This window comes from Pseudomonas sp. Leaf129 (assembly GCF_001423465.1).
Lineage (GTDB): Bacteria > Pseudomonadota > Gammaproteobacteria > Pseudomonadales > Pseudomonadaceae > Aquipseudomonas > Aquipseudomonas coleopterorum.
The window spans coordinates 250,429-364,417 of sequence record NZ_LMOC01000006.1 but is presented as its reverse complement, the minus strand read 5'-3'; the positions used below and the strand labels follow the sequence as shown (position 1 = coordinate 364,417).

Below are 113,989 nucleotides of genomic sequence, written 5' to 3'. Positions count from 1 at the left end.
AGCTTTGAGCTTGTCGATTTTCTCTTGCAGACATGCAGCCTTGGGCTGAGCGATTGAGGGTTCTTGCCGATCGGCTTCGTCGAGCGCAGTCAGGTACCGATTAATACTCGATTCAATTTCTTCCATCCGCCGCTTCAGATTGGCGCTGGTGAAATTGCGGTCGCGGTTGTTGACGGCCTTGAATTTACTGCCGTCGATGGCGACCAGATTTTCGCCGAAGAGACCTAGCTGCTGACACAGCACGACGAACTGCCGGCAGACGCCTCGGATGGCCTTGCTATTGTCTTTTCGGAAATTAGCGATGGTCTTGAAATCTGGCATCAAGCGCCCGGTCAACCACATCAATTCGACGTTGCGCTGAGCCTCTCGCTCAAGACGCCGGCTGGACTGGATGCGGTTGAGATAGCCGTAGATGTAGATCTTTAGCAGGATCGCGGGATGATAAGCAGGCCGGCCAGTATCGGCTGGAATGACGCCTTCAAAACCCAGTTTGCCCAGGTCGAGTTCGTCGACGAAGACGTCGACTACGCGCACCGGATTAGTATCGCTGACGTAGTCGTCGAGGCTCTCGGGAAGCAGGGTACTCTGACCGCGATGCCCACCTTGGATGAAGCGCTTCATGGACTATCCCCGCGTAAATGCTGACCCATTCTACGCTTCGATTACGCGAATCGGCGCAGCAACTTCTAAGCTGCTTCTGGTAGTCTGCTGGGCCAGCCAGTTAACAAAGCAAGGCTCAATCAATGTTCAATATCCGTGTCATGACCATGGACGATTACGATGCGGTCATCGACCTCATGAGGCGTACTCCAGGCGTCTCCTTCCGTGATGCTGACTCTCGTGAATCGACCTCGAAATATTTAGAACGAAATCCCGGGATGAGCTTCGTTGCTGAAATCGGAGCCGTTCTCTGCGGTTGCATCATGTGTGGACACGACGGCCGCAGAGGATATTTGCAGCATTTGGTTGTCCTTCCTCAGTATCGGCGGCAAGGCATAGCAAATGCGTTGGTAGAGCTCTGTCTTTCGAGTCTTGAGAAGCACGGAATACTTAAATGTCATCTCGACGTTTTCAAGACCAATTTAACAGCTGCTAACTATTGGCACAGCCAAGGTTGGCAGCTTAGGTCTGATATCGATCGGTATTCGTTTATCCGATCGGATAATGAGAACGTATGACCGGCACCTAGCCCGTGAGGGCGGGCTGCGATCGTGTTTTTACACACTCTGGGCCAAAAGCGGTCTTCCACGACAGCCATTTAAAACGTGCGGACGACCCATCAATGCCAGAGCTCGAGATTGTCCCAGGAGGGCAAACCACCTATTGATAGTGCCCCAAAAATGTTTGGGTCACTTCAAAATCACGAGTACTTGGAAATATCAGCTTACGCGTCCGCTTACATCCGGTGATGTTCCAGTAAGAAGTCCACGAACAATCGTACCCGCGCCGGCATTGCCGCCCCGCCGACGAATACCGCATGAATCGGTTCCTCGTCCCCAGGGTTCCAGGCTTCCAACAGCGAAATCAGGGCGCCGCGCTGCAGATCCTCACTCACGCTGAACTCACCGATACGTGCAATGCCGGCACCTACTCGGGCGAGTTGTGCCAGCGCTTCACCGCTGCTGCATTCGATGTTGCCGCTGACCTTCAGGGAAAACTCTTTTCCATCGCGGATAAACGGCCAGTTGGGTTCAGCACGCCGGAAGTTGAAGCGCAGGCAGTTGTGCCGCAAAAGGTCTTCCGGCGCCTCGGGGATACCGTGGCGCTGCAGGTACTCGGGCGATGCGACCACTACCTGACCTGTGTCGCCGATCCTGCGCGCGGTCAGCGGGCTGTCGGGGAGATGGCCAAAACGGATCGCTACGTCGGCCTGCCCACCCAGGATGTCGACCACTTCGTCGCCCAAGCTAAGGTCGACGACGATGTTCGGGTAACGGGCGCTGAATGCTGCAACCAGGGGAACAATCGCCAGCCGCCCATGGCCAAGGGCGGCACTGACCCGTAATCGTCCCTTGGGTACGCCCTGGTCGGCGATCGCTTCTTCGACCTCGTCCATGTCGGCCAGGATACGCCGGGCGCCGCGCAGGAACGCTTCGCCCTCGGCAGTGAAGGCGATCGCTCGGGTGGTACGCAGCAGCAGGCGGGCGCCAAGACGTTGCTCGGTTCGCGTGATGATTCGACTGACTGCCGAAGGTGTCAGGCCCAGCGCTCGCGCGGCGGCCGATAGGCTGCCTTCCTGCGCCACGGTGGTGAACACGCACATTTCGCCTGACCTGCCGTTGAAATCCACTTGTGCCTCCCGCGCATAGGTGATTGCCAAAAATGCTAGCTACCGCGTTAAAAACCTGGATCGTAGCATTGGCGGCATAGATAAGGAGCCTTTCATGCGTATCAATCCACCACTTGTCGCGCTCGCCATCGGTGCCTTCGGCATTGGCGTAACAGAGTTCGCCCCCATGGGCATGTTGCCGGGTATCGCTGCGGATCTGGGCGTTTCCATTCCCGCCGCCGGTTTGCTGGTCAGTGCGTATGCGCTAGGCGTATTGCTCGGTGCACCGCTGATGACCCTGACTACCGGCAGGATTCCCCGACGCTATCTGCTGGTCGGGCTCATGGCCATTTTCACTTTAGGTAATCTGATGTCAGCCCTGGCCACCGATTACTACAGCCTCATGGTCGCCAGGGTGGTGACCTCACTGAACCATGGTGCATTTTTTGGCGTGGGTTCCATCGTCGCCGCCAGCGTAGTTGCCCCGCAGAAACGTGCCGGGGCGGTCGCGGCGATGTTCATGGGCCTGACGCTGGCCACCATCGGCGGTGTACCGCTGGCCACCTGGTTTGGTGAACTGTTCGGTTGGCGCACCGCTTTCTGGGGGATCACCGGCCTCGGCGTACTGACCATGGCCGCATTGTGGTTCGCCCTGCCCAACCTGAAGACGTCGCAAAGCGTCGGTGCAATGGCCGAAATTCGGGTACTGGGACGTGGTCCGGTGCTGGGCGCGTTGGCCTTGACCGTAGTCGGATCGAGCGCAATGTTTACCGTCTTCACTTACATCGCGCCCATCCTCGGCAGCGAGACCCATGGTTCCACCGCCTATATCACCGCCATGCTGGTTCTTTTCGGTGTGGGGTTGACGCTGGGCAACATGTGGGGCGGCAAGGCCGCCGACCGCTCGGTAGATCGCACCTTGATCGTCTCGCTGGGCGTTCTGATTCTCGTCTTGCTGGCGTTCACCGTGCTGATGCAGTGGGCAGTGCCGGCTGCTCTGGCCATCCTGATATGGGGTATCGCCAGTTTCGCCCTGGTGCCGCCGTTACAGATGCGCGTCATGGAAGCAGCGAAGGACGCGCCCAACCTTGCCTCTGCGGTGAATATTGGCGCCTTCAATTTCGGCAACGCGATTGGCGCAGCACTGGGCGGAGCGGTGATCAACGCTGGTTTGGGTTATCCGGCGATCTCCCTGGCCGGAGCGGCGATGGCCGCTCTGGGGCTGCTGTTGGTGTTGGCCTATGCCTGGCGTTCCAGAAGGATTGAATCGGCAGTGGTTTGACGAAGATGAGGGTAAGTGGTTCGTTACCCTTGATACTTGGCGGCAGTGGCTGAATGGCTGCCTTGGCGAAGGTGTAGCGATCGGTCAAGTTCAGGTATTGCTGACTGATAGCTATGGTTCGATAGCAGTTAGTCGCCAACAGCGTCTATCACCCTATGGTTCATACCTTTTCCAGACATAAAGGAGGAGCCGGCTTCTCAAGCGGCTCCCGCCAGCACAGGTTCAAAGTGTGGGTCGTTGCAGCCTCACCCAGGCCTGCACGCTAGGGCGCTGCCACTGACGCTGCGCATAGTCCACGAGAACCTGGGGCACTGCATCGCCGTTGAGTATCAGCCGGTTGAGCATCAGCGCGAGATCGACATCGGCGATCGACCATTGGCCGAACAAATGTTCCGTACCCTCCTTGAGCAGTGCTTGCGCGGCCTGGAATAGCTTATCTGCCGCCATACGAGCAGCTTGCGACAAGGGCCCTGATTTCTTGCCGTAGAAGACGACCAGCGTGGAGCGCTCCTGCCGAATTGGCAGCAGGTCGCTGCGGATCCACGCCTGAACCTGCCGCGCTTTTGCAAGCAGCCGCACGTCGTGCGGATAGATCGGGGTTTGGGGATAGGCGTTTTCGAGGTATTCGGTGATTGCAGAAGACTCGGACAAGGCAAAGTCGCCGTCAACCAGGGTTGGAACTCGCTGGGTTTGTGAGAGGGCCGCGTAGGCCTCTGTCTGGTTTTCGAGGGCCTGCAAGTCCACGGTACTCATCTGGAAGTCGATGCCTTTCTCGGCCAGTGCGACAAAGACGGACATGGCGTAGGGGCTGGCGAACTGTGAGTCGACGTATAAGCGTACGGTGTTCATAGAGTGATCTCCTTATGCAGAGCAAGCACCGTACGAGATTAGCCAGGGAGAGTGAAATCAATGATTTTCATGGGGGCATTCCTGGTGGGAATGCGCAATATTGGAATTCAGACGTGCTCAAATATCGGGTGGACCATTGCCTCACCTTCGAACATAAGGACGCGATATGAAACCAAAAAAAGTTCTTGTAACCGGCGCAAGCATCGCCGGGCCTGCGTTGGCGTACTGGTTGTCCCGGCAGGGCATGGACGTTACCGTGGTGGAGCGCGCGCCGGCGTTTCGCGATGGAGGGCAGACTATCGATGTGCGTGGCGCTGGTCGCGTCGTCGTTCAGCGTATGGGTTTGGAAGACCGGGTCCGAGCCAACACAACCAATGAACAGGGTATCGCTTTCGTTGATCGATCCAACCGCACCAAAGCGTTCATCGCTGTCGACGCGTTCGGCGGTGAGGGGCCGGTTGCCGAGCTGGAAATCCTGCGTGGTGAACTGGCCAAGCTGCTGATCGAGCACAGTCAGGACCGGGTCGACTACCGATTCGGCGACAGTATTGCAACCATTGTGGACGATGGCGTGCAGGTGCATGTGGGCTTCGAGCAGGGCGATGAGCAGGTCTATGATCTCGTCGTCGTCGCCGAGGGCATTGGCTCTAAAACGCGCAAGCTGATATTCGGCAATGAAGTCGAGCGTCGTCCTCTAGATCTATACACCGCCTACTTCACCGTGCCCCGGCAGCCAAGCGATGGTCAGATCATGCGCTGGCATAATATCCCCGGGGGCCGGTGTGTCTGCCTGCGCCCTGATAACCTCGGCACCACGCGGGCCTTCTTGTCCTTTCAGCAGGCGCCGAGCGGCTACGAGAAACTGACTCAGGCAGAGCAGAAAGCTTTGCTCAAGCACCAATTTGCCGACGCAGGTTGGGAAACACCTCGTGTACTCGCTGCTTTGGAGGGCGCGCCTGACCTTTATCTGGACGCGGTCGGCCAAGTTAAGATGCCCCACTGGAGCAAGGGCCGTATCGCCCTTGTAGGTGACGCCGCCTATTGCGCATCGCCGATCAGCGGCATGGGCACGAGTCTGGGGTTGTGTGGCGCCTACGTCTTGGCTGGCGAGCTGGGCCGCCACATAGATCATGTTCAGGCATTTGCAGAGTATGAAAAATTGATGCGTCCATACGTCGATCAGGCGCAAAGCGTGCCCACGCTCGCGCCCAGGCTGGCCTCGCCGCATTCGCGATGGGGAATCGCGCTGGGTCATGCCGTATTAAGGTTGGCGACCGCGCCGGGCTTCAAGGCCTTGTTTGCGAAGATCCTTTCGCCGAAGGCTGATGCAATTAGGTTGCCGGATTATGGGTAAGGGGCGGGGGGTAGGGTGGGGTGCCTGCTTTTGGCCGATTGCTGCCGATCCAGTTTGCGCTCCGGGTCAATGTCCGAGCTGATCAGCTTGCGAGTGTGGGGCGAGGACGATGACAATTCAGACACCAGACAACCCCGGCGACCAGCAAAGCAATGGCCGCTATCTCGTACGTGTCAGGTAGTCGATGCTCCCATAGAAATCCAAAAGCCAGCGCTGCCAATGTTTCGATCACCAGCACTTGCCCGCTAAGTGCCAACGGCAGAAGCCGGCTTGCCTGATTCCAGCACGCGCCGCCCACGACCGAAGAAAGAAGGGCTACACCGCAGGCCACCAGGAAAAAATGCAGCCATTCTTCACTGCCATGGGCATCTGCCTGATAAACCAGGACAGGCACCGCCAGGAGCAGCGACTGAGCGCCCGTCATGATACCGGTCAGCAGTGCCCAGTCATTGGAGGAAATGCGGGTGAGCTGAATCAGTTTCCGAGCATTGCTAACGGCGAACCAAGTCCACGTTATCAATGCACCTGTGGCGCAGAGAACACCTGCAATGGCTGTTGATGTTTCAGGTGTGTTGCCATTGATCAGTGCATGCCAACTGATAATTACAACGCCGGTCATTGCGCAACATAGCGAAGGGAAGAGTCTGCGCAAGGAGACAGCATGGGTATCGTGCCGACCTGCCAAGGTCATCAACACGGGGATGAGCCCGACGATCAGGGACGTGGTCGCAATCCCCACCAGTTGCACCCCGGTACCCACCAGCGCGTAGTAAACGAGATTTCCGATCAGGCTGAGCCAGAAGAGTGACTTCCAATCGGCTCGCGTGAGGTTGGCGCACACCCGCCGCCATCGGGGCATAAGCAGTACAGCTGAAATTGCACCGTAACAAAGAAATCGAAGCACCGCGAATTGCAGGCCGCTCAAGCCTTGGGTGAGCTGTGGCCCAAGAAAAATCACGCCCCAGCACAGTCCCGCGCAAATACCATACACAATGCCCTTCAACAGCGATCGATCAGTAAACATTCCACCCGTGCTCCGCAGCTTGAACGGGGAAAGTCTGAAGCGTCGAGCCAAGAGAGTATTGTCAGTAGCTGCCGAATTTTTTACCCAGCATGTTTTTGCGCTTTGCGATACACCGCCGGAGTGATCGCGCTCACACGTTGCATGGTTCGAGTCAGCGACGCCTGATCGGAAAAACCTGTACGCAAGGCAATCTCGGCGATCGGCAAGGAAGTGCCACGCAGCCATCGTTGAGCTTCCTTTATGCGTAACACCGTCAACCAGGCCTGAGGACTCATTCCAAACATCTGCCGGAATCGCTGGTGCAGTTGACTCATGCTCATGTTCGCAACCTGGGCCATGACTTCGTTGCTCCAGTTTGCCCCTGGGTTAGCCTGCAAGCGGGCGACCAGTTGCTCGATGGCGGATGGGGAACTGTAGATGTCAGGGCCGAGAGATGAGAGAAGCAGCGAGCTCAACTGCGGAGCGTCCAAGGCGAGCTGCTTGTTGCCGATGAGCTCGGCGAACTCGATCAGCCGCCTTGTCGCAGGGGAAATAGGCACGTAGGTCTTTCGAGCCAGACGCTCCATCTGGAGTGTCTCCAGGAGGGTCGGCGCGCAGTCCAGCACCAGGAAACGGCTGTCTGCGTGGCTGAGCTGGGAGTGCACCGAACCCGGTCTCACCACAGCGGCCAATGACTGGTCGATGCTGCCACCGCGACCGTCTACATCAATTTCCATCTGGCCACGAACCGGCAGGACCAATTGAGCATGGTCGTGGGAGTGGTGAGGGTTTTCACGCTCATAGCTGCGGATTTCAAGATTCAGGAGCATGAGTGCATCACTCGGGCGGAGTCCAGGGACGCAGGATTCTAACACCCAGCCGAGCGATAGATTGCGTGAAAAGGAGCCGTTGACAACACGACCGCATCATATTCCGATGGCGGGTGCCAGTGTTAGTATTCAGTTAGTGAGAGCTACAGCCTGATCCGAAAATGGTAACTCGGCGCTCTGCTCGGTTTTGCCAATGCGGGGCTTCATATGATCCTTGTTCTTATTATCGGGATGTTGGCTTTTTGCTCGGGGTATCTGGTTTCCGTCGAGGACAGATTACAGAGGGACCATACATTTCATCCCTTCGATGTGTTTAACAATTTTCGGGCGTCGCCAAGGTGCCGGAAAAAAATGGCTTATGTCGGCATGTTCATTTTTGTCTTGGCTGGGGTGGTTTACTTTCTTGAGCCAGAAGTCAACTACTCCTCCAGGGACAAGGTCAAGGCATTGGGCGCGGTCATGCTGCTTTGGTCATTCATGTTTTACGGCTATTGCCGCGAACTGGAGTTCACCAAGTCAGGAAGTTCTCCTGCGTCGCTGCAGTGCATGGACTGCATTGAAGGAACAGAGTGGTATTCTTTGGCTTTCAAAGCGCTTTTGGCGACCTTCAAAATTCTGGCCGTTTTTGCGTTTTTGTATGCGATCAAGCGCATTTGACTGCCGCGTGCGATACCTGATCTGGATCGATACTGATCTCCAACGGTGAGGCGCTCCGCCAGAGGATCGCATTGCAAACATGTCGCGCTCCACTGCAACGCGCAGCACAGCAATATGCTCGATTTCAGAACGCAAAGCCGACCGGCAATAGGTTCCAAGCGCATGACCGGCGCGGGTTGTTGTGACCGCGATTACGTTGCCAAGCGTGAAGTCAGTAGCACGCACTGACTTCACCACGCCATCGCTTGGGTTCACTTGGTGGAAGTGAAACCGGCAAAGCGCTTGTTGAAGCCGGCAATCCGTCCTTCCGCCTGTGTTTTTCGGACTTGCCCGGTGTAGACGGGATGTGAAGCGCTCGAAACGTCAAGGGCGACATACGGGTACGCTTTGCCATCCGTATGCGTCTCGGTTCGAGTCGTTTCTACGGTCGAGCCGATCAGGAAATAAACGTCGGCGGCTGTGTCGTGGAACAGGACTGTCCGATAGTCCGGGTGAATGCCAGGTTTCATGGTCGGGATCTCACTTCGTTAATGTATGTTATACCGTAACACAATCATCTGGAGTGGTCTATCGCTCCTCGATGCTCTGCTGAGAGCTGCTATCGCGCACAGCGCTCGCACCAAAGATGCCTGGCTATGGGGATGACTGGTTTGGTGTTCGTTATTGATAAGGAGTCTGACCCGGATGGTCAAAGCGCTACGATGCGCAGTATCGAAGGTGTGAAGGCGCAGTTGGGCTTGCGAATGCGTAACAGATGGCGCGATTCCGGGAATCGCGCCACAAATCGCGCCACATCCATGCTGAATTGCGCCAAAAATTATGCTACACGCAACAGCTCAAGAAATTTTCGTAATGATGCATTTACCCCATCTGCAGCCTTTCGCAGATGTAAACGAGCGTATCTCACGGGTCGCGGCGAACCTACTGTTGTTCCACCCCAACCTCTGCCACTGACATTTCTCGATGTGCCTGAAGGTAGGCTCCAGGCGCACAAGGCCATGTAATCGACTATCAATGCTCGGGAGATACACGATGTTTATCAAGTCATCGATGGCGTTGCTGTTCGCGTGCGTGCTAATGACCGGAGCGAACGCAGCCAGCCGTTGCGGAACAAAGCTGGTCAATCCCGGAGACAAGCTTGCCGACGTTTTACAGTCGTGCGGTAGTCCTGTTGTCCAAGCCAGCGACGGTCCGGTGATACGCAACAACGGTGTGCCACGCAAGGGCTCGCAGAAAACCGATGTGGTTGTCTACGGCCCGAACGGTGGTGCCTACCAGTACATGCTATTCATCAATGACGAGTTGGTCAGGGTAGATCTTCGTCGGGAGGCGCCTGCTGGAAACATCCTTAGATGGTGAGCCGTCTTGCTATCTACGCGTGAGTACGGCACTCAGGAAAAACAGTCAGTGATTCTCAGGTCGCAACGCGTACGGACCGGTTTCACAGCAAGTTGAAAACTCCTGTCTCCCCAGTCTGCGTGTCATAAGCGACCAATGCTTCTTGAACGGCATCGGCACTGCACAGGATTTGACCCTGATTGTTCCAAATGGCCGAGCAACCCGCCGCGACATAGTCGTCGGCGGCCCCTACGCAGTTCGCCATCACCACGGTCATGGAATGCTTCTCAGCGATCATCGGATAATGAGCTTTCGCCAAGGTCGTGCCGCGTTCAGACTTCGCCACGCTTGCCAGATACACCTGAGCACCCGACTGTGCAGCTTCTTCGGCGTGGCTTGGCTGAAGTGATTCGTAGCAAATGGCGGGGGCCAGGACAACGCCTGCGTGGTCCAGCGCACACTTTCGGTTACCTGGAGTGAAGAACGGTAATTCGTCGGCATGCAGAATCTGTTTTGAGTAGCAGGTACGCGGCTGTCCAGGCTGGAAACTGATCATGCTGATTTCGATACCCTCGCGTCCCTGGGTGGGCGCACCCACGGCGATGAGCATCCCATATCGATCGCTCAGTTGCTGGAACTCATCAAGACGGCTATCGCTCGCACCCATCGCCAAGGCATCAGCCAGCCTTGGCTCGTAACCGCTGAGGGAAAGCTCGGGAAAGAGCACGAGATTGGCGCCCAGATTTGCGGCCTGCTGGATGGCAGCAATATGTTTGGCGATGTTTTTTTCATAGTTGCCCGGTACGGGGCAAATTTGCGCGGCGATCAGCTTCATTTGCTCTTTCTCTTCAACGTGTAGTGACGGCACTGAGGCGAATGAACCTGTGCCAGGAGCGAACTCAAAAAATACAGGGCTAGCTTGCACCAAACTGTGCGCTGATCGCCCAGCTTCTCTGCAAGCCGCTCAAGTTTCAACGCCTGGCGTGGATAGCGTATTACAACAATCTATTCGCAGTCCGGAGCTTTTCCATGTTCGCCCACTTGAAAGTCCGCACAGGCATGATCGGCGTGTTGGTGTTATTTGTCATCGCGCTGATGTTCTCGATCGTCAACAGTTGGTCATCGGCGGTGCGCAGTTACGACCAGGTCGACGAGCTCAGACATACTTCACAACAGATTGACGGTATCAACAATTCGCTGCTGTTGGCCATCCGTACCAGTGCCAATGTGTCATCGGCCTTCATCGAAACCGTGGGCGGTCGATTCGAGGATGCGGAAGCCCGGCTGGTGCGCAGTGAAGGCATCTGGAACGATGCCATTGCCAAACTCAATGCCTCGACGGCCGATATACGCGACCCGAAACTTCAAGCGCTCGCCGACGACTTGAAGGCCGCGTTCGCCGAGTACGGCACCGCCATCGTCGGCCAGCGCGCCGCCACCCGTGCACGCTCGGCGGACCAGTATTTCGTGGTCAACATCAGCGCTGGCAAGGGCATGACCAAGCTTCAGGAAATCCGGGTGAATCTGGTCGGCGCCCTGGATGCCCGTGCCGCTGAGATCAATCAGGACGCCAGTGATCGCCTGGCAACCGCCAAGCGGCTATCCCTGGCACTGGCGTGCATCACGCTGGCGCTGGCCGTGATTTGCTGGATGTTCATCTCCGGCCGTGTACTGCGCCCGCTTCGTGAGGCCGGTGAGCATTTCAAACGCATCGCCAACGGCGACCTGACCCAGGAGGTCGTGTCGCCGGGCCGCAACGAGATCGGTGACTTGTTCGTCGAGCTTCAGCGCATGCAAGCCAGCCAGCGCAACACCTTGATCCTGATTTCCGGTTCCGCGACCCAACTTGCCTCGGCGGCCGAAGAGCTCAACGCGGTGACCGAGGAAAGCAACCGTGGCCTGCAGCAACAAGACATGCAACTTGAACAAGCTGCCACTGCAGTCAACCAGATGACCAGCGCCGTCGAAGAAGTCGCGCGCAATGCCGTGTCCACTTCGCAAGCGGCGACAGCCTCAAACACGCTGTCGGAGAAAAGCCGTCAACAGGTTCGCGAAAACATCGCCGGTACGCAGTTGATGACAACTGAAATCCAGGGCAGCGCAGAGCGTATCCAGCACCTGGCCGGCGAAGTGCGCAACATCGGCAAGGTACTGGACGTGATCCGTGCGGTGTCGGAGCAGACCAACCTGCTGGCCCTCAATGCAGCCATCGAGGCCGCCCGTGCCGGTGAGGCGGGGCGCGGCTTTGCCGTGGTCGCCGATGAAGTCCGAACGCTCGCCTATCGCACTCAGGAGTCCACCCGCGAGATCGAGCAGATGATCGGCAGCGTGCAGACTACCGCCGAGCAAGCTGTCGACTCGATGCGCGATAGCACCCTGCGCGCGCAAGGGACTCTGGAAATCACTCAAGCCTGCGGCGCGGTACTGGAAGACATCTTTGCTGCCATCGGCCAGATCAACGAACGCAATCTGGTCATCGCCAGTGCCGCGGAAGAGCAGGCTCAGGTCGCCCGTGAAGTGGACAGCAATCTGGTCGCCATTCGTGACCTGTCCGCGCAGTCTGCGGCCGGCGCCCTGCAGACCAATGCGGCGAGTCACGAGCTGTCGCGTCTGGCGGTCGAGTTGAACGACCTCGTGTCTCGTTTTCGTACCTGAGTGAACCGAGATCAGATATAGGCTCCGACCACCCGCTTTACGGTGGTCAGCGCTTCACGCAGGGTCTCCATGCTCACCGAACCGAGCGCCAGCCGTATGGCATGAGGGACATGAGCCGAGGTGCAGAACGGCTCGGCCGTCGAAACCGACACGTGTTCGCGCATCAACTCCAGGGTGACTTGGTCCGCTCTTGCGTCCTCCGCCAGCGGCAGCCACAGAAAGTACGAAGCGGGATGACGTATCACGGGCAACCCTGACAGCAGCGAGTCGGCCAACGCCTGCCGGGCTCGGGCATCTGCGCGTTTTTGCGTTTCCAGTGCGGCGACCGTGCCATCGTCGAGCCAGGCGCAGGTGATGGCCGTCATGACGCCGGGTGTGTTCCAGGTCGTGGCCTTGACCGTGCGCTTCAACGCGTCCAATCGGTCCATCGGCGCTGCGACGTAGCCAACGCGCAATCCGGTGGCGATGTTCTTGGAAAACCCCGACACATAAAGGGTTCTTTCAGGCGCCAACTCGATGATCGGCGGCGGAGGATCCTGTGCCAGAAACGCGTAGGCTGCATCTTCGATGATTGTCAGATCATGTGCGCGGGCGATCGCCACCAGGCGCTCGCGTTGATCGGTCGGCAGCACCCAACCCAATGGGTTATGCAACGTGGGCATGGTGTATACGGCCCGCACCGGACGGCGGCGGCAGAGCGAGGCGAGGGCATCCAGGTCCGGTCCTTTGGCCGTGACAGGAATGGGCACCACTTCAAGGTGCAATGTTTTGGCCAGCAGCTTGAACCCCGGATAGGTCAGTGCATCGGCCGCAATCACGTCCCCCGGTTGCAGCAACGCCATCAGGCTCACCGCCAAACCGTGTTGGGCGCCACTGACAATCAGAATCTGCTCGGCATCGACCGTGACGCCACGTTGGAGCAGATGACGGGCGATGGAAGCCCGTTCATGCAAGCGGCCCGCATGTGGCTGATAGCGCAAATGAGCTTCCAGGTCGCCGGACAGCGCCAGTTGGCGCAGGGCACTGCGCAACAGGTCGGCTTGCCCCGGCATGGCCGGATAGTTGAAGTTGAGGTCGATCACACCCGCCGCAACGTCCGGCTGATCGATGCCTTGTCCGGGCGGTAACGACGTCTCGCGCACGAACGTACCGCGCCCGGTCTCCCCGCTGACCAGTCCTATGGCCTCCAGTTCGGCATACACCCGGCTGGCGGTGACCAAGGCCAAGCCATGGGTGGCCGCAAGTTGGCGGTGGGTCGGCAAACGCGTACCCGGCGGCAAACGCCCGGCGCGGATATCGGCTGCAAAGGTGTCCACCAACGACTTGTACCGGGAGCCCGCCATCTCGAAATGTATCCATGACAATTTTTTGATTGTCGTGATAGTCGGCCATAGGATGCGCTGCACGCAACCCAGCGCAGAGTGGACGCACAATGGAACGCACCTCTAACCAGAACCCGGCAACAGAGAAACCCGCGAGCGGTGTGATCAATGGCCTCATCGGTGTCGTGATCTTCAGCGGTTCGCTGCCTGCTACGCGTATCGCGGTGCTGGAGTTCGACCCGGTCTTTCTGACCGTGGCGCGGGCAGCCATTGCCGGCGTGCTCGCGCTGTGCCTGCTCTTGCTGTTCAGGGAACGGCGACCGGCCCGTCGGCAGATACCGTCGTTGATCATCGTGGCGATGGGCGTGGTGATCGGTTTTCCGCTGCTGACGGCCCTAGCGTTGCAATACGTGACGTCGGCCCATTCCATCGTGTTCGTCGGCCTGCTGCCGCTGGCCACCGCCGCGTTCGGTGTCCTGCGCGGTGGCGAACGTCCTCGGCCGGCGTTCTGGTTTTTCTCGGTGCTGGGCAGTCTGCTGGTCGTCGGGTTCGCCTTCAGCCAGGGACTGACCGCCTCGCCGACTGGCGACATTCTGATGCTCCTGGCTATTCTGGCCTGCGGCCTCGGCTATGCCGAAGGGGCAAAGATTTCCAGAGCATTGGGTGGTTGGCAGGTGATCTGCTGGGCGCTGGTGTTGTCGCTGCCGGTCGTGATGCCTTTGACCGCGTGGTTGGCGCCCGTGTCGTTTTCGCGCATCAGCACTCCGGCCTGGTTGAGCCTGGCTTACGTTTCGCTGTTCAGCATGCTGATCGGCTTCGTGTTCTGGTATCGCGGCCTGGTGCAGGGCGGCATCGCAGCGGTCGGACAGCTTCAGTTGCTGCAACCGTTCTTTGGCCTGGCGCTGGCCGCCGCACTCCTGCACGAACAGGTCAGCCTCGGCATGTTCGGCGTCACCGTTGCGGTGATCCTGTGTGTCGCCGGCGCCAGGCGTTACGGTCGGATCAATCCTCTTCCTTCACGGTAGCGACTTCATCCGCCTTGATTCTTACCTGCTTGCCCGAAACGTCTTCGAATTCATAGAAGCCATCTTTCGTTTTGGTGTCAGGTACATCCTTGGTGATGTACTGTGTCCCATCCTGCAACGTGACGACGGTGTTGGTGGAGCAACCGGCCAACGTCGCGGCGCACAGAAACGCAGCGCCATAGTAAAAAGTTTTCAGTTTCATGAAGTCGACCTTGTTCTGGATGTGCAAAGTTATCTGCGTTAACACAGACTTCGATGCTGATGCCTTGTCCGAGTTCCAGAACGGCCAGCTCGTCGTTGGTCCGCCCAGAGCAATCGGATACATTCAAGTCGCGTGACTGGAGGACCCATGTCTCACTACTGGCGGCATCATGCTGTTCCGCATCTGGAAATCCGCAACGTCGAAGACGGTCGCCGTTTCAGCCACGCGCGCCATTCACATTCGACGTTCTCGATTGGCGCGATTACGCAGGGGCAAAGTACTTACCTCAATGGCGACAGTAGCCGTTTGATCGGCGCCGGAAGTGTAGTACTCATGAACCCCGGTGCAGTGCACGCCTGCAACCCCGTTCATGAACAGCCCTGGGGGTACCGCATGTTCTACGTGGATGCCCAGTGGCTTGCGGCGCTGCAACAGCAACAACGTTCTGGCATGCAAAAAGACTTCGTGCCTTTTGCGCAGACCTATAGCGCCGACGTCAACCTGTTCGAAGATTTGGACGATCTGTACCACACGCTCACCGCCGACGACTGCGCGCCGAACATCATGCAGGGTGCGGCGCTGAAGTTTTTCCAGCGACTGATAGCAAGGCTGCAACCTGTTAGTAATGACGCCCGGTGTGAGCCGCACAAAATGTCCCAGGCAGCGGCATTCATCCGCGAACATTGCGCCAGTGAGTTGCGTCTGGAGGACATCGCGTCAGCCGTACAGCTGTCGCCTTCTTACCTGATCCGTGCCTTCAAGGCGTGCCATGGGCTCACGCCTCATGGTTACCTGATCGACTGCCGCCTCCAACTTGCCCGCGACCATTTGCGCCAGGGGGAAGGCATTGCCCAGGTCGCCGCGCGCGTGGGCTTCGCGGATCAGGCGCACTTGCAGCGGTTGTTCAAGCGCGCCCTGGCGAGCACGCCCGGACAATATCGCGGCGTGCCTACTCAAGCAGCAGGTACACGGCGCAACCCCCGAGCAGCGCGGCCATGACCCGATTGAAGCCGCGCATTCTGGTGTTGCTGTTCAAATACTCCCGCAACGAAGCACCGGCCCAGGCCCAGCTGGCCAGGGATAGCCAGCAGACCACCAGATAGATCAGCGCGAAGACCCACACCATCTGCACATCGCCATCGGCGACAAACGCGCCCATGCCCGCAAGGCACGCGAGCCAGGCCTTCGGATTGAGCCATTGCATCAGCGCGCCCGTGAAGGCAGAGGGGCGCGCTTGCGCCTGCACGGAGTCCACTCGACCATCACTGATTGCCAGCCTGTAGGCCAGATAAAGCAGAAAGATCACACCAGCGACGCGAATGACCTGCGTCAACCATGGCCATCGGTTCAGCACTTCGTGCAGTCCCAGGCCCATGAGCAACAGCAGCAGGATGAACCCCAGGGTCGCTCCCGTGACATGGGGCAGGGCGGCCCGCACTCCGTGGCGTGCGCCACAGCTCAGGGAGACAAGGTTGACCGGGCCGGGGCTAATGGAGGAGGCCAGCGCGAAAACGGCCATGGAAACGACGATACTCATCAGGCACCTTCAATACGGGTAACGGAGCACTGACGGTAAAGATCATTGCTGGGCCCGTATTGAAGGAAATCGCCCTTGGATGGTCTGGGGTGAATGGTTGATTTGCTGGGTTGTGAGTTGGACGTCTCTCATCCTGAGAGGGAGACCCACTTCATTTGATCGGATTTTCCGATTTGCAAAGCTGCAGGGCGATGCTGTCGAATTCCCGGTCGTAACTGGCGTTTTCCGCAGCACTCAAGAAACCCTGCTGCTGTACAAACTCGTCGGTTTGACGACGGATGGCCGCAACGCGTTCGATCATCTGGTCGGCTTCAGCTTGGGTAATCTTGCGGGCTTTTCGTGTAGTGCCGATGTCCGCGCTCAGAATGTTGGCGCGTACCGAGATGTGGGCTTGTCGGGGGTCGGTGATCTTTCCGCCTGTTTCGCCCACCAGTTCGCGTTGGGCTTTGATGTTGCAGCTGGGCAGGTCAAGACTCTGTTGAGCGGCCGATGCGTTCAGGCTCAAAACCAATAGCGAAGCCAGGATGCTGTATTTCATGAGTGTATCCAGTGTGGGCCGGTGGGTGTCGCTGCCGATAGTGCAGCTTATTTTCCCATGGACTCAAGCGTTTTACCGATGCTCACAAACCGCTTTCAGACCAATCACGGTGGTCGGCGTCAAGTCAGTGATGGTGCGGATGCTGACAAGCGTATTGGCCTGGCTACCTCACTCCAAACGGTTAAGCTTGTCTTGGCACGCTTTGGCGGCTTTTTGATCAATGTTCTCAAGCAGACCTTTAGCATGCCCACGGCGGGTTAAAAAGGTTGGGGCGCCACCCGCAACCAGTCCCATCTCGCCTGATAACTGAGCGCCTTTATGCGGAACTGGTCCGGCTGAGGAAAGTTCGGGTTCATGCGCAGAATGCCTTGCTCAAGCTCAGCCAGACCATGGGATGCATAGAGTTCTCCGGTGGCGGTATCAAGGCCGACGCAAGTCGAGCTGATCAGAAAGCGGTCGATACCCTCTTTCGCTGAGCGAAGAGGCGGATAATCTACGCCAAACCGGTCTGCGAACCAGAGGTGCACACGTGCCTGGTTTCTCAGTTCCACCGTGACGTTCAGGTCCTGAAACAGCGTTTGTGCAGCGACAATGGCACGGTTTTCAGCCTCCCATGACACGTCTTCATCGAAGTAGAAAACATCGTAATCGTTCACGCCCCAAGCGACCGGGCGTTCGGAAACGTGATTCCAGACAGCTTGGAAAAGGCACCCGGCGGTGACCATGCATTGAGCCAGTTTCAGCGAGGGCAAGCGTTCGACAATCTGCGCAGTGATCTCGTTGGACAGGGCGATTTCGATAAAGCGTGTGGCGGTCAGTGTCATGGGGCGTTCCTGGCTGGTGCTTCTTTTGCAAAGGGTTCGTCGACCGGCCCACGACCGAGCATCGAAGGCGACCGCAATGCGGTTGCGCATGACATGGCTGACTGCAAGAACGGTACCTTCGCACAACGTATATATGGAGAGTAGGAAGCTCACATGCAACGCGTGATGATTATTGGCCAACCGGGTTCAGGGAAAAGCACGTTGGCTCAAGCGTTGGGCCGCCGCACCGGGCTGCCTGTCGTACACATCGATACCATCCATTGGCAGCCTGGATGGGTGGAGCGCAGCTATGACGAGAAGACACGTCTATGTAGCGAAGTCGAAGCCCGTGATCGATGGATATTCGAAGGAGGGCACTCAGTGACGTGGGACAATCGCGTCTCCCGAGCGGATCTGCTGATCTGGATCGATCGCTCGTCAGCACTCCGGTTCTGGCGAGTACTGCGTCGTACTTGGCACCACCGCGGCAACAGCCGTGTTGATCTGCCTGAGGACTGCCCGGAACTGCTGGGCAATCTCCCGGAGTTTTTCAGGTTCATGTGGTCAACGCGTCGTTCGGCACGGGCCAAAATGAAAGAACTTATCGCGAAAGCGCCCGAGGGATGCCAAGTTGTTCATCTGAGATCAAACCGACAAACCAGACTGTTTTTGGAGTCTGTCTCGAAGGCTTCCAGTCTGGCGCCGCGTCCGCAGAACGAGGCCTGATACCCTGATGAGCTACCCAAGCTCAAGCCCTGCTGAAAAGGAATTCATTATGCTAGAACGTAACAAGTTGGTCCCTGAATTGATGATCACTGACCTGGATACCAGCTTGGCGTTCTGGGTGTTTTGCCTGGGTTTCGAAGTGGCTTATCAACGTCCAGAGGATGGCTTTGCCTACCTGGATTTGAACGGCGCTCAAGTGATGCTTGAACAGGCAGATCCGGACGCCGGCCAATGGCTCACTGCGCCGTTGAGCAAGCCTTTTGGAAGGGGGATCAATCTGCAGATCGATGTCGTCGCTGTTGCGCCGAATATTCACAAGCTTCGCCAAGCCGGATACGCGCTTTACCGCGAATGTGCGGACACTTGGTATCGGGTGGCCCAGGGCGAGGTTGGGCAGCGAGAGTTCATCGTGCAAGATCCTGATGGCTATCTGATCAGACTGGTTGAGCGTTTGGGGGAGCGGTGTAGTGCTGCAATGGAGTAGGCGTATTTGGTTGGAAGGATGCATTGCTTGACCAGAAGAAGGCTGGATGAGAAGAAGCAGGCGCGATTTCATGGACCAAGGCCGTGGCGTCAATGACGGCGCTTGGCCGGAAGCAGACGTTCAAAGGGTGATCGCTAGACCTCTCGCATTAGTTAGGCCGGAGAGCACATGCCTCGCAACGAGATTGATAAGGATATCTAAACAGCCAGAGTCTCATAAAGCTTATGCACTTGTCCTAAACGACTTGTCTATGCAAATGCCCAGTGCTTAGCCGGGCATCACATCTCACTTCAACGTTATCGTAGTATTAACCCCTTCGCTTATGCTTTTGTCATCAAACCATCTGCTTGTAATGGTTTTGGTCTGCGTATAGAACTGAATGACCTGCTTGCCATAGGGACCAAGGTCACCGAGTTTCGACCCGCGTGAACCTGTGAAGCTGAACGACGGTACGGGTACTGGAATCGGGATGTTGATACCTACTTGGCCGACATCGATCTCGCTCTGGAATTTTCGAGCTGCGGCGCCGCTTTGAGTAAACAACCCCACACCGTTGCCAAACGGATTCGCATTCACCAAGGCGATGGCCTCGTCCAAGCTGTCAGCTTCCAGGACGACGAGAACCGGTCCGAAAATTTCCTGAGTGTAAATATCCATATCGGTAGTGACGCCCGAAAACAAAGTAGGTCCGATGAAGTTACCTTCTTCGAAACCTGGGACGCTAATATCACGGCCATCAAGTTCCAGCTTCGCACCTTGGCGGACACCGCTTTCGATCAAACTGAGGATTCGCTGTTTGGCTCGCTTGGAAATCACCGGGCCGATATCTGTACCGGGTTCAGAGCCGGCGTTCACTTTCAGTTTCAGAGCTAATTCTTTGATATCAGGCAACCACGTACGGGCGTCGCCGACCAGGACAATCACCGAGGTAGCCATGCAGCGCTGCCCGGCTGCACCGAAACCGGCGCCCACCAGTGCGTTCAACGTATGCTCGCGATTCGCATCAGGCAGCACCACGGCATGGTTCTTGGCGCCCATCATCGATTGAACACGCTTGCCGTGCTGGCTGCCCAGGTTATAGACGTGAGTACCCACATGCGTGGAGCCTACGAACGAGATAGCTTTGATATCTGGGTTGGTGCAGAGCGCGTCGACGACTTCTTTACCGCCATGGACTACGTTCAGGACCCCAGCTGGAATACCAGCCTCCAACCCGAGCTCTACCAGCATCATGGTGGAGAGCGGATCCTGTTCCGACGGCTTGAGTACGAAGGTATTGCCCGTAACGATCGCCATCGGGAACATCCACAGCGGGATCATGGCTGGAAAGTTGAACGGCGTGATGCCGGCACAGACGCCGATGGGCTGTCGCAACGTGTAGGTGTCGACGCCCCCCGCGACGTTCTCGGCAAACTCGCCCATTTGCAGGCTGCCAATAGAACAAGCGTGCTCCACTACCTCGAGGCCACGAAAGATATCACCTTCGGCATCGGCGATAGTCTTGCCTTGTTCGGCACTCAAAACCTCAGCGATGCGCTTGGAGTTCTCACGAATGAGCGCTTGGAGCTTGAGCATGATGCGCATGCGTGCGCCTAGCGGGGTTTTTTTCCAGCTGTGAAATGCACGCTCGGCGGCATCGATGGCCGCCTTGACTTCCTCTTGGGTGGCCATGGGTACCTTTGCCAATACGGCTTGTGACGCTGGGTTCACAACATCGAGCCATTCGTTCGTTTTGGAGTCGACCCATTCACCGTTGATCAGCAACTTGACCTGAGCCACTGTAGTGTTGTTCTTGTTCAATGAAGCATTCATGATGTCTCCTTGTTTACAGTTCTAAAGTCAACGCTTTACTTCGAAGTTTTTACTGCATCGAGGTCGACGTTTTTGGTCTCTCTGAGTGCAATGACGCCGATGACGAGACTGACGCCTGTGATGAGGACGGGGTACCAGAGGCCGTAGTAGATATCGCCTGTATAAACGACCAAGGCGAAAGAGATGGTGGGCAGCAGCCCGCCAAACCAACCGTTACCGATGTGGTAGGGCAAGGACATCGAGGTGTAACGTATACGCGTTGGAAACAGCTCCACCATCGTTGCTGCCAATGGACCGTAGGTCATGCATGCAATCAGAATCAGAGCGACGATAATCGCGACTACCATAGGTTGGTTGACCTGAGCCGGATCAGCGCTGGATGGGTAGCCTGCCGCTACGGTCACGTTCTTGATGGCTACAGCATCAAAACCCTTGAGTACGGTGCTGCCAACAGCAATCTCGATCTCGCTGCCAGTCGGGCTGGCAATGGTTTCATAAGGGATACCCATCTTGGCCAGGTAAGCCTTTGTCTTGTCGCAAGGGCTATCAAACTTGGCCTTGCCAACCGGGTCGAACTGGAAGGTGCAAGACGCAGGGTCGGCAGTCACTGTGACAGGCGCCGTCATGCTGGCTTGCGAGATCTGCGGGTTTGCGTAATGGCTCAACGCTTTGAATAATGGGAAGTAAAGAACGGTAGCGAGTAGCAATCCCGTCATCAGAATGGGCTTGCGACCAATTTTATCGGACAGCGATCCGAATATGACGAAGAACGGTGCGCCGATGACCACGCTGATGATCAGCAGTGTATTAGCTTGCGCGGGGTCCATCTTCAAGAATTGAGTCATGAAGAACAGGACATAGAATTGCGAGGTGTAGAAGGTTACTGCTTGACCGGCGTTGATGCCGAACAGGGCGATCAATACAACCTTCAAGTTCTCCCAAGAGCCGAACGCATCCTTGATTGGTGATTTACTCGTGGTGCCTTCTTCCTTCATTTTCTTGAAGGAAGGCGATTCATGCATGCTCATACGAATCCAGGCCGAGATACCCACCATGATCAGAGACAACAGGAAAGGAATTCGCCAGCCCCACACTTCGAATTGATCGCCAGTGATTTTGCGACAGATCAAGATGACCAGCAGTGAAAGCAGGAGTCCAAAGGTCGCTGTTGACTGAATCCAGCCAGTGAACAGGCCTCGTTTGTTTCTAGGCGCATGCTCGGCGACATAGGTGGCAGCCCCGCCATACTCTCCGCCGAGCGCCAGGCCTTGGAGCATACGCAGAACGACGAGAAGGATCGGAGCGGCAATGCCCCAAGACGCATAGGTGGGAAGGATACCTACAAGGAAGGTTGATACACCCATGAGGACGATGGTCACCATGAATGTATATTTCCTGCCGATCATGTCGCCCAAACGACCGAACACTAGTGCGCCGAAGGGTCGTACCAAGAAGCCAGCAGAAAACGTCATCAAAGCGAAAATGAAGGCAGTAGTGTCATTGACTCCAGAGAAGAAGTGCTTGCCTATAATGACCGCCATGGCGCCATACAGGAAGAAGTCGTACCACTCGAAGATAGTCCCGAGGGACGAGGCGAAAATAACCTTTCTGTCCTGCCGTCCTAAGTCGGACGCGGTGACACTTTCGGTTTGCGCAATCTCACTCATTTGCAGTTCCTTGGCCCGGGGGGCTCATTTTGTTTTTGTTCTAGACTGCCGGCCAGTTGCATAGGCCGCCATCGTTGGATCATTGCAGCCCGCGCTCCAATAACGTAATGGTCAACTGATGGTTCATGCTTCTTAAAACAGCGGCCTTGTCAGTTATCGCCAGCGGTAATAGAACCGAGTGTAGGAGGGCCCTATAGCGTGGCACAGAGCAGAATCTGCTCAACGGGTGTGCAAAAAAAGGGGGACGGTCAGCGTATGGCCACCTATCCAGCGCACAGCCTGATGCGAAGGCGCCAAGCGCAAATAGACTAGGGTGCCGGCTCCCTAGTCAGGCATTTACCTAGGTACACTTGCGCCAGTAGACGCATTCAGGACCCACATAGGCGCTGATTCGCGAGCGGGGTCTATGCAGGATCCTGAGGGTTTTCGCCCCAAGGCCAGGAGCAGAGTGATGACAAAAAAACAAAAAAAAGAGAATTGGGATGACTTTCGATATTTTCTAGCCGTGGCCCGAGCAGGAACCCTATCGGGCGCAGCCGAAATGCTTGGAACAGAGCACACAACCGTTGCCAGGCACGTTTCTGCGCTGGAGGACGGGTTGAATATAAGACTTTTTCACAAGAGCAATTCCGGCTACGAGCTCACTCCGGAAGGGGAGCGGGTTCTAAACGCTGTCGAAAATATGGAAAGTATCGTGCTTTCATACAAGAGCGACGAGAGCGACCTAGGCCAGATTTCCGGCTTGGTCAGGATTGGTGCGCCGGATGGTTTCGGCAGCGTATTCCTTGCCCCGAGGATGGCCGAGCTGACAAGAAGGCACCCTAATCTTGAGGTCGAGATCTATGCGGCTGCTCGGGTGTTCAGTCTTTCCAAGCGGGAGGCTGATATAGGCATTAGCCTAGCGACGGCGGAACACATGCGTGTTGCCTCTCGGCGGCTCACGGACTACCGCCTTCAAATCTACGCAACCCGTCAGTACCTCGAGGAGTCCCCTCCGATACTCACCCAGAAGGACCTTGAGCAACATCCATTCGTAGGGTACGTGGAAGAGCTCCTGTTCGCGCCCCAGCTCAATTTTTCCAGTGGATTGGACGTAGAGCTCGTTTCGCGCTTGCGTAGCACCAACCTGCTGACTCAACTTCATACGGTTCTGGGCGGCACTGTCCTGGGCATCCTGCCTGCCTACATCGCGAACTCCTTTCCCAAGCTGATTCCCGTCCTTGCTGACGAGGTCAACATCAAACGCTCGTTCTATATGCATGTGCATGAAGACCATCGCAAAGCTGCACACATCCGCGAGGTCGCCAGGTTCATCGCTGACGAGGTCAGTGCCAACCAGGAGATCTTCCTGTAGAGACAAGCGGAGAAGCACGTTGAACGTCAGTGATTTTTTGCACGCCGGATGTGTGTTTATCGTGTTGTGAAAGCACGACCGGCGGGCGTAACGTAATCCCAACGAGCCAGATCCTTTCGAAGTCTGGCTTATCTGGAACGTCTAAAAATAATAATAGGTGCAGCATGCTCTATGTCATCTACTGTAGAGATAATCCATCTACGCCCACCCTGCGCGAAGCGTTCTATGACGCGCATCGCGCTTACCTGAAAAGTGCTCCGATCAACATTCTGGTCGCTGGACCCTACACGTCCACCGACAGTGACAAAAAGATTGGAAGCATGCTGGTGGTGGACGCAGAATCGTTCGAGCAAGCGGTGGACTTCCAGAAAAATGATCCGTTCGCTCTAAATAATGTTTGGAGTGAAGTCAGCATTAACCCTTATATCAAGGCAATCGATCAGCGTTAGCCCAAGCGTACAGGGTGAAACACCCGCACTTGGACAACCTACGATCAATCGCACTTAACTGTTTAGCACAACCCTTGTAAAGCAATGGAGAACAAAAATGAAAACTATCGCTTGGATCGGTCTTGGTTTCATGGGCATCCCTATGTCCAAACACATGTTGAATGCCGGCTACATCGTGAGAGGTGTGGATATTGACGCTGCGGCCCGCGAAGCAGCTGCAAAAAACGGCGTTGAAGTTTGTGCGACGGTGGCTGAAGCCTGTAAGGGTGTCGATGCCGTTTTTACGATGTTGCCTACAGGTACCGAGGTCAAAGAAGTCCTGACCGGTCCGAACGGCGTATTTGCAAGCATCGATCCAAGCACCGTAGTTATCGACTGCTCCACCATCGGCATTGAAAACGCCCGAGCTGTCCATGCTTCTGCCAAGAAAGCGAATCGAATCTTTGCCGAGGCGCCTGTCTCCGGTGGTACCGAGGGAGCAATAGATGGCAGTCTAACCTTCATGATTGGTTGTGATGACCCGCATGTTGCCCGCGTCAAGGAGCTGCTGGGCCCGATGGGTGGTTACATCGCCCATGCCGGTGGTCCGGAGGCTGGCCAGGCAGCAAAGGTCGTCAACAACCTGATCATGGGGGTTTGCGTCGCGGTCAACTGCGAAGCCACTGCATTGGCCGAGCGCCTGGGTTTGAACCTGAAAGAGTTCTTCGAAATTGCTATTCGATCCACCGCCGATAACTGGACGTTCCGCGTCTGGAATCCGGGTGTGGGTGTAGTTGCAACCGCCCCCGCATCGAAGGGCTATAAGGCAGGCTTCAAGACCTGGCTGCTGGCCAAGGATCTCAGCCTTGCCATGGAGGCAGGCCGCGAAGTGGGTGCCACGATCGCCACAGCCGAAGCTGCCCACGCCATCTTGAAAAAACACATGGATAACGGCGGCGCAGACATGGACGCTACTTCCTTGGTGCTTAGCCTGAAAGACGCCGCGGAGAAAGCCGTACCACAGAAAGCTATCGCTTGATCGCAAGCGCTGTCCTGGAACATTGCGACATCCGGCCCGGAGTCTCAGCTTCGGGCCATTTCTGATTCAACGGTCATATGCAAATTTAAATAACCATCGCCGGTGTTCCTAAGTAACTGCGGTCTCCTGAGGGCTGGCGCTTAGCGTTCGGCTGCGGCCTCGGTTTGCCGCATGAAGTCACCCATAATAATAAGTGAGGTCAATATGACGATAACCTCTGCCGGTCAGCGCTTCCGTCAAGCTGTAGAACATGAAAGTCCACTACAGATTGTTGGCGCGATCAATGCGAACCACGCGCTACTAGCGAAACGCGCTTCCTTCCGCGCCATTTACCTTTCTGGAGGAGGGGTAGCAGCTGGATCCCTGGGCATACCTGATCTCGGAATCAGTGGGCTGGATGATGTTCTGACCGACGTTCGCCGTATCACCGACGTGTGTGATCTCCCATTATTAGTCGACGTCGATACCGGCTTTGGGTCGTCGGCGTTCAATATCGCGCGAACTGTAAAGTCGATGATCAAGTTCGGCGCCGGCGCAATCCATATCGAGGATCAGGTCGGTGCCAAACGTTGCGGCCATCGCCCTAACAAAGAACTCGTCAGCCAGCGAGAAATGGTCGATCGAATAAAGGCTGCTGTCGATGCTCGAACGGACGAGGATTTCGTCATCATGGCCCGCACCGATGCGCTGGCGATTGAAGGAGTAGCGTCGGCTCTGGATCGTGCAGCTGCCTACGTCGAAGCAGGGGCAGACATGATCTTTCCCGAAGCGGTGACCGAACTTGTCAGGTATGAGCAATTCGCTGAACGGGCGCGGGCGCCGATCTTGGCCAACATCACGGAATTCGGCTCAACCCCACTCTATAGAACGGACGAGCTGGCCTCGGTCAATGTGGCAATGGTGCTGTACCCGCTCTCGGCCTTTCGAGCGATGAACAAGGCGGCCGAAAACGTCTATCGAATTCTTCGCAGAACTGGCACCCAGCAAGACGCTCTGGAAACCATGCAGACCCGAATGGAGCTGTATGAGTCAATCGACTACCACGATTACGAGCAAAAGCTCGACGCGCTTTTTGCGCGGAGTCTGGCGTAACGACTTGCTTTGTCGGTCGACGTCGATGAATCCAGCGGGTCAGAGTCGAGCGGCCCGCATCTGCCTTTAGTGAGAGTCAGCCTGCCCATGAACAACCAACATCGAAAGCCCCTCCCAGGTACTCGCCTCGACTATTTCGATGCACGGGAGGCAGTGGAGGAAATCAAAGCAGGTGCATGGGCGGGCCTTCCGTACACATCCCGTGTACACGCGGAGAACCTTGTGCGTCGTTGTGATCCTTCGACGCTTGTCTTGTCCTTGGAGCAGATCGTTTTCCGCAAGCGGGACCATGATTTTCCGTGGTTTCCCGCCCGTGTGGTTTGTCACGACATCCTCGGACAAACGGCTTTGGTCGATCTGGCAGGTCTACGCGATGCAATTGCTGCGCGAGGGGGGGACCCCGCCAAAGTGAACCCCATTGTGCCTACGCAATTAATTGTCGATCATTCGCTGGCTGTGGAATGCGGGGGCTACGACCCCGACGCTTTCATCAAAAACCGTGCGATTGAAGATCGCCGCAATGAAGACCGGTTTCACTTCATTGAGTGGACAAAGAAAGCGTTCAAAAATGTGGAGGTCATCCCCCCCGGCAACGGGATCATGCATCAGATCAATTTGGAGAAAATGTCCCCGGTTGTTCAAGTGCAGGACGGGGTGGCTTTTCCCGATACCTTGGTAGGTACCGATAGCCATACTCCCCATGTCGATGCGCTTGGCGTCATCGCCGTGGGTGTAGGTGGTTTGGAGGCAGAGAATGTCATGCTGGGCCGGGCCTCGTGGATGCGCCTGCCGACCATAGTCGGTGTAGAGCTTGCAGGGCGGCATCAACCAGGCATCACCGCTACGGATATCGTGCTGGCCCTCACCGAGTTCCTGCGCAAGCAAAAGGTAGTCGGTGCCTATCTTGAGTTTTACGGTAGTGGGGCGAGATCGCTCTCTATTGGCGACCGAGCAACCATTTCCAATATGGCTCCGGAATATGGCGCCACCGCGGCCATGTTCGCTATCGATGAGCAGACCCTGTCCTACCTTCGTTTGACTGGCCGAGAAGACGCCCAGGTGCGACTGGTCGAGACCTACGCCAGGGCGGCGGGCTTGTGGGCTGACGACTTGGTGGGCGCCCAATACGAACGAGTGCTGCCCTTCGATCTGTCGCAGGTTGGGCGCAACATGGCCGGGCCGTCCAACCCACACGCCCGGGTTGCAACTGCTGATCTGAAAAGCAAGGGCATCGCTGGCCCCTGGACGTCCACACCGGGCCTGCTTCCTGACGGGGCCGTGATCATTGCCGCTATTACAAGCTGCACGAACACGAGCAACCCTCGCAACGTGATTGCCGCTGGCCTGCTTGCACGTAATGCAAGGCGTCTGGGGCTGGATCGCAAGCCGTGGGTGAAAACTTCCCTAGCCCCGGGTTCCAAAGCCGTAGCGCTTTATCTGGATGAAGCAAATCTGACCACGGAGCTTGAACAGCTTGGTTTTGGCATCGTGGGTTTCGCCTGTACCACCTGCAACGGTATGTCAGGTGCACTTGACCCTGTCATTCAGCAGGAAATCATCGATCGCGATCTCTACGCGACCGCTGTGCTGTCAGGGAACCGTAACTTCGATGGCCGTATCCACCCCTATGCCAAGCAGGCATTCTTGGCTTCACCTCCATTGGTAGTGGCCTACGCCATCGCCGGTACGATCAGATTCGATATCGAGAACGATGTTCTAGGTGTGGTCGATGGACGGGAAATCAGGCTCAAAGACATTTGGCCCGATGACAGCGAAGTCGACGCAGTGGTGGCCGCTGCAGTAAGGCCCGAACAGTTTCGTCAGGTGTACATCCCAATGTTTGCAATCGAGGAGGATACCGGTCCTGCTGTTCCTGCCCTTTATGAATGGCGTCCCCAAAGCACCTATATCCGTCGCCCTCCTTATTGGGAAGGCGCGCTCGCTGGCGAACGAACCTTGCTGGGCATGCGTCCGTTAGCGGTACTGCCTGACAACATCACCACGGATCATCTCTCGCCTTCCAACGCCATCATGGCAAACAGTGCGGCAGGTGAATACTTGACGAAAATGGGCTTGCCGGAGGAGGACTTCAACTCCTACGCAACCCACCGTGGTGACCACCTCACTGCGCAGCGTGCAACGTTTGCGAATCCGAAACTGATCAATGAGATGGCCTGGGTCGATGGCGAAATCAAGCAGGGGTCTCTGACGCGTATTGAGCCTGAGGGCAAGGTGACGCGCATGTGGGAGGCCATCGAGACCTACATGGCACGTAAGCAGCCTTTGATCATCATTGCGGGTGCAGATTACGGGCAAGGTTCATCGCGTGACTGGGCAGCTAAAGGCGTCAGATTAGCGGGTGTGGAGGCAATTGCCGCCGAGGGCTTCGAACGCATTCATCGCACTAATCTCTTAGGCATGGGCGTGCTTCCTCTCGAATTTCTTCCCGGTACAACGCGCAAAACCCTAGGTATCGATGGAAGCGAATTGTTCGATGTTCTTGGAGAACGGACGCCTGGGGCGTCCCTTACCCTCGTGATTCGCCGCCGCAACGGAACCTCTCTTGAGGTGCCTGTCACCTGCCGTCTGGATACGGCCGAGGAGGTTTCGATCTATGAGGCCGGTGGGGTGTTGCAGCGCTTTGCAGAAGACTTCTTTGAAAACGTACCGGCATAAGACGGGAGTAGCGTCATGAGTCATCCGGCACAACTGCGAATCCCCGCTACCTACATGCGAGGCGGAACCAGCAAGGGCGTTTTTTTCTCACTCGACGATCTACCCAGAGAAGCCCAACGACCCGGAGTCGAGCGAGATGCCCTGGTTCTTCGAATCATCGGAAGTCCCGACCCCTATGGCAAACAGATCGATGGAATGGGAGGGGCCACTTCCAGCACCAGCAAGGTGGTGATCGTCAGCCGCAGCCAACGCCCTGATCATGATGTCGATTATCTGTTTGGGCAGGTGTCGATCGATGACGCCCTCGTGGACTGGTCTGGAAGCTGCGCAGATCTATCGGCTGCGGTGGGCCCATTTGCAATCAGCAACGCACTGCTACCGTTCGCACGTGTTCCTCTCGACGGTATCGCTACCGTTTGCATATGGCAGAAGAATACCGGCAAGACCTTGCTGGCGAAGGTTCCAATCAGAGATGCCGAAGTGCAGGAGTTGGGTGATTTCGAGTTGGAGGGCGTGCCGTTTCCAGCAGGGGAGATTGTCCTCGAATTTCTCGACTCCGCTTCCGGCGCGGATGGCGATGGCGAAGCGATGTTTCCCACCGAAACCTTGCAAGTGAGCACGAGCGTTGAGCGTCAACATGAAGTGAGGCACATCGATCGCGTGGTGATGAGTCGCAGTGCCCGAGTGCTCATGAACGGCTTTGTTCACGTACCTAAACCCTGGTAGCGGTGAACTGAGTGTCCGATTTTCAGGGCTGATGCCAACGGCATTGCCTACAGCTGGTCGATGTCCCACGGCCCCAGATCAGGAATGACAACGTGCTAAAGAAATACTTCGATCATGTACGTGAACGAGCGGCCCATGGTTTGCCCCCGTTGGCTTTGAACCCGGAGCAAACGCTAGCGCTGGTGGAGCTTTTGAAGTCGCCACCCATCGAGCATGAGCAATTGCTCCTGGAGTTGATCACACACCGTGTGCCGCCAGGGGTCGATGAAGCGGCGTATATAAAAGCGGGCTTCCTGTCGGCCATCGCACTCGGCACCGGGCACTCTCCTCTGATAAGCCCAATGCAGGCTGTCGAACTGCTTGGCACCATGCAGGGCGGCTATAACGTCTCAACCTTGGTTGAATTACTGGATAGCCCCGGCCTGGCGGCAGAAGCAGCGGCGCAGCTCAAGCACACCCTGCTCATGTTCGATGCGTTTCGTGATGTAGCAGACAAGGGGAGAGCGGGAAATCACTATGCTCAGAAGGTGCTGCAATCGTGGGCTGAGGGTGAATGGTTTTCCAGCCGACCCGCTATTGCAGATAAATACACGCTGACTGTCTTCAAGGTAGCGGGTGAGACGAACACGGACGATCTCTCTCCGGCGCCAGATGCCTGGTCACGTCCAGACATTCCGCTGCATGCCAGAGCCATGCTCAAAATGAGCCGTGATGGTATCGAGCCGCAGCTCCCCGGCGAAATTGGTCCGCTCAAGCAGATCGAGGACATACGTGCCAAAGGCTATCCCGTTGCCTTTGTGGGCGATGTGATTGGGACCGGCTCGTCGCGCAAGTCGGCCACCAACTCGGTGCTGTGGTTTTTTGGAAATGACATACCTCATGTACCGAACAAGCGTGCAGGAGGGTTCTGCTTCGCAAACAAGATCGCTCCTATTTTCTACAACACAGTGGAAGATGCCGGTGCGCTCCCGATTGAGTTCGATGTCTCGGCTTTGGGAATGGGGGATGTCATCGATGTGTACCCGCTGGAAGGGAAGGTATGTAAGCACAACTCGGACGAAGTCGTAGCGAGGTTCAGTTTGAAGACCCCTGTTCTACTCGACGAACTACGAGCCGGCGGTCGAATCCCTCTGATCATCGGTCGTGGATTGACGGAAAGAGCTCGGGTCGAACTGGGGCTCGAAGCCTCTATGCTCTTCCATAAGCCAGAGCAGCCAGCGGATTCTGGAAAAGGTTTCACCCTTGCGCAAAAGATAGTGGGCCAGGCTTGTGGCGTTGCAGGCATTCGGCCAGGAACGTACTGCGAACCGAAGATGACCACGGTGGGCTCGCAAGACACAACAGGGCCCATGACGCGAGACGAACTCAAGGATCTGGCATGCCTGGGCTTTTCGGCAGACCTGGTAATGCAGTCCTTCTGTCATACCGCTGCGTATCCTAAACCTGTAGACGTTATGACTCATCACACCCTACCGGACTTCATGAGGAACCGAGGAGGCGTATCACTGCAACCAGGCGATGGGATCATCCACAGCTGGCTCAATCGAATGCTTCTGCCTGACACGGTCGGCACTGGTGGTGACTCCCATACGCGTTTCCCGCTTGGCATTTCGTTTCCGGCCGGCTCAGGTCTGGTAGCCTTCGCGGCAGCGACGGGTGTGATGCCTCTGGACATGCCTGAATCGATTCTGGTTCGGTTCAAAGGGACATTGCAGCCAGGCATCACCCTACGGGACCTTGTGCACGCCATTCCATACTATGCGATCGAAGCCGGGTTGCTGACGGTCGAGAAGAAAGGCAAGAAGAATGTCTTCTCCGGCCGGATTCTCGAAATTGAAGGTCTTGATCACTTGACCGTCGAGCAGGCATTCGAGCTGTCCGATGCCTCTGCCGAACGTTCTGCAGCAGGTTGCACGATCAAGCTCCCCGAGAAAGCTGTCGCTGAATATCTGAGCTCGAATGTCACGCTGCTGCGCTGGATGATATCCGAGGGCTACGGTGACTCCCGTTCACTCGAGCGGCGTGCAGCCGCGATGGAGGACTGGCTAAGTACCCCGTCGCTGATGTCCGCCGATCCCGACGCCGACTACGCGGCCGTGCTCGAGATCGATCTGAGCGACATCGTCGAGCCGATCGTTTGTGTACCGAACGATCCAGATAATGCGCAACTTCTTTCACGCGTGTGTGGCAGCAAAGTCGATGAAGTTTTCGTCGGTTCGTGCATGACCAACATTGGCCATTTCCGAGCCGTCGGCACACTTTTGAATCGGCAGGTCGATTCGATTCCGACCAGGCTTTGGTTATGTCCACCTACCAGAATGGACGAGCACCAGCTGAGAACGGAAGGGTTCTACGATGTGTTCAAGCGTATTGGTGCTCGAACCGAGATTCCCGGGTGTTCGCTGTGCATGGGCAACCAAGCGCGCGTTGCGCCAGATTCGACTGTCGTTTCGACCTCGACGCGCAACTTCCCCAATCGTCTGGGAGACGGGGCCAATGTCTACCTGGCGTCGGCAGAGCTTGCCGCTGTGGCTGCGATCCTTGGCAAGCTTCCCAACCTGGATGAGTACATGCAGCACGCAGAAGTGATCGCGAAAATGTCCCCTGACATTTACAGATACTTGAGCTTTGATCAGATTGCGAGTTTCAAGACTGCTGCGCAAATATCCCAGATAGCTGTTGTGCCAGCTTAGGCCCAACAATGATAGAAATGACGATGTACACGCATGCTGCCGGGTACGCACTGCACGTTTGCGAAGAAGATGCGCGCAGGGGAGATCAGGCATTTTATTTCTCGTGGCGCCTCTCTTCTGCAGAGACCGGCAGCGCCCATCCGGTACGCAAGACATCCTGCAGGGTCTGACGCGTATCGATGGCTTCGCCGGTATTGGCACTTGCCCATGCAATGGCCAACGCCGCAAGAAAGATGTCGCGACCGGTCAGCGACGGTCGCGCATCACCATTGCGCTGCGCAGCTTCAAGAAATACGCCGGAAGCATCGACTACTGACTGGCATGTTGGACGCAGAACAGAGCTCGGTTGAGACCAGGCTGCGCGTAAAGGCTCGGGCAGTCCTTCGTACGCATTCATCCAGGTTCCCAAGGCTTCGATCCAGCGGTCCAAAGCGATTCGAGGTTCGGACTCCTCGGCTTGGATCGTCATACGGGCTTGATCGAGGTAGGCATAGTGCACCTCCATCAGGGCAGCCAGTAACGCATCACGCGTCGGGAAATGACGGTACAGAGTCCCGGGGCCGACTCCTGCACGTTTGGCAATACTGTCCATGGAGACGTCGACGCCCTCATCTGCAAAGGCAAGGCCGGCGACTTCAAGAATATGGCTTCTGTTGCGCAATGCATCAGCCCGAGGGGGCCGTGACGATGACTTTATAGGCATGGGCTGCTAGCCGACTCTTGATATTCGGAGGGCATCTCCATATATTAGCCTGATGTAAGCGGAGAGTTGTTCCGCTTATCCTCTGAGGCTGATACTGGGGACGTTGGGGCGGCATGATAGATCCCTAGGCGCGGCATTAGCCACACCAAGGTGTCATAGGTGAACAACGTCAGGCTCACCGGCACTGTGTAGTTCAAGACCGGCGGCCACCTGACAGGAAAGCGATGAACACGATGATTATTGGTCTGCATCTGGGTAACGGCTACGGTTCACAACCGGGGGCATGGCGCATGCCGTGGGTCGATCCCACGAACTATGTCAGCTTCGAGGCGCGAGTACGCCAGGCGCAAGCGGCGGAGCGTGGCAAGTTTCAGTTCATCTTTCTTCCCGACGGCCCCAGCGCGGTAGCTGACATCGAGAACGAAGCGCCTCATTTCAACCTTGATGTCATGATGACCCTGGCAGCGGTGGCGCGCGGTACCGAACGCATTGGCTTGGTAGCCACCGGATCCACGACGTTCAATGAAGCATTCAACCTCGCGCGACAATTCAAGGCGCTCGACATCATGAGCCATGGTCGAGCAGGTTGGAACGCAGTGACCTCAAGCGGCAATGACGTAGCCGCAAACTATGGCCGGCGAATCCCGTCCAGTGCAGATCGTTATGCGCGTGCCAACGAGTTTGTACAACTGGTGCAGTCTTTGTGGGGAAGCTGGGGTAAAAACGCCTGGGTTCATGATCAAGTCAGCGGGCAATTCGCAAAGGCGGACCAGATCGCACCCATAACGTTTCAGGGCCAGTACGTACGCTCTCGCGGACCTCTTTACATCCCTCCTTCCGAGCAAGGACAGCCGGTCGTTTTTCATGCGGGCGGCGGGCGCAATGCTTTTGAGTTTGCCGGTCGGTATGCAACTGCGGTGATCGGTGCGTGCTTCACAGTGGAAGATGCCCAGGCGCAAAGACAAGCTTTTCGCAACGCAGCTGTAAACGCTGGTCGGCACCCGGATGAAATCAAATTCATTCCCGGTTTGATGACGACTATTGCGGACACTCGTCGCGAGGCGCTGGATCGTCGAACGATGCTCAATGAGCGCTATTTTGCCCATCAGGCTGCCTATCTGGGGCAGATGTTAGGCCTGAGTTTTGACCTCGCACTGATTGACAGACCGCTGTCGCCAATGCAGCTGGCGACTGCGCACCCATCGCCATTCGATCCGCGCGCGCAGCACGCGTTGGAGATTGCCCGCGAGGGTTGGAGTATGAAAGACATATTGGCCCACGGTGTGATCGATTATCACCCGGCCATCGTCGGCCCACCCGTTGAAGCGGCAGACCATATGCAGAAATGGTTTGAAGCCGGTGCAGCTGATGGCTTCTGGATTTCACCAGACATCAACGACGACGGTATCGACGCATTTGTCGACGGCGTTGTCCCGATTCTTCAAGAACGTGGTCTTTTTCATCGAGATTATGAAGGTGCCACCCTGCGCGATCATCTGGACGCAACGGCCCAGTATGGAACCGATCCGCGCGTTAGTACCTGACGCAGCATCTACCTTATGCCCCTGAGGACATTGTATGAAAATCGGTATTATTGGCGCAGGCAACATTGGCGGCACTCTCGCACGTAAATTCGTAGCCGCAGGCCATAGGGTCAAGCTGGCAGGATCCAAGGGGCCGACTGAAATCCAGCAGTTTGCCGATCGAATAGGCGCCCTTGCAGTCGCTTCGAAGGAAGCCACGGAAGATGTAAACGTGATCATCTTGTCGATCCCGTTCGCGAGCATCCCTGATGTTGCAGGGATCGTTGCCAGCGCCGCGCCGGACGTTATCGTGATCGACACATCGAACTATTATCCGCAGTTCGGTACACGAATCTCGGAAGTCGAAGCAGGCCAGCCTGAGAGCATGTGGTCGAGCGAGTGTCTTGGCCGACCTGTCATCAAGGCGTTCAATGCTGCACTCGCCAAAACATTGGCCGACGGCGGCAAATCCAAGGGAGCTGTAGACAGGATCGCCATGCCCTTATCCGGTGATTCCCAGCCTCGCAAGGCCGTTGTATCCGAGCTGATCGACGATGCTGGATTCGAGCCATTTGATGCAGGGAGCCTTGCTCTGTCATGGCGCCACCAACCCGGCACGCCTGCCTACTGTACCGAGCTGACTCTGCCGGAGCTGGAATGGGCAATACGCCACGCTGTCAAGGATCTCGCTCCTCACAATCGCGACGCACTGATGGCGGAGTTTGCAGCAAGCAAGGCGCCGCTCGACCATGCCGCTGTAATCAAGCGGAATCGAGAAGTTACAGCACCCTCGTCGATGGAGTGACCAACCAGATGAGCATCTTTAGTGTGAGCGCCCCGCTATGAAACCAGCCCTCGGTATCTACTCTGCCAGCGCGGCGGTCGCCGGGATCGTGTGTTTGGCAGGAATGTCGTTGGCCAGTCTTGCCCAGGCCAAGCAAGAGCCTCTTGCAGAGGCGTATGGGTGCAGCGAGCGTTTGAAAGTCGCTATGAGCCGCGACCCCGCCACGAAAGTTCTGCTCGTGAAGAAATTCCATAAAGGTGATTCGCTGGTCCTGAAAGACGCTTCGCCTGGCGCGAATTCTGCTGCAGCGGTCGAGGGAGGAAAAAAGGCGGGCCCACCCATTGCTGGTAGCGATCTGTGTCTGGTAAAACTGCTGATTGGTCCTGGCAACCCTGGCCCGATGGGCGCACCGTCTACTTCTTCCGGTATTGGAATTGAAGTTCTTCTACCGTCTTCAGACAGGTGGAATTTGCGCATTCGCGCCTATGGCAATAGTGGCTGGTCGGGGACACCCCAGGCGGACCGTTCGACCGTTGCCAGTGACGATCTACATGTGGCGGCGGCAGCTAAGGGATACGTAGTTGCCACTTCCGATAACGGCCATGCGGGATCGCCTATCAACGGCTCCTTCGCCATGAGTCCCGATGGCGGGATCAATACCACGGGTTGGCACGATTTCTCCGAAAGAAGCCTCCATGAACTGGCCGAGAAAACCAAGCTGTTGACCAAGTACTTCTATGGTCGCTCTCACCAATATGCCTACTGGGATGGTTTTTCCACGGGTGGCCGTCAAGGGCTCAAGCTGGCGCAAGCTTTCCCCAATGATTTCGATGGGATTCTCGTAGGTGCACCTGCCATCAATTGGTCCCGATACCATACGGCCGGTTTGTACGCATCGATTTCGATGCAGCAAGACCTCGGCTATTCAATTGCGCCTGAAAAATTGAACAGAGTCACTGCTGCGGCTTTGGCTGCGTGCGGCGGTGCAACGCTTGGTTTTTTGATCGACCCTTTGTCATGCCGTTACGATCCTTCACAAGATGCTTCGATTCTATGTACTGAGAAAGAGGCTTCAAATCGTCTCGCTGGTACTGCTTCACAGTCATCCTGTCTTACCAAGGCAGAAGCTGGAGTCATCAACAAGATTTGGTACGGGCAGACCGACGACGGCACTGCCCCCTCTCCAGGAAGCGATAATGGCAATATCAACCTGCTTGAGGGCAAACGAAGGTTATGGTTCGGCTGGACACGCGGGACAGACCTGAAAAACACCCCGGCCGGTGGAGCCCCTGGGCAAGTTCTCGCAGCCGATCAGACGGCGCTTGAGTTACAGGATCCGGAACTGGGAAGTCCCCTATTCAAAAATGCCACAGGCCATGGCAAGAACCAGTGGCTGCACCAGCTTGATTATGCAGGATTGGCAAATGCGCAATCTAAAGGTGAGTTGCTACAGCCGCAATTCAGCCATATCAATACTGATAATCCAGACCTGCTTCAGTTCTCCAAAGCGGGAGGCAAGATAGTGATGTATCAGGGGCTGGCCGACGAGTACATCCCGCCGCAGGGCGCGATAAATTACTACGAAAGCGTCATCGCGACGATGGGCGGGGCAGAGGGGGTAGGTCAATTCTATCGCTTCTACCTGATTCCTGGGTTTACCCATAGTGGTCGATCCGAAGGCTTGCCTTTCGTACCTGTACCTCAACCGGTGTCAGGGCGCGACGAAATGTTCAGCGCGCTGTTGGCCTGGGTTGAACAGGACGCTGCGCCGGGGAATATCGTAGTGAAGTCCAGCGACTTGAGCACCTCGCTACCGCTCTGTCCGTATCCGCAGAAAGCCGTATACGGGGGGGTAGGTTCGGTGCGCACGGCATCGAGTTACGTATGCCGTTAGCTGAGGAAGTTGAAGTAGCTACGAGCATGATAGAAGCCGATTACTAACAGCCCGATGCCTATTGAATTTTTCAGTCAAGCCCTGTGCCGTTTTTAATAAATCAAATAGTGGGTCAAGACCGTCTGCGGCCTGTAGCGTCGTTTGCCTTTGGTAATTAGTCCACATGTGGGTGGCTAACGATCTCGAGCACTGTTGTACGTTAGAAAAAATCTCATCTCATCCGAGGGCAGTATCATGAAGATTGGAATTCTGGGAACCGGAAACATTGGCAAGACACTCGTTACGCGGTTGAGCCAAGCAGGACACGACGTGAAAGTAGCGAATTCCCGAGGTCCTGATAGCATTGATCCTGAATTGCTGGCGTCGGGTGCTCAAGCTGCAACGACCGAAGACGCGCTCGTCGACGTTGAGGTAGTCATCCTGTCCATCCCGCTGAACCGCCTTTCAAGCATCGCTACGCTGGTCAGCGGCCTTCCGGAAGACACGGTCGTGATCGACACGTCCAATTACTATCCGTTTCGCGACGAAAAAATCGAAGCGATCGAGCAAGGACAGGTCGAGAGCCTGTGGGTTACAGAGCAACTTGGTCGCCGTGTAGTCAAGGCATGGAATGCGATCGGGTCGGCCTCATTGGCGAAAAAGGCAAAGCCCGCGGGAGCAGCCGATCGGATCGCCATTCCTGTGGCGGCCGATCATGACCGCGATCGTGAGGTCACCATGTCTTTGGTCAACGATACAGGTCTGGATGCCGTCGATGCCGGGCCGCTCGCGGACTCCTGGCGCCAGCAGCCGGGGGCACCCGTCTACTGCACGGATCTGTCCCGTGCCGAAGTAAGTCCGGCCTTGAGCGCCGCCGAGCGTGACAGGTTGCCAAAGCGCCGTGACCTTGGCGTCGCCGTCATGCAGGAACGCCTGGGCGACGGCACCACGAATCCCGATGAGGATTGGGGCGTTCGGTTGGTGCGTGTGATCAACATGTAACCTTGCCTACTGCGCCGAAGGGCGCAGTAGGCCTTAAGCTATCCACGAGCCTTCGGCAGAATTTTTTCATAGAAAGAACTTTTCATGAATCGTCGCCGTTTCATGTTCTTGAGCAGCGCCGCTGCGGGCGTTGCCGTGCTTTCCACAGCGGCGCGAGCCTTGGGTATTGCAGCCGCCGAGGCACCGCTACAGCCTGCTATGCATCCCTCACATGAAAGTGTGCGACCGTTTACGATTGCAGTACCGCGCGCACAACTGATCGACCTTCAAGAGCGTTTGGCAAAAACCCGATGGCCAGACCGGGAAACCGTCGACAGCACAGTACAGGGGCCGCCGCTTGCTGACATCCGCCGTCTGGTGGAGCGCTGGAGGAACGGCTATGACTGGCGTTCATGTGAAAGACTGCTCAACAGCCTGGGTCAGCACGTCACCCAGATCGACGGACTCGACATTCACTTTCTACATATTCGCGCCAAAGAGCCAAATGCCCTGCCACTGTTGTTGACTCATGGTTGGCCGGGCTCAGTGCTCGAGTTTCGCCACATTATTGGCCCACTCACCGACCCTGTCGCGCATGGTGGAAAAGCATCAGATGCTTTCGACATCATCCTACCGTCGTTACCGGGTCACGGCTTCTCTGGTAAGCCGACCACAACAGGATGGAACAATGAGCGTATTGCCAAAGCCTGGATTGTTCTCATGGAACGGCTTGGATACGAGCGCTGGGTTGCTCAGGGTGGCGACCGGGGTGCGCAAATCACGACCAGACTTGGCTATATGCAACCGCGTGGTTTGATCGGCATGCACATCAACCTGGTTGAATACATGCCCACTGAGACTGAGCGCTCGAACGCTACAGCGGCCGAGCAGAAGATACTCGCCGACATGCAGTTTTACCTCGACAAATTATCGGGCTATTACGCAGTGCAGAGTAAGCACCCCCAAGCCATTGCCTACAGTGTTGCAGACTCTCCGGTAGGCCAGGCGGCGTGGATCTATCAAATGCTGCAGGATGTATCCGATAGCAACGGGCAACCTGAAAAGGTGTTCGAACTTGACGATATGATCGACGACATCATGCTGTACTGGCTGCCTAACGCTGCGGCGAGTTCGGCTCGACTGTATTGGGAAACGGCGCAGGAGAAACCCAGACCTGTGACCATCGAAGACCCTATGCCGGTGCCAACAGGCATCAGCATGTTCCCAGGCGAAAAAGCACGCATTTCAGAGCGGTGGGCCGCGCAGCGCTTCGCCAAACTCGTTCACTTCAATGATGTGTCGAAGGGTGGGCACTTTGCTGCATGGGAACAACCTGCGGTATTCGTTGACGAAATGCGCGCCACATTTCGTACCGTTCGGTAATGGATTCATCGGCTAACTCTGCTTTCCAGTACGGATGGTTGCGTTACCGACGACGATAGTCTGCTTTCGGCCAATTGCAGACATTCGCAGATGACCACGATCGCCCCGAGATAGTCGACAATCCCGTTCTTCACCCCCTTAATCCTACCCTTTCAGTCGCGTTGGCCTAGTCTCCATAGCCTGAAGCTCTACGTCGAGAGGCATTGCCTTCCATCTGCACACCGCCAGCAAAGGCAGGGCATCAATTGAGGCTCTTGGGCAAACCCAGCCGCAAATCTCGCAGATGACCGAAGTCTTCGGAGCGGGAAAAGCTACGCCGATCAGCGCTTCATTAGGTAAAATTATTTCTGAGGGAGGTAGTCCGGAAGAGATTCCTGGTACCTACCAAGCCTAACCCGATACCTACATCGGCGGGTTGAACGACTACAGCACACGCTTCTGGCTGGGGGCGCCTCCTGCTCCTACTTGTGACAGGTGCGCGCGCCTAGATCCATGACGAAAAGCTACAAATTGGAGCTTCGATGACACAAAAGGCTGAAGCATTAAGGTTGGTTGAGGACGGGCTGAAGGATTTGGATTCTCCTAAGGGCCTGGTATCTAGCGCGGTGCAGAAGCTTACGCGCGCTTCCGCGTTGTTGGAGAATAAGGATGTGCAGATCTGGTGCCAGATCCAGATGGCACATTCAGACTACGTGCCGGAATTGAAAAACCTCATGAAGGTTTTAGGTAAAGATAGGCCAAAGGGTGATGACTCTGAACGTGACAAAGAGGTGAGTGAGTCTTTAAAAAAGCTCGAAAGCATTGGCCTTAATCAAAAATATCATTACAGTAATGAAGAGATAAATGTAAAATTTAATGAAAAGGGCGGCGGTTACGCCAGCATTGGCTTCATTGAAGAGCGGTACGCGGATCTTGTGCGCACTAAACGCGGAAATGACGGCTCTTATTACAAAATCAATCTATCTACACATATTGCATACATAAAAAATAAAGCGCACGAACACCTGTCTTTGTTGCATAACCAACTAAAGTTCTCAGGCACGGTTACCAACAGTTTTGATCTGCTCAAAGCAGCGGTAGATGACAAGCTTCTAGATCTCAATCCGGTCTTGGCTGAACAGCTGATGATTGCCTTTCGCTCGGTTTCGGGGGCCAATAGTGAAGAGTGGTCTCAGGCGTTAACGTCTTGCCGAAGGCTGCTTGAGGGCATCGCGGACGAACTGTTCCCTGCCGGGCAGTCAAACGCCAAAGGGCGACCACTTGGCCAAGGGCAGTACGTCAATCGACTCTGGGCATTCATGGATGCGGCTATCGAGTCCGAAAGCAATCGGGATTTGGCCAAGTCGCATGTTGATTACCTTGGCTCTTGGCTGGAACGGACAAACAGAATTGCGAACAAAGGCGTCCATGCCGATGTAACGCAGCTGGAAGCAGTTAAAGCGGTCTTTCATACATACCTTGCGATTGCAGATTTGTTGGAATACATGACTGCTACGAGCAAGCCTTCAGCCTCTCGCGATATTAATGATGCGACCATTGATGAGCTGGAAGCGCTTCTAGACATTAGTCGTGCCACGGCAAAAGAAATCATCAAAGCGCGCGTACTCAACGGAAAGCTGGACAAGGTATCGCTCGCCAAGGTGAAGGGAGTGGGGGCGAAAGTCTTGGCGAAGGCGGTCGAGATCTTTGCCTTAGATAAGAGCTAACGTTGCGTGTTTGGGAGATGGCCGATTTAGCGAACCTCCGATAGGAGTGCATATGTACTCCTTCGCAATACTTCCTAAATTTCTCATTGTAATCAGAAAAATCGGTGCTTGAGTAGACGGCATTTCTGAGATTTCAAGCCCTGTGCTTTTCCGCAGCCCCGGCTAATCCTTGCAGACCCGCCCGTGAGTCACCTCACGACGCTTCAGCATCATGTTCGGCGCGAAGGGCAAGACTTTTCTCTGCCTTCAACTATTCCAGAAATTCAAAAATTGCCAGAACTCATGCGCAAGACGACGTGGCCGAAATTACCGTTCATGGTATTCGGACATTTGGGCAGTGGCCTAAGATTACGAGGTAGCCGTAACTCGAAAAATGTGACTTGCAACAAAAACTACGCGCACCGGGCGGCACATCATTCCCCTGAAAAGCTTATGGACGTGATTCCGTCCGAGCGTAAGTTGCGCCTCATTAGAGGCCCGCAGACAGGGGTTAAGCTGCCGCGCAACCAAGGGGCATGGGCGCGGTGACTTGATTCATCGACGTCTGCTTTGGGCCGAAAGCGGCCCGAGCAACGAGCGGATCACAACGTGCGCAACACTAAAACCATCCCGCACATTCCAAGCCTAGCCCATCACCCAACAGCCCAATACATCGCCTGAACCCAGATATGCGGATGACTTTCCAAAGGTTCCCATTCATCCAGAAACACAAAGCCCTGCCTGAGATAGAAATGCGCGGCCCGTGCATTTTCTGGACAAACGTCAAGATAAATCCCGTCCACTCCAATTACCTCGGCACGAGCCTTCACCGCATCAACCAACCCAGCAGCCACTCCAGAACCCCGTGCAGCACGCTCGACCCACATGGCGATCAAGCAATAACGACCTTCACCACCAACGGCCGCACCCACCATCCCGATCGGTCGGTCACCGTCGAACGCCAGCCAAAATGCGGTTCCAGCGGACGACGCTCGCTCTTTCCACTGCTCGTCAGTGTACTGGGCCGCAGTCTGATAGCTCACGCCGAACGCCGTCGGCGTGTCCAAAAGGGCGGCAAGCCGTGTCTGTTTCAACAGCATCCAATCTGCTGTTTCAGTCAGCCGGATATGCACCTCACACTGGCGCCGGGCTCTGCAACAACGGATACAACGACAGCACCAGCAACGCCGCCATGCTCCAGTTGAACAGTCGCAACCAGCGCGGTACTCGCAGCACGTTGCGCAGGACGCTGCCGAAGCCGGCCCAGACGCACACGCTGGGCAGGTTGACCAGTGCGAACACCGCAGCGATAACCATCACGTTGTAGACGTAGCCCTGCGCCGGCACATAGGTAGTGATGGCGCCGACCGCCATTACCCAGGCCTTGGGATTGACCCATTGGAAGGCGGCGGCGCCGAGGAAGGTCATTGGCGTGCTGTCTTGGTCTCCTGCTTCGCTCACGCTGCCTGAGGTGGCGATACACCATGCCAGGTAAAGCAGGTAGGCCGCGCCTATCCAGCGCAGGGCAGTGTAGGTCCAGGGCACGGCGGTGAAGATTTCACCCAGGCCCAGTCCGACCGCCAGCACCAGCAGCATGAACCCCAGGCTGATGCCTAGGGCGTGGGGAATGGTGCGCAGGAAACCGAAGTTCACCCCCGAGGCCAGCAGCATGGTGTTGTTCGGGCCGGGGGTGATGGAGGACACCAGAGCGAAGAGGGCGAAGGCAGGCAGCAGGTCGATGAGCATGTCCGTATGGTCTCTGGGATGTTGTAGAAGTGAAAGTACCTCACGACCCGGCCAGCGATACCGTACAGACAATGTTGAATTCACCAGTACACACTCACAGCCACTTGGCCTTTTGTAGGTGCGACCGGTCTTCTGCTCAGACCCGGAGGGTTGCTTAACAAGGAAAGCGAGGGTAGTGTTTACGCTGTGCGCGGATGTATACAGCGTAAACAGTTATGTCAGGAGTACTGCCATGGGTTCGCCCGTTCTTTCTTTTCGTGTGGAAGCAGAGCTGATCGATCAGCTCGATCAGCTCGCCGAAGCTACCGATAGAGATCGCCAATACCATTTGAAACGTGCTTTGGCCCGCTATGTGGAATCCGAGTCGTGGCATTTTCGTGCTGTAGCAGAAGGCATTGCTGATGCAGAGGCAGGCAACTTGGTCGATTTAGATGCCGTGAAGGCTAAGTGGGTGGCGCGTGCCGAAAGTCGCATTAACCAGCAAGGCGGCAAGTGATCTCGACGGGATTCATGAGCACCACGAAGCGCTCAGAGGACCCGAAAAAGCAGAAGAAACCATTTTTCAGATGTTGGATAGCCTGAGCCAGTTGGAGGTGTTTCCCCAACTGGGGAAGGCATCGGGCATTCCCGATTGCAGGGAGCTGATCTTCGCGAGGTATCCCTACCGTGCGATCTACACCCTGAAAGGCAATGTCATTCTGGTGTATCGAATTTTGCACCAGCATGCAGAGCGCCCTGAGGAGTGGTAACGAAGACGTCCATTTCAGTAGTGTTGGTCACTCTGTTGGTCGCGCGTGCATCTGGTGCTCGCCTCCCTACGTAAACAAATAACTGTCCATCGCCAACACCCCATACTCCACGCCACCTTCGATCACCCGCGTTTCATACTGCTCACCCGCCGCGCCGACGGCGATGAACAGGGGCAGGAAGTGCTCGTCCGTCGGGTGCGCGCGCTCGGCCGAGGGTGCGTATTGCCGGTAGTCGAGCAGCGACTCCAGATTGCCCGAGGCCAGGGTCTTGGCCGTCCAGGCGGCGAAATCCTTGACGTATTGAGCGCCGTGGGGCGTGGCGCCGCGGAACTCGTAGAGGTTGTGCGTGAGGCTGCCCGAGGCCACGATCAACACGTTCATGTCGCGCAATGGCTTGAGCGCCTGGCCCAGCTTCCACGCCTCGCGGGTGTCGAGCGACGCCGGCATGGAAACCTGGACCACCGGGATGTCCGCGGCTGGCGCCAGGTACAGCAGGGGTACCCAGGCGCCATGGTCCAGACCCCGATCGGCATCCAGACGGGCGCTCCAGCCAGCGGTCTTGAGCATGTCGACGATCTGCGCTGCCAGGGCCGGTGCGCCGGACGCCGGGTATTGAATCTTGTACAGCGCGTCGGGGAAGCCGCCGAAGTCATGGATAGTGGCGGGAGCTGCGCTTGCGGTCACGCCGATCTCGCCGCGGGTCATCCAATGCGGGGACACGATGACGAGGGCCTGAGGCCGCGTCAGTTCACGCCCCAGCTCGGCCAGGTGTTTGCCCGCAGGGCCAGGTTGGACCGCGAACATGGGAGAGCCATGGGAGACGAACAGTACGGGCGATGGAGTGGTCATCGGCGGGCTCCACATCAAGAGGTTGCGGTTTGAGGGCTCCAGCTTTCAGCAAGCCGGCATTTGACCCAGTACTCGAAGCTGGCGCAGAGCCAGATGCCATAGGCGAGCAGTTCCACGCCTTCCTCGGCGGTGGTTTTGGCCAGGCGCTGGTAGCTGTCGCCCATGACCTGATGCCAGAACGAACCCATGCCGAAGATCCTGGAAAAGATCAGTACCGCGAAGCCCGTCGCCAACGCGGCGAACGTCGGGGTACGCATGAACGCGCCCAACGCCTGGACAGTTTGCTGTCTGTGCTTGGCGCTTACCGCGTTGCCGATGGCCACCGCAGCGATGGCCAGAAAGGGCCACAGCCAGGCGCTGTGGCTGATGGGGTCGAACAGGCCGTCCAGCTCGCGGGTCAGCAGGCAGGCGAAGAAGCCCGCAGCGAGAAATTCGAAGCCGCCTTTGCGGCCGGTTCCCGGGGCGGTCCAAAAGAGCAGGGCGCACAGCGCAAGCATCAGTTCCTGGGTGATCTCGGTGAATGACATTTCCAGAATTTCTGTGTGAAACACGGCAATGTCCAGCCACACCATGGCAAAACACAAAACGGCAACCGAACATTTGGCCAGGGCGAACAGGAGCGGGTATTTCAGATCGGGGCGGGCGTACACGTGAAGCTCCAAAGCGGGACGATGTCTATAAGTCGCGCATCTAAGCGTCTGGCAAGGGGAATGTGAAGCGTTGTTTAACGATAGTTAACATCGATGTATTTGATGCGATGGACAGCGCGCCCTGCCACGGCGCGCTGTTTGCCGAGGATCTAGAACGCCGCGGTGTAGATCGCCAGTGCATCGGCTTCGCTGACCTCGCGCGGATTGTTGACCAGCAGCCGTTGCTGCAGCATCGCGCTGCGAGCCAGTTCCGGCAGGCTTTCGCGGGTCACGCCGGCTTCGCTGAGGCGCAGCGGCAGGCCGGTGGCTTCATGCAGCCTGAGCAATTCGTCGATGAATTGCTGGGCCGCGTCGCCCAATTGCAGGCGTTCGCCCAGCACCACGGGGGCAAGTTCGGCGTACAGGTTCTGGGCCGCGGAGAGGTTGAAACGCAGCACTTGTTGCAGAACCAGCGCATTGGACAGGCCATGGGGCAGGTGGAAGCTGACGCCCAGCGGATACGCCAGTGCGTGCACGGCGGCGACCGGCGCGTTGGCGAACGCCTGCCCAGCCAGGCAGGCGCCCAGCAACATGGCCTGGCGGGCTTCCAGGTCGTGCGGCGTGTTGACCGCGCGCTCGAGGTTGGTCGACAACAGGCGCAAGGCTTCGCGCGCCAGCAGGTCGGAGAGGGGATTCTTGCGGTGTTTGCTGGTGTAGGCCTCGATGGCATGCACCATGGCGTCGATGCCGGTGGCCGCCGTGACCGGGCCGGGCAGGCCGATGGTCAATTGGGCGTCGAGAATCGCCAGGTCCGGCAACAGCTGGTTCGCCACCACGCCGGATTTGCCGGTGGCAGTGGTGACGATGGAGATGGGCGTGACTTCCGATCCGGTGCCTGCAGTAGTGGGCACCTGAATCAACGGCAGGCGCGGGCCGGTGGCCTGGTTCACGCCGTAGATGTCGCTCAGGCCCTGTCGGTGTGCGGGGTGCGCCAGGTAGGCGACCAGCTTGGCGGTGTCCATGGAGCTGCCGCCGCCGAAGCCGACGATCAGGTCGGCGTTCATGCGCCGTGCCTGCTCGGTGGCGGCCAGCACCAACGCTTCCGCCGGGTCGGCGAGCACATCGCTGTACACCGCGTATTCGATACCGGCGCTGGCGAAGCCCGGCAGCACGCTGTCGAGCAGGCCGTGCTTGAGGATACCGGCGTCGGTGACCAGCAATACACGCCGGGCGCCGCGGCTGGCGCATTGTTCGGCCAGGCCGGCGGCGCTGCCGGTGGCGCAGATGAGGTGGGCAGTGCTGCTGAAGGTGAATCCTTGCATGGGGTTAACCTCGTATTCTTGTCATGGGGGGGAGCTGTTTTCCGCACCTGGCCGGGGCGGCGGCTGTTCGGGTTCGGCCGGTGGATCGGCATCGATGATCTGCTGGGCGATGGCTTCCATGCTGGTCCGGCGCGTCATGGCTTCGCGTTGCAGGCGCCGGTGGGCATCGTTTTCGCCGAGGCGATGGCGGGCCATCAACAGCGCCTTGGCCATGGAGATCTTCGACACCGCCGGTTGCCGGCTTTGCAGCTTGCGCAGCTCGGCGAGCATGTCGATGCGCGCCCTCCAGGCGGCGCGCGCCATCAGCAACTGGGTCAGCAGACCGAATGGCCGCAAGGGCCGTTCGATGACCGCCGCCGGTTGCGTTTCCAGCACCAGTTGCAGCATCGACGGGTTCTCGTAGCCGACCACGGCGATGATCGGCGGCGCCTGTTCGCTCAGGCTTTCCACCAGTGTCTGCGTGTTGCTGCGCTGGCTGAGTTCCACGGCCAGCAGCACCACGTCGACCGCTTCGGGCAACGTCGTGGGCACCGGCCAGCGCTGTTCGACGATGCAGCCGATGCGCTGCAACTGGTCGAGGACGATGCGCGCCTCACCGTCCTGGGGGTGAATCACCAGCACGCGCAGGCCCTTAAGTTCGCGCAGCAGGGACGGCGCGCTGGTCATCTCGGCCTCCGGCAGCTCATGGCTGTGCGTCCATCTGGTAGTCGACCATGTAGGGGCTCGGCGGCACCGCTTCGGCGCTCTCCAGCACCAGTTGGAACTGGCGTCGGTCGTCGAGCCGGGCAATGCGCGGCCATAGCCAGGTGTGCTGGGTCTGCGGGTCGATCTGCACCGTGCCCTGAGGCGCATCGAAACGAGCGCCGGCCAGGGCTTCGCGCAGGCCCTGCACCGAATCGTCGGCGGTGCGGCGCGCGGCCTGGGCGAACAGGTGCACCTGAAAATAGGCGGCCTCGGCGCCGGCAGTGATGGCGGCCCCTTCGCCGAAGCGCGCGCGATAGTGGCTGACGAACGCCTGGCTGGCGGGCGTCTGCAACGTCGAGAACCAAGGTGCGGCCGAGATGTGGCCTTCGGCTTCTTCGTCGGTCATGGCCTGCACGTCGACCTCGTTGGTGGCCAGGCTGACGATGGGCACGCGTGCAGGATCGAAACCCGCCTGGTGGTAGGCCCGGTGCAGCGAGGGAATGTCGCTGCCGACGATGGTCGAATAGATGGCGTCGGGTGCGGTCTCGCGCACCCGCTGCATGACCCGCTCGAAGTCCTCTGCGGTGGCGTGGAACGGCAGGTAGATCTCGTCGACGATCTTGCCGCCCGCCTGCTCGAACAGCTCGCGCATGATGCGGTTCGATTCGTAGGGGTAGACATACGAACCGCCCACGAACAGCACGCGCCCGCCATAGGTCTGCAGGACGTAGCGGGCCAGTTGCAGCGAATTCTGGTTGGGGGCCGAGCCGGTGTAGAAGCAGTACGGCGAATATTCGAAACCTTCGTACAACGTTGGATAGAACAGCAAGCGCCGACGGCTTTCGACCACCGGCAGCACGACCTTGCGCGTGCTCGACATGTGCGTGCCGAACAGCACCTGCACCTGATGGTGGTCGCACAGGTGCAGCGCGCTGTCGCGGTAATCGTTCGGATCGGCGCCGGGGTCGCCGTCGATGGCCGTCAGGCGACGGCCACCGATGCCGCCGCTGTCGTTGATCTCGGCGATGGCCAGGTGGGTGGCGTTGGCCTGTGCGGTTTCCGACGCCGCCGTGAGGCTGGCGCGGGAGAACAGCAGGCCTACCTTGTAATCGTCGCCGTTCATGAGCTCAGGCTTTCCCAGTCGATGTGCTGTTCGAAGTGGTGCGCGGCCTGGTAGAGGGTCGCCTCATGGTAATCACGGGCGATGAGCATCAGGCCCACGGGCAACCCTGCCGCCAGCCCGCAGGGGATGGACATGGCCGGGTGGCCGGTGACATCGAACGGGGCGGTGTTAGCGTTCATTTCCAGGGCGCGGGTGACCCAGGTCACGGGCGTAGCATCGGCGGCCGGCAGTTTCGGCGCCTTGAGTGGCACGGTCGGCATGAGCAGCAGGTCATAGCGGGTGAACTGCTCGTCGTAGGCGGCGCGCAGCTGGCGCGCGGCGTTCTGTGCCCGGGCGTAGTACTGGCCGCCGAATCGCTGGTGGGCATAGTGGCCTGCCAGCAGGCAGGTTTTCAGGTCATGGGGGAACGCGTCGGCCTGCTGCTGCCAGTCGTGTTGCGCGCGCATCAGGCTCTCCACGTACAAGCCTTTCCAGTTTGAACCGTAATTGTAGCCGCGCAGCAGCTGCGTGGTGCCTTCCACGGCAATTGGCGTCCAGATGGCATGACCCAGCGCGTGCAGGGGGATGGAAACCTCTTCCACCTGCGCACCCCATTCGGCGAACAAGCCGGCCGCCCGGCGCACCGCGGCGTCGACGTCGGCTTCGGAATTGGCGTGGCCGAAACCCTCGCTGACCACGCCAATGCGCAGCCCTGAAACACCCGCGCCGAGCGCCTGGGTGTAGGCCTGCACCGGCATCTGCCGATCCTGGCGCGGATCCAGGCCGTCGGCACCGGCAAGTACCTCGAGCAGCAGGGCATTGTCGGCCACCGTGGCGCTCATCACGCCGGCGTGGTCCAGGGTCATTTCGATGGGCATGATGCCGGTGTAGGGCACCAGCCCATGGGTCGGCTTCATCCCGTAGATACCGGAATAGGCCGCCGGAATGCGCACCGAACCGCCTTGATCGGTGCCGATGCCCAGATCCACTTCGCCCGCGACGATCAGCGCGGCGCAGCCTGAAGACGATCCTCCGGTGGAGTGGCCCGGATTGCGCGGATTGTGCACCGCGCCCGTGGCGTTGGTATGGCTGCTGCCCGACACGCAGAAAAACTCGCAATGGGCCTTGCCCAGAATGCTGCCGCCAGCGTCGAGCACGCGCGTGGCCACGGTGGCGTCGACGTCCGGCACGTACCCTTGCAGGGTCGAGGCGCCATTCATCATGGGTACCCCGGCCAGGCAGATGTTGTCCTTGAGGGCGACGCGCTTGCCGCTCAGCTTGCCGCCCGCCGCCCCATGCAGATCGGTGCGCACGTACCAGGCGTTGTAGGGATTCTGCCCAGGCGTCGGCAGGTGCCCGGCGCTTCTGGGGTAGCGTTGCGGGACGCTGGCAGGCTGCAACTGGTCGAGGCGGTCATAGTCCTGCCAGACGGCTTCGAGGATGTCGGCGTATTGCTCGAGTAACGGTGCTTGCAGGTGCAGACCCAGCTGGCGGCCGGTGTCGGCAAGCTCAGCCTGGGTGGGACGTTGAATGGACATGACGATGAATCCTCAGGAATGAAAGCCCATGAAGCGCTCGGCAAGCGCTTCGGCGGTGGTGCTGGCGGGGTCGACTTCATCGACCAGTTGGCCGTTCTCGATGATCAGGATGCGATCGGCCAGCGCCGTCAGGAAGTCGATGTCCTGCTCCACCAGAATGATGCCCAGGCCTTGTTCGCGACGCAGGCGTTGCAGGGTTTCGATGATCTCGTCGCAGATGGAGGGCTGGATGCCTTCGGTGGGTTCGTCGAGCAGGATCAGCTTCGGGTTGCCGCACAGGCAGCGCGCCAGGGCCAGCAGTTGTTGTTCGCCGCCCGACAAGGCGCCACCGGGTTGGTCGAGCAGCCGTTGCAGACGTGGGAAATACGCCAGGATCCGCTCGATGGTGGCCGGGGCCTGGGCGAAGTGCTTCACGCAGCCCATGCGCAGGTTTTCGCCGACGGTCAGGAACGGGAAAATCTGCCGGCCCTGGGGCACGTAGCCGATGCCGGCCCGTGCCCGCTGGCTGGCGTCGGCGCGGCTCAGGTCCTGGCCTGCGAACTGCACGCTGCCCGACAGCGCCGGCAGCTCGCCGATAAGCGCGCGCAGCAGGGTGGTCTTGCCCATGCCGTTACGGCCGAGCACGCCGATGCAGCTATCGGTGGCGCCGCGCAGAGCGATGTCGCGCAGCACCGGCACGCGCCCGTAGCCGGAACACAATCCATTGACTTCAAGCATGTTTGATCTCCTGTTTGCCCAGATAGGCTTCGCGCACCAACGGGTCCTGAGTCACCTCGGCAAAGCTGCCCTGGGCCAGCACCGCGCCCTGGTTGAACACGGTGACCGTGCCGGCGATGAGGCGAATGAACTCCATGTCGTGCTCGACCACCACCACCGTGCTGTGCGCGTTGATCTCCTTGATCAGGGCGGCGGTCTTGCGCACCTCCTGATAGGTCATGCCGGCAGCGGGCTCGTCCAGCAGCACCAGGGTCGGCTTCGAGGCGAGGATCATGCCCAGCTCGACCCATTGCCGTTGACCGTGAGCCAGGTCGCCCACCAGACGGTGGCGGTGTTCGCTCAGGTCGATGCGTTGCAGCGTCTGCTCGGCGGTTTGCCGGGCCTGCGCGGCGCTCTGGTTGCGACTGGCGGCCAGGCGCAGGTTTTCCAGTACATCGAGGCCGTCGAATACACTGGGTGTCTGCGTCTTGATGCCGATGCCCAGGCGCGCGATACGGTGCGGCGGTAGGCCACTGATGCGCTCGGCCTGGAAGTGGCAACTGCCGTGGGTCGGCTTCAACTGCCCGCTGAGCAGTTTGAAGAACGTACTTTTACCGGCACCGTTGGGACCGATGAGGCAGCGAAGTTCACCGCGGTGCAGGGTGAAATCCACCGCTTTTACGGCGTGCACGCCGCCGAAACTGACGCCCAAGCCTTGGGTTTGCAGAAGCACGCTCATACGGCGCCCTCCTGTGGCACGGCGCTGGTGGAAGCGGGACGACGCTCGAACACGCGCCCGGCCAGCGTGCCAAGGCTGGGCAGCAAGCCACGCGGCAGCAGCATGACGAAGGTCAGCAGGATCGCACCCAATACCAGGCCGCTATCCACCGCCTGCTGTTCGCCCAGGCGTGCCATCAGCGCCTGCAGGCTGATGCAGGCCAGGATCGGCCCGAACAAGGTACCGCGACCGCCGACGATGACCCAGATGATGATCTGCGCCGACTGCGCCAGGCCAAACACACCCGGGCTGACGAACGCGCCCCAGTTGGCGTACAGGCACCCCGCCAGGCCAGCGATGCCGCCGCCCAGGCTGAAGACGATCAGCTTGTGCAGGCGCGTGTCATAGCCGAGCAAACCGGCGCGCTGCTCGTTTTCACGGATGGCTACCACTACCTTGCCGAAGCGACTGGCGAGCAGCCCGCGCAGGCCCAGGTAGCAGAGGATCAAGGCGCCGCCGATCACCTGAAACAAGGTTTCGGGCTCCAGCACGCGCTCGGGATCGAACGGCACGTTGAGCGTCGGGATCGCCGGAATGCCGTTGAAACCGCCGAGCAGCGCACTGCCGATGTGGTATTCGCTGCCCGAGGTGGAGTTCATCACGTTGAACAGAATCAGCGTCACCGCCAGGGTGATCACGCCCAGGTACACATCGCTGATGCCACCGTAGAACATGAAGTAGCCCATGGCCGCAGCGAACAGGGCGGGCACGGCAATGGCCAGCAATACCGGCCAGGTGCTGTCGCCGATGTTCAGCACACCGACCGCATAGGCATAGGCCCCCAGGCCGAAGAACGCGGCTTGCCCGAAACACAGTATGCCGCCGAAACCCCAGATGAACGCCAGACTCAGCGCCAGCAGGGCCATGACCAGGTAGATGGTCAGCGAGAGCAGGGTGAACAGGTCCAGCCAATACGGCAGAACGCCGACCAGCACGGCGGCCAGCGCGCAGCCGAGCACCGGCAGCAGATCACGAAATGTGACAGGCATCAGAACGCCCTCCGAAAGAAACGACCGGTGATGCCCTGAGGCAACACGCGGATCAACACGATGGCGGCCAGCAACAGGGCCACCTCACCGAACACCGGGGTGCTGAAGAAGGTCACCACCTGACTGATGACGCCGAACGCACCGGCCGCACTCAGTGTGCCGGTGATGACAGCGCTGCCGCCGCCGATCACGGTGATGAAGGCCTTGGCGATGTAGCTGGCGCCCAGCGTCGGGATCACCCCGGTGAGCGGTGCGAGGACCGCGCCGCCGAGCCCGGCCAAGGCCGCACCCAGGCCAAAGGTGAGGCTGTAGATGCGTCCGGGGTTGGCACCTAGAGCGGCGGCCATCTTGGCGTTCTGCATGGTCGCCCGGGCGCACAGGCCGAACTGGGTGAAGCGCAGCAGCGCCCACATCCCCAGCAACACCGCCACGGCCACGGCGATGACGAACAGCCCGTAGCCACTGGTTTGATAGGTACCCAGGGTGATGCCCGGCAACGGTGAGCTGATGCCCACGGTGGTGTTGCCGAACAGCATGGTCGCCGTGCCGGTCAGCGCCAGGCTCAAGCCCCAGGTGGCCAGCATGGTGTCGATCATGCGGCCGTAGAGGTGGCGTATCAGCAAGCGCTCGACCAGCATGCCGAACAGGCCCACCGTCAGCGGCGCCAGCACCAGGATCGAGATCCAGATCGGCACGTGCAGATGGTGAGTTGCCAGGACGGCGACGTAACCGCCGAGCATCATGAACTCGCCATGCGCCAGGTTGATGATCTTCATCATGCCGAACACCACCGCCAGACCGATGCTGAGCAGCACCAGCGTGGCGATGGCGCCGACGATCTGCAGGGAAAAAATCGCGGCCCAATCCATGTCCGTCTCCTTACAGCGCGATGCTGTATTGCTTGGCATCACGCGGGTTCTTGACCAGGTCGCAGACCGCGGCGGTGTCCGAAGGGGCCTGCTGGGCGAAGCTTTGCACCACCTCCAGGCGGCGATCGCGCACCTCGGCGATGTGCACGTCCAGAATGCAATGGTGGGTGGCCGGGTCGATGCTGACCTTGCCGCTGGGCAGGTCCAGGCTGATACCTTTCTCCAGCGCCTCGATGACCGCCATGCGCTCGATCGAACCGGCCTGGCGAACGCCCTCGGCCCACAGCATCATGCCCTGATAGGCGCCCATCGCCAGTTCGGTGATGTACGGATAGTCGGCGCCGAAGCGGGTGTGGAAGCGTTCGACGAACGCGGTGTTGAGTGGGGTCTGCAGTTCCTGCACGTAGTTCTGGCAGATCAGGATGCCGTTGCACTCTTCGGGCGAGAGCACGATGTGCTCGTTGCCCCCGGCAAAGGTGGTCGAAGCGATCGGCAGCTTGCCGGTCATGCCGGCAGCCTTCCACTGGCGGTAGAACGACATGTGAGCGCCGCCGACCAGAGCCGACCAGACGAAGTCCGGCTTGGCTTCCTGGATCTTCGATATGGTGGCGCCGAAGTTGGTCACGTCCAGCGGGAAGAACTCGATCCCCACGCTCGACCCACCAGCCTGCTCGACGTACTTCTTCACCCAGGCGGTGACGATCTGCCCGTAGTTGTAGTCCGCCGCGACGATGTAGACCTTCTTGCCCCATTTCTGGGTCACGTGGGACACCAGCTTCTCCACGGTCTGGCCTGGGGTCACGCCGGTGCCGAAAAAGTTGCGATCGCACACGCCGCCTTCGTACTGGTTGTCGTAGAAGTACAGCGTCTTGTAGCGGTCCAGCACCGGGCGCACCACTTCACGGGAGGCGGAGGTGATGCCCGCATGCACCACCGCCACCCGATCCTTGAGCGCCGCCTGCTGGGCGTACTGGGCGTACAGCTGCATGTTGGACTGGGTGTCGTACTTGATCAGGCTCAGCGGCCGGCCGAGCAGGCCGCCCTGGGCGTTCAGCTCTTCGGTGGCGAACGTCAGTGCATCCACGATCGGCTTGCCATAGATGTCCAGGCCGCCCGAGCTGTCGTACAGCGAGGCGATCTTGATCGCGTCGTCGGCGGCGAAGGCCGACAGGCTCTTGAAGCTCAACGCCGACAGTGCGGCAGCGGAAATGGCGGACGAACGCAGGAAGGTACGACGATTGATAGCCATGCTCAGTGCTCCTGAAACCAGCCCTTCATGCCATCGCCAGCCGGATCGCGGACAGCCGAACGGGCCGCCGTGCAAACCGGAAAAGGGGAGGAGTGGGGCTGGATGAAATGCAGGCGAGGGAAGGTGGGGCCTGATTTCACGTGACCGACGACGCTGTCGGCTGAACGGGTGTCGAGCGTTTCGCTTGTGAACCGCGGCCGCATCGTTGGGGCCGGGTCACCCAGGGCGTGGAGGCGCTGGGGGAAACTGGTGTCACGTGGGGCGCGTGACGTCAGTGCCAAAGCAATAACCAGGCCACTGAGTATAAATGATTGTTTTTACTATTTATTTATTTGATCTTGTTGCTTCAGGGGAGTGGTGCTGTGCTCTAGGATGGGAATCCTGCACTCAAAGCGTGCAAAGGAGATTCGGATGGGTAACAGTCAGGGCAGTGCTCGCGATGCGTGGAGCACCGCCCTGTCTGTGAAGCCGCATCCGTCGACGGACCATCAGCCGCTGGACGCCAGCCGAGAAATAGCCGCCTTGCTACCGGCGCGCTCGCGCAGCACGAATTTCTGGATCTTGCCTGTGGCCGTCTTCGGCAGCTCCGTGAAAATGACCTGTCGCGGGCATTTGAACCTGGCCAGGCGCGCTTGGCAGAACCCTATGAGCTCCGCAGAACTGGGTGCTGCCGCACCCGCCTTGAGTTCGATGAAAGCGCATGGCACCTCGCCCCATTTCTCGTCTGGCTGGGCAACCACGGCGGCGTGCAGGACGCTGGGATGGCAGTGAATGACATCCTCGACCTCGATCGATGAGATGTTCTCGCCGCCCGAGATAATGATGTCTTTCGAACGATCGGTGATCTGCACATAGCCGCCCTCATGCACGACCGCGATGTCCCCCGTGTGAAACCATCCTCCCTCGAATGCCTTGCCAGTGGCTGATGCGTTCTTCAGGTATCCCATCATCACGGTGTTGCCGCGCAGCAACAGCTCGCCCGTGGTGACTCCGTCATGCGGCACCGGGACCAAGGTGTCCGGATCGGCCACCATCAACCCCTCGAACGTCGCGGCCCTGGCACCTTGCCGGACACGCAATGCGCGCTGCTCGCTATCGCTCAAGGCGTCCCAGCCGTCTTGCCAGACACAACTGACCGGCGTGCCGGACACCTCGGTGATCCCGTACACATGATCCACATCGAAGCCCAGGGCGACCACGGCGCTGAGTACCGATGCAGGTGGAGGGGAGCCGGCTGTCAGCACCCGGACAGGGGCACGCAGTGGCGCGCGATCACGTGCGTCGGCAATCATTGCCATGACCACCGGTGCGGCGCAGAAATGATCCACGCCGTGCGTGTCGATCGCGTCGAACACGGCGTCGGCATTGACCTTGCGCATGCAGACATGGGTGCCCGCGGCAGCGGTGATCGCCCAGGTGAAACACCAGCCATTGGCGTGGAACATGGGCAGCGTCCATAGATATCGAGGAGCACGTGGCAGCGGCCAGTTGGTCATCTGCAACAGGCTCATCAAATAGGTTGCTCGATGGCTGGTGACGACTCCCTTGGGGTCTCCAGTGGTACCGGATGTGTAGTTCAGCGCAATGGGCTGCCATTCATCGACCGGCCAAACGCCCTCGAAGCCTGGGTCGCCGCCGGCAAGCAGCGCCTCATAGCTCACCACGCCGATCGATGGGCCCAAGGGCGCAAAGGGGTCATCGATATCGATCACGATCGGGGCAGGATCAAGCAGTTCGAGTGCGTCGGCCATCACGCTGGCGTACTCGCGATCGACGAGGACGGCCTTCGACTCGGCATGCCTCAAGATGAATGCCACCCCTTCGGCATCAAGCCGACAATTGATGGTATTGAGCACCGCGCCGCACAGGGGAATACCAAAATGCGCTTCCAGCATGGCGGGTGTGTTGGGGCACATGATCGAGATCGTATCGCCGGCGCCCAGTCCTCGCGCGACCAGCGCGGCGGCCAGGCGCATGCATCGCTCTCGCGTCTGCGCCCACGTGCGAGTGATCGATCCGTACACGACCGCAGCGCGGTTCGGATGGACCCATGCCGCTCTGTCCAGAAACCCTAGCGGGGTGAGAGGGAGATGATTGGCCGGAGTCTTGTCGAGGCACTCGTAACGGTCGGCGGGCTTCATGGGGGAGTCTCTTTGTTGTTGTGATGAAAGGTCGTGAAAGCACTGACCGCTTCGCGCTCGGTGACCAGCTCGTTCTCGACACTGGAATCGTCTGCGTAGCCCAGGCTCATGCCGCACACCAGCATCTGCTCGTCGGGGATGCCGAGTACTTCGGTGATGACCTGGTGATACTTCAGAAAGGCAGCTTGCGGGCAGGTATGCAGACCACGGGCTCTGGCGGCAACCATCACGCTTTGCAGAAACATGCCGTAGTCGAGCAGGCTGCCTTGTTGAAGCACACGATCGATGGTGAACAGCAGGCCGACTGGCGCATCGAAGAATCGATAGTTGCGCCCGTGTTGTTCGTGCATGCGCTGCTTGTCGCCCTTGGCAATGCCCAGCAGCCCGTACAGCTCCCAGCCGACTTTCTTCTTGCGATCCAGATAGGGCGTCACCCACTCCCTGGGGTAATACTCGTAGGGATCGAGCAACTGGCCGGCATGTGCAGGATCGTTGTCGATATCCGCGATGGCGCTGGACAGCTGCCGCTTGGCATCGCCCGTGACCACGTGCACACGCCAGGGCTGCATGTTCACGCCCGTGGCGCAGAACCGGGCGACGTCGAGAATGCCTTCCACGTCTTCCCGGGCCACAGGGTCCGGAAGAAAAGCCCGGATACTGCGCCGTGAGGTGATGGCCCAGTCCACTGCCTGCACCAGAAGCGGGGGGCTCAAGGGGGGTTGAGACAGTCGATTCATACAGGTACCGATTCAAGTGGATTTAGAAACATCGGGATTCAATCCCGAGCTGTCCATGCTCGATTTCGACCGACTCGCCGAGCGCGCCTGGGAGGAGTCGGCAAGCGACTGGTTGACCAGCGAAACGGCTGCCGCTCCGATAAGTCCGGCGAGCGCAATGGCCATGAAATTCTGCTCCAGAGGCAGATGCATGGAGATCAGCCAGCCGATCAGCACCGGTGCAACGATGGCGCCTATGCGCCCCACGCCCGAGGCGAAACCCACGCCCGTGGCCCGGATTGTCGAAGGGTAGAAGTCCCCGGCATAGGCGTAGGCCAGCAGTTGTGTGCCCAAGGTCGATGCGCCTACCGCGAAAACCACCACGTAGAGCAGCGCAGGCGAGCGGGTGTAGGCCAAGGCGACCAACGCCAGTGCGCCAACGATGTAGAAACACACCAGCACACGCTTGATGTTGAATCGGTCACCCAGCCAGCCACCTCCCAGCGCGCCGGCGATCGCGCCAACGTTGAACACGATCACGAAGTTCAGAGCCGACCCCAGGCTGAAGCCGGCCATTGCCATCAACTTTGTCAGCCAGGAATTCAGGGCATAGACCATGAACAGCCCGGTCACGAAGGCGGCCCAGATCATTACCGTGCTGAAACCGCGGCCATTGGCGAACAGGTTGCGTACCGGTGAATCCTGTTTGTCGAGTATCTCGGGGTTGCCCGCCATGAGCGCGTCTTCGGGAATGGCAATGCCAGGGTCGAGTTTCCGCGCAATATCCCTGAGTTCATTCTGCTGCCCCTGTTTGAGCATGTAGCCGATGGAGTCAGGCATGGTTTTCAAAATGAACGGGATCAAGATCACAGGAAGCGCCGCGACATAGAACACCCACTGCCAGCCATGACTTTCGATCAGCTGCTTGGCGGTCAGGGCGACCAGAATCCCGCCCACTGAGTAGCCGGCGAACACCAGCGTGACCAGCCGTGTTCGCAGTTTCAACGGTGAAAATTCGCCCATCTGCGCGGTGCAGATAGGCAGGACGCCGCCGATGCCCAGCCCTGCGATGAATCGCATGATGCTGAAACTGATGGGGTCGTTGGTCAGTCCTGCGCCAGCGGTGAAGAGGCTGAACAGCGTGACGCAGATGGCGGTCATCTTTGGGCGGCCGATGCGATCGGCCAGCGTGCCGAGGAAGATCGCCCCAAGCATTGTCCCGAACAGCGCCGAGCCCGCCATGATGCCCGCGCTGGTCGCCTCGATGTTCATGTCCTTCATGATGGCCGGCAGCGCGGCGCCGACAACCGCAAGGTCGTAGCCGTCGATGATAAGAATGAGCACGCACCAGAAAAGGATCAAACCATGAAAGCGGTTGAACCTTGAATCCTTGGCGAGCGCGAAGACGTTCACTGGCTGCATAACGTGTCTCCTTCGGTTTTATTCTTGTTTTGAAGTGCACAGGTGTTGTTCGACCAGGCCAAGGGCAGGAGGCCATGGCTTGCGTTCGAATATCGTAGGCGCAGACATGGCATAGGCCCATGTCCAAAGTCATCGTTATGCGTGGGGTGTTTGGACAGTGCCAAGGCAGGCATGAAGCGGGCCGGGGTGTTTCGTCAGCCCTTGCGAACAAAGCGTTCGTGGCTATCGTTCATCAAGCGTATTTTTCGTCGCGCTCATTTCTCATCAGGCCCTGCACGACGATAGAAGCCCGGACTCACCCCCGTCCATTTCTTGAAGGCGCGATGGAAGGCACTGGCGTCCTGGAAGCCGGCCTGCAGCGCTACATCGTTGACCGTGAGCTCTTCGCGACCCAGCAGATGAATGGCCATGTCCCTGCGCAAATCATCCTTGAGTCGTTGATAGCTCAAGCCTTCGGATTGAAGTCGTCGCTGCAAAGTCGAACTGGACGTGCCCAGCGATTTCGCCAGCCTGTCGAACTCGGGCCAGCTCTCCGGATCCACCCCCCGGAGCCTCTGGCGGACTTTCGCGCCGGTGCTTTCACCGTTTCGATATTTGACCAGCAAATTGCCCGGCGCCTCTTCCAGAAAGCTTGTGAGGGTTGCCGGCGTCTGAACGACTTTAAGGCCGAGCAGGTCGCGGTCGAACCAGACGGTCGTCGGTCCGGCACCGAACGTCAGGGACTCGCAAAAGCGCAGGCGGTAGTCACTGTCATCCAGCGGTTGGGCTGGTCGGAAACTGATGCTGTGGATGGGCAGGCGCCGTCCACCGAGCCAGCACAGCAATCCATGTACGAGGATGAGCCAGGTACCGTAGCTGAACAGGCGTCTTTCGATGCCTTGATCATGAATGATCAATACCGTCCAGTTGTCCTGGAAGGTCAACTCGCCATGGATATCATCCAGCGTGGCGCGCAGGAACGATAGAATCCGACGCAGCGCTTGTTCGAGCGAATGGCATCCCAAGGCGACATGGCACATGAGACGGAAACTGCCTCTGCGCAGAGGGTGCGCGTCGATGGCGAAAAACTCGTCGTCGAGCCGATCAGCAAGGGCAACCCAGAGCCGAGAAAACGCCATGGCTGAGACCCTTGCCTGGGGGGCATCGAGCAATCCAGGGTCGATGCCTGCTTCGCGCAGCACTGGCTGAACATCGATACCGCGCTGCACTGCACCGTACAAGGCTTCGTGCACCAGGCCTATGGAAGTCGTGCCTTTGTCTGCAATCACCACCATGACGTGTCCATGTGACTCTCTCACTCAGCGCCGATCAACGGCCTGAAGGTAAACAACCCCAGTCATCCAGGCAATCGGTCCAGCAAGGTGCGCAACGTTTTCACGTCGGTATTGCTGCACCCCATGCAGGTATATACTGCAAATCCACCGTCTTGTAGAACCCCGAGCGAGTTTCCATACTCACTCGCACTACTGATCGACTGGAGAACGACATGGCCGCAGTGATTCGTTTCAATCAACCGGGCGATCCTTCCGTGCTGTGGGAGGACACTGTGGCCGAGCAGGCGCCGGGCGAGGGGCAGGTGTGGCTGCAGCAGGCGGCCATTGGCGTGAATTATCTCGACGTCACCCAGCGCAACGGTGCGGTCAAGGTGCCGCTGCCGTCTGGCCTCGGCCTGGAAGGTGCCGGCACCGTGGTGTCCGTGGGGGCTGGGGTCACCCACGTGCAGCCGGGCGACCGCGTGGCCTATGCCACGGGCCCGCTGGGCGGTTATGCGGCGCAGCGGCTCTATCCTGCAGAACGCCTGGTGAAGCTGCCCGCTGGCGTCGGTTTCGAGCAGGCGGCGGCGGTGCTGTTCAAGGGCATCACCGCGCAATACCTGCTCAAATCCACCTACCCCGTAGGCCCCGGAACGACGATGCTGCTGTACGGCGTCGCCGGTGGCCTGGGGCAGATGATGGGCCAGTGGGCCAAGCACCTGGGCGCGTACGTCATCGGTGTGGTGTCCAAGCCCGAAAGTATCGAGCGGGCCAAGGCCGTGGGCTGCGACGAGGTGCTGGTGTTCGATGCGGCCACGCTGGCTGCGGATGTGGCGAAGCTGACCCAGGGGCGCAAGGTGGACGTGGTCTACGACCCGATCGGACGGATCTCCTTCGAGGCGTCCCTGGACAGCCTGCGACCGCGGGGCCTGATGGTGTCGTTCGGGGCGTCCTCGGGCGCTCCGGCGGCGGTCGAGCTGTCCACCCTCAATGGCAAGGGCTCGCTGTTCCTGACCCGGCCGTCGATCGTGGCTCATACGGCATCCGCCGCCGAGTATCAGGAGCGCGCCGCCGACGTGCTGGCAGCGGTCGAGGCGGGGATCATCACGCCGCGGATCTGGAAGACCTATCCGCTGGCCGAAGCAGCCCGTGCCCATGAGGCACTCGAGTCGGGGCAGTCGGGCGGGGCGATCGTTCTGACGCCATGACCCCGGACCTGCTCGACAGTCAGCACAGCGACGAGATCGCCGCCTTCCTGGCCGTCGCCAGCCAGGGCTCGTTCGTCGCCGCTGGTCGCTTGCTGCAGCGTCATCCCACGGTGATTTCCAAACGCCTGGCCGCCATGGAAAAGCGGCTGGGCGTGCGACTCATGGAGCGCTCGACCCGCCAGGTACGCATCACCGACGTCGGCGCGAAGCTGGAGCAGCGCCTGCGCTCGGCGCTGTCCCAGATCGCCGAAGCCGAGCAGCAGGCCACCTCGGGCGTCACGCAGGTGCGCGGCGTCTTGCGCCTGGCGCTGCCGGCCGCCATGGGGCGCCTATGGGTGGCGCCGTTGTTGCCCGAATTTCTAAGCGCGCACCCTGGTGTGTCGATCATCGCCGACTACAGCGAGCATGTCGTCGACATCATCGAGCAGGGCTATGACCTGGCCCTGCGCATCGGCGAGCTGGACGACAGCCGGCTGATCGCCAACAAGCTCTGCGACCATCGCCGCATACTCTGCGCGGCTCCCGCCTACATCGAACGGTTCGGCATGCCGCTCAGACCCAGCGACCTCGTCCGACACAACTGCCTGCGCTTCAGCGGGCTGGCGTCGTTTCCCGGGTGGCGGCTGCACCATGCGCAGCGGCAGGAGAGCGTGACGACCCAGGGCACCCTGACCTCCAACGACAGCGAAACCCTGCTCAGTGCCGCATTGGCGGGCATGGGCATTCTTGGCGCGGGTGAGTGGCTGATGAGCCGTCAGCTGGCGTCAGGCGAGCTGGTTCAGGTACTGCCCGACTGGCGATTGGATTCAGTGGGCGGGGTCTACCTGATACGGCCGTCCTCGAAATTCCCGGCGGCCACCGTTCTGGCGTTCAAGGCGTGGATCGAATCCAGGTTTGCCAATGGGTCGCTCTGGGCGGTGTGAACGGTCTCTGGTGGATCGTTTGGCACGCAAAGCGGAACCACGTCACAGTAGTGTCACTGTGATATTAAAGTCTCTGACAACTCGACCGATACCCCCATTACAAGCGAACACATGAGAGCCAAAAGCCATCATCGTAGTTGCTTGCTCGCAACAAGTGCTGGCACAATGTCATCATCGGTTATTGCGTCCTTTAATCCAGGGCGTTATGGCCTTGGTTGGTTCGACATGCCCCGTGCAGCTCTTGAGCTTCACGATCATGCCGACCGACACCCGATCATGCTGTCAGTCACGATCCGACAGGATCGCCAGGGAACAATGGCGGCCTGGATTTCCACGTAGCGCTACAGGCCTGCGTTGGCATCCAGGGTCTTTACAAACACTCGCGTAAGCGAACCTATTCTCATCCAGAGGGGTGAGAACCACGCAAGCAAGGTTGCTTTTATAATCCCAGAAATGGGATTGCTCCATTGGAACACAATGAATCGATCTATCTGCCTGACGCTCGGCCTGCTTCTTTCCGGCTGTAATGGCATCCCGACTCCCTTTGTAAGCGATGCTGCCTACAAAGACGCTTTCATGGTCACCTCCAGTCTTCCCGCCCCTCTTCTGTATCAAGCCTCGGCCGTGCAATGGAACGAGGACTATGCAGTTTCCGCCAAACACACGCCTTATCTGAGTGATGTCGCGTACCGCGGTCGCGGCGACGTGGTCTTCATCAAGCGCAAAGCCACTTCGGCGCCGCACTGGCGTCAGGCAACAGTTGGCGAAAGCGTCACCGCTGTGGGTTTCAGCCCTTTGCTGATGCCCGTCAAAGGCAGTGGTCAGGTGAAGGAAGGCAAGCTGCTGCTCCAGAACCTCAACGATGGTGTGCTCTATTCCATCCACGATGGTCCCAGCGCCGTAGGCATGTCCGGCGGGCCGGTGTATGGCAAAGATGGCTCCGTGGTCGGTATGACGGTGGCATTCGTGCCCACGCACTACACCCAAAGCCTGACCAACAGCGACCTGGCCGATGCCAAGCGTGTGAGCGTGTTCATGGGTTACAAGGAAATCGAGAAGGAGTGGCGGCGCTTTCAGGGTGACGTCAAGGTACCGGCCCCGGTTGCAGGCTACGTGATACGTTGAGTGGGTTGCGCAAGGGCAGGGGTGTTGTCGAGGCGGGGGACGTGGCGGGAAAAGCACGGCTCGGGCGGCCTCGGCAGCCGCCCAAGCCCTTCACTCATTTCTGAGCGCGAGCTGCGTCACGCAGGGCCTTGATCTTGTCATGGTTGCGCATTACGCCTTCGAATTGCTTCTGGATCAGGGCGTGTGCCTCGGGGGTCACATCCTTGTTTTCCAGTGCCTTGGTGTAGCTCTTCTTGGCAACGTCTTCGCCACGCTCGGCTTCGTTGAGCAGGGCAACATCGTCTTTACCGGTGATGGCCGACTTCAGGTCGACCCAACGACGGTGCAGATCGCCGGCGACGCTGGTGGTGGTTTCAGCTTCGCCACCCAGTTGACGGACGTAGGCTTGCAACTCGGCAGCGCCGGAAGCGGTGTCGGCAGCAGCGGTGGTGAAGACGCCTTTGAGTTCGGCGTTTTTGGTGTTCTCGGCGAGATCCTTGAAACCAGCCTCACCATCTTTCGATGTCTCGATGAGGTCGTTGAGTACCTTGATCGTTTCTTTATGAGCGTCGGTCATTTCAAAATCTCCGTGATGGACGGTCTGGCTCAGACCCAAGAGGCAGCCATGGCGTATGCATGGTACGTACGCTGTGATTAGGGCGCCCGGTTGTGCCGAAGGTTCCGATTTTTTTGAAAATGAGCGTTCGACGTTCGTGCAGAACCCGTCCACTTGACGTGTCGATGCGCGGCTGCACCCAGCAATATCAGGTGACTGGCTGAGTTATGTCGGCCAATTCCCTGACCAATCGATCCAGCTCGGCAAGTTCGAACGGTTTGCGCAGCACCACGGCACCGGCGATGGCGTCGAGCGCGAGGGTATCGGCGTAGCCGCTGATGAAAATGATCGGTAACTGCGGAACGAATTGGCGGGCCTTGCGCGCCAGCTCGGCGCCGTTCATCTCCGGCATCAGAAAATCGATGACGGCCACCGCGAAGCGGGTGTTGCCCAGCAGCGCCAATGCCTTGCTGCCGCGATCGACGTCGATCACTTGGTAGCCGCGGGCGCGCAGGTCATCGACCAGCACCGTGCGTACCGCATCATCATCGTCGACGACCAGCACCGGCCGGGCGAAGGGTATCGCTGGCGCAGTGGTCATGGGCTGCACCACGCCGCGCGGGGGCACCTGCGGCCGTTCGGCCGCAGGCAGCACGAGTTCGAAGGTCGAGCCCTGGCCCAATTCACTGGTGATCCTCAGATCCCCGCCGCATTGACGGCACAGGCCATAGACCTGGGCCAGACCCAGGCCGGTGCCGCGGCCCGATTCCTTGGTGGTGAAAAAGGGCTCACAGGCCTTCGCCAGTACCTCGGGCGACATGCCCGTGCCGCTGTCGCTGACGTGAATCGATACCGTGGGCGGCGTACTCGAAGGCTCGGTTGGCGAGCATTTGACGGTGAACCAGCCGCCATCGGGCATGGCGTCTCGGGCGTTCAGGGCCAGGTTGAGGATGGCCATCTCCAGTTGCAGCGGGTCGGTGCTGACGAACAGATGACGGTTCGGCGTCTGCATGTCGATGTTGATGTCAGGGCCCAGTGCGTTACCCACCAGTTCGAAGGCAGCGTTGACGCTATCGGCGAGATTGACCGCCGATACGTTCAGGCGTTGCGTGCGTGAGAAGGCAAGCAACTGCCCGGTCAGGCGAATGCCCTTTTCGGTCGACAGGGTGGCCCGTGTCACGTACTTCAGCGCCTTGGGATCGTTTACGACGTGGCGATGGAGTAATTCGAGATTGCCTGAAACGCCCATCAGCAGGTTGTTGAAATCATGAGCGATGCCGCCCGTCAATTGGCCTACTGCGTCCAGGCGCTGGGCGCGGTTCATTGCCTGTTCGGCGACGATGCGTTGCGCCGATTCCTGTTCCAGCTCCGCCCGCTTCTCGTCCAGTTCCAGCTCCAGACGCTGCCTGATGGTGGTTTCCAGTCGCCGCTGCTTGTGCCGTTGAAGGTCCAGTCGGGCGGTTACCCGGCCATCCTTGATGATCAGAATCACCAGCGGCATGAACACCGTTGCCACTACCAGGGCCAGTGCGGCAGGCGCACCGATGGCACGGGCGTTGACGGCCGACAGCAGCAGCCAGCCGATGACTGGCAGAATGGCGGTCAGCAGCAACTGTCGGCGGGTCGCGGCGCCGGCGCGATTGCTCAGCGTCACCACGTTCAACCAGCCCTGGTCGGCCTGGAACAGCATCATCGATACCGCCAGGCACACCAGCGCCAGGGCGGTGTGGACCGCCATGGCGTTGAACAGCAGCACCGAGTACAGGTCCTTCACGCCGTAGGCATAACCCAGCAGGCCAATGCCGGCCACGGCGAAGGCGAGCAGGGCGAGGACATCGCAGACTTTGTGTCGACCGGCGAGTTGCGCCATGCGCGCCACGCTCAGCAGGGCCAGACAGCTCGCCGTGGCCGGGGAAACACTGCCCAAAGCAAGCGCAGAAGGGGCAAACAACCACGCGTTCACCGGGCCACTGAACACGTCACGACCGATGAGCAAGTGCGCGCCCAGCAAGGCGAAGGCGATGCACGCGGCGACTCCGGCGAGCAGCCAACTGGGGCGCGCACGCCGTCCCAGCAGGCAGGAAAGCGACAGCGCGGCAAGGGCCATGGCCGTCAGTGGCGACATCCCCGTGAGGGCTGGCGCCAAGTGATCGAGCATGGGTCGACCCAGCCCGTATTCGCACAGCGCTGCGGCACCGGTGAGCAGCGCCACCCAGGCCAATAGCTTGGCCACCCACCTGACCGACGTCGCGGCATGCAGACGGCTCAATCCCCAATCGGAAGTGCGGGTTCCGATGTCCAGGTCGTCGTCAGGTGCGTGCATCGGTGACAGGCCTCCGTGGTGGCATGGGCGATCGAGGGGCTGGTGAGTGTGCGGCGAAGGCTGGGTCTGTCATTTGTAGAGGCAATACCGCCAAGTCTCAAGCCTTGGGCTGCTTTATTCGGATCGGGAAACTACCGCCACGCCGCTGCCGGTGGGGAATCGTTGCCGACTGGCAAACCCGTGCGCAGCTCCGCAATCTGGCCACGCCCGACCGTTCATCAGCAGAGATCACCATGACACACATCCAACAGGTACACGATGTCGTTGCGCGAACGTTATGGGGTGAAGCCCGTGGCGAAGGCATCCGCGGACAAATCGCGGTGGCCTGGGTCATCCGCAACCGCGTGCAGGACGCCCAGCCACGGTCATGGTGGGGCGAGGGCTACATCGGTGTGTGCCGCAAGCCCTGGCAGTTCAGCTGCTGGAACCTTCGCGATCCCAATTACCCCTATATCAGCGGCGCTCGTCCCATTCCCCCGGCGCAGCTGGCGCAAGCCCTGGCAGTAGCCGAACAGGTGATGGCCGGCCAGGTGGCAGACCCCACCGGCGGCGCCACCCATTACCACGCCACGCACCTCTCCCTACCGCCAGCCTGGACAAAGAGCGCTATCCGCACCGTGGTGCTGGGTGGTCATGCTTTCTTCAAGAACGTGGCCTGAGCCTACCTGCTGTCTCGACAAAACCTGGTCAGTATTACCGCCCGTGCAACAGTGTTTCACCGCGCTGCGCTATGGCGATTTGTCGCAGCTGCAGGATTTTTTTGATATCGTTGCGTAACTAACTAATTAGTTAATGCTGCGGCGGCGCCCGTTTCCCTTTCCGGGAGCTCTGACGGAAAGCCGTGCAGGTCGTGGAACCACGTCACCCATCGTGTCATGACAAGCGTGTCGTACAGGCTTGCCTACACTGTGTTCGACCTTCCAGAAACGTTCATGCGTCAACAGGATCATGCAACATGACTAAGCCTCAACCTTCGCCAGCGGTGCGCCGTTGGCCCATCTGGGTCGCTGCCTTGGGCGTACTCGTATTCGGACTGCTCTATCTTGCTGGCGGTGGCTACCTCGCCGCGCTGGGGGGGAGCTGGTACTTCCTGCTGGCCGGTCTGGGCATGACCGTCGCCGCCATCGCCCTGTTCAAGTCGCGCCTGCTGGGCGCCTGGCTGTTCGCCGCGGTCATGGTGCTGTCGGTGATCTGGGCCCTGGTCGACGCCGGTCTGAACTTCTGGCCGCAAATCTCCCGTCTGTTCGCTCCGGCGGTGCTGAGCCTGGTGGTGGCGTTGGCCTATCCGACCTTGCGTCGGGCCAATGGCCTCAGCGGCGGCCGCGCTGGCTATGTGCTCGGCGCCGTGCTGGCGGTGGCGGTGGTTGCTGGCGGTGCCGGCATGTTCGTGCCACACCCTTCGGTCGCGCCGACCGGTGAAGGCCCCGGCCTGACCCAGGTCAACCCGGCCAATGCGCAGAAAGACTGGGCCCATTACGGCAACGACGAAGGCGGCAATCGCTTCGCGGCCCTGGACCAGATCAACCGCGACAACGTCGCCAGCCTGGTACCGGCCTGGACCTACCACACCGGTGACGTTGCCATCAGCAACGGCAACGGCGCCGAAGATCAGGCCACACCGTTGCAGGTGGGTGACAAGGTGTTCGTGTGCACCCCGCACAACAACATCATCGCCCTGAATGCCGACACCGGCAAAGAGCTGTGGAAGAACGAGATCAATGCCCAGGCTGCGGTCTGGCAGCGTTGCCGTGGCCTGGCGTATTTCGATGCCAGCAGCCCGGTGGTTGAGTCCAGTGAAGGCAACACGCCAGTCAAGGCGGTGTCGGTCGCACCTGGCGCCAACTGCCAGCGTCGCCTGCTGACCAACACCATCGATGCCCGTCTGATTGCCGTGGACGCCGACACCGGCGAGTTCTGCCAGGGTTTCGGTAACAACGGTCAGGTGGACCTGAAAGCCGGTCTGGGCAAGGTTCCGGATTCGTACTATCAGTTGTCGTCTGCGCCGTTGATGGCGGGCACTACCGTGGTGGTCGGCGGTCGCGTTGCCGATAACGTACAAGCCGACATGCCAGGTGGTGTGATCCGTGGTTTCGACGTGATCACCGGCCAGATGCGCTGGGCCTTCGATCCGGGCAACCCTGAGGACAAGCAGGCGCCGACCGGCGACAACACCTATGTACGCAGCACGCCCAACAGCTGGGCGCCGATGTCGTACGATCCGAAGATGAACACCGTGTTCCTGCCCATGGGCAGCTCGTCCACCGACATCTACGGTGTCGAACGTACTGCGCTGAACCATCGTTACGGTGCTTCGATCCTGGCGCTTAATGCGACCACGGGTGAAGAAAAGTGGGTCTATCAGACCGTGCACAACGATCTGTGGGACTTCGACCTGCCGATGCAGCCCACCTTGATGGATTTCCCCAAGCCTGACGGCAGCAGCGTGCCAGCAGTGGTGATAGGCACCAAGGCAGGGCAGATCTATGTGCTGGACCGCGCCACCGGTCAACCGCTGACCGCTGTGCAGGACATTCCGGTCAAGGGCTCGGACATTCCTGGCGAACCCTATGCCAAGACCCAGCCGCTGTCGGTAGGCATGCCGCAGATCGGCGCGCAACACCTGAGCGAATCGGACATGTGGGGTGCCACGCCGTTCGACCAGATGCTGTGCCGCATCTCGTTCAAGAAAATGCGTTATGAAGGCCTGTACACCGCGCCGGGCACCGATGTGTCGCTCAGCTTTCCAGGCTCCCTTGGTGGCATGAACTGGGGCAGCTTGTCGACCGACCCGGTGCATGGCTTCATCTTCGTCAATGATATGCGCTTGGGCCTGTGGGTGCAGATGGTGCCTCAGCAGAAGGATGCCAAGGCTTCTTCGGGTGGCGAAGCGCTGAACACCGGCATGGGTGCAGTGCCGCTCAAGGGCACGCCGTATGCGGTGAACAAGAACCGCTTCCTGTCCATCGCCGGCATCCCGTGCCAGGCGCCGCCTTTCGGCACCTTGACCGCGATCGACATGAAGACTCAGAAAGTCGCGTGGCAAGTACCGGTCGGGACGGTGGAAGACACCGGCCCAATGGGTGTGAAGATGCACCTGCCGCTGCCGATCGGCATGCCGACGCTGGGTGGCACGCTGTCGACCCAGGGTGGCCTGGTGTTCATTGCCGGTACTCAGGACTACTACCTGCGGGCGTTCAACTCGGCCACCGGTGAAGAGGCCTGGAAAGCCCGTCTGCCGGTTGGCAGCCAGGGCGGCCCGATGACCTTCGTCTCGCCCAAGACCGGCAAGCAGTACGTGGTCATCACCGCTGGCGGCGCCCGCCAGTCGCCAGACCGCGGCGACTACGTGATCGCCTACGCCCTGCCCGACAAGAAGTAACCCGCATTGCCGCTGCTACACCCCTGTAGCAGCGGCGCAAGCCGCGTCATCGGTATACGCGGTGTACCAGACAAATCGCGTCGCGCCTTTCGCGGCCACGGACCGCTCCTACAGGGTCGATGGCGCTGGTGTTTGTGGGAGCGGTTATCGGCCGCGAATCGGCGACGCGGTGTACCAGGTAAACCGCGTCGCGCCCTTCGCGGGCAGAGCCCGCTCCCACATGACCTGCACCATGCTTCAAATCACCTCGACAATGACCTGAACCTTGCCGGCCATGCCGACCTCATCGTCGACGCCTTTGCCCAACAGGCTTTGCCCCAGCGGCGAGCGTGGGGTGATGACCATGACCGGGCAGCCTTCGAACTCAAGCTTCAACCCCGCCGCATCCGGCCCCAGGAAAAACCACTGGCGCGCACCGGTTGCCGATTCCAGCGTCACAAGCGCACCCAGCTCGATTCCCGCCCGAAAATCACGCAACTGCAACGCAAGAAACTTCGCCAGCCCCTGGCGAATCTCCTCCATCCGTCGCGCCTGTCCGGTGGCCAGGTAGGACGCTTCCAGCCCCAGCGTGTCGTATTTGTTCTCGGCCACGTTCTCTTCGTGGGTGGCGGTTTCATAGGCCGTCTGGGCAGCCCGCTGGGCAATGTCCAGGTCCAGGGTCAGGCGTTCGATGATCGATTGCAGCAGGGCAGGCTTGTTCATGGGCAGACTGATGATTGGGGCGAGCGGACGATTGTCGCACGAACCGCCTTTAATGCTTCTGTGCGCCGGTGTTTATGCGGACAATAGCGCGCTTTGTGTAACCGTTTGCGTTGGAGTCAGCCATGAAGGCCACCTGGGACATTTTCTGTACGGTCGTGGACAACTACGGCGACATCGGTATCACCTGGCGCCTGGCCCGGCAGCTGCAGGTCGAGCACGGCATGCAGGTTCGTCTGTGGGTCGACGACCTGGTGCCGTTCGCCCGCCTGTGGCCCGCGGCGAACGCCGAGCAGGCGCAGCAGTGGCACGACGGCGTCGAAGTCCGGCATTGGAGCGGCGAATGGCAAGCGACCGAGGTCGCCGATGTGGTGGTGGGGGCCTTCGCCTGCAAGTTGCCGCCTGAATATGTGGACGCGATGGCGGTTCGCAGCCCGTCACCGTTGTGGTTGAACCTCGATTACCTGAGCGCCGAAACCTGGGTCGATGGCTGCCACGGCCTGCCTTCGCCGCAGCCGGGCGGACTGCGCAAGTACTTCTTCTTCCCCGGCTTCACCACGGGGACCGGTGGCCTGCTGCGCGAAGCCGGGCTGATCGAGCGGCGCGAGGCTTTCCAGGCCGATCCTAAGGCGCGTCAGGCGTTTCTCGCAGAACTGGGGATTGAGCCCGAACCGGGAGCGCGCGTGCTCTCCCTGTTCGCCTACGAGCACAGCGGCCTGGCCTCGTGGCTGGACGCGCTGGCTGACGATACGCGCGGCAACCATCTGCTGGTCCCCGAAGGACGGGTGCTGGCCGATGTACGGCAATGGCTGGGCGATGCTTCCCTGGAGGTCGGCAGCCAGGTGCAACGAGGCAGCCTGAAGGTCCAGGTGCTGCCGTTCGTCCGCCAGAGCGAATATGACCGGCTGCTGTGGTGCTGCGATTTCAATGCCGTGCGCGGCGAAGATTCCTTCGTTCGCGCCCAGTGGGCCGCCGCGCCGATGGTCTGGCACATCTATGTGCAGGAAGAATACGCCCACTGGGAAAAGCTCGAAGCGTTCCTCGATCGCTACGGCGAAGGCCTGTCGCCCGCGGCCTATGCGGCGCTGCGCGGACTGTGGCGGGCCTGGAACCAGAGCGTGGAGGGCGCCGACATCGGCCCGGCGTGGCGCGAGGCCCTCGAACACTGGCCGGAACTGGTCGCCCACGCGCGTCAATGGTGCGCGCTACAGGCCGCACAAGCTGATCTTGCGACGGCGCTGGTGCAGTTTTACCGAAATTGGCTATGATACGCGGCCTAGATTTTTGTAAATCACCATCCAAATTCGGATATTCGTAATGAAAACTGGTAAAGAACTGAAACCCGGTACCGTGATCCGTATCGACAACGACCCTTGGCTGGTTCAGAAAGCTGAATTCACCAAGTCGGGCCGTAACAGCGCGATCATGAAGACCAAGCTGAAGAACCTGCTGACCGGCTACAAGACCGAAACCGTCTACAGTGCCGACGACAAGCTGGACGACGTGATCCTGGACCGCAAGGAAGCGACCCTGTCGTTCATCAGCGGTGACAGCTACACGTTCATGGATACCACCGACTACACCATGTATGAACTGAACGCCGAAGATATCGAAGCCGTTCTGCCATTCGTGGAAGAAGGCATGACCGACGTCTGCGAAGCCGTGTTCTTCGAAGAGCGTCTGGTCAGCGTAGAGCTGCCGACCACCATCGTGCGTCAGGTCGACTACACCGAAGGTTCCGCTCGCGGCGACACGTCGGGCAAGGTCATGAAGCCTGCCAAACTGAAGAACGGTACCGAGCTGAGCGTTGCGGACTTCATCGAGATCGGCGACATGATCGAGATCGACACCCGTGAAGGCGGTTCGTACAAAGGTCGCGCCAAGTAAGCTTCATGCCTGCTTGATAGCGATGCAAAAACCCGACCTTGAGTCGGGTTTTTTTATGCCCAGTCACCGCCCATTTCGTAGGAGCGGTCATCGGCCGCGAAAAAAACGCCACGGTATATCCTGATGCACCGTAGTGCTTTTTTCGCGGCCACTGACCGCTCCTACAGGCTGGCGTCGCGGGGAGGGGTGGTCAATGCGAATGCCGCGGCACCTCGGACCCCCTGCACCCGACCAGAAAATCGAAATCGCAACCCTGGTCGGCCTGCATCACATGGTCGATGTATAACTGCCGGTAGCCGCCCACCAGCAATGACTGCGATGGTGCCTGCCAGTCCGCCAGGCGGGCCTGCAATTCGCTGTCGGGGATGTCCAGGTGCAAGCGCCCGCTGGCGCAATCGAGCTCGATGTAATCGCCTTCGCGGACCACTGCCAACGGCCCGCCGGCGGCGGCTTCCGGCGCCACGTGCAGGACTACCGTGCCGTAGGCGGTACCGCTCATGCGCGCATCGGAAATACGCACCATGTCGGTGACTCCTTGCGCCAGCAGCTTGGCCGGCAGGCCCATGTTACCGACCTCGGCCATGCCTGGATAACCCTTGGGCCCACAGTTCTTCATGATCAAGATGGAGCTGGCGTCCACGTCCAGGTCTGGATCGTTGATGCGCGCCTTGTACATGTCGAAGTCCTCGAACACCACCGCGCGACCGCGATGGGTCATCAGCGCAGGAGTGGCGGCCGAGGGCTTGAGCACCGCCCCTAGCGGCGCCAGGTTACCGCGCAACACGCAGATGCCACCGTCGGCCACCAAGGGGTTGTCGATGGCGCGGATCACCTCGTCCTCGCCATAGATCGGCGAGTTCTGCACGTTCTGCCACAACGTCTGACCGTTGACGGTCAAGGCATCCGGGTTGGGGATCAGATTGTTTTCCCCCAGGCGGCGCAGAACGGCCGGCAGACCGCCGGCATAGTAGAACTCCTCCATCAGGAAGCGGCCCGACGGCTGCAGGTCAACCAGGGTGGGGGTGCCGCGGCCGATGCGCGTCCAGTCGTCCAGCTCCAGGTCCACGCCGATCCGGCCGGCGATGGCCTTGAGGTGGATCACCGCATTGGTCGAGCCGCCGATGGCCGCATTGACCCGAATGGCGTTTTCGAACGCCTCCTTGGTAAGGATCTTCGACAGGCGCAGGTCTTCACGGACCATCTGCACCGCACGCATGCCCGACATGTGCGCGAGCACATAGCGACGCGAGTCCACTGCCGGAATGGCGGCGTTGTGCGGCAGCGAAGTGCCCAGCGCTTCGGCCATGCAGGCCATGGTCGAGGCAGTGCCCATGGTGTTGCAGGTACCGGCCGAACGCGACATGCCGGCCTCGGCCGAGAGAAACTCGTCGAGGCTGATCTGGCCGGCTTTGTACGACTCATGCATCTGCCAGACGATGGTGCCGGCGCCGATGTCGCGGCCCTTGTGCTTGCCGTTGAGCATCGGCCCGCCGGTCACGACGATGGCCGGCACGTCGCAACTGGCCGCGCCCATCAGCAGGGCAGGGGTGGTCTTGTCGCAGCCGGTGAGCAGCACCACGCCGTCGATCGGGTTGCCGCGGATCGCTTCCTCCACATCCATGCTGGCCAGGTTGCGGGTGAGCATCGCCGTGGGGCGCAGGTTGGACTCGCCGTTGGAGAACACCGGAAACTCCACAGGGAAGCCACCGGCCTCGATCACGCCGCGTTTGACGTGTTCGGCGATGGTGCGGAAGTGGGCGTTGCAAGGGGTCAGCTCGGACCAGGTGTTGCAGATGCCAATGATCGGCTTGCCATTGAACTGGTGATCGGCGATGCCCTGGTTCTTCATCCAGCTGCGGTACATGAAGCCGTTCTTGTCAGCCGTACCGAACCATTGGGCCGAGCGCAGGGTGGGTTTGTTGTCAGGCATGAGGGCTCTCTTATTGTAAGACTTGTTTTTGTGTATGCCCTCAAAATAGGCCATTGGATCGTCGATTGGAAGAGCTTGTGAAGCAAATAGTAATACTATAAAGTCGATTTCAGTGAAGGTTGAGCGTCGTTTCAGGTCCCTCGAAAAGGGCGACGGGGCGCTGTGGCCTTCCCACCCAAAACAAGCATAAAAACAAGAAAGTGGAGATCGATCCCATGAGCCAGGAACTCGGGCTTATACGCCGCATCACCTTCAAATTGATCCCGTTCCTGATTCTGCTGTACCTGATCGCCTACGTGGATCGCTCCGCAGTGGGCTTCGCCAAGCTGCACATGGGCGCGGACGTGGGTATCGGCGACGCCGCCTACGGCTTGGGTGCAGGGCTGTTCTTCATTGGCTACTTTCTGCTGGAAATCCCCAGCAACCTGATGCTCGAACGTTTCGGCGCCCGTCGCTGGTTCGCCCGCATCATGATCACCTGGGGCGCCATCACCATCGGCATGGCGTTCGTGCAGGGCCCGCACAGCTTCTATGTCATGCGCTTCCTGCTGGGGGCGGCCGAAGCCGGCTTCTTTCCCGGCGTGCTCTACTACATCACGCAGTGGTTCCCGGTCCGTCACCGCGGCAAGATCCTGGGTCTGTTCATTCTGTCCCAACCCATCGCCATGATGATCACCGGGCCTGTGTCCGGCGCTCTGCTGGGCATGGACGGCGTGCTCGGCCTGCACGGCTGGCAGTGGTTGTTCATCGTCATCGGCACGCCGGCCATCCTGCTGACCTGGCCGGTGCTGCGCTGGCTGCCCGATGGCCCGCAGCAGGTCAAATGGATGAACCAGGCTGAGAAAGACTGGCTGGCCACTGAACTGCAGAACGACCTGCAAGCCTATGGCCAGACGCGCCACGGCAACCCGCTGCATGCGCTCAAGGATTTTCGCGTGCTGCTGCTGGCGTTGTTCTACCTGCCGGTGACCTTGAGCATCTACGGTCTGGGCCTGTGGTTGCCGACCTTGATCAAACAATTCGGCGGCAGCGACCTGACCACCGGATTCGTGTCTTCGGTACCGTATGTATTCGGCATCATCGGGCTGTTGCTCATCCCGCGCAGCTCGGATCGTCTCAACGATCGCTACGGCCATCTGGCGGTGTTGTACGTGCTAGGCGCAATCGGTCTGTTCCTCAGCGCCTGGCTGAGCCTGCCGGCGGCGCAGCTGGCAGCTCTGTGCTTGGTGGCGTTCAGCCTGTTCTCCTGCACGGCGGTGTTCTGGACCCTGCCGGGTCGCTTCTTCGCCGGGGCCAGTGCGGCGGCCGGCATTGCCCTGATCAACTCGGTGGGCAACCTGGGCGGCTACATCGGGCCGTTCGTGATCGGCGCGCTCAAGGAGTACACCGGTAACCTGGCCAGCGGCCTGTATTTTCTCAGCGGCGTGATGGTGTTCGGGCTGGTGCTGACCGCAGTGGTCTACCAGTTGCTGGAGCGCCGTCACGTGCTGCCGGCCGATGCGTTCGCCGCCAGCGCCCGTTCCTGAACCCAGCAAAAGGAAGCTCGTCATGCATCTGGTGCAATTTGAATTGAGCAACGGTCAACGTCGGGTCGGTCTGGTCGACGGCGATCGGGTCCACGAAGTGCGCGGCGCGAACAGCGTCCGTGAACTGGCTTTGGCCGCCATCTCCGCAGGCCATGGCCTGGCCCAGGCGGTGGATAGCTGTGGTCTGGGTGAGCAGCACGACTACCCGCAGTTGCTCGAAGAGGCGCGTATTCTGCCGCCGCTGGATCACCCCGATCCGGCGCACATGCTGGTGACCGGCACCGGCCTGACCCACTTGGGCAGTGCCGCCACCCGCGACAAGATGCACCAGCACAGCGCCGACACGGCAGTCACCGACAGCATGAAGATATTCCAGTGGGGTGTGGAGGGCGGCAAGCCTGCCGCGGGCCAGCCCGGCGTGCAGCCGGAGTGGTTCTACAAGGGCGACGGCAGCATCGTCGTGCGGCCCGGCCAGGCGTTCCCCGTTCCGCCCTTTGCCGAAGACGCCGGCGAAGAGCCCGAGCTGGGTGGGCTGTACGTGATCGGCCCGGACCGCCGCCCGTATCGCCTGGGATTCGCCCTGGGCAACGAATTCTCCGACCATGTGATGGAACGCAAGAACTACCTCTACCTGGCCCATTCCAAGTTGCGCAGTTGCAGCTATGGTCCGGAGCTGCGCGTGGGCGAGCTGCCCGAGCACCTGTCCGGCACCAGCCGTATCCGGCGGGCTGGCGAGGTGATCTGGGAAAAGGAATTTCTCAGTGGCGAAGCGAACATGTGCCACAGCTTCGACAACCTGGAGTACCACCATTTCAAGTACGCGCAGTTCCTCAATCCGGGCGACGTGCACATTCACTTCTTCGGCACGGCCACGCTGTCGTTCGCCGATGGCCTCGCCACCCAGGTGGGTGATCGCTTCGAAATCAGCCTGCCGGAGTTCGGCGCACCGTTGGTGAACAGCGTTGGCCAGGCAGAGCAAGCGTTCGCTCCAGGCACCGTGGGTGTCCTGTAGGGGCGCGACAGCAGGCCAGAAGGATGCATCGCAGGTATCATGGTCCGACTTTACCCAGGAGGTCCGACCATGACCCTGCCCACCGCGCTAGAAACCTGCGACATGCTGCTGATCGACACGCTGCATGCCTTCGACTTCTCCTTCGACGAAGAGCAGACCCTGCACATCGAATGCATGGACGGCCGCGAGCTCAAGCGTTGGGCGTTTACCCTGGCTGAGCAGCAGGCTGCTCAGCCAGGTGCCGAGCCCGACAGCTTCGTTATCACTCGCGACGGCACGTCCCACACCTTGACGTGCCTCAGTGCCTTTTCGGCCCGCGACGAAGACGATGAAACCCAGGCGTGAACACGGTGGTCTGTAAAGTCCGATCCACGTTCGCTCCTGCTGCCGCAACAACATTCAGCGCCATGCAAGATCGGCCACACACAAGAGGCTTCGGAGAAACCTTCATGAAGCGAGTTTTGCTATCCATGCTTGTCAACGGCTTGGCCCTGACATCCCTGCACGCCGCTGCAGCCGAAAAATATGACCTGCTGGTGGGCACCTACACCCAGGGTTCCAGCGAAGGCATCTACCGCTACGCCTTCGACAGCACTACCGGCCAGATCGAGGCCCAGCCTCGGCAGACGGTCAAGAGTTCCAACCCGTCCTGGCTGACCTTGTCCCAAGACCAGCGCCGCCTGTTCGTGGTCAATGAAAACGGCCCCGGCCAGAAAGACGTAATTGGCAAGGTCACCAGCTTCACTGTGGACGGCAAGACCCACGATATCCGTCAGGTCAATCAGGTGGCCACCAGCGGCGACGAGCCGACCCATTCCAGCCTGAGCCAGGACGGGCGCCACCTGTTCGTGGCCAACTATGCCGTCAGTGCCAATCCGGGCGGCAGCCTGAGCGTGCTGAATGTGGCCGAAGACGGCACTCTCAGTAACGTCGTGCAGGAGCTCAAGCACGTCGCCAGCCAGGTCAACCCCGAGCGCCAGGCCGGGCCCCACGTCCACTCGGTGGTGTCGCTGCCGCCGTCGGGCCGTTATGTCTATGCCAGCGACCTCGGCGCTGACCGCGTCTACGTCTACCGTTACGAGCCCAAGTCCGCCGAGCGTCCACTGGTGCCCGCTCAACCGGCCTCGGTGCAACTGCCGGACGGCAGTGGTCCGCGTCACCTGCTGTTCAGTCGTGATGGCAAACATGCTTATCTGACACTGGAGATGAGCGGTCAACTGGCCATGTTCGACGTCAAAGATGGCAACCTGGTACGCCAGCAGCTGCTCGAACTGGGCACCGTCGGCAAGGAAAGCGCCAGCGGCGCCTTGCACCTGTCTGCCGATGGTCGCTTCCTCTACGTGAGCAACCGCGGCACGGCCAACCAGATGCTGGTGTTCAGCGTCGACCCCGGCACCGGCCATCTCAAGGAGATCCAGCGTCGGCATGTGGACGGCGATCACCCACGCGAGTTCGCCCTCGACCCCACCGGTCACTTCCTGTTGATCGCCAACCAGAAGAGCAACCAGATCACCGTGCTCAAGCGCGACGCCAGCACCGGGATGCTGGGTGAGACGGTACAGAGTTTCAAGCAGGACGCGCCGTCGGACCTGAAATTCCTGACTCAGTAACACGCTACAGACAACCCGGCGTGCCAGGCACGCCGCGTTGTCCGGGTCAGGGCGCTAGCCGCTGACCTCGACGCTGCTCAGCCCATTGCCCAGACGCCGCACCTGAATCTGCACCGGGATGCGTTCGTGCATCTCCTGCACGTGGGAAATCACCGCCACCTTGCGTCCCTGCGCCTGCAGGCCGTCGAGCGCATCCATCGCCAGTTGCAGCGATTCGGGATCGAGGCTGCCGAAGCCTTCGTCGATGAACAGCGACTCGATGCGCAGCGTGCTCGACGCCATCGACGCCAGCCCCAGGGCCAGTGCCAGTGACACCAGAAAGGTTTCCCCGCCTGACAACGAATGCACCGAGCGCATTTCGTCGCCCATTTCGGTGTCCAGCACCAACAGCCCGAGCATGCTGCCGCCGCGCTTGAGGCGGTAGCGGCGCACCAGCTGACGCAGTTGCACGTTGGCGTGATGCACCAGCAGGTCGAGGTTGTAGGCCTGGGCGATCTTGCGGAAGCGATCGCCTTCGGCCGAACCGATCAGTGCCGCCAGGCGTGCCCAACGCTGGTAGTGCGCATCGGCCTCGGCAATCTGCGCCTGCAGGGCCTGGTTGGCGCTGTGCCGACGCTGGTCTTCGGCTTGCTGGGCGCGCAGCTCGGCGCATTGCTGCTCCTGCCGTTCGACGTCCATCAGCAGGGCGGCGTGCTGTGCGTCCAGCGCCTCGGCACTGGCAATCGCGTCGACCTGTGCCCGATGAGCCTGCTGGCGCTGCTCGCGTTCGTGCAAGCGGATGCGCGCCTGTTCCAGGGTTTTTCCCGTGCTCTGCAGGCGGCTGCGCAGCTCATCGACCTGGGGTTCATCGATGGCGAGCAGTGCCTGCAACCCGTCGTCGTCCAGTTGCGGACGCTGCTCGCGCCAGGCGTGCAGGGCCTGCTGCACGTCAGCCAGGGTTTGCTGCAATTGGGCCTGCTGCGCAGTATCGGCCTCCAGGGCGCTGGCGGTCTGCACTGTCTGGGTTCGGAGATCCTGTTGCTGGCGGTCGACCTGCCGTTCCTGCTCGCGCGCCGTCTCGACCTGATCGTGCAAGGCCGTCTGCCAGGCGGACGCCTGGGCATGCTCGCCCAGCAATTCGCGTAGCCGTGCCTCGCAGGTCTGCAGTTGCGTGGACAGCGCCTCGACCCGCTGGCGTTGCTGCTCGCAGTCGGTCTGCTGCCGCGCATGCTCGCTGCGGGCCTGTTCGATGCGTCGCGCACGGGCGTCGAATTCCGACTGTTCTTCATCGCGCTGCTCGATCTGGGCCAGGCGCTCGGCGATGTTCTGCTCCAAGGCCATGAACGTCTGCGCCGGGTGTTCGCGCAGGGCCTGCAGGCGAGCGGCGGGCAACTGACTGGCCAGCGCCTGTAACTCGTCGTCGAGCCGCTGCTGGTCGGCGTCCAGGTGGGACTGATGCGCCTGCAGTGTCTGCCGCGCCTGCTGGCTGGCTTCACTGGCCTGCGCCACGGCGCGCTGCAGGGCGGTCGCCTGCTGTTGCAAGGCCAGCAGGCTGTTCTGCTGACGTTCATCCTCGTCGATCAGACGCGTGTGGTTGGCCAGGGTGTCGCGCAGCCAGTCTGCCGGCTGCTCGGCGTCGCTCAGGGCAGGGTAGAGCGGATGCCCGGCCAGTTCGGCGTCACCTGGCTGGTCGAGCCATTGTTGCTCCTGCGCCTTGAGCTGCTTGTGCTGCTCGATCAGCGCGCCGACTTCGGTACGCAGCTCGACCAGGCGTTCGGACAATGGCTTCAGCGCAGCGCGGGCGCGCTGCTCTTCGTCGTCATCGTGCGCCGACAGCGCCTGCAACAGCGCCTCCGGCGCATGATAGGGGTGCTCGACACTGCCACAGACCGGACAGGGCTGCTCGGGCTGCAAACGTTCGCGCAACTGCTCGACGCTTTCGCTGCGCGCCAGGCGCTGGCGTTCGAGCAGTTGCAGGGTCACCTTCAAGGCTTGCTCGGCCTGTTCATGGGCCGCGCGGACCTCCAGCCCCTGGGCGGTCAATTGCTCGCGCCGGGCCAGCAAGGTGGCCTGCTGCTGGCGCCCTTGTTCGAGACGTTCCTGAACGGCGTTGCGCCGCTGCCACAGCCGTTCCAGTTCCTGTACGCCACGCAGCGCCAGGCGTTGCTGTTGCAGGCGCTGGGTCAGTTGCTGCAAGCGCTCGGGCAGGTCCTCGGCGCTGCATGGGGCATGCTGAAAGACGCGGGCAAGGTCGCTTTGATGCGCTTCCAGGCTCGTTTGTGTGGCGTGTGCCTGCGCCTGCAGGTCTGGCAGTTCGATCTGGCCCTGGCGCAGGCGACTGCTCAGCGTCACCACTTGCTGCAGGCGCGGCAGGTAGGCGCTCCAGGTAGCGGCCAGCGGCGCCAGTTCGGCGCTGCGCTCGAGCGCGTCGGCGACCTGCTGCAGGCGTTCGCCACTGTCGGCCTGTTGCTGCTCCATGCCCTGCAGCGCCTGCTCTGCGGAGGAACGCTGCCGCTCGGCTTCGGCCAGCGCCGGACTCAGGGGTTCGAGCTCGGCCTGCAATCGGCTTCGGTTCGACTGCTCGTCGAAGGCCTGCTGCAACCGGGGCTGCGCTTGGGCCTGTTGCGCCAACGCCTGTTGCAGCGTGCGCCCGGCCTGTTCGCGTTGCTCGTCCAGTTGTTGCTGCTGCACCGCCTGCTGTTGCTGCCGCGAACGCGACAGCTCGATACGTTCGGCCAGGGGCTGGAGCTGGGTGCGCACTTCCTCCTCGCGGCTGAACAGGTAGCGTTGCGGTGCCAGTTGTTCGAGCATGTGCAATTGCGAACGTTGCTCGGCGCCTGCTTCCCATGCCTGGGATGCGTCTTGCAACTGCTGCCTTGCTGCCTGGCAGTCGTCGCTCAGGCGGCGGTCTTCGCGGTGCCACTGCTGTTGCTGTTCCACCTGTTTGAGGTGCGCCTGGTGCTGCCGCAGTTGCTCGCTGGCGGTGTGAAATTCCAGATCCAGCGCTTCGCGCGCTTCGGCGGCCAGTGGCGCGATACCGGTGGCCTGGTCCTGCCAGTGCTTGAGCTGCTCGCGGGCGTCGCGGCTCTTTTCGAAGGCGCGTTTGCCCAGGCGCGTATAGAGCGCGGTGTCGGTGAGCTTTTCCAGCAGTTCGCTGCGTTCATTGTCGTCGGCCTTGAGAAAGGCACTGAACTCGCTCTGCGCCAGCATCACCGCACGGGTGAACTGCTCGAAGTTCAGCCCCAGGCGAGCTTCCAGCAGTTGCTTGTATTCCCCTTTCTGGCTGGCGAGCAACTGGTCATTGTCCAGATCGCGCAGCGACTGCCGGCTGTTCTGCAACTTGCCCGCCGGTTTGTCCCGTGCCCGGTTGGCCTCCCAGCGCGCGCGATAGCGACGACCGTCGACGCCGAGGAAATCCACTTCCGCATAGCCCGCCCCGGTACCCCGGCGCAACAGGGTGCGCGGGTCGTAGCTGCCGATTTCACCGTCGGCGTCGGGCACCTTGGCACTCTGCGACGCATTGCCCAGGCGCGGTACGGCGCCGAACAGCGCCAGGCACAGGGCGTCGAGCAGGGTGCTCTTGCCCGCGCCGGTGGGGCCGGTGATGGCGAACAGACCGGCGCTGGCCAGCGGTTCGGCGGTGAAGTCCAGTTCGAACGGGCCTGCCAACGAGGCGAGGTTCTTCAGGCGGATGGCCAGAATCTTCATGGGGTTTCGCCCTCCAGCTGCACTTCCTGCAACAACTGCGCGAAGTCGTCCAGGGTCTGTTCGTCCACCTCGCTGCCGTAGCTGTCGAGCCAGGCGCGGCTGAACAGTTCGTGGGGGCTGAGCTGGTCCAGCTCGATCAGGGCGCCGACATCCTCGTTGTCGGCGTTGACCCGCCCGGCGTACTCGGCAGCGATCCGCACCAGACGCACGGCCTTGCCTTGCAGGGCGGTTTCGATGTGCTGGCGCAGGTCCGGTTGCGGCTCGTCGAGTACCACCCGCACTTCCAGCCAGGGGTAGCTCAGCACATCAGCCAACAGGTCCACGTCCGGTAGTTGCTGCAACTGTTCGCGGACCTGCGGCAACGGCGCCGGGCCGATGCGCAGCAGGTCGACCGCGCGCGGGATCAGGATCGGTTCCACGCTCACCAACTGCTCACCGGCGCACTCGATCTCGAGGATCTGGTGCGGGTACTCGATCTCGGAAAACGACAGCGGTATGGGCGAGCCGCTGTAGCGAATGCGTGATTCGCCGTTGACCTTCTGCGGCTTGTGCAGATGGCCCAGCGCAACGTAGCTGATGCTGGCGTCGAACAGGCTGGCCGGCAGGGCTTCGGCACTGCCGATCACCAGGCTGCGCTCGGACTCCATCGACACCGAACCGCCCGCCATGTGCGCGTGGCTGATGGCGATCAGGGCCTGCCCCGGCGAGCGTCGGGCATTGGCAGCGGCGATCAGCATCTCGTGCACCCGGGCGATGCCTTGCAGGTAATCCTCGCCCAGGGTTGCGCCGGTCACCTCAGCGGGGCGCAGGAAGGGCAGGGCCAGGCACCAGGCCTGCACCTGGCCATGGGCATCGGGCAGCGGCAGCAACAGCCGCTCGCTGTCGAGGCGGCCGTCTTCGAGCCACATCACCCGGCCCAGCGCATGGGTGCGCAGGCGACGCATCAACGGCCCCGGTAATTCGATGCGCGAACCGGAGTCGTGGTTGCCGGCGATCATCACGATGGTCAGCTGCGGTTGTTGCTCGTGGGCGCTGACGATGAAGTTGTACAGCCGCTCCTGCGCCCGCACCGGCGGATTGACCGTATCGAAGATGTCGCCCGCCACCAGCAGCACGTCGGGCTGGCGCTGGGCGAGCTGACGCAGCAGCCAGCGCAGGAAGCTTGCATGTTCGAAGTCGCGCTCCTGACCGTGCAGGCTTTGGCCGAGGTGCCAGTCGGAGGTGTGGAACAGGCGCATGAAGGCTCCGGGGGGCAGGGAAGGCCGCCATGATAGCCGTTCGGTCCCGCGCTTCCCATGCGCCCGCTCGTGGCGGGATGTGACGGACCGATTTTTACGCTTTCTTTACGGCCAGGCCCGGGTATCGATCTCGCGCCTTTACACCCTGGCCTTGGAGAATGTCGGCAAGCGGCAGCCGCCGCGCCTGGAGATATTCCCATGTCTGTTCTGGACGGCCTGTTCCTGCTGCTGGCCATCGGTTTGTTCGTGTACCTGCTCGTTGCCCTCTTGCGCGCCAGTGGAGGCTAGTCATTGATGAACAGTCACGATTTCGCCCTGATAGCGGCCTTTCTCGCCTTGATCCTGCTACCGGCGCCCTGGCTCGGACGTTTCTACTACAAGGTCATGGAAGGCCAGCGCACCTGGCTCAGCGTACCGCTGCAACCGGTGGAGAAGCTGTGCTACCGCTTTTGCGGTATCGATGCGCAACAGCAGCAGAGCTGGCAGCAATATGCCCTGGCGCTGCTGGTTTTCAACCTGGCCGGCTTTGGCCTGCTGTTCGCCATGCTCATGCTGCAGGGTTATCTGCCGCTCAATCCCCAGCACCTGCCGGGCCAGGAGTGGACCCTGGCGTTCAACACCGCCGTCAGCTTCATGGCCAACACCAACTGGCAGGCCTACAGCGGCGAAACCTCGCTCAGCTACCTGAGCCAGATGGCTGGCCTGGGCGTGCAGAACTTTCTCAGCGCCGCCACCGGGTTGGCGGTGCTGGTGGCGCTGTGCCGGGGCATCAGTCGCCGTTCGGCCAGTACCCTGGGCAACTTCTGGGTCGATGTGACCCGTGCCACGCTGTATGGCCTGCTGCCGCTGGCCTTGCTGCTCGCCGTTTTCCTTGTCTGGCAGGGTGTACCGCAGACGTTCGCGCCCTATGTGGACGCGCTGACCTTGCAGGGCAACTCACAGACCATCCCCCTCGGCCCGGCAGCCAGCCAGATCGCCATCAAACAGCTGGGCACCAACGGCGGCGGATTCTTCGGCGTCAACTCGGCCCATCCGTTCGAGAATCCCACGGCTTGGAGCAACCTGTTCGAATTGGTCGCGATCCTGACCATCCCGGTCGCCCTGGTCTTCACCTTCGGCCATTACGTGAAGGACCTGCGCCAGAGTCGGGCGATCCTGGCGTGCATGTTGACCTTGCTGTTGCTGGGCCTGGGGCTGTCGCTGTACGCCGAGCAGCAACCCAACCCATCGCTGGCCAGTGCCATGGTCGAGCAGACCGCGCCGCTGGAAGGCAAGGAAAGCCGCTTCGGCACCACCGCCAGCGTGCTTTGGTCGGTGACCACCACGGCCGCCTCGAACGGTTCGGTCAATGCCATGCACGACAGCCTCAATCCGCTCTCCGGGATGGTTGCGCTGGTCAACATGATGCTCGGCGAAGTGATCTTCGGCGGTGTCGGCGCCGGTCTCTACGGCATGCTCCTCAACGTGCTGCTGACGGTGTTCCTGGCCGGCTTGATGATCGGTCGAACCCCGGAGTACCTGGGCAAGAAACTCCAGGCGCGCGAGGTGCGCTGGTTGGTGGCGAGCCTGCTGGTCATGCCCGTGGGTGTGCTGGTGCTCAGCGCCATCGCCGTGAGCCTGCCGGGACCGGCCGGAGCGGTGAGCAACCCCGGCCCCCATGGCTTCACTCAGTTGCTGTATGCCTACACCTCGGCCAGCGCCAACAACGGTTCGGCCTTCGCCGGGCTGTCCGCCAACACGGCCTTTCACAACCTCATGCTGGCTTTGGGCATGTTGCTTGGCCGCTTCGGCTACATCCTGCCGGTGCTGGCCCTGGCCGGAGCCCTGGCCAGCAAGAACGCCAGCGCGCCGAGCGCCGACAGCTTCGCCACCCACGGCCTGCTGTTCATCACCCTGCTGACCGTGACCCTGCTGATCGTGGGTGGCCTGACTTTCCTGCCGGTGCTGGCCCTGGGGCCGATCGCCGAGCACTTGAACCTGCATTTCTGAGGCCTGGACCATGAACCGATCGACCGTTGCCGCTGCCACGCAACCACAACCGCCCGCCGGGGCCACCTTGAGTGCCCTGTGGCGACCCGCGCTGCTGCAGGCGTTCGTCAAGCTCGACCCCCGGCGACTGCTGCGCAGCCCCGTGCTGCTGGTGGTGGAGTTGTGCGCCGTACTGACCACCGGCCTGTGCCTGCTGCCCGACCCGGCAGTGTCGGCCTCGGTTGCCGTGCAGATTGCCGTGTGGCTGTGGTTTACCCTGCTGTTCGCCAATTTCGCCGAAGCACTGGCCGAAGGCCGTGGCCGTGCCCGCGCCGACAGCCTCAAGGCCGGCAGCCAGGGCCTGCAGGCTCGCCGGCAACGTGCCGACGGCAGCTTCGAGACGGTTGCCGCCACCGCCTTGCGCAAGGGCGATGTGGTTCGCGTCGAAGCCGGGCAGATGATTCCCGGTGACGGCGAGGTGCGCGAGGGCATCGCCGCCGTCAACGAGGCCGCCATCACCGGTGAGTCGGCGCCGGTAATCCGTGAATCGGGTGGCGACCGCTCGGCCGTCACCGGCAATACCCTGGTGGTGTCGGACTGGCTGCTGATCGAGATCAGCACCGACCCCGGCGAGTCGACCCTGGATCGCATGATCGCCCTGGTGGAAGGCGCGAAGCGGCAGAAGACGCCCAACGAAGTGGCCCTGGACATCCTGCTGATCGGCCTGACCATGGTCTTCCTGCTGGTGGTGGTCACCCTGCAGCCGTTTGCTCGCTTCTCCGGGCACAGCCTGCCGTTGGTGTTTCTCCTGGCATTGCTGGTAACCCTGATCCCGACCACTATCGCCGGCCTGCTGTCGGCCATCGGTATCGCCGGCATGGACCGCCTGGTGCGGCTCAACGTCGTGGCCAAGTCCGGCCGCGCCGTGGAAGCGGCCGGTGACGTCCATGTGTTGCTGCTCGACAAGACCGGCACCATCACCTTCGGCAACCGCCGCTGCAGCGCCTTGCATGCCGCCCCTGGCGTCAGCGACGCACAGATGGCCGAGGGTACGCTGCTGGCCTCGCTGGGCGATGAAACGGCGGAAGGGCGCTCGGTGGTCGAGTTCATCCGGCCACTGTTCAGCATCGACGAGCCCGCTGACGAACGTTGGCAATCGGTGCCGTTCAGCGCCCAGACGCGGCTGTCGGGCGTCGAACTCGACCAGCAGTGCTACCGCAAGGGCGCGGTGGACTCGCTGCTGGCGTTCATCGGCCAATCCAGGGCGCAGCTTGCGCCCGCGCTGGCCGAACACATCGAGCGCATCGCGCAAAGTGGCGGCACACCGTTGCTGGTATGTCGCGACCGGCAGTTGCTGGGTGTCATCCACCTCAAGGACGTGGTCAAGCCCGGCATTCGCGAGCGCTTCGAGCAGTTGCGCAAGCTGGGCATCCGCACCGTGATGGTGACCGGCGATAACCCGCTGACGGCTGCCGCCATCGCCGCCGAAGCCGGGGTCGACGATGTGCTGGCCGAAGCCACGCCGCAGAAGAAGCTGGCGCGCATACGCCAGGAACAGGCCGACGGCCGCCTGGTGGCCATGTGCGGCGACGGCGCCAACGATGCGCCTGCACTGGCCCAGGCCGACGTCGGCGTGGCGATGAACGATGGCACCCAGGCTGCGCGCGAGGCAGCCAACATGGTCGACCTGGACAGCGATCCGACCAAGCTGCTCGACATCGTGCGCATCGGCAAGGAACTGCTGGTCACCCGCGGCGCCTTGACCACGTTCTCCATCGCCAACGACGTGGCCAAGTATTTCGCCATCCTCCCGGCGCTGTTCGCTGCGGTGTACCCATCCCTGGGCGTGCTCAACGTGATGAACCTGGCCAGCCCGCAGAGCGCGATCCTCTCGGCCATCGTCTTCAACGCCTTGATCATCATCGTGTTGATCCCCCTGGCCCTGCGCGGCGTGCGGGTGCAGGCCGACAGCGCCGCGCAACTGCTGCGGCGCAACGTTCTTATCTATGGCCTGGGTGGTTTGGTGGTGCCCTTCATCGGCATCAAGGCCATCGATATCGTCCTCACCGCTTTGCACCTGGTCTGACCCTGGAGCTTGAATGATGAACAGTTTGTTGCGTCCGGCCTTGAGCCTGATTCTGTTGATGACCTTGCTCACCGGCGGTGCCTATCCGCTGCTGGTGTGGGCGGTAGGGCAGTGGGCCTTTCCCGCCCAGGCCAACGGCAGCCTGGTGCGCGACGCGCAGGGCCAGGTACGCGGTTCCGCCTTGCTCGCCCAGGCCTTCACCGATGAGCGCTGGTTTCATTCACGGCCTTCGGCAGCCGACTACGCGACCCTGGCCAGTGGTGCGAGCAACCTGGCGCCGAGCAATCCAGCGCTGGGCACTCGCGTGCTGGCGCAGGCCGATGAGCAGTTCGATGCGCAGCAAGGTCCGGTGCCGCTGGCGCTGTTGACCACCTCGGCCAGTGGCCTGGACCCTGATCTGCCACCGGCAGCGGTGAGCTATCAGGTCCCCCGGGTGGCGCGCGAACGCGGGCTGCCCGAGTCGACTCTGCGCGCGCTGGTGCAGGCGCAGACCCGATCGCCGGCCATCGGCCCGGAGGTGGTCAACGTGCTGGCTTTGAACCAGGCGCTGGATCGGCTAACGTCACAGTCCCGATGATTATGATGCGATGCCATGAGCCCAGACCATGAGTGATTCCGGCCGCGCCGATGCCCTGCTGGCCGCCTTGCCCCGCAGCGGGCGTGGCCGCTTGAAAGTGTTTCTCGGCGCCGCGCCCGGTGTCGGCAAGACCTACGCCATGCTCCAGGCCGCCCACGCTCGCCAGCGTCAGGGCATCGAGGTCCTGGCTGCCGTGGTGCAGACCCACGGCCGCGCGGAAACCGAAGCGCTGCTGGTCGGTCTGCCCCAGCAGGCGTTGCGGCGCTGCGAATACCGCGACGTGACCCTCGAGGAAATGGACCTGGATGCCGTGCTCGCTGCCCGCCCGGCCCTGGTCCTGGTCGACGAGCTGGCGCACAGCAATGCGCCTGGCAGCCGGCACGCCAAGCGTTGGCAGGATGTGCAGGAACTGCTCGCCGCCGGCATCGATGTGTACACCACGGTCAACGTCCAACACCTGGAAAGCCTGAACGATCAGGTCCAGACCATCACCGGCGTGCAGGTGCGCGAAACCCTGCCCGATTGGGTGGTGCAGGAGGCCGACGATCTGCTGCTGATCGACCTGCCGCCGCGCGAGCTGCTCGAACGTCTGCGCGAGGGCAAGGTGTACGTGCCGGAGCAGGCCCGGGCCGCCATCGACGCCTTTTTCACCCAGACCAACCTCAGCGCCCTGCGCGAGCTGGCCATGCAGACGGCCGCCGCTCAGGTCGACGACGATCTGCACGAAGGCTACCGCAGCCTCGGCCAGCAGGCGCCCAGCGTGCGCGGACGACTGCTGGTAGGCATCGCCGCCGACGAGCAGGCCGAGCGCCTGGTGCGCCACGCCAGCCGCGTCGCCCGCCGTCGTCATCTGCCCTGGTCCGTGGTCCATGTGGACGACGGCTCGCTGCTGGATGAAACAGGGCGTCAGCGCCTGAAACTGGCCCAGCAGACGGCCGAACGGCTCGGCGGCGAGGTGGTGGAACTGCGCGATGCGGAAGTGGCCAGGACCTTGCTGCAACACGCCGCCGACCGCCGAGCCAACCTGGTACTGGTCGGCCAGTCGCGCCGGCGCCGCTTCGGCGCGGGCCTGGCCGAACGCTTGCTGCGCCATCCCAGCGGTCTGGAAATCAACGTGCTGGCGCGGGCTCAGATGCCGTCACCGCCAACGCCGCGCACACGGCCCGTCGGACGTTGGCGCGAGTATGCCCTGGCGATACTGGCAACGCTTTTGGCCAGCGGGCTGGCCTGGGCCGTGGCACAGGTGCTGGACTTGCCCAATATCTCCCTGGTATTCCTCGCCGCCGTGCTGTTGGTGGCGGTTCGCAGCAGCCCGGGGCCGGCACTCAGCTGTGCCGCGCTGTCGTTCCTGGCGTACGACTTTCTATTCATCCCACCCAATTTCTCCCTGAGCATCCAGCGCCAGGAAGACGTCCTGACCCTGCTGTTCTTTCTGCTGATGGCAGCGCTCACGGGCAACCTGGCCGCGCGCCAGCGCCAGCAGCTCAGCGCCTTGCGCGAAACCCAGGCGCACACCGCGCAACTGCTGGAGCTGTCCCGACTGCTGGCTGCGGCGACCGACCGCCAGGCGGTGTTCAGTGCAGCCGCGCAGCACTTGCAGGGTTGGCCGGGGCTGGACATCTGTCTGCTCGAGCGCAGCGAGCAGGGCTGGAAGGTGGCCCAGGGCGGGGCGGTGTCGTTCTCGACCACCGAACTGGCTGCAGCGCAGTGGGCCGGCAACCACGCGCAACCGGCTGGGCTGGGCACCACCACATTGCCGGCGGGGCGTTGGTGGTGGTTGCCAGTAACATGGGAGGGCCAGGTGCTGGCGTTGCTCGCGGTGGCCGAACAGCAGGCCGGTCGGCTCGATGACCCTGGCCGACGCCTGCTCGGCGCGCTGGTGCAGCCGGTGGCGCAGGCCCTGGCCCGCGCGGACTTGGCCCATGACCTGGAAGCGGCGCGCCTGCACGGTGAAACCGAACAGTTGCGCAGTGCCTTGCTGGCCTCGGTGTCCCATGACCTGCGCACGCCGCTGACCGCCATGCGTGGCAGCATCGACAGCCTGCTGGCACTGGGCACGGCCCTGGCGCCGGACGATCGCCAGGCCTTGCTCGAAGTGACCCGTGACGAAGCCGAGCGCCTGGACCGCTACATCCAGAACCTGCTTGACATGACACGCCTGGGCCACGGCGCTCTCAAGCTGGCGCGGGACTGGGTGTCGGCCGGGGATATCGTCGCCAGCGCCGTGAGTCGATTGCGCGCGCCGCTGGCACCGTTGCAGGTCCAGGTGCAGGTACCTGCGCAATTGCCCTTGCTGTATGTGCATGCGGCGTTGATCGAACAGGCCCTGGTCAACGTGCTGGAAAATGCCGCGCGGTTCTCGCCGGTGGGCGGTCGCTTGCAAGTGTCGGCCCGTGTGCGCGATGAGAGCCTGCTGCTCGCGGTCAGCGACGAGGGGCCCGGTATTCCCGAAGCCGAGCGTGCGAAGATTTTCGACATGTTCTACACCGCCGCGCGCGGTGATCGAGGCGGGCAGGGCACGGGGCTGGGCCTGGCGATCTGCCAGGGCATGGTCGGCGCCCATGGCGGTCGCGTGGAAGTCGGCAGCGGCATCGATGGCCATGGCACCTGCATCGCCTTATGCTTGCCGCTGCGCGCTCAACCGGGCGCCGATCCGGATACCTGAGCATGAGCCTTACCCATCCTCCTCTGGCCAGCACCTTGCTGGTCATCGACGACGAACCGCAGATCCGCAAATTCCTACGCATCAGCCTGGCCTCCCAGGGCTACAAGGTGATCGAAGCGGGCACCGGCGCCGAGGGCCTGAGCCAGGCCGCTCTGCTGCGTCCGGACCTGATCATGCTGGACCTGGGCCTGCCGGACATGGACGGCCAGCAGGTGCTGGAGCAGTTGCGCCAGTGGAGCGCGGTGCCGGTGCTGGTGCTCTCGGTGCGCGCCAGCGAGGCGCAGAAGGTCCAGGCCCTGGACAGCGGCGCCAACGACTACGTGACCAAGCCCTTCGGCATCCAGGAATTCCTCGCCAGGGTGCGTGCGCTGTTGCGCCAGGCCAGCGGCAGCCCGGTCCACGAAGCGGCCTTGCAACTGGGTCCGCTGCAGGTCGACCTGGCATCGCGCCGGGTCACCCTCGATGGCGTCGAGGTGGCGCTGACCCGCAAGGAGTACGCCGTGCTAGCACAGCTGGCGCGCTATCCGGGGCGAGTCATCACCCAGCAGCAATTGCTCAAGGACATCTGGGGCCCGACCCACCTCGACGACAGTCACTACCTGCGCATCGTCGTCGGCCACCTGCGCCACAAACTCGGCGACGACCCCGCCGCCCCGCGCTTCCTCATCACCGAACCCGGCGTCGGCTACCGCCTGGCAAGCCCCGACTGACGCGCCGCTCCCAGCCCACACCTATCCCCTGTGGGCGCTATCCCTGTGGGAGCGGGTTCTACCCGCGAAGACGCCAGCCCCTACACCATCAATCCCGGATTTACACTCGAATCCAGCGGTGCCAGTGCCGACGCCTTCGCGGGTAGAACCCGCTCCCACAGGAACCCGCATCACTGGGGGCCACACTACGGACCCACACAACGGCACTTTTTAGATGGCACATCGTCTGACCCAGCATTACCCTGACGTTTTTCCCGAGGTGTCATCGATGAAAGCCTGGATCTGTGTGCCGCTGGTGGCACTGGCCTTGAGCGGTTGTGCCGGCAAGACCGCCTACCGCGACAGCTGCGCCACGCAGCTCGATGGTGCCTGGCACGAGCTTGACCTGGCCAAGGCCGAAGGCCTGGCCGGCACCGTGAGCTATTCCAAGGCGCTGTCGCTGCTCACCGGGGCCAAGACCCAGCAGCAGTTCGAAGCCTTCGAGGGCTGCACCAACAAGGCCGAAAAAGCGCGGTTCTACATCCGCGAGTCGCGTGCCGGACGCTGAAGCACTTCGGTCGCCCAGAGCCGCCTGACAGCGGGCCAGCAGACGTAGTATCGACAAGGAGTGTCTGCCATGCGCAGCCGATTGGATGAATGCCTGCAAGCCGTCAATGAAGTCCTGCTGGGCAAGGAAACCCAGGTTCGCCTGGCATTGACCTGCCTGATCGCCGATGGCCACCTGCTCATCGAGGACTTGCCCGGCATGGGCAAGACCACCCTGAGTCATACCCTGGCCAAGGTGCTGGGCCTGAGTTTCCAACGTATCCAGTTCACCTCCGACCTGCTGCCCAGCGATATCCTCGGCACCTCGGTGTTCGACAAGGACAGTGGTCGTTTCGTCTTCCACCCCGGACCGATCTTCGCCGAACTGGTGCTGGCGGACGAAATCAACCGTGCCACGCCCAAGAGCCAGAGTGCCCTGCTCGAAGCCATGGAGGAGGGCCAGGTCACCATCGAGGGCGCCACCCGTCCATTGCCCCAGCCGTTTTTCGTGATCGCCACGCAGAACCCTACCACCCAGGGCGGCACCTTCGCGCTGCCCGAGTCGCAACTGGACCGTTTTCTCATGCGCCTGTCGCTCGGCTACCCGGCCAAGGCCGCCGAAAAGGCCTTGCTGATGGGCGAGTCGCGACGCGATCTGCTGCCGCGCATGAGCGCCGTACTCGACCACGCGCAGCTGTCCGCATTGCAAGCTCAGGCCCGTGCAGTGCGGGCCAGCGACGCGTTGGTGGACTACGTACTGCGCCTGGTGGAAGCCACCCGCACCCAGCCGCAGTTCGCCTATGGATTGTCGCCACGGGGCAGCCTGGCGTTGCTTGCCGCTGCAAAGGCGTGGGCCTTGCTGCTCGATCGCGACTACGTGATTCCCGAAGACGTGCAATCGGTACTGCCCTCAGTCGTCAGCCACCGCCTGCGCGAACGGGCCGACCCTACCGGTCAGGGCGGCGGAGCGCTGGTGCAGTGGCTGCTGCGGGAGGTGCCTGCGCTGTGAGGCGGCTGCTCGGCGAGCGCTGGCGGCGCTGGCAGGCGCGCCGCTTGCCGGCAGCGCCGCGCATCGAGCTGGACCAGCGCAGAATCTTCATCGTCCCCAGCCGCAGCGGTACCGGTTTCATCGTCGTGCTGCTGTTGATATTCCTCGCCGCCATCAACTACCAGAACAGCCTGGCCTATGCCCTAGTATTCCTGCTGGGCTCGGTGTTCGTCGTCGCCATTCTGCACACCTACCGCAATCTCAGCGGCTTGCTGGTCAGCGGCAACGGCGCCACCTCCGTGTTCGTCGGCGAGCAGGCGCGCTTCGGCCTGCGCCTGGAAAGCGGCGGCAAGGAGCACCAGGCCATCGGTGTGGGTTGGAACGCGCAGCAACTGCAACGCAGCGACGTCGCCCCCGATCACGTACAGGCCTTGGAACTGAGCCTGCCGACCGAGCGCCGCGGCTGGCTTCCAGCACCGCGCATGCGCGTGGAGACCAGCTTTCCCCTCGGCGTGCTGACCGCCTGGACCTGGGTCGACCTGGGCCAGCGAGTGCTGGTCTATCCGCAACCGTTGCAGGGCGAAGTGCCGACCTTGCACAGCGAGTCGGCGGATATCGAAGACCAGGCGCAACGCCTGCACGGCCAAGGCGTGGACGATTTTCAGGGTCTCAAGCAATACCAGCCGGGCGATTCCTGGCGGCGCATGCATTGGAAAGCCTATTCACGCGGCGAAGGCCTGCTGGTCAAGGACTTCGCCGACCTGCGCGGCCAGGAGCTGTGCCTGGACTTCGTGGCCCTGGGCGGCGATGTCGAACAGCGCCTCTCGCGCCTGTGCTATTGGGTATTGGCCCTGTCCCGCGAGCAGCGGCCTTTCGCCCTGCAGTTGCCCGGCAATCGGCTGGATACCGACAGCGGCGATGCACACCGCGAAGCCTGTCTGCGTGCCTTGGCACTTTTTGGAGAACAGCCATGAGCACGCCCGCCGCGATTCCGCGCGTCAGCCTGACCTGGCTGCTTTTGGCGCAGTCGCTGGTACTGGTGCCGCTTTGGTGGCACGTGCCGTTGTGGCTGCTGGGGTTGTGGTTGGGCTGCACGCTGTGGCGCATGCAGGTGTTTCGCATGCGTGCGCGCTATCCGGGACGGCTGATCAAGGTAGCGCTGATGCTTGCGGTGGCCGCCGGGGTGTATCTGTCCAGCGGCACCTGGGTGGGCCTGGAGGCCACCGCCGCGCTGCTGGTGGCCGCGTTCCTGCTCAAGCTTCTGGAGATGCAAACCGCCCGCGATGCCCGCGTGGTGATCTTTCTCGGCCTGTTCTGCCTGGCGGTGGCCTACCTGTTCGATGCCAGCCTGGGCTGGGCGCTGTACAGCGTCCTGCCACTGCTGGCTCTGCTCGCCGCCTTGATCGGATTGCAGCAGACCTCACTCATCGCACGCCCGATGGCCACGCTGAAACTGGCCGGCAGCCTGATGCTGCAGGCGTTGCCGCTGATGCTGCTGCTGTTCGTGTTCTTTCCGCGCCTGGAACCGCTCTGGTCACTGCCGCTGCCTGCGCCGGGGCAGGGCGTGACCGGCTTGTCGGAAAGCATGAGCCCGGCCGACGTGGCCAGCCTCAGCCAATCCGGAGAGGTGGCCTTTCGCGCCAGCTTCGAGGGCGCCATACCGCCCAAGCGCGACCTCTACTGGCGCGCGCTGAGCCTGGATGTGTACGACGGCCGTACCTGGAGCCAGTCGCCCTGGATCCAGACCCAACTGGCAGCGCAGTGGCAACCGACCGGACCTTCGCTCACCTATCAGGTCATCCAGCAGCCCAGCGGCAAGCCCTGGCTGTTCGCCCTGGACGTCGCGCGCACCGCCTTGCCTGGCGTGCGCCAGCTCAGCGACGGACGCCTGCAGCGTCGTCGCCCGGTCGACCAGCCATTGATGTACGCGGCCACTTCCTGGCCGCAGGTGATCCGCGACCCTCAACTGGCACCACCCGCATTGCGCACGGCGCTGCAATTGCCGCCGCAGGGCGACCCGCGCACGCGCCAGTGGGCGCAAGACCTGCACGCCCGTTTCAGCACGGCACCGGTACTGGTCAACGAAATGCTCCGACAGTTTCGCGAGCTGCCCTTCCACTACACGCTCAATCCACCGGTGCTGGGCCGCGACAGCATCGACGAATTCCTCTTCGACAGCCGCCGGGGCTTCTGCGCGCACTACGCCGGCGCCATGGTCTACGCGCTGCGCGTGGCCGGCGTGCCCGCGCGCGTGGTGGCCGGCTATCAGGGCGGCGAGGTCAACCCGGCAGGCAACTACCTGACCGTGCGTCAATTCGAAGCCCATGCCTGGGTCGAGTACTGGCAGTCAGGCATCGGTTGGCAACGGGCCGATCCCACTGCCGCAGTGGCACCCGCGCGGGTCGAGCAGGGCTTGCAGCAGGCGCTCTCGGCGGATGAAGAATTCCTCGCCGGCTCACCGTTCTCGCCCTTGCGCTACCCGCATCTGACGTGGCTCAACGACCTGCGCCTGCAGTGGGACAATCTCAACTACGGCTGGCAGCGCTGGGTGTTGGAGTATCAGGGCGAGCGCCAGATCGAATTTCTCGCGCGCTGGTTCCAGGGCCTGCAGCGCTGGGCGCTGCCAGTCGGCGGGTTGTTGTTCATGGTGCTGGCCAGTGTCTGGCTGCTCAAACCGTGGCAGCGTCGGACCGATCCCCAGCTCAAGGAGTTCGTCGCCTTCGAGCGTCTGTTGCGTCGGCGCGGCCTCGTGCGGCATACAGGCGAGGGAGCCATGGCATTCGCCGAGCGCGCAGCGGCTCATCTGCCCAAGCAGAGCGAAGCCATCCTGGCCTTCGCCTACGCCTTCATGGCCCAGCGCTACGCCGGTCGACCGGTATCCCGCGAGCAATTGCGCGCTGCGTTGGCGACCTTGCGCCGACAACTGGCGACCGCGCCTGGCCCAGGGCCCCGCTAGCGGCGTATCGCCACGAAAGCTGAGAGAACTGTAAATTGGCCGATATGAAACCTGCGGTCGGGCGCCGAGCTGGCTACCATCTAGCCCATCGACCCTCACCCTCAAGGCCGGCCCATGAACCTTCGCGACCTGCTAGCAAGCGCACGACGTCCACCCCACAGTGTCACCGTACCTCGCGAATGGAGCCAGGGCCGCGCCTGTTACGGCGGGCTCATGGCCGCTTTGCTGCACGAGGCGATGGCGGCGCACGTTCCCGACCGACCGGTCCGCTCGATGGCGATTACCTTCGTGGGCCCCGCCGAATTGGACGTGCCCATCGATCTGCAGGTGGAAATACTGCGCGAGGGCAGTGCCGTGACCTCGGTGCTGGCCCGTGCAGTTCAGCACGGTCGCACCATGACCGTGGTCCAGGCCAGTTTCGGCCTGGCGCGGCAATCGGCAATCGACATCAGCGCAATGCCGGTGGCGCCCATGAAACCCTTGGCCGAATCGACACCGCTGCCGTACCTGCCAGGCGTTACCCCGGAGTACATTCGGCACTTGGACATGCGATGGGGCATCGGTGCACTGCCGTTCAGCAATACACCGGTCGCCGGGATCGGCGGATGGATGCAGTTACGCGAACCTGAGGTCAACGAGCCCATCACCGAAGCGCTGCTGCTGGTGCTGGGAGACGCCTGGCCACCCGCGCTGTTGCCTTATCTGAGCAAACCCGCACCTGGCAGCAGCCTGACCTGGACGATCGAATTCATCCAGCCCTTGCCCGCCATGGGAAGCCTGGACTGGTGCCGCTACCAAGCCGTGATCGAACATGCCCGGGACGGCTATGGCCACACGTCCGCGGCCATGTGGAACCCTCAAGGCGAGCTGCTGGCGATCAGCCGGCAGACGGTGACGGTGTTTGGCTGAGCGCGTGCTGCGGGCGACCCAGCGCGAAGGCGGCAACCAGGCCGATCACGCCGATGGCAGCCTCGGCAATGCTGGAGCAGGCAGCCGCATCGACCAGCATCAGGGCAGACAGGGCCAGCAACGGCAGGGCAATGGCTCGCGAGACGCGGATGCCGTTGTTCGGGTCGTTGACGATGTTCAGGGCGTTCATATCGTTCATGGCTCAATGCTCCATAGGCATGGTGCAACAGGACCTGGGTTCAGCAAGGCGGGTAGCATGAGCTGTAGAGTCCAGCCAACCGCCGATTGTTCAAGCCAGATCCAGATCCGGATCGGTTGAGAACGATAATAGTCACCGCTCGCATCGCCCGCGAATCAAGCTTTGCTATCAGCATCATAGAGAGCGGGCGCGCCCGTGCCGATCTCAGGCAGGCCAAAAAATGCCCGTGCGCACGCGGTCGTACTCCACGCCAGATCGGCCAGGCTTTCACCCCGATGCTGGGCCACCTCGCGCAAAACCTCGGTGAGAAAGGCCGGTTCGTTGCGGCCACTCTTGGGCTTGGGCCGCAAGGTGCGCGGCAACAAATACGGTGCATCGCTCTCCAGCATCAGCCGCGAGGCGGGAATGCTGCCCACCAGCGGGTGCAGGTGAGTGCCGCGACGCTCATCGCAGATCCAGCCGGTGATACCGATGTGCAGGTCCAGGTCCAGGTAACCGAACAAGGCCTTGCGCTCGCCGGTGAAGCAGTGCACGACGGCTGCCGGCAGGTGGTCGCGGTAGTCCTTGAGAATGTCCAGCAGGCGCTGAGGCGCATCGCGTTCGTGGAGAAACACCGGCAGCTGCAGCTCGACAGCCAGCGCCAGGTGCTCCTGCAACACTTTCTCCTGCTGTGGTCGCGGCGAGAAGTCGCGGTTGAAATCCAGACCGCATTCGCCCACTGCCCTGACCTGTGGCTGGCTCAGCAGATCACGCAAACGCGTGGCACTGTCGCCGTTCCACTCGCTGGCGCTGTGCGGGTGGATGCCGGCGGTGGCGAACAAGCGCTCACCGGCTTCGTCCCACTGCTGACACAGCTGCAAGGCCTGTTCGCTGCCCTCGACACTCGTGCCGGTGAGCACCAACTGACAGACGCCAGCGGCGTAGGCCCTCTGCAGAATGGCCTCGTGCTTTTGCGCGAAGCTCTCATGGGTAAGGTTGACGCCAATATCGATGAGTTGCATGGTGCTACCTCAAAGCAGGAGGCGAAAAGCATACCAGAGCTTGGTGATCGGCAAGAAAACCAAGAACTTCAAAAGGTTATGGCGGTCTTTGAGGGCTGCTCGAGACATTTGCCGGGGAACCATGGGCGCAAGATCACTGATTGTCATGCTGTGTCTGGTCCTCGGACTGCCCTCGGCAGCCGCCGCTCGTCCGGCAGGTCCCCCGTTGGCGGCACACCCGGCCAAGGTCCGCGACCTGGCCCAGATTCAGTCGAGCCGCGTGTTGCGCGTGCTGGTCAATCAGAGCCGCAACAGCTCCGGCCAGGTCCGTGGCCAAGCCATCGGCGTCGAATACCATCGCCTGCAGGCGTTCCAGAACTTCCTCAACGCCCACGCCGGCAAAGGTCAGGCGTTGCAACTCAAGATCATTCCGCGAGCCAAGGAACAACTGCTCGGCGCCCTGCAGCGTGGCGAAGGCGATCTGGTCGCGCCGGGCGAACTGATGGAGTTGCATCCCGCCAGCAAGGTCGCGGCCAGCGATGCCGTGATCGCCAACGTGCCATTCGTGCTGGTCAGCGGCAAAGGCGGGCGGCGCCCGGTGCGGGTCGAGCAACTGGCAGGCAAAACCCTCGCCTTGCCCAATGGCAGCGCTGCGGGCGCCGCCATCGAACGCCTGAATCAGAAGCTGGCCCTGCGCAAACTGGCGCCCATCGACATCGAATGGGTCGACCCCAGCCTGGCCGTGGAAGACGTGCTGGAGATGGTCCAAGCCGGGATCTACCCGCTGACCGTGGTCGAATTGCCCATCGCCGAGCGCTGGGCCAAAGTCATGCCACGGCTGCGGGTGGACCGCCGTGTGGTGCTCAGCGCGCCCGGCTCGGTGAGCTGGTACGTGCGCCGCGACGCGCCGCAGCTCGGCGCCAGCGTCGATCGCTTCCTGGCGTCCTATAAGGCGCCGAGCGACCAGGACGCCGCGTTCGTCAAGGTTTACCGTGGCCTGTACAAGGTTCACTACCCACTGGCCCGCAGTGATCGCCAGCGGCTGGAAAAACTGCGTCCGGTCCTCCAGCGCCACGCCCGCGAGCAACGCATGGACTGGCTCAACCTCGCCGCGCTGGCCTTCAAGGAGTCCAAGCTCGATCCGGCGGCGCGTGGTGGCGGCGGCGCCACCGGCCTGCTGCAGATCACCCCGGCGGCGGCTCGTCGGGTAGGCGTGGGTAACATCCAGGACGTCGACAACAACGTGCAGGCCGGGGCCAAGTACCTGGCGATGATCCGTCGCAAATTCTTCTCCAGCAACAAGCTCAACGAACGTGAACGCATGGCCTTCACCCTGGCCGCCTACAACATGGGCCCTGAACGGGTGCAGGCCATGCGCAAGGAAGCCCGCCGCCGTGGCCTCAACCCCGACCAATGGTTCTTCCAGACCGAGCGCATCGCCATGGAACAGATGGGCATGGCCTCGGTGAGCTACGTCAACAGCGTGAACAAGTACTACCTGGCGTTCGCCCGCGAACGCGATTCGCTGGAGCCAGGCGCGCGCAAGCTGGCGTCGGCGCGTTGAATCTTTGGCTGGATAATCGATCTTGTCGACTACACATACCGCAACACTGTACAGATCCGCCGAGAAACAGGAGAAAGTTCATGCTCGGGTTGCTTTTCAAAATCAGTAAACGAGAGAAAGAAATCTTGGATTCGCTGCGTGAGCTCCGGACACTGCGCGTCAGCAATCGTGGCGGCATGTCGATCGACTCGCAGGAAATTCTGATGAATGAGTGTTTCATCGAGGCCAGCAAGAGAGCCAGGAAAATCGTGGCCCGTGGCTGATGGGTCTGTTTCTCCTCCTGCCCGTCCTGGTCAGTGGATATCTGCACTGCAATGCAAACACCCTACGCTTCTCCACATCCGGCGCGGCCAGTCAGAACGCTCTCGCAGCACACGGAGCAAGCATTAGCTTAGGCGCCTAAAGTTCGGCAGAAGGTTGGTCGTCGTATGATATACGCGCGACAAACCATATAGCTTCGCCTGTCGGAGTCTGCACCACGACCTCATCACCTTCTTCTTTTTTGAGAAGGGCGCGAGCCATGGGAGAGTCGATGGAAATGTAGTCATTTCGACCGTAGATTTCATCGTAGCCGACGATTCTGAATCGCTTGCTTTCGCCATTGTCGTTGTCGATCTCCACCCATGCGCCGAAGAATACCTTGCCTTCCTGTTCAGGTGCGTAGTCCACGACCCGCACATCTTCCAGCCGCTTGCGAAGGTATCTGATTCGACGGTCGATCTCCCGGAGCAGCTTCTTGTTGTACTGATAGTCAGCATTCTCGCTTCGATCACCAAGAGACGCTGCCCAGGCGACCTTTTGGGTGATTTCAGGGCGATAGGTATGCCAAAGATGATCCAGTTCCGTCTTCAACGCAGTGTGCCCGGCGCGGGTAATGATATTAGTGGGCAATACTGGCTCCAAGTGTGGTCGGGTGATTTACATCTGCAGCATTGCGCCTCAGCCTGTGCATCTTGGACAAGCGCTGCTCGGTTGTTCGAGCGCTGAGGCTAACATGCAAAAAGGCTGCGCTTGTAGCCACGAGATCTGTTTCAGTACCTGGACCGTATTACCTACCAGCCTCTGTCTCCTGCTACTGGTAGGAAAGGCCTCGCGCAACGTCCGCCAATCTTGGCGAGTGCAGGGGCTGCAAGCCTTAGAAACCTGGAGCGGGGTTGTTGACACGCGCCCGGCGCGTTCACTACGATTACCCCTCATGCGCCGATTTAGACAGCTACTTGCGGGGCGCCTGGAGGTTCTTGCGAGCCTTCGAAATACCGCTAAAGCGCTGGTTCGGTGATGCCTCCCACCGCTGTCCAGCTCTCCCACATGAAGCGGTCGAGGCTGAGAACACCATCATGAACTGTCCCCGTCCCATCGTTTGTCTGGCGCCGATCCCGGCGAGTCCTTCCCTGCGCAACCCGCGCATCCTGCTGGTGGGCCAGCACCAACCCAACCTGCTGCGCAGCCTCGATGGCTGGCCTCGCCGTCGTGGCAAGTCCGGTGCTTTCGTGGCTCGCTTCATCGACCAGCACAGCGCCTTGAAAGGTTTGCCCGACAACAGCTTCGAACTGGCCGTGATCCAGGCACCGTCGGCGCAGGATGCCCATGAGGTGATTACCCATGCCGTGCGCATTGCCCGGCAGGGGCTGATCACCCTTCGCTGATCGGCGGGTAGCGCGTCAGCCTTCTCTGAGCACCTGCAGCGGGCTTGCATTGAGGGCTCGACGTGTGCCGAAGACGCCGGCCCCACCGACCAGCAGCGCACCGATCAGCGGCAAGCAAAGCAACCACGGATGCGGTGTCCAGGCCAGGTCGAAGGCATAGCGATACAGCACAAAGCTGATCAGTTCGCTGCCCAACGCCGCCAGCACACCGCTGGCGGCACCCAGCAGACCGAACTCGATGCGCCGTGCCTTGACCAGCAAGCGCCGCTCGGCACCCAGCGCCCGCAGCAGTGCGCCTTGCCGAATGCGCTCGTCCAGCGTCGCCTGCAACCCGGAGAACAACACGGCCATGCCCGCGGCAAGCACGAACAGCAGCACGTACTCCACCGCCAGGGTGACCTGAGCCAGGATGCTGCGCAGCTGTTCCAGCAGTGCCTCCACCCCCAGGATGGTCGCCGCAGGGAAGGCGCGAGACAGCTCGACCACCTGTGAATCATGCCCAGGAGCGATGTAAAAGCTGGTCAGATAGGTGGTCGGCAGGTCATCGAAGGTGCCGGGCTGGAAGATCATGAAGAAGTTGGGCTGGAAGTTGTTCCAGTCCACGGTGCGCAGGCTGGTGACCACCGCGTCGCGATTGGAGCCGCCAATGTTGAAGGTCAAGCGGTCGCCCAGTTTGAGCTTGAGGCTTTGCGCAACGCCTTCTTCGACCGACACACCGGGCAGGTCCTGGTTCGGCGTATCGCTCCACCATTGCCCGGCGGTGATCCGATTGCCGTTGGGCAGATGCTCGGCCCAGGTCAGGCTCAAATCTCGTTGCACTGCGCGTTCACCGCGGGAATCCTTCTCGACCAGTTCCTGCACCGGCGCATCGTTGATATCCACCAGGCGTCCCGGCATCACCGGGTACAGGGGCGCCGCACGGGCGCCGGCGTCCTGCAGGTGACGCGCGAAGGCATCGCGCTCGTCCGGCAGGATGTTCAGGGCAAAATAGTTCGGCGCATCCTTGGGCAACTGGTTCTGCCAGTTGTCCAGCAACTCGCCACGCAGCAGTGCGATCAGCGTCATGGCCAGCAGAATCAGGCCGAAGGCCAGGGCCTGGCCAGCCGCAGCCAGCGGATGCCGAAGCAGTTGCCCAAGCCCCAGACGCCAGGGCAGGGTGGAACGGGCCAGCAGACGGCGCAGGCTTTTCAGGCCCAGCAGCAACAGGCCACCCAAGATCAGCGCAGCCAGCAGGCCACCGGCGAGCAGGGCGAAGGTCAGGACCAGATCGAGGCTCAACCGCCACATGATCAGGCCCAGCGCCAGCAGCGCAGTGCCGTACACCAGCCAGGTGCTGGTCGGCACCGGCAGCAGGTCGCGCCGCAACACGCGCAGCGGCGGTACCGCGCCCAGGGCCGCCAGCGGTGGCAGGGCGAACCCGGCCAGGGCGACCAGCCCGGTACCGATGCCGGCCAACGCGGGCAATACGCCCCCGGCCGGAACCACGGCAGGTAACAAGCCATGGAGCATCTGGAACAGCACCAGTTGCGCCAACCAGCCGATCAGCGCACCGCTCAGACACGCCAGCACACCGAGCAGGGCCAGTTGCACGCAGAACATCAGCATCACTTCGCGGCGTGACAAGCCCAGGCAGCGCAGCAGGGCACTGGCATCGAAACGTCGCGCGGCGAAGCGGCTGGCCGACATGGCCACCGCCACGCCGGCGAGCAGTACCGCCACCAGGCTGGCCATGTTCAGATAGCGTTCGGCCTTGCCCAGCGCGCCGCCGATCTGCTGGTTGCTGTCCTTGGAATCACGCAGCCGCTGGTTGGGCTCGAGCGCCGACTCCAGTCGCTGCTGATAGCTGGCCAGTTGCTCGGGCGTGCCACGCCAGAGCTCGCGGTAGGTCACTCGGCTGCCTGGCTGCACCACGTTGGTGGCGGCCAGGTCCTGCAGGTTGATCATCACCCGTGGCGTCAGGCTATAGAAGTTGCCGGCTCGGTCCGGCTCATAGGTCAGCACCCGTGCCAGGCGCAGGGTCTTGCTGCCCACATCCAGGGTGTCGCCAACCTTGAGGTTCAGCGCTGCCAGCAAGCGTGACTCCGCCCAGGCCTCACCGGGCGCCGGGCCTGCGCCGGCTGTTTCCTCTCCATAGGGCTGCGCGGCGCTCTTGAGCTCGCCACGCAACGGGTACGCCTCATCGACCGCCTTCACGCTGGACAGCTGGATGCCGTTGTCGGCGGCGATCACGCTGGCGAACTCGACCACGCGCGCATGCTCGAGCCCCGCCTGGGTGCCGGCATCGATCTGTTCCTGGCGGGCCGGGCTGCTGCCTTGCAGGATAAGGTCGGCGCCAAGGAACTCGGTCGCGCGCAGTTGCATCGCGCCATTGAGGCGCGCCCCGAAATAGCCGATCGCAGTGCTGGCAGCGACCGCCACCAGCAGGGCAAAGAACAGTACGCGCAGCTCGCCGGAGCGGGCGTCACGCAACAACTGCCGGGCGGCCAGGGCCACCAGGCGGAACATCGGCAAGCCGACCATCAGGGCTCCAGAGGCGCGACGAGGCGCCCGGCATCGAGGCGGATCAAACGCTGGCAGCGATGCGCCAGGCGCTCGTCGTGGGTTACCAGCACCAGGGTCGTGCCGCGCTCCTTGTTCAATTCGAAGAGCAGGTCACTGATGCGCTCGCCGGTATGGCTGTCGAGGTTGCCGGTGGGTTCGTCGGCGAACAGCACGTCAGGTTCGGCAGCGAAAGCGCGGGCGATGGCCACGCGCTGTTGTTCGCCGCCCGAGAGCTGGCGCGGCGAGTGTGTCAGGCGTTTGCCCAGGCCAACCCGTTCGAGGAGGTTGCGCGCATGCTCCCGGGCATCCTTGCGGCCGTCGAGCTCCAGCGGCAGCATCACGTTTTCCAACGCATTGAGGCTGTCCAGCAGTTGGAACGACTGAAACACGAACCCCACGTGTTCGGCGCGCACCCGAGCCCGCTGGTCCTCGTCGAGGGTGCCGAGGTCCTGGCCAGCCAGGGTCACGCTGCCCGCACTGGGCAGGTCCAGGCCAGCCAGCAGGCCAAGCAGGGTAGATTTGCCCGAACCCGAGGCACCGACAATCGCCAGGCTGTCGCCTTTCGCCAATTGCAGGGAGAGTTCGTGCAGTATGGTCAGTTCACCTTCCGCGCTGGTGACCACTTTGCTAAGGTTCCGCGCTGTAAGAATGCTTGCGCCCATGGAGAGTCCCGATGCGAATGTGGTTGATGAGTGCTGGCCTGGGCCTGATGTTGGCCGCCCAGAGTGCAGTGGCAGGTACCGTCCTGATCGTTGGCGATAGTATCAGCGCAGCTTTCGGCCTGGATACCCGCGCCGGCTGGGTAGCACTGCTCGAAAAACGCCTGGCGCAACAGGGTTTCGACAACAAAGTCGTCAATGCCTCGATCACCGGTGATACCTCGGCCAATGGCCTGGCGCGGCTGCCCGCGCAGCTTGCAGCGCACAAGCCGGACCTGGTGCTGCTGGAGCTGGGCGGCAACGATGGCCTGCGCGGAATGCCTGTCGCGCAATTGCAACAGAATCTTGCGTCGATGATCGATCTCTCTCGCAAGGCCGGGGCCGAGGTGCTGCTGCTGGGCATGCAATTACCGCCCAACTACGGCGCGCGCTACACCAAGGCATTCGCCCAGGTCTACCAAACACTCGCGGACGAGAAAAAAGTGGCCCTGGTGCCGTTCCTGCTCGAAGGGGTGGGTGGCGTTCCGACATTGATGCAGGCCGACGGTGTCCATCCCACCGCAGGTGCCCAGGGCAAACTGCTGGAAAACGTCTGGCCGACGCTCAAACCGTTGCTTTGACGCTTTTCTGGATGCTGGCTTTCGGCTAATGTGGCGCCCCCTGTTTGGAGCCCCCGATGCCGCGTCCCGCCTGGTCCCTGTTTGCCTACCAACTGATCGAACCCGACGATCAGCTGGACCTGTTCGCCTGCCAGGAAAGCCGGGTGCATCTGGTGGCGCGCCAGCTGGAGCTCGGTGGGTCGGTGGACCGCACCCTGTGCGGCACACTGCTGCCGGCCCAGCCGCGCTGGCTGGAGGTGCACAAGCAGATCTTCCGCGATCAGCGCCTGTGCAAACTGTGCCGGGCCATTCTGTTCGCCCAGCGCAAAGGCACGCGGCCGGTATGGCCCGAGTTGCAGTCGATCCCCTGATCGGCGCGCCGAGGGTCTTCGGCTACACGCGCCCGGCAACTGCGCGTACAATCGCGGCATTGTCCCGTTCAGTTCGATCAAGGATTTCCTGGATGCCGCCGAGCCTTTCCGTCTTCACTCGCTGCCTGTCGCTGGCCGCCGCGTTCGCTGCGGCGCCGGTCATGGCGCTGGAATTCCCGTTGCCGCCTCCGGGTGAAGACATCATTGGCCAGGTGCAGACCATCACCGCCAAGTACGAAGACACCTTCGCCGATATCGCGACCGCCAACGACCTTGGTTACCTGGAAATGGTTGCGGCCAACCCCGGTGTCGATCCCTGGCTGCCGGGTGCCGGCACGCAGATCGTCCTGCCGACCCGCTTCATTCTGCCCCCCGGCCCGCGCGAGGGCATCGTCATCAACCTGGCCGAATATCGCCTCTACTATTACCCCAAGGGCGAGAATGTCGTGCGTACCTATCCGTTGGGGATAGGCCGGGAAGGGTGGGGGTCGCCGATCGCGCAGACCAAGGTCATCGCCAAGACCGCCAATCCGACCTGGACGCCACCGGCTTCGATCAAGGCGGAGCACGCTGCGGATGGCGATCCGTTGCCCAACGTCGTCCCGGCCGGTCCGGACAATCCGTTGGGGCCGTTCAAGTTCACCCTCGGCCTGCCGGGCTACCTGATTCACGGCTCGAACAAACAGTTCGGCATCGGCATGCGTACCAGCCATGGCTGTTTCCGTATGTACAACGATAACGTGCTGGAGTTGGCGAGTATGGTGCCGGTGGGTACCGGCGTGCGCATCATGAACGAGTCATACAAGTTCGGCATGAGCGGTGGCAAGGTGTACTTGGAGGCTCACGCGCAATTGACCGACAAGGGTGACCCGGTGGCCCTGGACAGGCACACCGCCGTGATCAACGCCTTGCTCAACCGCAGGGACTTCGCCCCGGACATCAAGATGAACTGGGACGTGGTCCGCGATGTGGTCGCTGCCGAAGACGGCCTGCCGGTCGAGATCGCCGTTTCCGGCGCGCCGATGATCAGCAGCGCACCCGACACGGCGCCGGCGCCATAACCCGGTCTTCATCAGGCATAAAAAAACCGACCCAATGGGTCGGTTTTTTTACAGCCTCGAAAGGCTGTTACTTGCGGCTGGCCTTGTCGAGCATGCGCAGGGCGCGCTCGTTGGCTTCGTCGGCAGTCTGCTGAGCTTTCTGAGCAGCGGTCAGTGCTTCGTCAGCCTTGCGGTAGGCTTCGTCGGCACGGGCTTGCGAACGTGCAGCGGCGTCTTCGGTAGCGGTCAGACGAGCTTCGGTTTCTTTGGATGCGCTGCTGCAACCGGTAGCCAGAACGGCGGCCAGGGCCAGTGCAGAGAATTTCAGAGCGTTGTTCATTGTGTTCCCCTTCGAAGGACATTCTTTTAAGTAGCCATTTCTCATGAATGAGAAACTGGCCGCCGTACATAGTACTCATTACTTGTAGTAAGTAAACGGACGCAACGCAAGAGATGAAAAAAAATCCATGCGTGCCAAGGATGGCGGAACGTAACCCGCAAAGCACGGTCTAGCGCTGGTTGCGCGAGGGTCGAGGGTTATCGCAAGTGCGCGGTTTAGTTGTCGCAGACATGAACTAAGGCGGGATTTACATGTCCGCTTATGCGGGTCAATCGAGACGGTTTAGAAAGCGGCCTTTGATTTAGCACGACGCGTGACAACTAAGCCGAACGTAAGCCGAACGACGATATTTTTCACGTCGAACGCGTAGGCTTCGCCCGGCCTTGATGACAAAAACAGCACAAGTCGGCACAACGGTTTCTAAGTCGTACAAAGAGCGGTAAGGTAGAGATCAAAATCCAAGACCCGCGAGGAACTGCCATGAGCGAGGCGCTATCCATCCACCACGATCAGGCCGGTCACCAGTTCGAAACCAACATCGACGGCCACCGTGCGTACCTGACGTACATGGACCTGGGCAAACAGACCCTGGACATCTACCGCACCTTTGTCCCCAACGCTCTGCGCGGGCGCGGGATCGCTGCAGCGTTGACCGAGCAGGCCCTGGACTACGCCGAAAGCCATGGCTATACGGTGATTCCGTCCTGCTCGTATGTCGAACGCTACATGGAGCGTCATCAGCGTCGTGCGGCAAAGCTGTAACGCTGTGCCCCGGGTACCGGGGCAGCGAAGGCTCGACTGACCCGGTACTGGCGGTCAGCGGGTACGCTTTGGCAATACATCCTTGAGTTTGGCGTGCATGCTGCGCAGCGTCTTTTCGGTGCTGGCCCAGTCAATGCACGCGTCGGTGACCGAGACCCCGTATTGCAGGTCGCCCAGGTCCTTGGGTATCGACTGGCTCCCCCAATTCAAATGGCTTTCCACCATCAGGCCGATGATCGACTGGTTGCCTTCCAGAATCTGGTTGGCCACGTTCTCCATCACCAGAGGTTGCAGCGCCGGGTCCTTGTTGGAGTTGGCATGGCTGCAGTCGACCATGATGTTGGCCTTGATGCCGGCCTTCTCCAACGCTTGCTCGCACACCGCCACGCTGACCGAATCGTAGTTGGGCTTGCCGTTGCCACCACGCAGAACCACGTGGCCGTAGGCGTTGCCCTTGGTGGTGACGATGGAGACGCCACCTTCCTGGTTGATCCCCAGGAAGCGGTGAGGGTTGGACACCGACTGCAGGGCGTTGATGGCCACGGTCAGGCCACCATCGGTACCGTTCTTGAAGCCCACGGCCGAAGACAGGCCCGAAGCCATTTCGCGGTGGGTCTGGGATTCGGTGGTGCGCGCGCCGATGGCCGACCAGCTGATCAGGTCCTGCAGGTACTGCGGCGAGATCGGGTCAAGCGCTTCGGTGGCGGTAGGCAGACCCATCTCGGCCAGGTCCAGCAGCAATTGCCGACCGATGTGCAGGCCATCCTGGATCTTGAACGAGTCATCCAGGTACGGATCGTTGATCAGGCCTTTCCAGCCGACCGTGGTGCGCGGCTTCTCGAAGTACACGCGCATCACCAGGTACAGCGTGTCCGAGACTTCGGCGGCCAACGCCTTCAGGCGGCGGGCATACTCGTGCGCGGCATCGATGTCGTGGATCGAGCAGGGGCCGATGACCACGAACAGGCGATGATCGCGGCCATCGAGGATATCGCGCACCACTTCACGGCCGGCAGCGACGGTCTTGTGCGCAGCGGCGCTGAGCGGAATTTCCCGCTTCAGCTGTGCAGGCGTGATGAGGGTTTCATTGGAGGCGACGTTAAGGTCGTCGATCGGTAGGTCAGCCATCGTGTTACTCGTCAGGTCACGGGTGCCGGCCGCCAGCGAACCCCGCACGGCGAGGCACAGCATGATTATGAGCGGCGGGGGAGTCGAACCTTAGCGCGTTAGAGCGCATGCAGACAACGGATTTGTGCCATCGCTCTGCCGACGACCGGTGCACTGCGAACGGCGCTGCTACGCTCAAGTGTGCCCTGTCGCCTTGGCCACTTCGGAGGTCGCATGATCCGCTCCATGCTGTACGCCACTGACCTGGGGGTGTACGCCCCATTCGTCATGCAGCACGCCGTCGCCCTGGCGCGCAGCTTCAACGCGCAGCTGTATGTCATCCATGCTGTAGAACCCATGGGCCTGATCGCCGAATCGGTGCTGCAGAGCTATCTGGACGAGTCCACCCTGGATCGCCTGCACAACCACGGCTTGAGCGCCGTGATGGCGGGGATTGAAACGAAGGTTCTGCAAAGCCTGCGCAGTGACCTGGGCGACGACGAGCCAGACCTCGCCCTGATCCGTGCCGTGCGGGTGCTTCAGGGCGATCCGGCCGAGGTCATTCTCGATCAGGCCCAGCGCCTGAAAGTGGACCTGCTGGTGCTCGGCAGCCACAGCCAGGCAGCCACCGTCGATGTTTCGCTGGGCCGCACGGCTACCCGCGTGTTGCAGCTGTCCCCGGCGCCGGTCTATCTGGTACCCCTCACCGAGCAACGCAGCCGTCTGAAGAGCTAGACGACAAGCTGGTTATTTTTCCTACAAATTTAATAAAAAGTTCTAGATTTATTGCCTAGACCTTTAATATAGTTATAACCCTTCGCCGACGACTGGCGGTTTTCCTGTGTGAGGGATTCATATGAAGCTTCAGCAACTGCGCTACATCTGGGAGGTAGCGCACCATGACCTCAACGTCTCCGCCACGGCGCAAAGCCTGTATACCTCGCAGCCAGGTATCAGCAAGCAGATCCGCCTGCTGGAAGACGAACTGGGTGTTGAAGTCTTCGCACGCAGCGGCAAGCACCTGACCCGCGTCACGCCGGCAGGTGAGCGCATCATCACCACCGCCGGTGAAATCCTGCGCAAGGTGGAAAGCATCAAGCAGATTGCCCAGGAATTCTCCAACGAGAAAAAGGGCACGCTGTCCATCGCCACCACCCATACCCAGGCGCGCTATGCCTTGCCAACGGTGATCAGCAGCTTCATCAAGCAGTATCCGGACGTGGCCTTGCACATGCACCAGGGCTCACCAATGCAGATCGCCGAAATGGCTGCCGACGGCACCGTCGACTTCGCCATCGCCACCGAAGGTCTGGATTCGTTCGGTGACCTGATCATGATGCCGTGCTACCGCTGGAACCGCTGCATCGCGGTGCCCCAGGGGCATCCCCTGACCAAGGTGCCGAAACTGACCCTGGAAGCGCTCGCCGAATACCCGATCGTCACCTACGTGTTCGGTTTCACCGGCCGTTCCAAGCTGGACGAAGCGTTCTCGCGCCGCGGCCTGGCGCCGAAGGTGGTGTTCACCGCGGCCGATGCCGACGTGATCAAAACCTACGTGCGTCTGGGGCTGGGCGTGGGCATCGTGGCCAAGATGGCCGTCGATCCCAAACTCGACAATGACCTGGTAGTGCTCGACGCCGACCATCTGTTCGAATCCAGCGTGACCCGTATCGGCTTCCGCCGTGGCACCTTCCTGCGCGGCTTCATGTGCGACTTCATCGAGAAATTCGCGCCGCACCTCACCCGCGAGGTCATGGCCAAGGCCATCCAGTGCCACAACAAACAGGAACTCGAAGCCCTGTTCGAAGGCGTCGAGTTGCCCGAGCATTGATCACACCACGGGCCTGAGCATTGCAGGCCCATGTGCCTGCCATGCTCAGGCCTTGGTGATCAGATTCCCCGCGTGCAGTCCACATTCCTTCTGCGTGGCTTCCTCCCACCACCAGCGCCCTTCGCGCTCGTGCTGGTTGGGCAGGACCGGCCGCGTGCACGGCTCGCAACCAATGCTGATGAAGCCGCGCTCGTGCAGGCTGTTGTAAGGCAGTTCCAGCATGCGGATGTAACCCCACACTTCTTCACTGCTCATCTGCGCCAGGGGGTTGAACTTGTACAGCGTGCGCTCGGGCGTCGAGAACGCGCCGTCCACTTCAACTGCCGCAACCTGGCTGCGGGTACCGGGGCTCTGGTCGCGCCGCTGGCCGGTGGCCCAGGCACTGACGGTCGAGAGCTTGCGCCGCAACGGCTCGATCTTGCGGATGCCGCAGCACTCGCCGTGGCCGTCGCGATAGAAGCTGAACAGGCCCTTTTCCTTGACGAAAGGGTCCAGCAACGCATTGTCCGGTGAGACCAGTTCGATGGTGATCTTGTAGTGCTCGCGCACCTGTTCGATGAACCGGTAGGTTTCCGGGTGCAGGCGCCCGGTGTCCAGGCTGAACACCTTGACGTTCTTGTTCAGTTTCCAGGCCATGTCCACCAGCACCACGTCTTCGGCGCCGCTGAAGGAAATCCAGAGGTCGTCGCCGAAGTGGGCGAAGGCGAGCTTGAGAATGTCCTGAGGGGACTTGTTGGCGTAGGTCGTCGCCATTTCGGCGACATCGAAGGGCTGGCTCATCAGGCGGCTTCCTGGTCAAAGTGGCGCTGGGCGCTCTATATGGCGCCATGGTAACAAAAAAACTCCCAGCGGCATGGCCGGGATCAGAGCCCCGCCAGGGTGTCCAGCAAGACCTTGACCTTGAAGATCGATTCTTCGTATTCGGCTTGCCACTGGGAGTCGGCCACGATCGCGCCGCCGCCCCAGCAGCAGACCTGGTCATCCTTGAGCAGCAGCGTACGGATGGCGATCGAGCTGTCCATTTCGCCGCGCACATCCAGGTACAGCAACGAGCCGCAGTAGATCGCACGCTGGGTCGGTTCCACTTCGTCGATGATCTGCATGGCGCGGATCTTCGGTGCGCCGGTGATCGAACCACCGGGAAAGCTGCCTGCGATCAGGTCCAGGCAATCCTTGTCCGCTGCCAGCTCACCGGTGACGGCGCTGACCAGATGATGCACGTTCGGGTAGCTTTCCAGGGCGAACAGCTGCGGCACCCGTACCGAGCCGATCCGGCAGGTGCGTCCCAGGTCGTTGCGCAGCAGGTCGACGATCATCAGGTTTTCCGAGCGGTCCTTGGCACTGGCCAGCAGTTCGCGGCCATGGCGTGCATCCTCTTCAGGGTCGAGGCTGCGCGGGCGGGTGCCCTTGATCGGCCGGGTTTCCACCTGGCCGGCCGTGACCTTGATGAAGCGCTCCGGGGAGAAGCTCAACAAAGCCGCGCCGGTGCTCAGCTGCAGATAGCCGGAAAACGGCGTGGAGCAGGCGGCGCGTACTGCCTGATAGGCGGTCCAGGGATCCCCGGCGCAGGCCGCGCGAAAGCGCTGGGTGAGGTTGACCTGATAGCAATCGCCTGCCTGGATGTAGGCCTGCACCGTCTCGAATGCCCGTCGATACTGCTCTGGGGTCTGGTCCGGTGTCATCGGCGACTGCAGGCGAAAGGGCTGCGCCTGATCCCGGGCCGGTTGGCCGAACAGGTCGATCAGGCGTTGCCGTTCGCAGGCCTGCAGCGCGGGATGGAACATCAGGTGGCTGGTCTGCCGCTGATGGTCGCTGATCAGGGCCCAGCCATACAGGCCGAGGCTGGCGTGCGGCAGGTCGAGATCGTCGTGGTTGGGGTGTGGCAGGTTCTCCATTCGGCGGCCGAAATCGTAGCTCAGGTAGCCGATCAGACCACCGGCGAACGGTAGTTCGCAGCCATCGGGCAATTGCGCCTGACCCAATCCGGCCAATGCCTGGCGCGCACGGTGCAGATACTGCTGGCCGGATTCATCGGCTTGAACGCTGAGCGTCTGCAGGGGCCAGGCGCTGATCAGGTCGAAGCGGCCGCGTTGGGCAATCGGCTGCGCACTGTCGAGCAGTACCGCGCCGGGGGCGTGGCGGACCACGGCGAAATAGGGCGCCGGATCGGCCAGGTAGGGCAGGGCGTGGAGCAAGCAGGTCGGCATGATAGATCGGTGGCCAGTGGCGGGGCTGGGATTGTAATGCACCCGGCCGCTCGTGTGCGGGCGGTGTGGCGTCCGGTCTCAGCTCGTCACGGCAGGCACGTGACCGAACAGCGCCTGGACGAACCGTGTGCGTTCTTCCACGGTTTCCACGAGGCCTTCGGCGGCCAGTTCTTCCAGGTGTTTTTCCACGGCCTGGGTGCGCAGGGTCAGGCCGCAATCGTTGGCGATCTGGATGTTCAGCCCGGGGCGGGCGTTGAGCTCCAGGATCAGCGGGCCTTTTTCCTGGTCCAGGACCATATCGACGCCGATGTAGCCCAGCCCGCAGAGCTCGTAGCAGCCCGCTGCCAGACGCATGAAACCGTCCCAGTTGGGCAGTTGCACGCCGTCCACCGCGTTGGTGGTGTCGGGGTGCTTGCTGATGATGTTGTTGAGCCAGGTACCGCGCAGGGTCACCCCGGTGGCCAGGTCGACGCCCACGCCGATGGCACCTTGGTGCAGGTTGGCCTTGCCGCCCGATTGCCGGGTCGGCAGGCGCAGCATGGCCATGACCGGGTAGCCCATGAGCACGATGATGCGGATGTCCGGCACGCCTTCGTAGCTGATGCTCTTGAAGATCTGGTCGGGAATCACCCGGTATTCGATCAAGGCGCGATCGCGGTGCCCGCCCAGTGAATACAGGCCGGTGAGAATGCTGGAGATCTGGTGTTCGATGTCGGCGCGGCTGATGATCTTGCCCGACACGGTGCGAAAGCGCTCCTCGAAGCGGTCGGCGACCACCAGGATGCCGTCCCCGCCGGCCCCCTGGGCAGGCTTGACCACGAAGTCACTGCGGCCGCCGATGATCTCGTCCAGGCGGTCGATCTGTTTTTCCGTGGAAATGACCCCGAACATCTCAGGCACGTGAATGCCTGCAGCGATGGCGCGCTCCTTGGTAATGATCTTGTCATCGACGATGGGGTAGAGGCTGCGCCGGTTGTACTTGAGCACATAATCGGCGTTGCGCCGGTTGATGCCCATGATGCCGCGGGCCTCCAGCGCCTTCCAGGTCTTCCACAAACCGAACATCAGGAATCGGCCTGCTTGAGGAATGCCTTGAAACGGACCAGTTCGGTCAGGCGGTAACCCCGGTAGCGGCCCATGGCGAGCATGAAACCGACCAGAATCAACAGGATCGCAGGGAAGGTGAACACGAAGTACACCAGTTCCGGAACGCTCATCAGGATGTGCGCCAGAGACGCGGCGAACAGCGTGCCCACGGCGACCTTCAGGGCGTGCCCGCTGCCGCGTTCTTCCCAGGTGATCGACAGGCGCTCGATGGTCATGGTCAGGATCACCATCGGGAACAGCGCCACCGACAGCCCGCGCTCCAGGCCCAGCTTGTGGCTGAACAGGCTGATGGCGGCAATCAGCACCACGACGAAGGTGAGTACCACGGACAGCCTGGGCAGCATCTGCAACTTCAGGTGCTCCAGGTACGAGCGCAGCGACAGCCCCAGGGCGGTGATCACGGTGAACAGGATGATGCCGAAGCCCAGCTGGGTTTCGCGGAACGCCAGGGCGATCAGCACCGGGGTGAAGGTGCCCAGGGTCTGGATGCCGATCAGGTTACGCAGGATCAGGATGACCAGCACGCCGATCGGGATCATCACCAT

At 61.0% G+C, this 113,989-nt stretch carries 104 protein-coding genes and 1 pseudogene (2 of these 105 running past the window's edge); 56 read left to right on the top strand and 49 right to left on the bottom strand.

Annotation, left to right across the window (positions count from 1 at the left end):
• Positions 1-621: the beginning of an IS1182 family transposase gene (locus ASF66_RS09700; protein WP_056843692.1), read on the bottom strand. The gene continues 810 nt to the left of window position 1, outside the view; 621 of the gene's 1,431 nt are visible here — the first part of the coding sequence; it begins with the start codon at positions 619-621; its stop codon lies off the left edge, out of view.
• Between the two features lie 122 nt (positions 622-743).
• On the opposite strand from ASF66_RS09700, the gene ASF66_RS22005 reads away from it, so the two are divergent.
• Entirely contained in the window at positions 744-1,178 is a 435-nt protein-coding gene (locus tag ASF66_RS22005) for a GNAT family N-acetyltransferase (RefSeq protein ID WP_082484615.1), read from the top strand.
• A gap of 218 nt (positions 1,179-1,396) precedes the next feature.
• On the opposite strand, the gene ASF66_RS09690 is transcribed toward ASF66_RS22005, so the two are convergent.
• Positions 1,397-2,290 carry a LysR family transcriptional regulator gene (locus ASF66_RS09690; RefSeq protein WP_056843690.1) on the bottom strand — a complete coding sequence of 298 codons (894 nt, stop codon included), beginning with the start codon at positions 2,288-2,290 and terminating at the stop codon, positions 1,397-1,399.
• Between the two features lie 94 nt (positions 2,291-2,384).
• On the opposite strand from ASF66_RS09690, the gene ASF66_RS09685 reads away from it, so the two are divergent.
• Positions 2,385-3,551 (top strand): MFS transporter, encoded by a 1,167-nt coding sequence (locus tag ASF66_RS09685; RefSeq protein ID WP_056843689.1) that lies wholly within the window; start codon positions 2,385-2,387, stop codon positions 3,549-3,551.
• A gap of 222 nt (positions 3,552-3,773) precedes the next feature.
• Here the strand turns inward: ASF66_RS09685 and yfcF are convergent, their stop codons facing one another.
• Positions 3,774-4,400: a glutathione transferase gene (gene yfcF, locus ASF66_RS09680; RefSeq protein ID WP_056843688.1), complete on the bottom strand. Its 627-nt coding sequence runs from the start codon at positions 4,398-4,400 to the stop codon at positions 3,774-3,776.
• A 166-nt stretch (positions 4,401-4,566) separates the two neighbouring features.
• Here yfcF and ASF66_RS09675 point away from each other — a divergent pair, with 166 nt between their 5' ends.
• Complete coding sequence (locus tag ASF66_RS09675) at positions 4,567-5,754, top strand: FAD-dependent monooxygenase (protein ID WP_056843687.1); 1,188 nt, start codon at positions 4,567-4,569, stop codon at positions 5,752-5,754.
• 82 nt (positions 5,755-5,836) lie between these two features.
• On the opposite strand, the gene ASF66_RS09670 is transcribed toward ASF66_RS09675, so the two are convergent.
• Together ASF66_RS09670 and ASF66_RS09665 are read right to left on the bottom strand one after the other, a co-directional pair.
• Positions 5,837-6,778, bottom strand: coding sequence for a DMT family transporter (locus ASF66_RS09670; protein ID WP_056843686.1), 942 nt, complete (start codon positions 6,776-6,778; stop codon positions 5,837-5,839).
• A gap of 80 nt (positions 6,779-6,858) precedes the next feature.
• On the bottom strand, positions 6,859-7,587 hold the full coding sequence (locus ASF66_RS09665; protein WP_056843685.1) for a helix-turn-helix transcriptional regulator: 729 nt from the start codon (positions 7,585-7,587) through the stop codon (positions 6,859-6,861).
• 351 nt (positions 7,588-7,938) lie between these two features.
• Here ASF66_RS09665 and ASF66_RS09660 point away from each other — a divergent pair, with 351 nt between their 5' ends.
• Positions 7,939-8,244: a hypothetical protein gene (locus tag ASF66_RS09660; RefSeq protein WP_156463168.1), complete on the top strand. Its 306-nt coding sequence runs from the start codon at positions 7,939-7,941 to the stop codon at positions 8,242-8,244.
• 251 nt (positions 8,245-8,495) lie between these two features.
• Here the strand turns inward: ASF66_RS09660 and ASF66_RS09655 are convergent, their stop codons facing one another.
• Complete coding sequence (locus ASF66_RS09655; RefSeq protein WP_049858980.1) at positions 8,496-8,753, bottom strand: type B 50S ribosomal protein L31; 258 nt, start codon at positions 8,751-8,753, stop codon at positions 8,496-8,498.
• 523 nt (positions 8,754-9,276) lie between these two features.
• Here ASF66_RS09655 and ASF66_RS09650 point away from each other — a divergent pair.
• Positions 9,277-9,603, top strand: a complete 327-nt coding sequence (locus ASF66_RS09650) for a DUF2845 domain-containing protein (RefSeq protein ID WP_056843683.1) — start codon at positions 9,277-9,279, stop codon at positions 9,601-9,603.
• Positions 9,604-9,685: 82 nt separating this feature from the next.
• Here the strand turns inward: ASF66_RS09650 and ASF66_RS09645 are convergent, their stop codons facing one another.
• Positions 9,686-10,417: a carbon-nitrogen hydrolase family protein gene (locus ASF66_RS09645; protein ID WP_056843682.1), complete on the bottom strand. Its 732-nt coding sequence runs from the start codon at positions 10,415-10,417 to the stop codon at positions 9,686-9,688.
• A 194-nt stretch (positions 10,418-10,611) separates the two neighbouring features.
• Here ASF66_RS09645 and ASF66_RS09640 point away from each other — a divergent pair, with 194 nt between their 5' ends.
• Positions 10,612-12,237 (top strand): methyl-accepting chemotaxis protein, encoded by a 1,626-nt coding sequence (locus ASF66_RS09640; RefSeq protein ID WP_056843681.1) that lies wholly within the window; start codon positions 10,612-10,614, stop codon positions 12,235-12,237.
• Positions 12,238-12,248: 11 nt separating this feature from the next.
• Here the strand turns inward: ASF66_RS09640 and ASF66_RS09635 are convergent, their stop codons facing one another.
• Complete coding sequence (locus ASF66_RS09635; RefSeq protein WP_056843680.1) at positions 12,249-13,580, bottom strand: aminotransferase-like domain-containing protein; 1,332 nt, start codon at positions 13,578-13,580, stop codon at positions 12,249-12,251.
• Between the two features lie 89 nt (positions 13,581-13,669).
• On the opposite strand from ASF66_RS09635, the gene ASF66_RS09630 reads away from it, so the two are divergent.
• Positions 13,670-14,584 (top strand): DMT family transporter, encoded by a 915-nt coding sequence (locus ASF66_RS09630; RefSeq protein ID WP_056843679.1) that lies wholly within the window; start codon positions 13,670-13,672, stop codon positions 14,582-14,584.
• On the opposite strand, the gene ASF66_RS09625 is transcribed toward ASF66_RS09630, so the two are convergent.
• Positions 14,562-14,786 (bottom strand): YgdI/YgdR family lipoprotein, encoded by a 225-nt coding sequence (locus tag ASF66_RS09625; protein WP_049858979.1) that lies wholly within the window; start codon positions 14,784-14,786, stop codon positions 14,562-14,564. The genes ASF66_RS09630 and ASF66_RS09625 overlap by 23 nt on opposite strands.
• Positions 14,787-14,933: 147 nt before the next feature.
• On the opposite strand from ASF66_RS09625, the gene ASF66_RS09620 reads away from it, so the two are divergent.
• Positions 14,934-15,785, top strand: coding sequence for an AraC family transcriptional regulator (locus tag ASF66_RS09620; protein ID WP_056843678.1), 852 nt, complete (start codon positions 14,934-14,936; stop codon positions 15,783-15,785).
• Here ASF66_RS09620 and ASF66_RS09615 read toward each other — a convergent pair.
• From ASF66_RS09615 to ASF66_RS09600, 3 genes are all read right to left on the bottom strand, one after another.
• Positions 15,736-16,323 carry a LysE family translocator gene (locus tag ASF66_RS09615; protein ID WP_056843677.1) on the bottom strand — a complete coding sequence of 196 codons (588 nt, stop codon included), beginning with the start codon at positions 16,321-16,323 and terminating at the stop codon, positions 15,736-15,738. The genes ASF66_RS09620 and ASF66_RS09615 overlap by 50 nt on opposite strands.
• Before the next feature lie 151 nt (positions 16,324-16,474).
• Complete coding sequence (locus ASF66_RS09610) at positions 16,475-16,861, bottom strand: hypothetical protein (RefSeq protein ID WP_056843676.1); 387 nt, start codon at positions 16,859-16,861, stop codon at positions 16,475-16,477.
• A 257-nt stretch (positions 16,862-17,118) separates the two neighbouring features.
• Positions 17,119-17,685 (bottom strand): nucleotidyltransferase family protein, encoded by a 567-nt coding sequence (locus ASF66_RS09600; protein WP_056843674.1) that lies wholly within the window; start codon positions 17,683-17,685, stop codon positions 17,119-17,121.
• A 153-nt stretch (positions 17,686-17,838) separates the two neighbouring features.
• Between ASF66_RS09600 and ASF66_RS22000 the strand changes: the two genes are divergently transcribed.
• Together ASF66_RS22000 and ASF66_RS09595 are read left to right on the top strand one after the other, a co-directional pair.
• Positions 17,839-18,390 (top strand): AAA family ATPase, encoded by a 552-nt coding sequence (locus ASF66_RS22000; protein WP_082484613.1) that lies wholly within the window; start codon positions 17,839-17,841, stop codon positions 18,388-18,390.
• Positions 18,391-18,439: 49 nt separating this feature from the next.
• A complete protein-coding gene (locus tag ASF66_RS09595; protein ID WP_056843673.1) occupies positions 18,440-18,874 on the top strand; it encodes a bleomycin resistance protein in 435 nt (144 codons plus the stop codon).
• Positions 18,875-19,159: 285 nt separating this feature from the next.
• On the opposite strand, the gene ASF66_RS09590 is transcribed toward ASF66_RS09595, so the two are convergent.
• On the bottom strand, positions 19,160-20,686 hold the full coding sequence (locus ASF66_RS09590; RefSeq protein WP_056843672.1) for a CoA-acylating methylmalonate-semialdehyde dehydrogenase: 1,527 nt from the start codon (positions 20,684-20,686) through the stop codon (positions 19,160-19,162).
• Positions 20,687-20,721: 35 nt separating this feature from the next.
• Positions 20,722-22,353, bottom strand: coding sequence for an MFS transporter (locus tag ASF66_RS09585; RefSeq protein ID WP_056843671.1), 1,632 nt, complete (start codon positions 22,351-22,353; stop codon positions 20,722-20,724).
• A 451-nt stretch (positions 22,354-22,804) separates the two neighbouring features.
• Between ASF66_RS09585 and ASF66_RS09580 the strand changes: the two genes are divergently transcribed.
• The 7 genes and pseudogenes from ASF66_RS09580 to acnB all read left to right on the top strand — a co-directional run bounded on the left by ASF66_RS09580 (position 22,805) and on the right by acnB (position 32,361).
• Positions 22,805-23,707, top strand: coding sequence for a LysR family transcriptional regulator (locus ASF66_RS09580; protein ID WP_056843670.1), 903 nt, complete (start codon positions 22,805-22,807; stop codon positions 23,705-23,707).
• A gap of 164 nt (positions 23,708-23,871) precedes the next feature.
• Positions 23,872-24,156 (top strand): YciI family protein, encoded by a 285-nt coding sequence (locus tag ASF66_RS09575; RefSeq protein ID WP_056843669.1) that lies wholly within the window; start codon positions 23,872-23,874, stop codon positions 24,154-24,156.
• A gap of 97 nt (positions 24,157-24,253) precedes the next feature.
• Positions 24,254-25,174: an NAD(P)-dependent oxidoreductase gene (locus ASF66_RS09570; protein WP_056843668.1), complete on the top strand. Its 921-nt coding sequence runs from the start codon at positions 24,254-24,256 to the stop codon at positions 25,172-25,174.
• A 204-nt stretch (positions 25,175-25,378) separates the two neighbouring features.
• Positions 25,379-26,266: a methylisocitrate lyase gene (prpB, locus tag ASF66_RS09565; protein ID WP_056843667.1), complete on the top strand. Its 888-nt coding sequence runs from the start codon at positions 25,379-25,381 to the stop codon at positions 26,264-26,266.
• An 87-nt stretch (positions 26,267-26,353) separates the two neighbouring features.
• Complete coding sequence (gene acnD / locus ASF66_RS09560; RefSeq protein WP_056843666.1) at positions 26,354-28,942, top strand: Fe/S-dependent 2-methylisocitrate dehydratase AcnD; 2,589 nt, start codon at positions 26,354-26,356, stop codon at positions 28,940-28,942.
• Between the two features lie 15 nt (positions 28,943-28,957).
• Positions 28,958-29,551 (top strand): annotated as a pseudogene (locus ASF66_RS09555) (PrpF domain-containing protein); the annotation flags it as partial.
• 209 nt (positions 29,552-29,760) lie between these two features.
• Positions 29,761-32,361, top strand: a complete 2,601-nt coding sequence (gene acnB, locus ASF66_RS09550) for a bifunctional aconitate hydratase 2/2-methylisocitrate dehydratase (protein WP_056843665.1) — start codon at positions 29,761-29,763, stop codon at positions 32,359-32,361.
• A 94-nt stretch (positions 32,362-32,455) separates the two neighbouring features.
• On the opposite strand, the gene ASF66_RS09545 is transcribed toward acnB, so the two are convergent.
• Positions 32,456-33,022: a TetR/AcrR family transcriptional regulator gene (locus ASF66_RS09545; RefSeq protein ID WP_201782770.1), complete on the bottom strand. Its 567-nt coding sequence runs from the start codon at positions 33,020-33,022 to the stop codon at positions 32,456-32,458.
• A 266-nt stretch (positions 33,023-33,288) separates the two neighbouring features.
• Here ASF66_RS09545 and ASF66_RS09540 point away from each other — a divergent pair, with 266 nt between their 5' ends.
• From ASF66_RS09540 to ASF66_RS09515, 6 genes are all read left to right on the top strand, one after another.
• Positions 33,289-34,608, top strand: a complete 1,320-nt coding sequence (locus tag ASF66_RS09540; protein ID WP_056843663.1) for an NtaA/DmoA family FMN-dependent monooxygenase — start codon at positions 33,289-33,291, stop codon at positions 34,606-34,608.
• Positions 34,609-34,642: 34 nt separating this feature from the next.
• Positions 34,643-35,392, top strand: coding sequence for an NADPH-dependent F420 reductase (locus ASF66_RS09535; RefSeq protein WP_056843662.1), 750 nt, complete (start codon positions 34,643-34,645; stop codon positions 35,390-35,392).
• A gap of 37 nt (positions 35,393-35,429) precedes the next feature.
• A complete protein-coding gene (locus ASF66_RS09530; protein WP_056843661.1) occupies positions 35,430-37,265 on the top strand; it encodes a tannase/feruloyl esterase family alpha/beta hydrolase in 1,836 nt (611 codons plus the stop codon).
• Between the two features lie 192 nt (positions 37,266-37,457).
• Complete coding sequence (locus ASF66_RS09525) at positions 37,458-38,246, top strand: NADPH-dependent F420 reductase (protein ID WP_269083346.1); 789 nt, start codon at positions 37,458-37,460, stop codon at positions 38,244-38,246.
• Between the two features lie 84 nt (positions 38,247-38,330).
• Positions 38,331-39,608 carry an epoxide hydrolase family protein gene (locus ASF66_RS09520; protein WP_236707083.1) on the top strand — a complete coding sequence of 426 codons (1,278 nt, stop codon included), beginning with the start codon at positions 38,331-38,333 and terminating at the stop codon, positions 39,606-39,608.
• Positions 39,609-40,129: 521 nt separating this feature from the next.
• On the top strand, positions 40,130-41,314 hold the full coding sequence (locus ASF66_RS09515) for a ComEA family DNA-binding protein (RefSeq protein ID WP_177331295.1): 1,185 nt from the start codon (positions 40,130-40,132) through the stop codon (positions 41,312-41,314).
• Between the two features lie 632 nt (positions 41,315-41,946).
• Here ASF66_RS09515 and ASF66_RS09510 read toward each other — a convergent pair.
• Positions 41,947-42,393 carry a GNAT family N-acetyltransferase gene (locus ASF66_RS09510; protein WP_442962763.1) on the bottom strand — a complete coding sequence of 149 codons (447 nt, stop codon included), beginning with the start codon at positions 42,391-42,393 and terminating at the stop codon, positions 41,947-41,949.
• A gap of 34 nt (positions 42,394-42,427) precedes the next feature.
• Positions 42,428-43,039, bottom strand: coding sequence for a LysE family translocator (locus tag ASF66_RS09505; RefSeq protein WP_056843659.1), 612 nt, complete (start codon positions 43,037-43,039; stop codon positions 42,428-42,430).
• A 232-nt stretch (positions 43,040-43,271) separates the two neighbouring features.
• On the opposite strand from ASF66_RS09505, the gene ASF66_RS09500 reads away from it, so the two are divergent.
• Complete coding sequence (locus ASF66_RS09500; RefSeq protein ID WP_043185612.1) at positions 43,272-43,535, top strand: CopG family ribbon-helix-helix protein; 264 nt, start codon at positions 43,272-43,274, stop codon at positions 43,533-43,535.
• Positions 43,498-43,788 (top strand): type II toxin-antitoxin system RelE/ParE family toxin, encoded by a 291-nt coding sequence (locus ASF66_RS09495; RefSeq protein WP_056843658.1) that lies wholly within the window; start codon positions 43,498-43,500, stop codon positions 43,786-43,788. The genes ASF66_RS09500 and ASF66_RS09495 overlap by 38 nt, the downstream gene beginning before the upstream one ends.
• A gap of 66 nt (positions 43,789-43,854) precedes the next feature.
• On the opposite strand, the gene ASF66_RS09490 is transcribed toward ASF66_RS09495, so the two are convergent.
• The 15 genes from ASF66_RS09490 to ASF66_RS09420 form a co-directional block, all read right to left on the bottom strand.
• On the bottom strand, positions 43,855-44,637 hold the full coding sequence (locus ASF66_RS09490) for a DODA-type extradiol aromatic ring-opening family dioxygenase (protein WP_056843657.1): 783 nt from the start codon (positions 44,635-44,637) through the stop codon (positions 43,855-43,857).
• 14 nt (positions 44,638-44,651) lie between these two features.
• Complete coding sequence (locus tag ASF66_RS09485) at positions 44,652-45,287, bottom strand: hypothetical protein (RefSeq protein ID WP_056843656.1); 636 nt, start codon at positions 45,285-45,287, stop codon at positions 44,652-44,654.
• A gap of 149 nt (positions 45,288-45,436) precedes the next feature.
• Positions 45,437-46,588 carry an iron-containing alcohol dehydrogenase gene (locus ASF66_RS09480; RefSeq protein ID WP_056843655.1) on the bottom strand — a complete coding sequence of 384 codons (1,152 nt, stop codon included), beginning with the start codon at positions 46,586-46,588 and terminating at the stop codon, positions 45,437-45,439.
• A gap of 21 nt (positions 46,589-46,609) precedes the next feature.
• Complete coding sequence (locus ASF66_RS09475; protein ID WP_056843654.1) at positions 46,610-47,254, bottom strand: ANTAR domain-containing response regulator; 645 nt, start codon at positions 47,252-47,254, stop codon at positions 46,610-46,612.
• A 16-nt stretch (positions 47,255-47,270) separates the two neighbouring features.
• Complete coding sequence (locus tag ASF66_RS09470; RefSeq protein ID WP_056843653.1) at positions 47,271-48,395, bottom strand: transporter substrate-binding domain-containing protein; 1,125 nt, start codon at positions 48,393-48,395, stop codon at positions 47,271-47,273.
• The gene (locus ASF66_RS09465; RefSeq protein WP_056843652.1) at positions 48,392-49,912 is read right to left on the bottom strand and encodes an amidase; all 1,521 of its coding nucleotides are present in this window, start codon (positions 49,910-49,912) and stop codon (positions 48,392-48,394) included. Before ASF66_RS09465 ends, ASF66_RS09470 begins: the two co-directional genes overlap by 4 nt.
• A 12-nt stretch (positions 49,913-49,924) precedes the next feature.
• Complete coding sequence (locus ASF66_RS09460; RefSeq protein WP_043185626.1) at positions 49,925-50,629, bottom strand: ABC transporter ATP-binding protein; 705 nt, start codon at positions 50,627-50,629, stop codon at positions 49,925-49,927.
• On the bottom strand, positions 50,622-51,347 hold the full coding sequence (locus ASF66_RS09455) for an ATP-binding cassette domain-containing protein (protein WP_056843651.1): 726 nt from the start codon (positions 51,345-51,347) through the stop codon (positions 50,622-50,624). The genes ASF66_RS09460 and ASF66_RS09455 overlap by 8 nt, the downstream gene beginning before the upstream one ends.
• Positions 51,344-52,375, bottom strand: coding sequence for an ABC transporter permease subunit (locus ASF66_RS09450; RefSeq protein WP_056843650.1), 1,032 nt, complete (start codon positions 52,373-52,375; stop codon positions 51,344-51,346). Before ASF66_RS09450 ends, ASF66_RS09455 begins: the two co-directional genes overlap by 4 nt.
• Positions 52,375-53,244 carry an ABC transporter permease subunit gene (locus ASF66_RS09445; RefSeq protein WP_056843649.1) on the bottom strand — a complete coding sequence of 290 codons (870 nt, stop codon included), beginning with the start codon at positions 53,242-53,244 and terminating at the stop codon, positions 52,375-52,377. Before ASF66_RS09445 ends, ASF66_RS09450 begins: the two co-directional genes overlap by 1 nt.
• A gap of 10 nt (positions 53,245-53,254) precedes the next feature.
• Positions 53,255-54,493: an urea ABC transporter substrate-binding protein gene (locus tag ASF66_RS09440; RefSeq protein ID WP_056843648.1), complete on the bottom strand. Its 1,239-nt coding sequence runs from the start codon at positions 54,491-54,493 to the stop codon at positions 53,255-53,257.
• Positions 54,494-54,981: 488 nt separating this feature from the next.
• Complete coding sequence (locus ASF66_RS09435; RefSeq protein ID WP_056843647.1) at positions 54,982-56,634, bottom strand: AMP-binding protein; 1,653 nt, start codon at positions 56,632-56,634, stop codon at positions 54,982-54,984.
• The gene (locus ASF66_RS09430) at positions 56,631-57,371 is read right to left on the bottom strand and encodes a nitroreductase (protein ID WP_056843646.1); all 741 of its coding nucleotides are present in this window, start codon (positions 57,369-57,371) and stop codon (positions 56,631-56,633) included. The genes ASF66_RS09435 and ASF66_RS09430 overlap by 4 nt, the downstream gene beginning before the upstream one ends.
• 12 nt (positions 57,372-57,383) lie before the next feature.
• Positions 57,384-58,772, bottom strand: a complete 1,389-nt coding sequence (locus ASF66_RS09425; protein ID WP_056843645.1) for an MFS transporter — start codon at positions 58,770-58,772, stop codon at positions 57,384-57,386.
• Between the two features lie 254 nt (positions 58,773-59,026).
• A complete protein-coding gene (locus ASF66_RS09420; RefSeq protein WP_056843644.1) occupies positions 59,027-60,046 on the bottom strand; it encodes an AraC family transcriptional regulator in 1,020 nt (339 codons plus the stop codon).
• Positions 60,047-60,258: 212 nt separating this feature from the next.
• On the opposite strand from ASF66_RS09420, the gene ASF66_RS09415 reads away from it, so the two are divergent.
• The 3 genes from ASF66_RS09415 to ASF66_RS09405 all read left to right on the top strand — a co-directional run bounded on the left by ASF66_RS09415 (position 60,259) and on the right by ASF66_RS09405 (position 63,281).
• Entirely contained in the window at positions 60,259-61,233 is a 975-nt protein-coding gene (locus ASF66_RS09415; RefSeq protein WP_056843643.1) for a quinone oxidoreductase family protein, read from the top strand.
• On the top strand, positions 61,230-62,156 hold the full coding sequence (locus ASF66_RS09410) for a LysR family transcriptional regulator (protein WP_056843642.1): 927 nt from the start codon (positions 61,230-61,232) through the stop codon (positions 62,154-62,156). Before ASF66_RS09415 ends, ASF66_RS09410 begins: the two co-directional genes overlap by 4 nt.
• A gap of 576 nt (positions 62,157-62,732) precedes the next feature.
• On the top strand, positions 62,733-63,281 hold the full coding sequence (locus tag ASF66_RS09405) for a serine protease (RefSeq protein ID WP_156463167.1): 549 nt from the start codon (positions 62,733-62,735) through the stop codon (positions 63,279-63,281).
• A 94-nt stretch (positions 63,282-63,375) separates the two neighbouring features.
• Here ASF66_RS09405 and ASF66_RS09400 read toward each other — a convergent pair whose 3' ends face one another.
• Positions 63,376-63,837, bottom strand: a complete 462-nt coding sequence (locus ASF66_RS09400; protein ID WP_056843640.1) for a PA2169 family four-helix-bundle protein — start codon at positions 63,835-63,837, stop codon at positions 63,376-63,378.
• A 187-nt stretch (positions 63,838-64,024) separates the two neighbouring features.
• Entirely contained in the window at positions 64,025-66,139 is a 2,115-nt protein-coding gene (locus tag ASF66_RS09395; protein ID WP_056843639.1) for an ATP-binding protein, read from the bottom strand.
• Between the two features lie 233 nt (positions 66,140-66,372).
• Here ASF66_RS09395 and ASF66_RS09390 point away from each other — a divergent pair, with 233 nt between their 5' ends.
• Positions 66,373-66,798, top strand: a complete 426-nt coding sequence (locus ASF66_RS09390) for a cell wall hydrolase (RefSeq protein ID WP_056843638.1) — start codon at positions 66,373-66,375, stop codon at positions 66,796-66,798.
• Positions 66,799-67,094: 296 nt separating this feature from the next.
• Positions 67,095-69,518 carry a glucose/quinate/shikimate family membrane-bound PQQ-dependent dehydrogenase gene (locus tag ASF66_RS09385; protein ID WP_056843637.1) on the top strand — a complete coding sequence of 808 codons (2,424 nt, stop codon included), beginning with the start codon at positions 67,095-67,097 and terminating at the stop codon, positions 69,516-69,518.
• 237 nt (positions 69,519-69,755) lie between these two features.
• On the opposite strand, the gene ASF66_RS09380 is transcribed toward ASF66_RS09385, so the two are convergent.
• Positions 69,756-70,220, bottom strand: coding sequence for a GreA/GreB family elongation factor (locus ASF66_RS09380; RefSeq protein WP_056843636.1), 465 nt, complete (start codon positions 70,218-70,220; stop codon positions 69,756-69,758).
• Positions 70,221-70,342: 122 nt separating this feature from the next.
• On the opposite strand from ASF66_RS09380, the gene earP reads away from it, so the two are divergent.
• Positions 70,343-71,485, top strand: a complete 1,143-nt coding sequence (gene earP, locus ASF66_RS09375) for an elongation factor P maturation arginine rhamnosyltransferase EarP (protein WP_056843635.1) — start codon at positions 70,343-70,345, stop codon at positions 71,483-71,485.
• A gap of 49 nt (positions 71,486-71,534) precedes the next feature.
• The gene (locus tag ASF66_RS09370) at positions 71,535-72,104 is read left to right on the top strand and encodes an elongation factor P (protein WP_049858924.1); all 570 of its coding nucleotides are present in this window, start codon (positions 71,535-71,537) and stop codon (positions 72,102-72,104) included.
• A gap of 190 nt (positions 72,105-72,294) precedes the next feature.
• Here ASF66_RS09370 and ASF66_RS09365 read toward each other — a convergent pair whose 3' ends face one another.
• Entirely contained in the window at positions 72,295-74,034 is a 1,740-nt protein-coding gene (locus tag ASF66_RS09365) for an IlvD/Edd family dehydratase (RefSeq protein WP_056843634.1), read from the bottom strand.
• Between the two features lie 215 nt (positions 74,035-74,249).
• Here ASF66_RS09365 and ASF66_RS09360 point away from each other — a divergent pair, with 215 nt between their 5' ends.
• The 4 genes from ASF66_RS09360 (at position 74,250) to ASF66_RS09345 (ending at position 78,182) form a co-directional block, all read left to right on the top strand.
• Positions 74,250-75,560 (top strand): MFS transporter, encoded by a 1,311-nt coding sequence (locus ASF66_RS09360; RefSeq protein WP_056843633.1) that lies wholly within the window; start codon positions 74,250-74,252, stop codon positions 75,558-75,560.
• Positions 75,561-75,582: 22 nt separating this feature from the next.
• Complete coding sequence (gene araD1, locus ASF66_RS09355; protein ID WP_056843632.1) at positions 75,583-76,572, top strand: AraD1 family protein; 990 nt, start codon at positions 75,583-75,585, stop codon at positions 76,570-76,572.
• Positions 76,573-76,641: 69 nt separating this feature from the next.
• Positions 76,642-76,917: a DUF5629 family protein gene (locus ASF66_RS09350; RefSeq protein ID WP_236707082.1), complete on the top strand. Its 276-nt coding sequence runs from the start codon at positions 76,642-76,644 to the stop codon at positions 76,915-76,917.
• 104 nt (positions 76,918-77,021) lie between these two features.
• A complete protein-coding gene (locus ASF66_RS09345) occupies positions 77,022-78,182 on the top strand; it encodes a lactonase family protein (RefSeq protein ID WP_056843630.1) in 1,161 nt (386 codons plus the stop codon).
• A gap of 54 nt (positions 78,183-78,236) precedes the next feature.
• On the opposite strand, the gene ASF66_RS09340 is transcribed toward ASF66_RS09345, so the two are convergent.
• Together ASF66_RS09340 and ASF66_RS09335 are read right to left on the bottom strand one after the other, a co-directional pair.
• A complete protein-coding gene (locus ASF66_RS09340) occupies positions 78,237-81,869 on the bottom strand; it encodes an AAA family ATPase (protein ID WP_056843629.1) in 3,633 nt (1,210 codons plus the stop codon).
• Entirely contained in the window at positions 81,866-83,107 is a 1,242-nt protein-coding gene (locus ASF66_RS09335; protein ID WP_056843628.1) for an exonuclease SbcCD subunit D C-terminal domain-containing protein, read from the bottom strand. Before ASF66_RS09335 ends, ASF66_RS09340 begins: the two co-directional genes overlap by 4 nt.
• A gap of 198 nt (positions 83,108-83,305) precedes the next feature.
• On the opposite strand from ASF66_RS09335, the gene ASF66_RS21995 reads away from it, so the two are divergent.
• The 11 genes from ASF66_RS21995 to ASF66_RS09285 all read left to right on the top strand — a co-directional run bounded on the left by ASF66_RS21995 (position 83,306) and on the right by ASF66_RS09285 (position 96,491).
• Complete coding sequence (locus ASF66_RS21995) at positions 83,306-83,395, top strand: potassium-transporting ATPase subunit F (RefSeq protein ID WP_082223535.1); 90 nt, start codon at positions 83,306-83,308, stop codon at positions 83,393-83,395.
• Positions 83,396-83,401: 6 nt separating this feature from the next.
• On the top strand, positions 83,402-85,096 hold the full coding sequence (gene kdpA / locus ASF66_RS09330) for a potassium-transporting ATPase subunit KdpA (protein ID WP_056843627.1): 1,695 nt from the start codon (positions 83,402-83,404) through the stop codon (positions 85,094-85,096).
• Positions 85,097-85,106: 10 nt separating this feature from the next.
• The gene (kdpB, locus tag ASF66_RS09325) at positions 85,107-87,161 is read left to right on the top strand and encodes a potassium-transporting ATPase subunit KdpB (protein ID WP_056843626.1); all 2,055 of its coding nucleotides are present in this window, start codon (positions 85,107-85,109) and stop codon (positions 87,159-87,161) included.
• Positions 87,162-87,177: 16 nt separating this feature from the next.
• Complete coding sequence (gene kdpC / locus ASF66_RS09320; RefSeq protein ID WP_056843625.1) at positions 87,178-87,738, top strand: potassium-transporting ATPase subunit KdpC; 561 nt, start codon at positions 87,178-87,180, stop codon at positions 87,736-87,738.
• 28 nt (positions 87,739-87,766) lie between these two features.
• The gene (locus ASF66_RS09315) at positions 87,767-90,403 is read left to right on the top strand and encodes a sensor histidine kinase (protein WP_056843624.1); all 2,637 of its coding nucleotides are present in this window, start codon (positions 87,767-87,769) and stop codon (positions 90,401-90,403) included.
• A 2-nt stretch (positions 90,404-90,405) separates the two neighbouring features.
• Entirely contained in the window at positions 90,406-91,113 is a 708-nt protein-coding gene (locus tag ASF66_RS09310; protein ID WP_056843623.1) for a response regulator, read from the top strand.
• 268 nt (positions 91,114-91,381) lie between these two features.
• Positions 91,382-91,660, top strand: coding sequence for a hypothetical protein (locus tag ASF66_RS09305; RefSeq protein ID WP_043193238.1), 279 nt, complete (start codon positions 91,382-91,384; stop codon positions 91,658-91,660).
• Between the two features lie 69 nt (positions 91,661-91,729).
• Positions 91,730-92,647, top strand: a complete 918-nt coding sequence (locus tag ASF66_RS09300) for an AAA family ATPase (protein ID WP_056843622.1) — start codon at positions 91,730-91,732, stop codon at positions 92,645-92,647.
• The gene (locus tag ASF66_RS09295; protein ID WP_056843621.1) at positions 92,617-93,600 is read left to right on the top strand and encodes a DUF58 domain-containing protein; all 984 of its coding nucleotides are present in this window, start codon (positions 92,617-92,619) and stop codon (positions 93,598-93,600) included. The genes ASF66_RS09300 and ASF66_RS09295 overlap by 31 nt, the downstream gene beginning before the upstream one ends.
• On the top strand, positions 93,597-95,582 hold the full coding sequence (locus tag ASF66_RS09290) for a transglutaminase family protein (RefSeq protein ID WP_056843620.1): 1,986 nt from the start codon (positions 93,597-93,599) through the stop codon (positions 95,580-95,582). The genes ASF66_RS09295 and ASF66_RS09290 overlap by 4 nt, the downstream gene beginning before the upstream one ends.
• Positions 95,583-95,696: 114 nt before the next feature.
• Positions 95,697-96,491: an acyl-CoA thioesterase gene (locus ASF66_RS09285; protein WP_056843619.1), complete on the top strand. Its 795-nt coding sequence runs from the start codon at positions 95,697-95,699 to the stop codon at positions 96,489-96,491.
• Here the strand turns inward: ASF66_RS09285 and ASF66_RS09280 are convergent.
• Together ASF66_RS09280 and ASF66_RS09275 are read right to left on the bottom strand one after the other, a co-directional pair.
• Positions 96,460-96,690 carry a hypothetical protein gene (locus tag ASF66_RS09280; protein WP_049858907.1) on the bottom strand — a complete coding sequence of 77 codons (231 nt, stop codon included), beginning with the start codon at positions 96,688-96,690 and terminating at the stop codon, positions 96,460-96,462. The two genes, ASF66_RS09285 and ASF66_RS09280, sit on opposite strands and share 32 nt — an antisense overlap.
• 155 nt (positions 96,691-96,845) lie before the next feature.
• Positions 96,846-97,691: a TatD family hydrolase gene (locus ASF66_RS09275; protein WP_056843618.1), complete on the bottom strand. Its 846-nt coding sequence runs from the start codon at positions 97,689-97,691 to the stop codon at positions 96,846-96,848.
• A gap of 121 nt (positions 97,692-97,812) precedes the next feature.
• Here ASF66_RS09275 and ASF66_RS09270 point away from each other — a divergent pair, with 121 nt between their 5' ends.
• Together ASF66_RS09270 and ASF66_RS09265 are read left to right on the top strand one after the other, a co-directional pair.
• Positions 97,813-99,234: a transglycosylase SLT domain-containing protein gene (locus ASF66_RS09270; RefSeq protein ID WP_056843617.1), complete on the top strand. Its 1,422-nt coding sequence runs from the start codon at positions 97,813-97,815 to the stop codon at positions 99,232-99,234.
• Positions 99,235-99,314: 80 nt separating this feature from the next.
• The gene (locus tag ASF66_RS09265) at positions 99,315-99,497 is read left to right on the top strand and encodes a hypothetical protein (RefSeq protein ID WP_056843616.1); all 183 of its coding nucleotides are present in this window, start codon (positions 99,315-99,317) and stop codon (positions 99,495-99,497) included.
• Between the two features lie 136 nt (positions 99,498-99,633).
• Here the strand turns inward: ASF66_RS09265 and greB are convergent, their stop codons facing one another.
• Positions 99,634-100,125 carry a transcription elongation factor GreB gene (gene greB / locus ASF66_RS09260; protein WP_056843615.1) on the bottom strand — a complete coding sequence of 164 codons (492 nt, stop codon included), beginning with the start codon at positions 100,123-100,125 and terminating at the stop codon, positions 99,634-99,636.
• A 446-nt stretch (positions 100,126-100,571) separates the two neighbouring features.
• Here greB and ASF66_RS09255 point away from each other — a divergent pair, with 446 nt between their 5' ends.
• Positions 100,572-100,880: a hypothetical protein gene (locus ASF66_RS09255; RefSeq protein WP_056843614.1), complete on the top strand. Its 309-nt coding sequence runs from the start codon at positions 100,572-100,574 to the stop codon at positions 100,878-100,880.
• A 15-nt stretch (positions 100,881-100,895) separates the two neighbouring features.
• On the opposite strand, the gene ASF66_RS09250 is transcribed toward ASF66_RS09255, so the two are convergent.
• Both ASF66_RS09250 and ASF66_RS09245 read right to left on the bottom strand, forming a co-directional pair.
• A complete protein-coding gene (locus ASF66_RS09250; protein ID WP_056843613.1) occupies positions 100,896-103,400 on the bottom strand; it encodes an ABC transporter permease in 2,505 nt (834 codons plus the stop codon).
• Positions 103,400-104,083, bottom strand: coding sequence for an ABC transporter ATP-binding protein (locus ASF66_RS09245; protein WP_056843612.1), 684 nt, complete (start codon positions 104,081-104,083; stop codon positions 103,400-103,402). Before ASF66_RS09245 ends, ASF66_RS09250 begins: the two co-directional genes overlap by 1 nt.
• Before the next feature lie 11 nt (positions 104,084-104,094).
• Here ASF66_RS09245 and ASF66_RS09240 point away from each other — a divergent pair, with 11 nt between their 5' ends.
• From ASF66_RS09240 to ASF66_RS09230, 3 genes are all read left to right on the top strand, one after another.
• Entirely contained in the window at positions 104,095-104,700 is a 606-nt protein-coding gene (locus ASF66_RS09240) for an arylesterase (RefSeq protein WP_056843611.1), read from the top strand.
• 56 nt (positions 104,701-104,756) lie between these two features.
• Positions 104,757-105,050: a hypothetical protein gene (locus tag ASF66_RS09235; RefSeq protein WP_049858898.1), complete on the top strand. Its 294-nt coding sequence runs from the start codon at positions 104,757-104,759 to the stop codon at positions 105,048-105,050.
• A 92-nt stretch (positions 105,051-105,142) separates the two neighbouring features.
• Positions 105,143-106,111, top strand: coding sequence for a L,D-transpeptidase family protein (locus ASF66_RS09230; RefSeq protein WP_056843610.1), 969 nt, complete (start codon positions 105,143-105,145; stop codon positions 106,109-106,111).
• Positions 106,112-106,178: 67 nt separating this feature from the next.
• Here the strand turns inward: ASF66_RS09230 and ASF66_RS09225 are convergent, their stop codons facing one another.
• Entirely contained in the window at positions 106,179-106,430 is a 252-nt protein-coding gene (locus tag ASF66_RS09225; protein WP_043185736.1) for an Lpp/OprI family alanine-zipper lipoprotein, read from the bottom strand.
• A 480-nt stretch (positions 106,431-106,910) separates the two neighbouring features.
• On the opposite strand from ASF66_RS09225, the gene ASF66_RS09220 reads away from it, so the two are divergent.
• Complete coding sequence (locus ASF66_RS09220; RefSeq protein WP_049858896.1) at positions 106,911-107,192, top strand: GNAT family N-acetyltransferase; 282 nt, start codon at positions 106,911-106,913, stop codon at positions 107,190-107,192.
• 54 nt (positions 107,193-107,246) lie between these two features.
• Here the strand turns inward: ASF66_RS09220 and ASF66_RS09215 are convergent, their stop codons facing one another.
• The gene (locus ASF66_RS09215) at positions 107,247-108,320 is read right to left on the bottom strand and encodes a 3-deoxy-7-phosphoheptulonate synthase (RefSeq protein ID WP_049858978.1); all 1,074 of its coding nucleotides are present in this window, start codon (positions 108,318-108,320) and stop codon (positions 107,247-107,249) included.
• Positions 108,321-108,533: 213 nt separating this feature from the next.
• Here ASF66_RS09215 and ASF66_RS09210 point away from each other — a divergent pair, with 213 nt between their 5' ends.
• Together ASF66_RS09210 and cysB are read left to right on the top strand one after the other, a co-directional pair.
• Positions 108,534-109,034 carry a universal stress protein gene (locus tag ASF66_RS09210; protein ID WP_056843609.1) on the top strand — a complete coding sequence of 167 codons (501 nt, stop codon included), beginning with the start codon at positions 108,534-108,536 and terminating at the stop codon, positions 109,032-109,034.
• A gap of 121 nt (positions 109,035-109,155) precedes the next feature.
• Positions 109,156-110,130 (top strand): HTH-type transcriptional regulator CysB, encoded by a 975-nt coding sequence (cysB, locus tag ASF66_RS09205; protein WP_049858894.1) that lies wholly within the window; start codon positions 109,156-109,158, stop codon positions 110,128-110,130.
• A 45-nt stretch (positions 110,131-110,175) separates the two neighbouring features.
• On the opposite strand, the gene ASF66_RS09200 is transcribed toward cysB, so the two are convergent.
• The 4 genes from ASF66_RS09200 to rloB form a co-directional block, all read right to left on the bottom strand.
• On the bottom strand, positions 110,176-110,910 hold the full coding sequence (locus ASF66_RS09200; RefSeq protein WP_056843608.1) for a phosphoadenylyl-sulfate reductase: 735 nt from the start codon (positions 110,908-110,910) through the stop codon (positions 110,176-110,178).
• 83 nt (positions 110,911-110,993) lie between these two features.
• Positions 110,994-112,337 (bottom strand): aminodeoxychorismate synthase component I, encoded by a 1,344-nt coding sequence (gene pabB / locus ASF66_RS09195; RefSeq protein WP_056843607.1) that lies wholly within the window; start codon positions 112,335-112,337, stop codon positions 110,994-110,996.
• A 78-nt stretch (positions 112,338-112,415) separates the two neighbouring features.
• Positions 112,416-113,402, bottom strand: coding sequence for an alpha-L-glutamate ligase-like protein (locus ASF66_RS09190; RefSeq protein WP_049858891.1), 987 nt, complete (start codon positions 113,400-113,402; stop codon positions 112,416-112,418).
• A protein-coding gene (gene rloB, locus ASF66_RS09185) for an osmotic stress tolerance membrane protein RloB (protein ID WP_049858890.1) crosses the window boundary here: on the bottom strand, positions 113,402-113,989 show its final stretch. It continues 948 nt past the right edge of the window; 588 of the gene's 1,536 nt are visible here — the last part of the coding sequence; its start codon lies off the right edge, out of view — the gene reads right to left on this strand; its stop codon occupies positions 113,402-113,404. Before rloB ends, ASF66_RS09190 begins: the two co-directional genes overlap by 1 nt.

Coding starts and splice junctions, on each gene's coding strand:
- kdpC (WP_056843625.1), top strand. CDS start 87,178: ATGAACAGTTTGTTGCGTCCGGCCTTGAGCCTGATTCTGTTGATGACC.
- ASF66_RS09300 (WP_056843622.1), top strand. CDS start 91,730: ATGCGCAGCCGATTGGATGAATGCCTGCAAGCCGTCAATGAAGTCCTG.
- ASF66_RS09615 (WP_056843677.1), bottom strand. CDS start 16,323: ATGAGTATCGTCGTTTCCATGGCCGTTTTCGCGCTGGCCTCCTCCATT.
- ASF66_RS09275 (WP_056843618.1), bottom strand. CDS start 97,691: ATGCAACTCATCGATATTGGCGTCAACCTTACCCATGAGAGCTTCGCG.
- ASF66_RS22000 (WP_082484613.1), top strand. CDS start 17,839: ATGCAACGCGTGATGATTATTGGCCAACCGGGTTCAGGGAAAAGCACG.
- kdpB (WP_056843626.1), top strand. CDS start 85,107: ATGAACCGATCGACCGTTGCCGCTGCCACGCAACCACAACCGCCCGCC.
- ASF66_RS09585 (WP_056843671.1), bottom strand. CDS start 22,353: ATGAGTGAGATTGCGCAAACCGAAAGTGTCACCGCGTCCGACTTAGGA.
- ASF66_RS09385 (WP_056843637.1), top strand. CDS start 67,095: ATGACTAAGCCTCAACCTTCGCCAGCGGTGCGCCGTTGGCCCATCTGG.
- acnD (WP_056843666.1), top strand. CDS start 26,354: ATGAACAACCAACATCGAAAGCCCCTCCCAGGTACTCGCCTCGACTAT.
- ASF66_RS09610 (WP_056843676.1), bottom strand. CDS start 16,861: ATGAAATACAGCATCCTGGCTTCGCTATTGGTTTTGAGCCTGAACGCA.
- ASF66_RS09510 (WP_442962763.1), bottom strand. CDS start 42,393: ATGCTGTTGAAACAGACACGGCTTGCCGCCCTTTTGGACACGCCGACG.
- ASF66_RS09640 (WP_056843681.1), top strand. CDS start 10,612: ATGTTCGCCCACTTGAAAGTCCGCACAGGCATGATCGGCGTGTTGGTG.
- ASF66_RS09190 (WP_049858891.1), bottom strand. CDS start 113,402: ATGTTCGGTTTGTGGAAGACCTGGAAGGCGCTGGAGGCCCGCGGCATC.
- ASF66_RS22005 (WP_082484615.1), top strand. CDS start 744: ATGTTCAATATCCGTGTCATGACCATGGACGATTACGATGCGGTCATC.
- ASF66_RS09335 (WP_056843628.1), bottom strand. CDS start 83,107: ATGCGCCTGTTCCACACCTCCGACTGGCACCTCGGCCAAAGCCTGCAC.
- ASF66_RS09675 (WP_056843687.1), top strand. CDS start 4,567: ATGAAACCAAAAAAAGTTCTTGTAACCGGCGCAAGCATCGCCGGGCCT.
- ASF66_RS09245 (WP_056843612.1), bottom strand. CDS start 104,083: ATGGGCGCAAGCATTCTTACAGCGCGGAACCTTAGCAAAGTGGTCACC.
- ASF66_RS09595 (WP_056843673.1), top strand. CDS start 18,440: ATGCTAGAACGTAACAAGTTGGTCCCTGAATTGATGATCACTGACCTG.
- ASF66_RS09535 (WP_056843662.1), top strand. CDS start 34,643: ATGAAAATCGGTATTATTGGCGCAGGCAACATTGGCGGCACTCTCGCA.
- ASF66_RS09210 (WP_056843609.1), top strand. CDS start 108,534: ATGATCCGCTCCATGCTGTACGCCACTGACCTGGGGGTGTACGCCCCA.
- ASF66_RS09365 (WP_056843634.1), bottom strand. CDS start 74,034: ATGCCTGACAACAAACCCACCCTGCGCTCGGCCCAATGGTTCGGTACG.
- ASF66_RS09670 (WP_056843686.1), bottom strand. CDS start 6,778: ATGTTTACTGATCGATCGCTGTTGAAGGGCATTGTGTATGGTATTTGC.
- ASF66_RS09655 (WP_049858980.1), bottom strand. CDS start 8,753: ATGAAACCTGGCATTCACCCGGACTATCGGACAGTCCTGTTCCACGAC.
- ASF66_RS09270 (WP_056843617.1), top strand. CDS start 97,813: ATGGGCGCAAGATCACTGATTGTCATGCTGTGTCTGGTCCTCGGACTG.
- ASF66_RS09390 (WP_056843638.1), top strand. CDS start 66,373: ATGACACACATCCAACAGGTACACGATGTCGTTGCGCGAACGTTATGG.
- cysB (WP_049858894.1), top strand. CDS start 109,156: ATGAAGCTTCAGCAACTGCGCTACATCTGGGAGGTAGCGCACCATGAC.
- prpB (WP_056843667.1), top strand. CDS start 25,379: ATGACGATAACCTCTGCCGGTCAGCGCTTCCGTCAAGCTGTAGAACAT.
- ASF66_RS09350 (WP_236707082.1), top strand. CDS start 76,642: ATGACCCTGCCCACCGCGCTAGAAACCTGCGACATGCTGCTGATCGAC.
- ASF66_RS09630 (WP_056843679.1), top strand. CDS start 13,670: ATGGAACGCACCTCTAACCAGAACCCGGCAACAGAGAAACCCGCGAGC.
- ASF66_RS09620 (WP_056843678.1), top strand. CDS start 14,934: ATGTCTCACTACTGGCGGCATCATGCTGTTCCGCATCTGGAAATCCGC.
- ASF66_RS09635 (WP_056843680.1), bottom strand. CDS start 13,580: ATGGCGGGCTCCCGGTACAAGTCGTTGGTGGACACCTTTGCAGCCGAT.
- ASF66_RS09265 (WP_056843616.1), top strand. CDS start 99,315: ATGCTCGGGTTGCTTTTCAAAATCAGTAAACGAGAGAAAGAAATCTTG.
- ASF66_RS09405 (WP_156463167.1), top strand. CDS start 62,733: ATGGTCACCTCCAGTCTTCCCGCCCCTCTTCTGTATCAAGCCTCGGCC.
- ASF66_RS09235 (WP_049858898.1), top strand. CDS start 104,757: ATGCCGCGTCCCGCCTGGTCCCTGTTTGCCTACCAACTGATCGAACCC.
- ASF66_RS09305 (WP_043193238.1), top strand. CDS start 91,382: ATGAAAGCCTGGATCTGTGTGCCGCTGGTGGCACTGGCCTTGAGCGGT.
- ASF66_RS09520 (WP_236707083.1), top strand. CDS start 38,331: ATGAATCGTCGCCGTTTCATGTTCTTGAGCAGCGCCGCTGCGGGCGTT.
- ASF66_RS09400 (WP_056843640.1), bottom strand. CDS start 63,837: ATGACCGACGCTCATAAAGAAACGATCAAGGTACTCAACGACCTCATC.
- ASF66_RS09460 (WP_043185626.1), bottom strand. CDS start 50,629: ATGCTTGAAGTCAATGGATTGTGTTCCGGCTACGGGCGCGTGCCGGTG.
- ASF66_RS09625 (WP_049858979.1), bottom strand. CDS start 14,786: ATGAAACTGAAAACTTTTTACTATGGCGCTGCGTTTCTGTGCGCCGCG.
- ASF66_RS09580 (WP_056843670.1), top strand. CDS start 22,805: ATGACAAAAAAACAAAAAAAAGAGAATTGGGATGACTTTCGATATTTT.
- ASF66_RS09445 (WP_056843649.1), bottom strand. CDS start 53,244: ATGGATTGGGCCGCGATTTTTTCCCTGCAGATCGTCGGCGCCATCGCC.
- ASF66_RS09665 (WP_056843685.1), bottom strand. CDS start 7,587: ATGCTCCTGAATCTTGAAATCCGCAGCTATGAGCGTGAAAACCCTCAC.
- ASF66_RS09465 (WP_056843652.1), bottom strand. CDS start 49,912: ATGTCCATTCAACGTCCCACCCAGGCTGAGCTTGCCGACACCGGCCGC.
- ASF66_RS09340 (WP_056843629.1), bottom strand. CDS start 81,869: ATGAAGATTCTGGCCATCCGCCTGAAGAACCTCGCCTCGTTGGCAGGC.
- ASF66_RS09425 (WP_056843645.1), bottom strand. CDS start 58,772: ATGCAGCCAGTGAACGTCTTCGCGCTCGCCAAGGATTCAAGGTTCAAC.
- ASF66_RS09290 (WP_056843620.1), top strand. CDS start 93,597: ATGAGCACGCCCGCCGCGATTCCGCGCGTCAGCCTGACCTGGCTGCTT.
- kdpA (WP_056843627.1), top strand. CDS start 83,402: ATGAACAGTCACGATTTCGCCCTGATAGCGGCCTTTCTCGCCTTGATC.
- ASF66_RS09575 (WP_056843669.1), top strand. CDS start 23,872: ATGCTCTATGTCATCTACTGTAGAGATAATCCATCTACGCCCACCCTG.
- ASF66_RS09380 (WP_056843636.1), bottom strand. CDS start 70,220: ATGAACAAGCCTGCCCTGCTGCAATCGATCATCGAACGCCTGACCCTG.
- ASF66_RS09345 (WP_056843630.1), top strand. CDS start 77,022: ATGAAGCGAGTTTTGCTATCCATGCTTGTCAACGGCTTGGCCCTGACA.
- ASF66_RS09500 (WP_043185612.1), top strand. CDS start 43,272: ATGGGTTCGCCCGTTCTTTCTTTTCGTGTGGAAGCAGAGCTGATCGAT.
- ASF66_RS09410 (WP_056843642.1), top strand. CDS start 61,230: ATGACCCCGGACCTGCTCGACAGTCAGCACAGCGACGAGATCGCCGCC.
- ASF66_RS09280 (WP_049858907.1), bottom strand. CDS start 96,690: ATGAACGATATGAACGCCCTGAACATCGTCAACGACCCGAACAACGGC.
- ASF66_RS09225 (WP_043185736.1), bottom strand. CDS start 106,430: ATGAACAACGCTCTGAAATTCTCTGCACTGGCCCTGGCCGCCGTTCTG.
- ASF66_RS09645 (WP_056843682.1), bottom strand. CDS start 10,417: ATGAAGCTGATCGCCGCGCAAATTTGCCCCGTACCGGGCAACTATGAA.
- ASF66_RS09505 (WP_056843659.1), bottom strand. CDS start 43,039: ATGCTCATCGACCTGCTGCCTGCCTTCGCCCTCTTCGCTCTGGTGTCC.
- ASF66_RS09415 (WP_056843643.1), top strand. CDS start 60,259: ATGGCCGCAGTGATTCGTTTCAATCAACCGGGCGATCCTTCCGTGCTG.
- ASF66_RS09435 (WP_056843647.1), bottom strand. CDS start 56,634: ATGAAGCCCGCCGACCGTTACGAGTGCCTCGACAAGACTCCGGCCAAT.
- ASF66_RS09660 (WP_156463168.1), top strand. CDS start 7,939: ATGGCTTATGTCGGCATGTTCATTTTTGTCTTGGCTGGGGTGGTTTAC.
- ASF66_RS21995 (WP_082223535.1), top strand. CDS start 83,306: ATGTCTGTTCTGGACGGCCTGTTCCTGCTGCTGGCCATCGGTTTGTTC.
- ASF66_RS09470 (WP_056843653.1), bottom strand. CDS start 48,395: ATGAACGGCGACGATTACAAGGTAGGCCTGCTGTTCTCCCGCGCCAGC.
- ASF66_RS09440 (WP_056843648.1), bottom strand. CDS start 54,493: ATGGCTATCAATCGTCGTACCTTCCTGCGTTCGTCCGCCATTTCCGCT.
- ASF66_RS09230 (WP_056843610.1), top strand. CDS start 105,143: ATGCCGCCGAGCCTTTCCGTCTTCACTCGCTGCCTGTCGCTGGCCGCC.
- ASF66_RS09515 (WP_177331295.1), top strand. CDS start 40,130: ATGACACAAAAGGCTGAAGCATTAAGGTTGGTTGAGGACGGGCTGAAG.
- ASF66_RS09650 (WP_056843683.1), top strand. CDS start 9,277: ATGTTTATCAAGTCATCGATGGCGTTGCTGTTCGCGTGCGTGCTAATG.
- pabB (WP_056843607.1), bottom strand. CDS start 112,337: ATGCCGACCTGCTTGCTCCACGCCCTGCCCTACCTGGCCGATCCGGCG.
- ASF66_RS09600 (WP_056843674.1), bottom strand. CDS start 17,685: ATGACACTGACCGCCACACGCTTTATCGAAATCGCCCTGTCCAACGAG.
- ASF66_RS09255 (WP_056843614.1), top strand. CDS start 100,572: ATGAACTGTCCCCGTCCCATCGTTTGTCTGGCGCCGATCCCGGCGAGT.
- ASF66_RS09215 (WP_049858978.1), bottom strand. CDS start 108,320: ATGGCTGACCTACCGATCGACGACCTTAACGTCGCCTCCAATGAAACC.
- ASF66_RS09685 (WP_056843689.1), top strand. CDS start 2,385: ATGCGTATCAATCCACCACTTGTCGCGCTCGCCATCGGTGCCTTCGGC.
- ASF66_RS09430 (WP_056843646.1), bottom strand. CDS start 57,371: ATGAATCGACTGTCTCAACCCCCCTTGAGCCCCCCGCTTCTGGTGCAG.
- ASF66_RS09285 (WP_056843619.1), top strand. CDS start 95,697: ATGAACCTTCGCGACCTGCTAGCAAGCGCACGACGTCCACCCCACAGT.
- ASF66_RS09590 (WP_056843672.1), bottom strand. CDS start 20,686: ATGAATGCTTCATTGAACAAGAACAACACTACAGTGGCTCAGGTCAAG.
- ASF66_RS09315 (WP_056843624.1), top strand. CDS start 87,767: ATGAGTGATTCCGGCCGCGCCGATGCCCTGCTGGCCGCCTTGCCCCGC.
- yfcF (WP_056843688.1), bottom strand. CDS start 4,400: ATGAACACCGTACGCTTATACGTCGACTCACAGTTCGCCAGCCCCTAC.
- ASF66_RS09450 (WP_056843650.1), bottom strand. CDS start 52,375: ATGCCTGTCACATTTCGTGATCTGCTGCCGGTGCTCGGCTGCGCGCTG.
- ASF66_RS09570 (WP_056843668.1), top strand. CDS start 24,254: ATGAAAACTATCGCTTGGATCGGTCTTGGTTTCATGGGCATCCCTATG.
- ASF66_RS09395 (WP_056843639.1), bottom strand. CDS start 66,139: ATGCACGCACCTGACGACGACCTGGACATCGGAACCCGCACTTCCGAT.
- ASF66_RS09310 (WP_056843623.1), top strand. CDS start 90,406: ATGAGCCTTACCCATCCTCCTCTGGCCAGCACCTTGCTGGTCATCGAC.
- ASF66_RS09475 (WP_056843654.1), bottom strand. CDS start 47,254: ATGACCAGCGCGCCGTCCCTGCTGCGCGAACTTAAGGGCCTGCGCGTG.
- ASF66_RS09455 (WP_056843651.1), bottom strand. CDS start 51,347: ATGAGCGTGCTTCTGCAAACCCAAGGCTTGGGCGTCAGTTTCGGCGGC.
- earP (WP_056843635.1), top strand. CDS start 70,343: ATGAAGGCCACCTGGGACATTTTCTGTACGGTCGTGGACAACTACGGC.
- ASF66_RS09240 (WP_056843611.1), top strand. CDS start 104,095: ATGCGAATGTGGTTGATGAGTGCTGGCCTGGGCCTGATGTTGGCCGCC.
- ASF66_RS09220 (WP_049858896.1), top strand. CDS start 106,911: ATGAGCGAGGCGCTATCCATCCACCACGATCAGGCCGGTCACCAGTTC.
- ASF66_RS09200 (WP_056843608.1), bottom strand. CDS start 110,910: ATGAGCCAGCCCTTCGATGTCGCCGAAATGGCGACGACCTACGCCAAC.
- ASF66_RS09420 (WP_056843644.1), bottom strand. CDS start 60,046: ATGGTGGTGATTGCAGACAAAGGCACGACTTCCATAGGCCTGGTGCAC.
- ASF66_RS09490 (WP_056843657.1), bottom strand. CDS start 44,637: ATGACCACTCCATCGCCCGTACTGTTCGTCTCCCATGGCTCTCCCATG.
- ASF66_RS09480 (WP_056843655.1), bottom strand. CDS start 46,588: ATGCAAGGATTCACCTTCAGCAGCACTGCCCACCTCATCTGCGCCACC.
- ASF66_RS09250 (WP_056843613.1), bottom strand. CDS start 103,400: ATGGTCGGCTTGCCGATGTTCCGCCTGGTGGCCCTGGCCGCCCGGCAG.
- araD1 (WP_056843632.1), top strand. CDS start 75,583: ATGCATCTGGTGCAATTTGAATTGAGCAACGGTCAACGTCGGGTCGGT.
- ASF66_RS09540 (WP_056843663.1), top strand. CDS start 33,289: ATGAACACGATGATTATTGGTCTGCATCTGGGTAACGGCTACGGTTCA.
- ASF66_RS09360 (WP_056843633.1), top strand. CDS start 74,250: ATGAGCCAGGAACTCGGGCTTATACGCCGCATCACCTTCAAATTGATC.
- ASF66_RS09370 (WP_049858924.1), top strand. CDS start 71,535: ATGAAAACTGGTAAAGAACTGAAACCCGGTACCGTGATCCGTATCGAC.
- ASF66_RS09530 (WP_056843661.1), top strand. CDS start 35,430: ATGAAACCAGCCCTCGGTATCTACTCTGCCAGCGCGGCGGTCGCCGGG.